Annotated in this window: 86 protein-coding genes, 1 other RNA gene and 5 pseudogenes (2 of these 92 running past the window's edge); 40 read left to right on the top strand and 52 right to left on the bottom strand. The window is 72.0% G+C overall.

Going from position 1 to position 115,343, the window contains the following annotated elements; genetic code table 11:
- The 5 genes from KKZ08_RS11520 to KKZ08_RS11500 form a co-directional block, all read right to left on the bottom strand.
- A protein-coding gene (locus tag KKZ08_RS11520) for an ABC transporter ATP-binding protein (RefSeq protein ID WP_223774370.1) crosses the window boundary here: on the bottom strand, nucleotides 1-1,563 show its 5' portion. It extends 135 nt beyond the left edge of the window; the window shows 1,563 of its 1,698 coding nt (coding positions 1-1,563); it begins with the start codon at nucleotides 1,561-1,563; its stop codon lies beyond the left edge, outside the window.
- Nucleotides 1,560-2,759, bottom strand: a complete 1,200-nt coding sequence (locus KKZ08_RS11515) for an energy-coupling factor transporter transmembrane component T (RefSeq protein ID WP_223774369.1) — start codon at nucleotides 2,757-2,759, stop codon at nucleotides 1,560-1,562. The genes KKZ08_RS11520 and KKZ08_RS11515 overlap by 4 nt, the downstream gene beginning before the upstream one ends.
- Before the next feature lie 51 nt (nucleotides 2,760-2,810).
- Nucleotides 2,811-3,431, bottom strand: a complete 621-nt coding sequence (locus KKZ08_RS11510; RefSeq protein WP_223779010.1) for an SCO2322 family protein — start codon at nucleotides 3,429-3,431, stop codon at nucleotides 2,811-2,813.
- A gap of 62 nt (nucleotides 3,432-3,493) precedes the next feature.
- Entirely contained in the window at nucleotides 3,494-4,741 is a 1,248-nt protein-coding gene (locus KKZ08_RS11505; RefSeq protein ID WP_223774368.1) for a prenyltransferase/squalene oxidase repeat-containing protein, read from the bottom strand.
- Between the two features lie 312 nt (nucleotides 4,742-5,053).
- A complete protein-coding gene (locus KKZ08_RS11500) occupies nucleotides 5,054-6,124 on the bottom strand; it encodes an MBL fold metallo-hydrolase (RefSeq protein ID WP_223774367.1) in 1,071 nt (356 codons plus the stop codon).
- Between the two features lie 218 nt (nucleotides 6,125-6,342).
- Between KKZ08_RS11500 and KKZ08_RS11495 the strand changes: the two genes are divergently transcribed.
- Nucleotides 6,343-7,809 carry an aldehyde dehydrogenase gene (locus KKZ08_RS11495; protein ID WP_223774366.1) on the top strand — a complete coding sequence of 489 codons (1,467 nt, stop codon included), beginning with the start codon at nucleotides 6,343-6,345 and terminating at the stop codon, nucleotides 7,807-7,809.
- Nucleotides 7,809-8,042, top strand: coding sequence for a ferredoxin (locus tag KKZ08_RS11490; RefSeq protein WP_223774365.1), 234 nt, complete (start codon nucleotides 7,809-7,811; stop codon nucleotides 8,040-8,042). Before KKZ08_RS11495 ends, KKZ08_RS11490 begins: the two co-directional genes overlap by 1 nt.
- 44 nt (nucleotides 8,043-8,086) lie before the next feature.
- Here the strand turns inward: KKZ08_RS11490 and KKZ08_RS11485 are convergent, their stop codons facing one another.
- On the bottom strand, nucleotides 8,087-8,707 hold the full coding sequence (locus tag KKZ08_RS11485; RefSeq protein WP_223774364.1) for a TetR family transcriptional regulator: 621 nt from the start codon (nucleotides 8,705-8,707) through the stop codon (nucleotides 8,087-8,089).
- Between the two features lie 215 nt (nucleotides 8,708-8,922).
- Here KKZ08_RS11485 and KKZ08_RS11480 point away from each other — a divergent pair, with 215 nt between their 5' ends.
- The 3 genes from KKZ08_RS11480 to KKZ08_RS11470 are packed head-to-tail and all read left to right on the top strand — an operon-like array spanning nucleotide 8,923 to nucleotide 12,115.
- A complete protein-coding gene (locus KKZ08_RS11480; protein WP_223774363.1) occupies nucleotides 8,923-10,287 on the top strand; it encodes a glycosyltransferase family 4 protein in 1,365 nt (454 codons plus the stop codon).
- Complete coding sequence (locus KKZ08_RS11475) at nucleotides 10,287-11,039, top strand: class I SAM-dependent methyltransferase (RefSeq protein ID WP_223774362.1); 753 nt, start codon at nucleotides 10,287-10,289, stop codon at nucleotides 11,037-11,039. The genes KKZ08_RS11480 and KKZ08_RS11475 overlap by 1 nt, the downstream gene beginning before the upstream one ends.
- Nucleotides 11,036-12,115: a prenyltransferase gene (locus tag KKZ08_RS11470; protein WP_223774361.1), complete on the top strand. Its 1,080-nt coding sequence runs from the start codon at nucleotides 11,036-11,038 to the stop codon at nucleotides 12,113-12,115. The genes KKZ08_RS11475 and KKZ08_RS11470 overlap by 4 nt, the downstream gene beginning before the upstream one ends.
- Nucleotides 12,116-12,139: 24 nt before the next feature.
- On the opposite strand, the pseudogene KKZ08_RS11465 reads toward KKZ08_RS11470, so the two are convergent.
- Together KKZ08_RS11465 and KKZ08_RS11460 are read right to left on the bottom strand one after the other, a co-directional pair.
- A pseudogene (locus KKZ08_RS11465) lies at nucleotides 12,140-12,307 on the bottom strand (GNAT family N-acetyltransferase); the annotation flags it as partial.
- 99 nt (nucleotides 12,308-12,406) lie between these two features.
- Nucleotides 12,407-12,700 carry a hypothetical protein gene (locus tag KKZ08_RS11460; protein WP_223774360.1) on the bottom strand — a complete coding sequence of 98 codons (294 nt, stop codon included), beginning with the start codon at nucleotides 12,698-12,700 and terminating at the stop codon, nucleotides 12,407-12,409.
- Between the two features lie 117 nt (nucleotides 12,701-12,817).
- Here KKZ08_RS11460 and KKZ08_RS11455 point away from each other — a divergent pair, with 117 nt between their 5' ends.
- Entirely contained in the window at nucleotides 12,818-13,363 is a 546-nt protein-coding gene (locus KKZ08_RS11455) for a hypothetical protein (protein ID WP_223774359.1), read from the top strand.
- Nucleotides 13,364-13,370: 7 nt separating this feature from the next.
- On the opposite strand, the gene KKZ08_RS11450 is transcribed toward KKZ08_RS11455, so the two are convergent.
- The 5 genes from KKZ08_RS11450 to KKZ08_RS11430 form a co-directional block, all read right to left on the bottom strand.
- Nucleotides 13,371-14,381, bottom strand: coding sequence for an LLM class F420-dependent oxidoreductase (locus KKZ08_RS11450; protein WP_223774358.1), 1,011 nt, complete (start codon nucleotides 14,379-14,381; stop codon nucleotides 13,371-13,373).
- A gap of 115 nt (nucleotides 14,382-14,496) precedes the next feature.
- Complete coding sequence (locus KKZ08_RS11445; protein WP_223774357.1) at nucleotides 14,497-15,363, bottom strand: hypothetical protein; 867 nt, start codon at nucleotides 15,361-15,363, stop codon at nucleotides 14,497-14,499.
- 182 nt (nucleotides 15,364-15,545) lie between these two features.
- Nucleotides 15,546-16,562: an N-acetylmuramoyl-L-alanine amidase gene (locus tag KKZ08_RS11440; protein WP_223774356.1), complete on the bottom strand. Its 1,017-nt coding sequence runs from the start codon at nucleotides 16,560-16,562 to the stop codon at nucleotides 15,546-15,548.
- Nucleotides 16,563-16,584: 22 nt separating this feature from the next.
- Nucleotides 16,585-17,178 (bottom strand): class I SAM-dependent methyltransferase, encoded by a 594-nt coding sequence (locus KKZ08_RS11435; protein WP_223779009.1) that lies wholly within the window; start codon nucleotides 17,176-17,178, stop codon nucleotides 16,585-16,587.
- Nucleotides 17,179-17,384: 206 nt separating this feature from the next.
- On the bottom strand, nucleotides 17,385-19,127 hold the full coding sequence (locus KKZ08_RS11430) for an MFS transporter (protein WP_223774355.1): 1,743 nt from the start codon (nucleotides 19,125-19,127) through the stop codon (nucleotides 17,385-17,387).
- A gap of 260 nt (nucleotides 19,128-19,387) precedes the next feature.
- Between KKZ08_RS11430 and KKZ08_RS11425 the strand changes: the two genes are divergently transcribed.
- From KKZ08_RS11425 to KKZ08_RS11400, 6 genes are all read left to right on the top strand, one after another.
- The gene (locus KKZ08_RS11425) at nucleotides 19,388-21,556 is read left to right on the top strand and encodes an acyl-CoA dehydrogenase (protein ID WP_223774354.1); all 2,169 of its coding nucleotides are present in this window, start codon (nucleotides 19,388-19,390) and stop codon (nucleotides 21,554-21,556) included.
- 25 nt (nucleotides 21,557-21,581) lie between these two features.
- A complete protein-coding gene (locus KKZ08_RS11420; RefSeq protein WP_223779008.1) occupies nucleotides 21,582-22,766 on the top strand; it encodes a lipid-transfer protein in 1,185 nt (394 codons plus the stop codon).
- A gap of 614 nt (nucleotides 22,767-23,380) precedes the next feature.
- The gene (locus tag KKZ08_RS11415) at nucleotides 23,381-24,844 is read left to right on the top strand and encodes an MFS transporter (RefSeq protein WP_223774353.1); all 1,464 of its coding nucleotides are present in this window, start codon (nucleotides 23,381-23,383) and stop codon (nucleotides 24,842-24,844) included.
- 187 nt (nucleotides 24,845-25,031) lie between these two features.
- Nucleotides 25,032-25,886 (top strand): MaoC/PaaZ C-terminal domain-containing protein, encoded by an 855-nt coding sequence (locus KKZ08_RS11410; protein WP_223774352.1) that lies wholly within the window; start codon nucleotides 25,032-25,034, stop codon nucleotides 25,884-25,886.
- A 49-nt stretch (nucleotides 25,887-25,935) separates the two neighbouring features.
- Nucleotides 25,936-27,012, top strand: a complete 1,077-nt coding sequence (locus KKZ08_RS11405; RefSeq protein WP_223774351.1) for a Zn-dependent alcohol dehydrogenase — start codon at nucleotides 25,936-25,938, stop codon at nucleotides 27,010-27,012.
- A gap of 31 nt (nucleotides 27,013-27,043) precedes the next feature.
- Nucleotides 27,044-27,997 (top strand): 3-oxoacyl-ACP reductase, encoded by a 954-nt coding sequence (locus KKZ08_RS11400; RefSeq protein WP_223779007.1) that lies wholly within the window; start codon nucleotides 27,044-27,046, stop codon nucleotides 27,995-27,997.
- A 137-nt stretch (nucleotides 27,998-28,134) separates the two neighbouring features.
- Here KKZ08_RS11400 and KKZ08_RS11395 read toward each other — a convergent pair whose 3' ends face one another.
- Nucleotides 28,135-28,380, bottom strand: a complete 246-nt coding sequence (locus KKZ08_RS11395; protein ID WP_223774350.1) for a hypothetical protein — start codon at nucleotides 28,378-28,380, stop codon at nucleotides 28,135-28,137.
- A gap of 34 nt (nucleotides 28,381-28,414) precedes the next feature.
- Nucleotides 28,415-29,473 carry a hypothetical protein gene (locus KKZ08_RS11390; protein ID WP_223774349.1) on the bottom strand — a complete coding sequence of 353 codons (1,059 nt, stop codon included), beginning with the start codon at nucleotides 29,471-29,473 and terminating at the stop codon, nucleotides 28,415-28,417.
- A 254-nt stretch (nucleotides 29,474-29,727) separates the two neighbouring features.
- Between KKZ08_RS11390 and KKZ08_RS11385 the strand changes: the two are divergent.
- The 4 genes and pseudogenes from KKZ08_RS11385 to KKZ08_RS11370 form a co-directional block, all read left to right on the top strand.
- Nucleotides 29,728-30,154 (top strand): annotated as a pseudogene (locus tag KKZ08_RS11385) (hypothetical protein); the annotation flags it as partial.
- 216 nt (nucleotides 30,155-30,370) lie between these two features.
- Nucleotides 30,371-31,222, top strand: coding sequence for a Nif3-like dinuclear metal center hexameric protein (locus KKZ08_RS11380; protein WP_223774348.1), 852 nt, complete (start codon nucleotides 30,371-30,373; stop codon nucleotides 31,220-31,222).
- Nucleotides 31,219-31,962, top strand: a complete 744-nt coding sequence (locus tag KKZ08_RS11375; RefSeq protein WP_223779006.1) for a C4-type zinc ribbon domain-containing protein — start codon at nucleotides 31,219-31,221, stop codon at nucleotides 31,960-31,962. The genes KKZ08_RS11380 and KKZ08_RS11375 overlap by 4 nt, the downstream gene beginning before the upstream one ends.
- Nucleotides 31,963-31,974: 12 nt before the next feature.
- Nucleotides 31,975-33,372, top strand: a pseudogene (locus tag KKZ08_RS11370) (bifunctional RNase H/acid phosphatase).
- Between the two features lie 13 nt (nucleotides 33,373-33,385).
- Here KKZ08_RS11370 and eda read toward each other — a convergent pair.
- Together eda and KKZ08_RS11360 are read right to left on the bottom strand one after the other, a co-directional pair.
- Nucleotides 33,386-34,066, bottom strand: a complete 681-nt coding sequence (gene eda / locus KKZ08_RS11365; protein WP_223774347.1) for a bifunctional 4-hydroxy-2-oxoglutarate aldolase/2-dehydro-3-deoxy-phosphogluconate aldolase — start codon at nucleotides 34,064-34,066, stop codon at nucleotides 33,386-33,388.
- A gap of 73 nt (nucleotides 34,067-34,139) precedes the next feature.
- A complete protein-coding gene (locus KKZ08_RS11360) occupies nucleotides 34,140-34,583 on the bottom strand; it encodes a VOC family protein (RefSeq protein ID WP_223774346.1) in 444 nt (147 codons plus the stop codon).
- Between the two features lie 114 nt (nucleotides 34,584-34,697).
- On the opposite strand from KKZ08_RS11360, the gene KKZ08_RS11355 reads away from it, so the two are divergent.
- A complete protein-coding gene (locus KKZ08_RS11355) occupies nucleotides 34,698-35,324 on the top strand; it encodes a TetR/AcrR family transcriptional regulator (RefSeq protein ID WP_223774345.1) in 627 nt (208 codons plus the stop codon).
- 156 nt (nucleotides 35,325-35,480) lie between these two features.
- Here the strand turns inward: KKZ08_RS11355 and yaaA are convergent, their stop codons facing one another.
- Nucleotides 35,481-36,281, bottom strand: coding sequence for a peroxide stress protein YaaA (gene yaaA / locus KKZ08_RS11350; RefSeq protein WP_223774344.1), 801 nt, complete (start codon nucleotides 36,279-36,281; stop codon nucleotides 35,481-35,483).
- A gap of 147 nt (nucleotides 36,282-36,428) precedes the next feature.
- Between yaaA and KKZ08_RS11345 the strand changes: the two genes are divergently transcribed.
- Entirely contained in the window at nucleotides 36,429-37,871 is a 1,443-nt protein-coding gene (locus tag KKZ08_RS11345; protein WP_223774343.1) for an RNB domain-containing ribonuclease, read from the top strand.
- On the opposite strand, the gene KKZ08_RS11340 is transcribed toward KKZ08_RS11345, so the two are convergent.
- Complete coding sequence (locus tag KKZ08_RS11340) at nucleotides 37,858-38,685, bottom strand: hypothetical protein (RefSeq protein ID WP_223774342.1); 828 nt, start codon at nucleotides 38,683-38,685, stop codon at nucleotides 37,858-37,860. The genes KKZ08_RS11345 and KKZ08_RS11340 overlap by 14 nt on opposite strands.
- A gap of 17 nt (nucleotides 38,686-38,702) precedes the next feature.
- Nucleotides 38,703-39,677, bottom strand: a complete 975-nt coding sequence (locus tag KKZ08_RS11335; RefSeq protein WP_223774341.1) for a MerR family transcriptional regulator — start codon at nucleotides 39,675-39,677, stop codon at nucleotides 38,703-38,705.
- Between the two features lie 176 nt (nucleotides 39,678-39,853).
- On the opposite strand from KKZ08_RS11335, the gene KKZ08_RS11330 reads away from it, so the two are divergent.
- The 3 genes from KKZ08_RS11330 (at nucleotide 39,854) to KKZ08_RS11320 (ending at nucleotide 41,817) form a co-directional block, all read left to right on the top strand.
- The gene (locus KKZ08_RS11330) at nucleotides 39,854-40,276 is read left to right on the top strand and encodes a DUF4260 family protein (protein WP_223774340.1); all 423 of its coding nucleotides are present in this window, start codon (nucleotides 39,854-39,856) and stop codon (nucleotides 40,274-40,276) included.
- Complete coding sequence (locus KKZ08_RS11325; protein WP_223774339.1) at nucleotides 40,269-40,826, top strand: TetR/AcrR family transcriptional regulator; 558 nt, start codon at nucleotides 40,269-40,271, stop codon at nucleotides 40,824-40,826. Before KKZ08_RS11330 ends, KKZ08_RS11325 begins: the two co-directional genes overlap by 8 nt.
- Before the next feature lie 61 nt (nucleotides 40,827-40,887).
- Nucleotides 40,888-41,817, top strand: a complete 930-nt coding sequence (locus tag KKZ08_RS11320; protein WP_223774338.1) for an AraC family transcriptional regulator — start codon at nucleotides 40,888-40,890, stop codon at nucleotides 41,815-41,817.
- A gap of 568 nt (nucleotides 41,818-42,385) precedes the next feature.
- On the opposite strand, the gene KKZ08_RS38620 is transcribed toward KKZ08_RS11320, so the two are convergent.
- Complete coding sequence (locus KKZ08_RS38620; protein WP_263303338.1) at nucleotides 42,386-42,682, bottom strand: hypothetical protein; 297 nt, start codon at nucleotides 42,680-42,682, stop codon at nucleotides 42,386-42,388.
- A 47-nt stretch (nucleotides 42,683-42,729) separates the two neighbouring features.
- On the opposite strand from KKZ08_RS38620, the gene rnpB reads away from it, so the two are divergent.
- Nucleotides 42,730-43,135, top strand: an RNA gene (gene rnpB / locus KKZ08_RS11310) — RNase P RNA component class A.
- A 158-nt stretch (nucleotides 43,136-43,293) separates the two neighbouring features.
- Here rnpB and KKZ08_RS11305 read toward each other — a convergent pair.
- The 10 genes from KKZ08_RS11305 to KKZ08_RS11260 form a co-directional block, all read right to left on the bottom strand.
- Nucleotides 43,294-44,733 carry a DUF6177 family protein gene (locus KKZ08_RS11305; protein WP_223774337.1) on the bottom strand — a complete coding sequence of 480 codons (1,440 nt, stop codon included), beginning with the start codon at nucleotides 44,731-44,733 and terminating at the stop codon, nucleotides 43,294-43,296.
- On the bottom strand, nucleotides 44,730-48,743 hold the full coding sequence (eccCa, locus tag KKZ08_RS11300) for a type VII secretion protein EccCa (protein WP_223774336.1): 4,014 nt from the start codon (nucleotides 48,741-48,743) through the stop codon (nucleotides 44,730-44,732). Before eccCa ends, KKZ08_RS11305 begins: the two co-directional genes overlap by 4 nt.
- Nucleotides 48,740-49,861: a type VII secretion protein gene (locus KKZ08_RS11295; protein ID WP_223774335.1), complete on the bottom strand. Its 1,122-nt coding sequence runs from the start codon at nucleotides 49,859-49,861 to the stop codon at nucleotides 48,740-48,742. Before KKZ08_RS11295 ends, eccCa begins: the two co-directional genes overlap by 4 nt.
- A 9-nt stretch (nucleotides 49,862-49,870) precedes the next feature.
- The gene (eccD, locus tag KKZ08_RS11290; protein ID WP_223779005.1) at nucleotides 49,871-51,235 is read right to left on the bottom strand and encodes a type VII secretion integral membrane protein EccD; all 1,365 of its coding nucleotides are present in this window, start codon (nucleotides 51,233-51,235) and stop codon (nucleotides 49,871-49,873) included.
- A 31-nt stretch (nucleotides 51,236-51,266) separates the two neighbouring features.
- Nucleotides 51,267-51,557, bottom strand: a complete 291-nt coding sequence (locus tag KKZ08_RS11285; protein WP_223774334.1) for a hypothetical protein — start codon at nucleotides 51,555-51,557, stop codon at nucleotides 51,267-51,269.
- 164 nt (nucleotides 51,558-51,721) lie between these two features.
- The gene (locus KKZ08_RS11280) at nucleotides 51,722-52,741 is read right to left on the bottom strand and encodes a hypothetical protein (protein ID WP_223774333.1); all 1,020 of its coding nucleotides are present in this window, start codon (nucleotides 52,739-52,741) and stop codon (nucleotides 51,722-51,724) included.
- Nucleotides 52,738-55,077: a hypothetical protein gene (locus tag KKZ08_RS11275; protein ID WP_223774332.1), complete on the bottom strand. Its 2,340-nt coding sequence runs from the start codon at nucleotides 55,075-55,077 to the stop codon at nucleotides 52,738-52,740. The genes KKZ08_RS11280 and KKZ08_RS11275 overlap by 4 nt, the downstream gene beginning before the upstream one ends.
- On the bottom strand, nucleotides 55,068-55,466 hold the full coding sequence (locus tag KKZ08_RS11270; protein WP_223774331.1) for a DUF6507 family protein: 399 nt from the start codon (nucleotides 55,464-55,466) through the stop codon (nucleotides 55,068-55,070). The genes KKZ08_RS11275 and KKZ08_RS11270 overlap by 10 nt, the downstream gene beginning before the upstream one ends.
- 62 nt (nucleotides 55,467-55,528) lie before the next feature.
- Complete coding sequence (locus tag KKZ08_RS11265; RefSeq protein ID WP_223774330.1) at nucleotides 55,529-55,837, bottom strand: pore-forming ESAT-6 family protein; 309 nt, start codon at nucleotides 55,835-55,837, stop codon at nucleotides 55,529-55,531.
- Nucleotides 55,838-55,893: 56 nt separating this feature from the next.
- Nucleotides 55,894-56,223: a hypothetical protein gene (locus KKZ08_RS11260; RefSeq protein ID WP_223774329.1), complete on the bottom strand. Its 330-nt coding sequence runs from the start codon at nucleotides 56,221-56,223 to the stop codon at nucleotides 55,894-55,896.
- A gap of 242 nt (nucleotides 56,224-56,465) precedes the next feature.
- Between KKZ08_RS11260 and KKZ08_RS11255 the strand changes: the two genes are divergently transcribed.
- The gene (locus KKZ08_RS11255) at nucleotides 56,466-56,939 is read left to right on the top strand and encodes a GNAT family N-acetyltransferase (RefSeq protein ID WP_223779004.1); all 474 of its coding nucleotides are present in this window, start codon (nucleotides 56,466-56,468) and stop codon (nucleotides 56,937-56,939) included.
- A 74-nt stretch (nucleotides 56,940-57,013) separates the two neighbouring features.
- Here the strand turns inward: KKZ08_RS11255 and KKZ08_RS11250 are convergent, their stop codons facing one another.
- Together KKZ08_RS11250 and KKZ08_RS11245 are read right to left on the bottom strand one after the other, a co-directional pair.
- Complete coding sequence (locus tag KKZ08_RS11250; RefSeq protein WP_223774328.1) at nucleotides 57,014-58,807, bottom strand: stealth family protein; 1,794 nt, start codon at nucleotides 58,805-58,807, stop codon at nucleotides 57,014-57,016.
- Nucleotides 58,808-58,895: 88 nt separating this feature from the next.
- Nucleotides 58,896-59,756 carry an alpha/beta hydrolase gene (locus tag KKZ08_RS11245; protein WP_223774327.1) on the bottom strand — a complete coding sequence of 287 codons (861 nt, stop codon included), beginning with the start codon at nucleotides 59,754-59,756 and terminating at the stop codon, nucleotides 58,896-58,898.
- A 431-nt stretch (nucleotides 59,757-60,187) separates the two neighbouring features.
- Here KKZ08_RS11245 and KKZ08_RS11240 point away from each other — a divergent pair, with 431 nt between their 5' ends.
- The 4 genes from KKZ08_RS11240 to KKZ08_RS11225 all read left to right on the top strand — a co-directional run bounded on the left by KKZ08_RS11240 (nucleotide 60,188) and on the right by KKZ08_RS11225 (nucleotide 72,913).
- On the top strand, nucleotides 60,188-61,762 hold the full coding sequence (locus tag KKZ08_RS11240; RefSeq protein WP_346657871.1) for a VCBS repeat-containing protein: 1,575 nt from the start codon (nucleotides 60,188-60,190) through the stop codon (nucleotides 61,760-61,762).
- 92 nt (nucleotides 61,763-61,854) lie between these two features.
- A complete protein-coding gene (locus KKZ08_RS11235; RefSeq protein WP_223774326.1) occupies nucleotides 61,855-65,442 on the top strand; it encodes a LamG-like jellyroll fold domain-containing protein in 3,588 nt (1,195 codons plus the stop codon).
- Nucleotides 65,443-65,600: 158 nt separating this feature from the next.
- Entirely contained in the window at nucleotides 65,601-72,428 is a 6,828-nt protein-coding gene (locus KKZ08_RS11230) for a polymorphic toxin-type HINT domain-containing protein (protein WP_223774325.1), read from the top strand.
- Between the two features lie 2 nt (nucleotides 72,429-72,430).
- On the top strand, nucleotides 72,431-72,913 hold the full coding sequence (locus KKZ08_RS11225) for an SMI1/KNR4 family protein (protein ID WP_223774324.1): 483 nt from the start codon (nucleotides 72,431-72,433) through the stop codon (nucleotides 72,911-72,913).
- Nucleotides 72,914-73,541: 628 nt separating this feature from the next.
- Here the strand turns inward: KKZ08_RS11225 and KKZ08_RS11220 are convergent.
- Nucleotides 73,542-73,790, bottom strand: a complete 249-nt coding sequence (locus tag KKZ08_RS11220) for a helix-turn-helix transcriptional regulator (protein WP_223774323.1) — start codon at nucleotides 73,788-73,790, stop codon at nucleotides 73,542-73,544.
- A gap of 289 nt (nucleotides 73,791-74,079) precedes the next feature.
- Between KKZ08_RS11220 and KKZ08_RS11215 the strand changes: the two genes are divergently transcribed.
- From KKZ08_RS11215 to KKZ08_RS11195, 5 genes are all read left to right on the top strand, one after another.
- Nucleotides 74,080-75,375 carry an MFS transporter gene (locus tag KKZ08_RS11215; RefSeq protein ID WP_223774322.1) on the top strand — a complete coding sequence of 432 codons (1,296 nt, stop codon included), beginning with the start codon at nucleotides 74,080-74,082 and terminating at the stop codon, nucleotides 75,373-75,375.
- A complete protein-coding gene (locus KKZ08_RS11210) occupies nucleotides 75,372-78,641 on the top strand; it encodes a type I polyketide synthase (RefSeq protein ID WP_223774321.1) in 3,270 nt (1,089 codons plus the stop codon). The genes KKZ08_RS11215 and KKZ08_RS11210 overlap by 4 nt, the downstream gene beginning before the upstream one ends.
- Nucleotides 78,638-86,335, top strand: coding sequence for a non-ribosomal peptide synthetase (locus KKZ08_RS11205; protein ID WP_223774320.1), 7,698 nt, complete (start codon nucleotides 78,638-78,640; stop codon nucleotides 86,333-86,335). The genes KKZ08_RS11210 and KKZ08_RS11205 overlap by 4 nt, the downstream gene beginning before the upstream one ends.
- 168 nt (nucleotides 86,336-86,503) lie before the next feature.
- A complete protein-coding gene (locus KKZ08_RS11200) occupies nucleotides 86,504-86,977 on the top strand; it encodes a hypothetical protein (RefSeq protein WP_223774319.1) in 474 nt (157 codons plus the stop codon).
- Nucleotides 86,978-87,095: 118 nt separating this feature from the next.
- Nucleotides 87,096-88,043, top strand: coding sequence for an aminoglycoside 3'-phosphotransferase/choline kinase family protein (locus tag KKZ08_RS11195; RefSeq protein WP_223774318.1), 948 nt, complete (start codon nucleotides 87,096-87,098; stop codon nucleotides 88,041-88,043).
- Nucleotides 88,044-88,052: 9 nt separating this feature from the next.
- Here KKZ08_RS11195 and KKZ08_RS11190 read toward each other — a convergent pair whose 3' ends face one another.
- From KKZ08_RS11190 to KKZ08_RS11175, 4 genes are all read right to left on the bottom strand, one after another.
- Nucleotides 88,053-88,595 carry an MOSC domain-containing protein gene (locus KKZ08_RS11190; RefSeq protein ID WP_223774317.1) on the bottom strand — a complete coding sequence of 181 codons (543 nt, stop codon included), beginning with the start codon at nucleotides 88,593-88,595 and terminating at the stop codon, nucleotides 88,053-88,055.
- Between the two features lie 77 nt (nucleotides 88,596-88,672).
- Nucleotides 88,673-89,440 carry a class I SAM-dependent methyltransferase gene (locus tag KKZ08_RS11185; RefSeq protein ID WP_223774316.1) on the bottom strand — a complete coding sequence of 256 codons (768 nt, stop codon included), beginning with the start codon at nucleotides 89,438-89,440 and terminating at the stop codon, nucleotides 88,673-88,675.
- A gap of 19 nt (nucleotides 89,441-89,459) precedes the next feature.
- Complete coding sequence (locus KKZ08_RS11180; protein ID WP_223774315.1) at nucleotides 89,460-89,831, bottom strand: MazG-like family protein; 372 nt, start codon at nucleotides 89,829-89,831, stop codon at nucleotides 89,460-89,462.
- Between the two features lie 23 nt (nucleotides 89,832-89,854).
- Nucleotides 89,855-90,397 carry a DoxX family membrane protein gene (locus KKZ08_RS11175; protein WP_223774314.1) on the bottom strand — a complete coding sequence of 181 codons (543 nt, stop codon included), beginning with the start codon at nucleotides 90,395-90,397 and terminating at the stop codon, nucleotides 89,855-89,857.
- A gap of 147 nt (nucleotides 90,398-90,544) precedes the next feature.
- Here KKZ08_RS11175 and KKZ08_RS11170 point away from each other — a divergent pair, with 147 nt between their 5' ends.
- Nucleotides 90,545-90,871: a nuclear transport factor 2 family protein gene (locus tag KKZ08_RS11170; RefSeq protein WP_223774313.1), complete on the top strand. Its 327-nt coding sequence runs from the start codon at nucleotides 90,545-90,547 to the stop codon at nucleotides 90,869-90,871.
- Here KKZ08_RS11170 and KKZ08_RS11165 read toward each other — a convergent pair.
- The 3 genes from KKZ08_RS11165 to KKZ08_RS11155 all read right to left on the bottom strand — a co-directional run bounded on the left by KKZ08_RS11165 (nucleotide 90,862) and on the right by KKZ08_RS11155 (nucleotide 93,270).
- Complete coding sequence (locus KKZ08_RS11165; RefSeq protein WP_223774312.1) at nucleotides 90,862-91,782, bottom strand: PhzF family phenazine biosynthesis isomerase; 921 nt, start codon at nucleotides 91,780-91,782, stop codon at nucleotides 90,862-90,864. The two genes, KKZ08_RS11170 and KKZ08_RS11165, sit on opposite strands and share 10 nt — an antisense overlap.
- Nucleotides 91,783-91,875: 93 nt before the next feature.
- On the bottom strand, nucleotides 91,876-92,346 hold the full coding sequence (locus KKZ08_RS11160; protein ID WP_223774311.1) for a lamin tail domain-containing protein: 471 nt from the start codon (nucleotides 92,344-92,346) through the stop codon (nucleotides 91,876-91,878).
- 150 nt (nucleotides 92,347-92,496) lie between these two features.
- Nucleotides 92,497-93,270, bottom strand: coding sequence for an SDR family oxidoreductase (locus KKZ08_RS11155; RefSeq protein WP_223779002.1), 774 nt, complete (start codon nucleotides 93,268-93,270; stop codon nucleotides 92,497-92,499).
- A gap of 418 nt (nucleotides 93,271-93,688) precedes the next feature.
- Between KKZ08_RS11155 and KKZ08_RS11150 the strand changes: the two genes are divergently transcribed.
- The gene (locus KKZ08_RS11150) at nucleotides 93,689-95,323 is read left to right on the top strand and encodes an alkaline phosphatase D family protein (protein WP_223774310.1); all 1,635 of its coding nucleotides are present in this window, start codon (nucleotides 93,689-93,691) and stop codon (nucleotides 95,321-95,323) included.
- On the opposite strand, the gene KKZ08_RS11145 is transcribed toward KKZ08_RS11150, so the two are convergent.
- Both KKZ08_RS11145 and KKZ08_RS11140 read right to left on the bottom strand, forming a co-directional pair.
- Nucleotides 95,206-97,443, bottom strand: a complete 2,238-nt coding sequence (locus KKZ08_RS11145) for a glycosyltransferase family 4 protein (RefSeq protein WP_223774309.1) — start codon at nucleotides 97,441-97,443, stop codon at nucleotides 95,206-95,208. The genes KKZ08_RS11150 and KKZ08_RS11145 overlap by 118 nt on opposite strands.
- Before the next feature lie 133 nt (nucleotides 97,444-97,576).
- Complete coding sequence (locus KKZ08_RS11140) at nucleotides 97,577-98,920, bottom strand: ricin-type beta-trefoil lectin domain protein (RefSeq protein WP_223774308.1); 1,344 nt, start codon at nucleotides 98,918-98,920, stop codon at nucleotides 97,577-97,579.
- A gap of 220 nt (nucleotides 98,921-99,140) precedes the next feature.
- On the opposite strand from KKZ08_RS11140, the gene KKZ08_RS11135 reads away from it, so the two are divergent.
- The 3 genes from KKZ08_RS11135 to KKZ08_RS11125 all read left to right on the top strand — a co-directional run bounded on the left by KKZ08_RS11135 (nucleotide 99,141) and on the right by KKZ08_RS11125 (nucleotide 102,824).
- Entirely contained in the window at nucleotides 99,141-100,427 is a 1,287-nt protein-coding gene (locus tag KKZ08_RS11135) for a Bcr/CflA family multidrug efflux MFS transporter (RefSeq protein ID WP_223774307.1), read from the top strand.
- Nucleotides 100,382-101,554, top strand: coding sequence for a serine hydrolase domain-containing protein (locus KKZ08_RS11130; RefSeq protein ID WP_223774306.1), 1,173 nt, complete (start codon nucleotides 100,382-100,384; stop codon nucleotides 101,552-101,554). The genes KKZ08_RS11135 and KKZ08_RS11130 overlap by 46 nt, the downstream gene beginning before the upstream one ends.
- 277 nt (nucleotides 101,555-101,831) lie before the next feature.
- Complete coding sequence (locus tag KKZ08_RS11125) at nucleotides 101,832-102,824, top strand: small ribosomal subunit Rsm22 family protein (protein ID WP_223779001.1); 993 nt, start codon at nucleotides 101,832-101,834, stop codon at nucleotides 102,822-102,824.
- Nucleotide 102,825: 1 nt separating this feature from the next.
- On the opposite strand, the gene KKZ08_RS11120 is transcribed toward KKZ08_RS11125, so the two are convergent.
- Nucleotides 102,826-103,326 (bottom strand): hypothetical protein, encoded by a 501-nt coding sequence (locus KKZ08_RS11120; protein WP_223774305.1) that lies wholly within the window; start codon nucleotides 103,324-103,326, stop codon nucleotides 102,826-102,828.
- A gap of 202 nt (nucleotides 103,327-103,528) precedes the next feature.
- Here KKZ08_RS11120 and KKZ08_RS11115 point away from each other — a divergent pair, with 202 nt between their 5' ends.
- Nucleotides 103,529-105,538, top strand: a complete 2,010-nt coding sequence (locus KKZ08_RS11115) for a glycoside hydrolase (protein WP_223774304.1) — start codon at nucleotides 103,529-103,531, stop codon at nucleotides 105,536-105,538.
- Here KKZ08_RS11115 and ddaH read toward each other — a convergent pair.
- Nucleotides 105,535-106,368 carry a dimethylargininase gene (gene ddaH, locus KKZ08_RS11110; RefSeq protein ID WP_346657870.1) on the bottom strand — a complete coding sequence of 278 codons (834 nt, stop codon included), beginning with the start codon at nucleotides 106,366-106,368 and terminating at the stop codon, nucleotides 105,535-105,537. The two genes, KKZ08_RS11115 and ddaH, sit on opposite strands and share 4 nt — an antisense overlap.
- A 227-nt stretch (nucleotides 106,369-106,595) precedes the next feature.
- Between ddaH and KKZ08_RS11105 the strand changes: the two genes are divergently transcribed.
- Nucleotides 106,596-107,228, top strand: coding sequence for a TetR/AcrR family transcriptional regulator (locus KKZ08_RS11105; protein WP_223774303.1), 633 nt, complete (start codon nucleotides 106,596-106,598; stop codon nucleotides 107,226-107,228).
- An 11-nt stretch (nucleotides 107,229-107,239) separates the two neighbouring features.
- Here the strand turns inward: KKZ08_RS11105 and KKZ08_RS11100 are convergent, their stop codons facing one another.
- A complete protein-coding gene (locus tag KKZ08_RS11100; RefSeq protein WP_223774302.1) occupies nucleotides 107,240-108,172 on the bottom strand; it encodes a glycerophosphodiester phosphodiesterase in 933 nt (310 codons plus the stop codon).
- A 167-nt stretch (nucleotides 108,173-108,339) separates the two neighbouring features.
- Here KKZ08_RS11100 and KKZ08_RS11095 point away from each other — a divergent pair, with 167 nt between their 5' ends.
- On the top strand, nucleotides 108,340-109,065 hold the full coding sequence (locus KKZ08_RS11095; protein ID WP_223774301.1) for a bifunctional DNA primase/polymerase: 726 nt from the start codon (nucleotides 108,340-108,342) through the stop codon (nucleotides 109,063-109,065).
- Nucleotides 109,066-109,095: 30 nt separating this feature from the next.
- Here the strand turns inward: KKZ08_RS11095 and KKZ08_RS11090 are convergent.
- The 6 genes and pseudogenes from KKZ08_RS11090 to KKZ08_RS11065 all read right to left on the bottom strand — a co-directional run.
- Nucleotides 109,096-109,981, bottom strand: a pseudogene (locus KKZ08_RS11090) (hypothetical protein).
- A gap of 37 nt (nucleotides 109,982-110,018) precedes the next feature.
- Nucleotides 110,019-110,873, bottom strand: coding sequence for an iron uptake transporter permease EfeU (efeU, locus tag KKZ08_RS11085; protein WP_223774300.1), 855 nt, complete (start codon nucleotides 110,871-110,873; stop codon nucleotides 110,019-110,021).
- Nucleotides 110,874-110,877: 4 nt separating this feature from the next.
- Nucleotides 110,878-112,116, bottom strand: a pseudogene (gene efeB / locus KKZ08_RS11080) (iron uptake transporter deferrochelatase/peroxidase subunit).
- A gap of 37 nt (nucleotides 112,117-112,153) precedes the next feature.
- Complete coding sequence (gene efeO, locus KKZ08_RS11075; RefSeq protein WP_223774299.1) at nucleotides 112,154-113,329, bottom strand: iron uptake system protein EfeO; 1,176 nt, start codon at nucleotides 113,327-113,329, stop codon at nucleotides 112,154-112,156.
- Nucleotides 113,330-113,518: 189 nt separating this feature from the next.
- Nucleotides 113,519-114,316: a heme ABC transporter ATP-binding protein gene (locus KKZ08_RS11070; protein WP_223778999.1), complete on the bottom strand. Its 798-nt coding sequence runs from the start codon at nucleotides 114,314-114,316 to the stop codon at nucleotides 113,519-113,521.
- A 44-nt stretch (nucleotides 114,317-114,360) separates the two neighbouring features.
- A protein-coding gene (locus KKZ08_RS11065; RefSeq protein ID WP_223774298.1) for an iron ABC transporter permease crosses the window boundary here: on the bottom strand, nucleotides 114,361-115,343 show its 3' portion. It continues 97 nt past the right edge of the window; 983 of the gene's 1,080 nt are visible here — the last part of the coding sequence; its start codon lies off the right edge, out of view; its stop codon occupies nucleotides 114,361-114,363.

Genomic DNA, 115,343 nt, shown 5'->3' with positions numbered 1-115,343 from the left:
CGCGACGACCTCGCCGTCCGCGAGGACCACCACGCGGTGGGCGATCTCGGCGGCCAGTTCCACGTCGTGCGTGGCCAGCACGATCGCGTGGCCCTCGGCCGCGAGGCCCCGCAGGATCGTGACCAGGCGGGCCTTGGCCGCGTAGTCCAGGCCGCGGGTCGGCTCGTCGAGGAGGAGAAGCGGAGGGCGCGCGGTCAGCACGATCGCCAGGGCGAGCGCGAGCCGCTGGCCCTCGGAGAGGTCCCGGGGGTGCGTGTCGTCCGCGATGTCCGGCAGCAGCTCGCTCACAAGGGCGCGGCACGCCCCCGCCGCCGCGCCCGCGTCCCGGTCGGCGGCGGCGCACTCGGCGGCCACGGTGTCCGCGTACAGCAGGTCACGCGGCTCCTGGGGGACCAGGCCGACGTGCCGCACCAGCTGCCGCGGTGCTGTGCGGTGCGGGACGGCGCCGCCGACCCGGACGGTGCCCGAGGTGGGTTCCAGAAGGCCGACCAGGGTGGACAGGAGCGTGGACTTCCCGGCGCCGTTGCGGCCCATGAGGGCGACCGTCTCGCCGGGCGTCACGGTGAGGTCGACGCGGCGCAGCGCCTCGACGCGGCCGCGCCGCACGGCGAGGCGTTCGACGCGGGCGGCCGCCGCGGCCGCTGATCTGTCGGGGGTACGTTCCCTGCGCGGCCGGAGCCACCGGGCGGACGGCGACTCCACGGGAGGCACGGCCGTCTCCTCCTGGCGCGGCGCGAGGTCCGCGAGCCGCTCCCGCAACGCACCCGCCCTGCGCCGCGCGTCCCGCACGGTCAGCGGCAGCGGCGACCAGCCCGCGAGGCGCCCGAGCGCGACCACCGGCGGATACACGGGGGAGCGCGCCATCAGCTCCGCCGGGTCACCGAGGACCGGCGGCTCGCCCGGCGCCGCGAGCAGCAGCACCTGATCCGCGTACTGCACGACCCTCTCAAGCCGGTGCTCGGCCATCAGCACCGTCGTGCCCAGGTCGTGGACGAGCCGCTGGAGCACCGCGAGGACCTCCTCGGCGGCGGCCGGGTCGAGCGCGGAGGTCGGCTCGTCCAGGACGAGGACCTGAGGGTGCGGGGTGAGGACCGAGCCGATCGCGACGCGCTGGCGCTGGCCCCCGGAGAGCGTGGCGATGGGCCTGTCGCGCAGATCGGCGAGGCCGAGCAGGTCCAGGGTCTCCTCGACCCGGCGGCGCATCACGTCGGGGGCGAGACCGAGGGACTCCATGCCGTACGCCAGCTCGTCCTCGACGGTGTCCGTCACGAAGTGCGCGAGGGGGTCCTGGCCCACCGTGCCGACGACGTCGGCCAGTTCGCGCGGCTTGTGGGTACGGGTGTCGCGGCCCGCCACGGTCACCCGCCCGCGCAGGGTGCCGCCCGTGAAGTGCGGGACCAGGCCGCTGACCGTGCCGAGCAGCGTCGACTTGCCGGCCCCGGACGGGCCGACGAGCAGCACGAGCTCGCCCTCGGGAACGGTGAGATCCACCCCTTGGAGGGTGGGGACGGTGGGGCCCGCTGCTCCCTCGTACGTCACGGAGACGTCCTCGAAGCGGATCATGAGGTCTCCTCGGGGGATGTGGGGGAGGGGCTTGTCGTGTCGGCGGGCTTCTCCGCGCGTGCCGCGTCCTCCGGCGGCACCGGCGCCACGAAGGCCGGCAGCAGTCCGAGGAGCACCGCCAGCGCGGGCCACAGCGGCAACTGCGGTGCGACCAGCGGTACGACGCCGGGGTGCAGGGCCGCCGGGTCGGACGACGCGGCCGAGATCACCAGGCCCGCGACGGCGACCCCCGAACCGGCGACCAGCCAGGCCTGCACGCCCCACCGGTCGGGCCGGTAGCGGGTGCGCACGGCCCGGCGGCCACCGAGCCGCAGCCCCGCGAGCGCCGCGAGGAGTCCCGCCACGAGCGCGGGCAGGCCGTAGGAGCCGCCCTGCGCGGTCAGCAGCCCGTACGTCCCGACGCAGACGCCCATCAGGCCGCCGAGCGTCAGCACGGCGATGGCCCTGCGCACCCCCGCGGGCACGGCGGCGGTGCGCCCGAAGCCGCGCGCGTCCATCGCGGCGGCCAGCGCCACCGACCGCTCAAGGGCGCCCTCCAGGACCGGAAGCCCGACCTGGAGCAGCCCGCGCACACCGCTGTCGGAGCGCCCGCGCAGCCGCCGCGCGGACCGCAGCCGCCGCACGTCCGCGATGAGGTTCGGCGCGAAGGTCATCGCCACGACGACGGCGACCCCCACCTCGTACAGCGCGCCCGGCAGCGACTTGAGCAGCCGGGAGGGGCTGGCGAGGGCGTTCGCCGCGCCGACACAGATCAGCAGGCCGGCCAGTCTGATCCCGTCGTAGAGCGCGAAGACCACGCCCTCCGCCGTGACCCGGCCGCCGATCCGCACGCCCTTGGCCCAGTCGGGCAGCGGGACCTCGGGCAGCGTCACCATGACGTGCGTACCCGGGATCGGCGAGCCGAGCACCACCGCGAAGACCAGCCGGATCCCGATGACGAGCAGCGCCAGCTTCACGAACGCGCCGTACGACTTCGCCCACGGTGCCGAGGTGCGGCGCGCCGCCACGACGTACCCCGCGACACCGATCAGCAGCGCGATCAGCAGCGGGTTCGTCGTCCGGGACGCGGCCGTGCCGAGCCCGAGCGCCCACACCCACCAGGCGCCGGGGTGCAGGGCGTTGCTCCGGTGCGCCTCGGGGGCGATGCGGCGCCGGAGGAGGCCGGGCGCGCGGGCATGGTCCGTCAGGTCCCTCATGGTGCTGTCCGTGTCATCCATGTCATCCGTGTGCCGGCGGCCGGTGCCGCGTCAGCCGCGACGGCGCCGGGCCTGCCAGAACGCGGCGCCGCCGAGCACCGCCACCGCGGCGATCCCGGCGATCAGCCCCACGGAGGGCCCGCCGCCGTTCCGGTCCTGGCTCTCCGTCTCCTCGGAGCCGGCCCGCGCCGTACCGTCGCCGGAGACCTGCTCGCCGCAGCCCGACTTCGGGTAGCCGTCGATGGCGCAGAGCAGCGCCTTGCTGTCGTAGCGCAGCGGCTCGGCCACCGAGGCGAGCGCTTCCGCGCTGGTGGCGTCCTCGGCGACGCGCGCGCAGGCCGGCCGGGGCGCGGGCGGCGACTCCCCGCGCGGGGCGTCCTCGCGCGTACCGAAGTCGAGGACGAGGGCGATCCGCTTGCGGCCCTCCCGGGCGGGCGTCTTCGCGCAGATGTCGGCGAAGTCCGCGGGGCCGCGCGGCTTCGCGGCGTCCTGGGAGTCCGCCGAGACCGAGAAGCGGAACCCCTGCACGGCACCGTCATCGGGCCGGGCGGTGCCGGGCCCCTGACTGGCGTACGTCCATGTGTCGCCGTCCCGGTCCCAGAACGACCAGTAGCGGTAGCCGGCGGCCTGGGAGGGCGCGGCGGCGAGGACGCACAGCAGCGCGGCGAGCAGCGCCCCGACCGCCGTGCGTGCACGCCATCCGCGGCTCCGCGTCCGGCCCGCCCGGCCCCGCGTCACGGCTGCTGCTTCTTGCGGTTGGCGCTGTACAGGAAGCCGATGCCGATGCCGGCGACCAGGCCGACGCCGATGATCCACCAGATGCTGACGCCTTCGTCCTTCTTCTCGTCGGAGTCCGCGTCCGAAGCGGAGTCGGACGTGGCGGTCTTCTCCGGCGGCGGGCCCTGGGCGCTCAGCTGCTTGACGAGGTCGGCGCCGCCGAAGTCGCGGGGGTCCATGCCCGCCGCGTGGGCGGCGAAGACGAGCTGGGCGTAGGCGGCGGGGCCGGACTGCTTCGCCCAGGCCGCGGAGTTCTCCGCGAGCCACTCGGCGGACTTCTCGGCCTGCTCGCTCTGCCCGGCGGCGGCGAGGGCGACCACGGCGTCCGCGGTGTTGCCCTGGTCCGGCTGGTCCTTGGCGCCCGGCATGGCGGACATCAGGTGGTCGTCGTTCTCGCCGAGGACGTCCAGGAGGTAGGCCGTGCCGTTGCTCGCGGCCTGCGCGGCGGTGTCCGGCTTCGCGCACTTGGGGGCGTCGCCCGCGTCCGCGGCCTTCTTGCCCGGCGGCACGACGAGGCCCTTGCCGAGGCTGCCGAGCACACCGGCCGCGGTGGCGTCCGCGTTCGGGCTCAGCTTCTTGGACTTGGCGTCGGCGAGGCCGAAGGCGCCGTCGCCCTTGCCGCAGTCCATGGCGAGCTTCGGCAGCGCGTCGTAGGCGGACCTGCCCTTCTGGGACTTCACGTTCGCGGGGTTCTCACCGGCCGCGGCGAGGGCGCCGACGACGATGCCGGTGGAGTTGGCGTCGGAGGGCAGGCCCGGGTTGTAGCCCCAGCCGCCGTCCTGGTTCTGCACGGACTTCAGCCAGCCGACGCTCTTCTTGACCGTCGCGGCCAGGTTCTTGTCCTTGCCGCCGAGGGCGGCGAGGGCCTGCACGGCGGCGGCGGTGGAGTTGCTGTCGACCGCCGTCTTGGAGTCGCACGGCTCACTCGCGTCGGCGCGGTAGGCGGCGAAGCCACCGCTCGCGCACTGCTGCCCGGTCAGCCACGTCACGGTCTTCCGGGCGGGCTCGACACCCGCGGTGTCCAGGGCGAGCAGGGCGTAGGACTGCCGGAAGACGCCGTCGAACTTCGGGTCGGACTTGCCGTACAGGCCCGAGGGGAGCGCGGTCGAGGGCGACGGGGCGTCGTCCGCGAAGGCGGCCGGTGCGGCGGCGGAGCCGAACACGGCGACGGCGGCCAGGACCGCTGCGCTGCGGCGAACGTTCATGATGCGGCGGGTTGCCTCTCCCTGCGGGGAGCGGGGCGGCACGGACCGTGCGGGCACGGTTCTTCCGGGCGGCTCCGGCTCCGTATACCTCGACGGTGCCGCTCATCGGGGGTCCCGATGGAGCGAGCCGGTCACGTTCCGCACAGGGCATTCCGGCTCACCGCTGAAGGCGGTACACGGATCGGGGCCTCCCCTGCTCGAGCGAAGCCGAGAGCTCGGGGAAGGGTCAGCGCCGGATTCCCACCGGCTTCCCCCCGCGCGGACGTGAGGACGACCCGCCCACTCTACCGGCCGGTCGGCGGCCGCCCCCGGTCACACCGCCACGTACGTCACCGGGTCGCTGCCCGCCACCGCCTCCGCCCGCCCGAGCTTCACCAGGCGCCGCACATGGGCCTCGGCCTCCGAGACCGCGATGCTGCGCGAGCCGTGGGGGATCTCGGCCCAGGGACGGTTCCACGCCATGCGCTCGGCGAGCCGCCAGGGGGTGAGGGGCTCGGCGAGGAGGGTGAGCAGGCCGGTCAGGCGCTCCTCGTGGTGGGCGATCAGCTCGCGGACGCGGGCGGGGGCGCCGGTGAACGCGTGCTGGTGGGCCGGGAGGACCTCCGCCGGGTCCAGGGCGCCGACCCGTTCCAGTGAGGCGAGGTAGTCCCCGAGGGGATCGGTGACCGTGTCGTCGTCCGGGTCCTCGTACAGGCCGATGTGCGGGGTGATGCCGGGCAGGAGGTGGTCGCCGGAGAAGAGCCGGCCAAAGCCCCGCAGCCCCGCCGGGTGCTCCTCCTCCAGGTGCAGGCAGACGTGGCCGGGGGTGTGGCCCGGCGTCCAGATCGCGCGCAGGCGGCGGCCCGGCAGGTCGAGCAGCTCGCCCGGGGTGATCCCGCGGTCGGGCAGGGCCGGGTCGAGGCCGGGCAGTCGGCGCGGGCGCCCCTCGTCGCGGGCGAGGAGCAGCGGCGCGACGTGCTCGGCGGGGGCGCCCGCCGCGGTGAGCTTCGCGGCCATGTAGCGGTACCAGCGCTCGGGCGGCTGGGCGCGGGTGCGGCGCACGACGGACGCGTCCGCCTCGTGCATCGCGATCCACGCCCCGGACACCTCGCGGACCTTCGCGGACAGGCCGTGGTGGTCGGGGTGGTGGTGGGTGACGACCACACCGCGTACGTCCTCGACGGCGGCGCCGCACGTGCCGAGCCCGGCGGTCAGCGCGGACCAGGAGGCGGGGTCGTCCCAGCCGGTGTCGATGAGGACGGGACCGGCGTCGGTGGCCAGGAGATGGACGAGGGTGAAGCCGAGGGGATTGTCGGGGATCGGGACCTTGACGCTCCAGACGCCCCCGCCGTGCTCGATCACCGGCGGTTCGGACACCTGCGGTTCGGTCGCCTGCGGGGCCATGGGCGCCTCGTCTCTCGTCGACGGATGCCCACTATAACTAGAACTGGTTTCAATGGTCGCCCCAGTCGACTGAATCTCAAGTAGGCGGAACTCCGGGGCGGTCGGCCGTTCCGGGCGTGGACTCCTCGAACTAGAACTGGTATCAGTTCTGAAGCAGCGTCAGGAAGAAGCACGTCAGGAAGTGTCGGGAAGCAGCGCCCCGCAGGAGGCAGTCAGCCATGACGGAGCTCGTGGAACACGGACAGCTGTTCATCGGCGGGGAGTTGGTGGACCCGCTCGGCAAGGACGTCATCGACGTCGTCTCCCCGCACACCGGCCAAGTCTTCGCCCGCGTGCCGCACGCCGCCCCCGCCGACGTGGACCGCGCCGTCGCCACCGCGCGCAAGGCGTTCGACCGGGGCCCCTGGCCGCGCATGACCCTGGACGAGCGGATCGAGGTCGTCACCAGGATCAAGGACGGCTTCGCGGCGCGCCACGAGGAGATCGCCCGCGTCATCAGCTCCGAGAACGGCACCCCCTACACCTCCAGCGTGATGGTGCAGGCCCTAGCCGCCATGATGGTGTGGGACGCGGCGCTCACCGTGGCCCGCGACTTCCGCTACGAGGAGAGCCGCGACGGAGTCCTCGGGAAACTGCTCGTGCGGCGCGAGCCGGTCGGCGTCGTCGCGGCCGTCGTGCCCTGGAACGTCCCGCAGTTCACCGCCGCCGCCAAGCTCGCCCCCGCGCTGCTCGCCGGCTGCCCGGTGGTCCTGAAGACCTCGCCGGAGGCGCCGCTCGACGCGTACGTCCTCGCGGAGATCGCCGCGGCGGCGGGCCTGCCGGAGGGCGTGCTCTCGATCATCTGCGCCGACCGCGAGGTCAGCGAGTACCTCGTCGGGCACCCCGGCGTCGACAAGGTCTCCTTCACCGGGTCCGTCGCCGCGGGCAAGCGCGTCATGGAGGTCGCCGCCCGCAACCTCACCCGCGTCACCCTGGAGCTCGGCGGCAAGTCGGCCGCCGTGATCCTCCCCGACGCCGACGCGGCGGCCGCCGTCGCCGGCATCGTGCCGTTCGCCTGGATGATCAACGGCCAGGCGTGCGTGGCCCAGACCCGCATCCTCGTGCCGCGCACCCGCTACGACGAGTTCGCCGAGGCCTTCGCCGCCGCGGCGTCCGCGCTCAAGGTCGGCGACCCGATGGACCCCGCCACGGAACTCGGCCCGCTCGTCGCGAAGCGGCAGCAGCAGCGCTCCCTCGACTACATCCGGATCGGCCAGGAGGAGGGCGCCAAGATCCTCGCGGGCGGCGGCCGGCCGCCCGGACTCGACCAGGGCTGGTACGTCGAGCCGACCCTCTTCGGCGGCGTCGACAACTCCATGCGCATCGCCCGCGAGGAGATCTTCGGCCCCGTCATCTGCCTGCTTCCGTACGGCGACGCGGACGAGGCCGTCGAGATCGCCAACGACTCCGACTACGGCCTGAGCGGCAGCGTGTGGACCGCCGACGTCGAGCGCGGCATCGACATCGCCCGGCGGGTGCGCACGGGAACGTACTCGGTGAACACCTTCAGCCTCGACATGCTCGGCCCCTTCGGCGGCTACAAGAACTCCGGTCTGGGGCGCGAGTTCGGGCCCGAGGGGTACGGCGAGTACTTCGAGCACAAGACGATCCATCTGCCCGCCGGCTATGAGGGGAGTGGCGCCTGATGGGCGACCGCTGGCGCGTCGAGGTCGACCGGTCGGTCTGCATCGGCTCGGGCATGTGCGTGATCACCGCGCCCGGCGCCTTCACCCTGGACGCCGCCCGGCAGTCCCACCCCTCGGCCCCCGAGGGCGACGCCGACGAGCAGGTCCTCGAAGCCGCCGAGGGCTGCCCGGTCGAGGCGATCACCCTCACGCTGGCCGACAGCGGGGAGGTCGTGTTCCCGCCCGAGGACTGAGGCCCGGGCGCGCCCCGGGCCCGGGGTCAGGCCCGGGCCCGGGGTCAGGCCCGGGGTGTGGCGGTGAGGTCGATGAGGCGGCAGACGGTCTCGATGTCGATCTTCACCTGGGCGATCGACGCCCGCCCCGAAAGCCAGGTGATCAGCGCGGAGTGCCAGGTGTGCTCGATGACCCGCACGGCGGAGAGCTGCTGCGCGGTCGGCGGCTCCGGCAGGCCCATCGCGTCCAGGATGATCGCCGTCGTCAGCCGCGAGACCGTGTCGACCTCGGGGCTCACCGAGCGGTCGGCGAAGGTCAGGGCCCGCACCATCGCGTCCGCAAGGTGCGGCTCGCGCTGGAGGGCGCGGAAGGCCCGCATCAGCGTCTCGGCGACCCGCTCGGCGGGCGTCTCGCCGGCCGGGGGACGCTTGCGGATCGTGGTGTGCATGTGCTGGAGCTGGTCCTGCATGGTCGCCACCAGCAGATGCACCTTGGAGGGGAAGTAGCGGTAGAGGGTGCCGAGGGCGACGCCCGCCGCCTCGGCGACCTCGCGCATCTGCACGGCGTCGAAGCCGCCGCGGCTGGCCAGTTGCGCGCTGGCGTGCAGGATGCGGCGCCGGCGCGCCTCCTGGCGCTCCGTGAGGGGCGGCGTCGCGGGGCTCCCCGCCTTGGCTTCCGCTGTCATGTCGATGCCCCTTTGGAAAACGCCTCCCGAGATCGCACAGCATGGCAGGGAGCATGTCGTGGCGCGAATCACCTGATCCGGGCCTTACACCTGGCCTACCTGCCGGTAGATTCAAAGCTCGTTCGGCGATCACTCGGCGATCAAGTCTGAAACTTGTTCTAGATTACCGTCCCGGCGTAACCTCGCGGACAACTGCACGGAGAAGGGGGCCGAGAGTGACCGCTGAGGCCATGGAGGCGGGCCCCCGGAAGGGCTCCGACGCCGACGGCGACCGACCGTTGCGCATCGCTCTCCTCACGTACAAAGGGAACCCGTTCTGCGGGGGCCAGGGCGTCTACGTACGCCATCTCTCGCGCGAGCTGGCCCGGCTCGGCCACAGCGTCGAAGTGATCGGCTCGCAGCCCTACCCCGTCCTCGACGAGGGCGAGGGCCTGGCGGGCCTCAAGCTCACCGAACTGCCGAGTCTGGACCTCTACCGCTCGCCGGACCCCTTCCGCACCCCGGGGCGCGACGAGTACCGCGACTGGATCGACGCCCTCGAAGTGGCGACCATGTGGACCGGCGGCTTTCCGGAGCCCGTCACGTTCAGTCTGCGCGCCCGGCGCCATCTGCGGGCCCGGCGCGGCGACTTCGACGTCGTGCACGACAACCAGACCCTCGGCTACGGCCTGCTGGGCGACCTCGGCGCACCCCTGGTCACCACGATCCACCACCCCATCACCGTCGACCGGCAGCTGGAGCTGGACGCCGCGCCCGACTTCAAGCGCCGCCTGTCCGTCCGCCGCTGGTACGCCTTCACCCGCATGCAGAAGCGCGTCGCGCGCCGCCTCCCGTCGGTCCTCACCGTCTCCGGCAGCTCCCGCCAGGAGATCATCGACCACCTCGGGGTGCGCGAGGACCGCGTCGACGTCGTCCACATCGGCGCCGACACCGGCCTCTTCTCGCCGGACCCGGCCGTGCCCGAGGTGCCGGGCCGCATCGTGACGACCTCCAGCGCCGACGTGCCGCTCAAGGGCCTTGTCCACCTCGTCGAGGCGCTCGCCAAGGTCCGCGCCGAGCACCCGGGCGCCCACCTCGTCGTCGTCGGCAAGCGCGCCGAGGACGGACCCGTCGCGCAGGCCATCGAGCGCTACGGCCTCGCGGGCTCCGTGGAGTTCGTCAAGGGCATCACCGACGCCGAACTGGTCGACCTCGTCCGCTCCGCCCAGGTCGCCTGCGTCCCTTCGCTGTACGAGGGGTTCTCCCTCCCCGCGGCCGAGGCCATGGCGACCGGTACGCCGCTCGTCGCGACCACCGGCGGCGCGATCCCGGAGGTCGCGGGCCCCGACGGCGAGACCTGCCTCGCGGTGCCGCCGGGCGACGCGGGCGCGCTGGCCACCGCCCTGAACCGGCTCCTCGGCGACCGCGAGCTGCGCACCCGCCTCGGCCACGCGGGCCGCGAACGCGTCCTGCGGAAGTTCACCTGGGCGCAGGCCGCCAAGGGCACGGCCGACCGCTACCGCGAGGCCATCCGCCGCTCCGCCGCCACGAACCCCGGCCGCACCGCGGCCACCCCGACGCACTCCGGGAGCCATCGCTGATGCTGACCGTCGACTTCACCCGCTTCCCGCTCGCCGCGGGCGACCGCGTCCTCGACCTGGGGTGCGGCGCGGGCCGGCACGCCTTCGAGTGCTACCGGCGCGGCGCGCGGGTGGTGGCCCTCGACCAGAACGCCGAGGAGATCCGCGAGGTCGCCAAGTGGTTCGCCGCGATGAAGGAGGCGGGCGAGGCCCCGGCGGGGGCGACGGCCACCGCGATGGAGGGTGACGCGCTCAACCTCCCCTTCCCCGACGCGTCGTTCGACGTCGTGATCATCTCCGAGGTCATGGAGCACATCCCCGACGACAAGGGCGTCCTCGCCGAGATGGTGCGGGTCCTCAAGCCCGGCGGCCGCATCGCCGTCACCGTCCCGCGCTACGGCCCCGAGAAGGTCTGCTGGGCGCTCAGCGACGCCTACCACGAGGTCGAGGGCGGCCACATCCGCATCTACAAGGCCGACGAACTCCTCGCCAAGATGCGGGAGTCGGGCCTCAAGCCGTACGGCACGCACCACGCGCACGCGCTGCACGCCCCGTACTGGTGGCTGAAGTGCGCGTTCGGCGTCGACAACGACAAGGCGCTGCCCGTGCGGGCGTACCACAAGCTGCTGGTCTGGGACATCATGAAGAAGCCCCTCGCCACGCGCGTGGCCGAGCAGCTGCTCAACCCCGTCGTCGGCAAGAGCTTCGTGGCCTACGCGACCAAGCCGCACCTGCCGCGTGCGGCGGCCGACGCCGCGGTGGCCGCCAAGTGACGAGCCCCGAGCGGACCGAACACCTCGTCCTGCCCGGCGTCCTGACGGCTGATCAGGCGACGGCCACGGTACGCGGCATCCTCGCCGTCCAGCGGGAGGACGGCGCCATCCCGTGGTTCCGCGGACACCACCTCGACCCGTGGGACCACACCGAGGCCGCCATGGCCCTGGACGCCGCCGGGGAGCACGCCGCCGCCGGGCGCGCCTACGACTGGCTGGCCCGGCACCAGAACCCGGACGGCTCCTGGTACGCGGCGTACGCCGACGGGGACCCGCACGACGTCACCGACCGGAGCCGCGAGACCAACTTCTGCGCGTACATCGCCGTCGGCGTCTGGCACCACTACCTCGCCACCGGCGACGAGGCGTTCCTGGACCGCATGTGGCCCGCCGTGTTCGCCGCCGTCGAGTTCGTCCTCGCGCTCCAGCAGCCCGGCGGGCAGATCGGCTGGAAGCGGGAGGCCGACGGCACGCCGGTCACCGACGCGCTGCTCACCGGCTGCTCCTCGATCCACCAGGCACTGCGCTGCGCCCTCGCCGTCGCCGAGCAGCGTGGGGAGCCGCAGCCCGACTGGGAACTGGCGGCCGGCGCCCTCGCGCACGCGATCACCAGCCACCCCGAGCGGTTCCTCGACAAGAACCGCTACTCGATGGACTGGTACTACCCGGTCCTCGGCGGCGCGCTGAGCGGCGAGGAGGCCAAGGCGCGCATCGAGGAGGGCTGGGACCGCTTCGTGGTGCCGGACCTCGGCGTGCGCTGCGTCGTCCCGAACCCCTGGGTCACCGGCGGCGAGAGCGCCGAACTGGCCCTCGCCCTGTGGATGGTGGGGGAGTCGGACCGCGCCCTGGAGATCCTCCAGTCCATCCAGCACCTGCGGGACCCGCGGAGCGGCCTGTACTGGACGGGCTACGTCTTCGACGACAAGGCGGTCTGGCCCGAGGAACTGACCACCTGGACGGCGGGCTCCCTGCTCCTCGCGGTGGCGGCGCTCGGCGGCGACGAGGCGACCTGCGCGGTCTTCTCCGGCGAGCGGCTCCCGCGGGGCCTCGCCCCGGAGTGCTGCGAGGCGCGCTGAGGCCCGGCCCGGCAGCGGGCCCTCCCCCACGGCCTCGTCGCCGTCGCGGGTGAGCCGCGGCCACGCGACGCCGGGATGGACGTACGCCTCCGCGAGGGACTTCCCCACGGGCGCCACCAAGTGGTCCTGGTCGGGACGGACCTTCGAGACCGCGATCGCGGTCTCGAAGGTGTCGGCGGTGATCTCTTGCAGTGGTACGGCGAAGTCGGCCTCTCCGCACTCCGGGCAGGCGGGCGGAGCGGGCCTCGTCCGGCATCGGGGCGGCCGGTCCCGACCGCCCCGACACCGCGCTCAGTACCTGCGCAGCCGGCCTGCGACCGCGTGGCCGACGAAGAGGTACACGACCGCCGCGAGGCCGTAGCCCGCGACGACCCTGGCCCATGCCTCGTCGAAGGTGAACAGGTCATGGGACCACCCCGCGAGCCAGCGGGCCACGTCGTGGACGAACTGGACGAGGTCGTTGGCGCGATTGGCGTCCAGGAGGTACATCAGGATCCACAGCCCGAGGATCAGGGCCATGACATCCGCGATGACCACGATGATCTGCGCTGCGCTGTTTCCGCGTGTGCGTCGACCTGGGGACATGGGGACCGGGTACCGGGCTCGCGCCCGATGAAACCCGGACGGCCGCGCCCCGGTGGCGGCCCCCGGCGGTCGGGGCGAGGCTGCGGGGAGGACCGCTCACCTCTGGAGGCCGCTGCCGTGCCCAGCCCCGTATCCGTCCGCCGCGCCGGAGTCTCCCTCACCTTGTGCTGCACGCTGCTCGTCGGAGCGACGGCCTGCGGCAGCGACGACAAGGACACCGCGACGGCGCCGTCCGGCACCAGCACCGCCGAGAAGCAGAAGTTCGCCAAGACCCGCTTCGTCGCCAACGCGGGCCTCGCCGCGGGCGCCACGTACCAGTGGATCGTGAAGCCCTACCGCGCGGGCAAGTTCAAGAAGGGCGCGAACGGCCGGACGACGGCCCTGGTCAAGGCGGGCCTCGCGGGCGCGTTCACGTACAACAGGCTGAAGGCGGCCACGAAGAACGCACAGGGCGACCCGACCCTCTCCAAGGCGGTGGCGCCCCTGACGGCCGGCATCGACGCCCTGAAGGACCTGCCCGGCAAGCTCCGCAAGGGCGAATCGACGGATTCGATCGTGAACTCCTTCGACGGCGCCATCAACTCCGTGAAGGACGCGGGCAAGAGCGCGGGCGCGGAGGTCAAGGACAAGGTGCCCTCGACCGGCCAGCTGAGGAACGGCTAGGCGGCGCCTAGGAGTTGAGCTCGGCGAGGACACGCAGGGTGTGCGGGTCCGGCGCGAGGACCAGCAGGTCGGTGACCGGGCCCGCGCGCCACAGGGCCAGCCGTTCCGCGATGCGCTCGCGCGGGCCCACCAGGGAGATCTCGTCGGCGAAGGCGTCCGGCACCGCGAGCACGGCCTCCTCCCTGCGCCCCGCGAGGAACAGCTCCTGGACCTGCCGCGCCTCTTCCTCGTACCCCATGCGCGCCATCAGGTCGGCGTGGAAGTTGCGGGCGGCGTGCCCCATGCCGCCGATGTAGAAGCCCAGCATGGCCTTGACGGGCAGCAGCCCCTCGGCGACGTCGTCGCAGACCTTCGCCCGCGCCATGGGGGCGATCATGAAGCCCTCCCGCAGGTCGCCGAGCGAAGGCCGGTACACGTCCGTGCGCGTCGGCGACCAGTACAGCGGCAGCCAGCCGTCCGCGAGCCGCGTCGTCTGCGCGATGTTCCTCGGCCCCTCGGCGCCGAGCAGGACCGGCAGCCCTGCCCGCAGCGGATGCGTGATCGGCTTGAGCGCCTTGCCGAGGCCGGTGCCGTCCGCACCCCGGTAGGGGTGGGCGTGGAAGCGGCCGGCGACCTCCACCGGGCCCTCGCGGCGCAGCACCTGGCGGACGACCTCGACGTACTCCCGGGTCGCGGTCAGCGGCGACTTCGGGAAGGGCCGCCCGTACCAGCCCTCCACCACCTGCGGGCCGGAGAGCCCGAGCCCCAGCAGCACGCGGCCCCCGGACAAGTGGTCCAGTGTGAGCGCGTGCATCGCGGTGGTCGTGGGTGCGCGTGCCGCCATCTGCGCCACCGCCGTGCCGAGCCTGATGCGCGAGGTCCGCGCCGCGATCCAGGTGAGCGTGGTGAAGGCATCGGAGCCCCAGGCCTCCGCCGTCCAGACCGAGTCGTACCCGAGCCGTTCGGCTTCCCGGGCCAGGGCGACGTGATCGGGGTCAGGTCCGCGCCCCCAGTAGCCGAGTGCCAGCCCGAGCCGCATAGGCGCGCCCTCCCGTTCCTGGTTCCTGACGTTACGTCAGCTACGCACTGGCGGGAGACTGTACGACAACGGCCCCCCACCCGGAAGGGCGAGGGGCCGCGCAGTGCCTGTGGGGTCAGCCGCGCTGGATCCCCGTGGTGTCCTGCAACACGCCGCGGCGGCCGTCCTGCGTCTGGGCCACCAGGGTCGCGCCGCGCTGCTCGACGGCCAAGTACCAGGTGCCGGGCGCCAGTTCGGCGATCGGCGTGGGCGAACCGTCCTCCGCGTACAGCGGACGCGGCACCGGCACGGCGAACCAGAACGGCGAGAAGTCACCGGACGCCTGCGCCTGCGCGGGCGGCGGGGTCTGCCCGCCCTGCGGCTGCGGCTGACCACCGAAGGACTGCCCCTGCGGCTGGCCGGGCTGGCCGCCGTAGGGAGCACCCGGCTGCGGCTGACCGGCACCGGCGCCGGGGTAGCCGTAACCACCCTGCGGCTGACCGCCGTAGGGGCCCGGGGCGGCCGGACGCGGGGCACCCATGAGGGGGGCCTTCAGGGCCGGGACGATCTGCGTGGCGACCGCGGCGGCGGCCAGCACGAGCGCGCCGATCAGGCCGAGGATGAGGCCGACACCGGCGTCGGGGGACTCGCCGCCCCCACCCAGGCTGTTATCGAAGAAGAAGCCGTACGACTGGTCGGTGTCGAAGATCGCGCCGAGCGAGCTGAAGGCGGAGGCGATGGTGAACGCCACCCCGAGCTGGCCGAGGTCGAGACCCGCGACCTTGCGCTGCTGCGGCATCGCGCGGCCCACGACGATGAGCGCGGCACCGATGATGCCGAGCAGGTACACGCTGATCAGCAGGTTGCCGTTTTCCCAGGCGTTGGGCAGCTTGTCACTGTCGCCGCCATCAGGGTCCAACGTATTGAGGAACGAGGCGATGAAGAGCAACACCGCTGCTCCGATCACCACGCCGTCGCCTCGAGTGAGGGAGCGGAAATTCACTTCAGGTCCTTCGTCAGTCGTCTCGTCAGTGGAGGCGTCGCTGTCGCCGTAGTCGCGTTCGTGCCGCGGTGCGCGAAGCGCGGGGGTGGCCCCTCATCGTAGGGAGGACAATATCGTCCGTACACAGCGGGTGTCTGCTCGGGATAAAGACGTGCACGACTTGGTACGCGGACGTTCACGCGCTATCCCCGCAGGAACCCGTCGATTCCCTCGGAAATGCCCCGCGCCGCCTTCTGCCGCCACTCCGCGCTCTTCAAGAGCGCCGCGTCCTTCGCGTCCCGCATGTTGCCGCACTCGATGAACACCTTGGGAACGGTGGACAGGTTGAGGCCGCCGAGGTCGCTGCGGACGTCCAGGCCGGTGCCGCCGCCCACGTAGTTGGAGGGGGCGCTGCCCGTCGCGCTCAGGAACTTTCCGGCGATGCGCTCGCCCAACTCCCGGGAGGGGGCGACGATCGGGGAGGTGTCGGCCGCGCCGCCCCTCACCTTCGCGGGCAGGATCACGTGGTAGCCGCGGTTTCCCGCGCCCGAGCCGTCGGCGTGGATGGAGACCACCGCGTCGGCGCGGGCCTCATTTCCGATCCGGGCGCGCTCGTCGACGCACGGGCCCCAGGGGCGGTCGCCGTCCTGGGTGAACTTGACCGTGGCGCCCTGCCTCTCAAGGAGTGTGCGCAGGCGGCGGGCGACGTCCAGGGTGAAGGTGGCCTCGGTGTAACCGTCGTTGGTCGACGTGCCCGTGGTGTCGCATTCCTTGCGGTTCGTACCGATGTCGACCTGGCGGTTGATCTCGGCGGTGTGACGGAAGTTGCCCGTGTTGTGGCCGGGGTCGACGACGACCACCTTGCCCTTGAGGGGCCCGTCCACGGCGGGGCGGCGCGTGGGCGGCTTCGTACTCGAATCGTTGCCGTCGCCCTTGCCGTCCTCGCCCTTGTCCTTGCCCTTGTCCTTTTCCTGCCCCTTGTCCGACTTCGAGGGGGACGGTGGGCCGGCCTCGGAGGGCGCGGACCGATCGGCGGACGGACTGGACGACGCCGGCAGCGATCTCGCCGGTTCGTTCCCGTCGGGCCCGCTCGTCGCCTGGTAGACCAGCCAGCCGGCCAGGCAGGTGGGCACCAGCGCGGCCACCGTCACGGCCAGCGGGCGGCCCATGCGGCGGCGGGGCGGCTGGGAGGGATCGAATTCCGGACCTACGTACGACACGAGGGCGAGCCTATCGGCGAGGTCAGATCCCCGCTCCCGTTCGCCGCAGCACGCGCAGCGAGTCCACCGCCGAGACCTCGGTGAACGCCCCGGACGCCAGCGCCCTGAGATAGACGCGGTACGGCGCCTGCCCGGTCATGATGTCGACCGGATCGGGGAACACGTCGTGGATGACGAGCAGCCCGCCCTCGGCGACGTGCGGCGCCCAGCCCTCGTAATCGGCGGTGGCGTGCTCGTCCGTGTGCCCGCCGTCGATGAAGACCAGGCCGAGCGCCCCGCCCCACGCCTTCGCCACCTGCGGCGAACGGCCGACGACCGCGATCACGTGCTCCTCCAGGCCCGCCCGGTGCAGCGTGCGGCGGAAGGTGGGGAGCGTGTCCATCAGGCCGATCTCGGGGTCCACCGTCTCGGGGTCGTGGTACTCCCAGCCGGGCTGCTGCTCCTCGCTGCCGCGGTGGTGGTCCACGGTGATCGCGCTCACCCCGGCCGCGCGGGCCGCGTCGGCGAGCAGGATCGTGGAGCGGCCGCAGTACGTGCCGACCTCCAGCAGGGGCAGGCCGAGCGCGGCGGCCTCCGTCGCGGCCGCGTACAGCGCGAGCCCCTCACCGCGCGGCATGAAGCCCTTGGCGGCCTCGAACGCGGCGAGGACCTCCGGCGTGGGTTCGGCGGCCACGGCCACGGTTTCCTCCAGGTCATACGTACGAATGGGTGGTGCCGCGCGTTGCGGGCGGCACCGGCGCCCATGATGCACGGCACCCCCGCCACCGGCGTGACGGGGGTGCGTGCGGCGTGCGGGGCCGCGTATACGCATGTGTACGTACGTCAGGCCGGGACGTCGCTCTCCTCGGAAGAATCCGTCAGCGCCAGGTCGACCCGCACCGGCCGGTCGTCCCCGTGGTACGCCGCCGCCGAGGCGCGCGGCGCGTGCCCCGTGGCGGTGGCCGCGAGGACGTAGGAGCCGTCGGCGGGGACGGTCAGGGCGTAGCGGCCATCGGAGTCGGTGAGGGCGGCGCCCGCCTGCTTGCCGCGGGGGTCGATCAGCGTCACCTTCGCCCGGGGCAGCGGGGCGCCGTCCACGCCGTGCACCCGGCCGTGGAAGCCCGCGAGGACCTCGGCCGCGCGCTCCAGGTTGGCGTCCTCCTCGCTGCTCGCCCGCAGCCGCGTCGTGGCGGGGCGGCGGGCGGCGGGCAGCAGCAGGGCGAAGAACAGGCCGATGACGACCGCGCCCGTGGCGATCAGGAAGGAGAGGCGGAAGCCGTGCATGGTGGGCACGGCGACGCCGCCGACGTGGTCCGCGGTGTTGGCGAGGACCATGCCGATCACGGCGGACGACACCGAGGTGCCGATGGAGCGCATCAGGGTGTTGAGGCCGTTGGCGGCGCCCGTCTCGGAGGGGTCGACCGAGCCGATGATGAGCGCGGGAAGCGAGGAGTAGGCGAGGCCGATGCCCGCGCCGAGCACCACCGAGATCACGATGGTCTGCCAGGCGGCGCTCATCAGGCCGAGGCCCGCGCCATAGCCGACGGCGATGATCAGCATGCCGAGGATGAGGGTGGTCTTCGGGCCGTACTTCGCGGAGAGGCGGGCGTAGACGGGCGCCGTGAACATCATCGTCAGGCCGAGCGGCATCACGCACAGGCCCGCGACGACCATCGACTGGCCGAGGCCGTAGCCGGTGGCGGACGGCAGCTGGAGCAGCTGCGGCAGGACGAGCGAGACGGCGTAGAAGGCGACGCCGACCATGATCGAGGCGAGGTTGGTGAAGAGCACCGAGCGGCGGGCCGTGGTGCGCAGGTCCACCAGCGGCGCCTTGACGCGCAGCTCCATCACGCCCCACAGGACGAGGACGACGGCCGCGGCAGCGAAGAGGACGAGCGTGGTGCCCGAGCTCCAGCCCCAGTCGCTGCCCTTGGTGATCGGCAGCAGGAAGAGGACGAGCCCGGCGGAGAGGCCGAGCGCGCCGAGCACGTCGAAGGTGCCCTTGGCGCGCATGGGGCTCTCCGGCACGAAGACGAGGGTGAGCGCCATCGCCAGGACGCCGAGACCGGCGGCGCCGAAGAACAGCGCGTGCCAGTCGGCGTGCTGCGCGACGAGCGCGGCCAGCGGCAGCGCGATGCCGCCGCCGACGCCGATGGAGGAGCTCATCAGGGCCATCGCGGAGCCGAGCTTCTCGCGGGGCAGCTGGTCGCGCATCAGGCCGATGCCGAGCGGGATGGCGCCCATGGCGAAGCCCTGGAGGGCGCGGCCCACGATCATCACGACAAGATCGTCGGTGAAACCGCAGACCAGCGAGCCGACGACCATCACGGCGAGGCTGGCGAGCAGCATCTTCCGCTTGCCGAAGAGATCCCCGAGGCGGCCCATGATCGGCGTGGCGACGGCGCCCGCGAGGAGGGTCGCGGTCAGGACCCAGGTGGCGTTCGAGGGGGCGGTGCTCAGCAGGGCCGGCAGGTCCTTGATGACCGGCACGAGCAGGGTCTGCATCACCGCGACGACGATGCCGGAGAAGGCGAGTACGGGGACGACTCCGCGTATGCCGCGTGGGTGGGTCGTCGTCATCGACATTGCGTGGGGCCTCCAGGGCGGAAGGTCGGACACTCCAGGGGGTACGTGTAAAGCGAACCTGTTTCCCCGGGCGACTATTCCGACGGATGTCGTACGAGGGGAAGCCTTGACCTTCGAGAGGGGGCCTTGACCTTTCGTTGACCGACTCGTCACCGGCTTCGGCGGTCGCCACTCCATCTGACTGCCCGTCAGTCTTCCGTCGCATTGGAACGTGTTCTACTCTGTCGCGGTCCCGGCAGCTGCTACCGGCGAGGATGCCCATGGGGATCGCAATCACGCGGGAACAAGGGGAGTTGGCGGCGGCCGTACGCGGGTGGATCGCGCGCGCCGTCCCGCCGGACTCGGTACGCGAGCTGCTCGACGACCCCCCTGCCGGCGGCCGCCCCGCCCACTGGGACGGCCTCGCCCGGCAGGGGCTGCTCGGCGCGCACCTGCCCGAGGGGTGCGGAGGCGGCGGCGGTGACCTGCTCGACCTGGCCGTCGTCCTCGAGGAAGCGGCGCGGGCCGCGCTCCCGGGACCGCTCCTGTCCAGCTCCCTCGCCTCGCTGGTACTGCGCCGCGCGGGCGCCCACGCGATGGCCGCCGAGCTGGCGGCCGGCACCCGCGTCGGTGCCGTCGCGCTCGACGCGGGCACGCTCACCGCGGTGTCCGTCGGCGACGGGTACGTCCTGGAGGGGACGGCGCCGCCCGTCCTCTCCGGCGCCGAGGCCGACCTGCTGATCCTGGCCGCCGTCCACGCGTCGGGCCCGGTGTGGCTGGCCGTCGACGCGGCCGCGCTGGCCACGCGTACGCACGACAGCGCCGACCCGACGCGGCCCACGGCCGAGGTGACCGCACACGCCACGCACGTCCCGGCGGACCGGGTCCTCGCGGTGGACCGCGCGCTCGTGCGGGACCTGGCCGCCGTCGTACTGGCCGCGGACGCCTGCGGCACCGCGGCTTGGGCGCTGGACACCGCCGCCGCACACGCCAAGGTGCGCGAGCAGTTCGGGCGGCCCATCGGGCGGTTCCAGGGCGTCAAGCACCTCTGCGCCGACATGCTGGTCCGCGTCGAGCAGGCCCGCGCCCTGGCCTGGGACGCGGCCCGCGCCGCCGACGAGCCCGGCCTGCCGGACGCCGCGCGGAGCCTGGTCGCCTCGCTCGCCGCGGGCACGGCCCTGGACGCCGCGTACTCCTGCGCCAAGGACTGCGTGCAGATCCTCGGCGGCGTCGGCTTCACCTGGGAGCACGACGCCCACCTGTATCTGCGCAGAGCCGTCGTGGCGCGGCAGCTGCTCGGCGCGGGCGACGCGCACCGGCTGCGCGCCGTGCGGCTCGCCGAGGGCGGCGCGCGCAGGGAGCTGCGCCTGGAACTGCCCGAGCGGGCGGAGGCCTACCGGGCCCGGGCCCGCGAGGTGATCACCCGGGCCCGCGGCCTCGGCCCCGCCGCCGCACGCAAGGCGCTCGCCCCCACCGGCTACGCCGCGCCGCACCTCCCCGAGCCCTACGGCCTCGGCGCCGGGCCGGTCCAGCAGCTCGTCATCCAGGAGGAGCTGCGGGCCGCCGAGGTCACCCTCAGCGATCTCGGCATCGCGACCTGGGTGGTGCCCTCCCTCATCGCGTACGGCACGAAGGAGCAGCAGGAGCGCTTCCTCGCGCCCACCCTGCGCGGGGAACTCCTCTGGTGCCAGCTCTTCAGCGAACCGGGCGCGGGCTCCGACCTGGCCTCCCTGCGGACGAGGGCCGAACGCGTCGAGGCGGGCTGGCGCGTCAACGGCCAGAAGGTGTGGACGAGCGCGGCCCAGTGGGCGGACCACGGCATCCTGCTCGCCCGCACGAACACGGACGCGCCGAAGCACAAGGGGCTGACGTACTTCCTCGTCGACATGAAGAACGCCGAGGGGCTCGACATCCGCCCCCTCAAGGAGATCACCGGGGAGTCCCTCTTCAACGAGGTGTACTTCGACGACGTACTCCTCCCCGAGGACGCGGTCGTCGGAGAGGTCGACGACGGCTGGCGCGTGGCCCGTCACACCCTCGGCAACGAACGCGTCCACATGGCCGACCAGCTGACCTTCGACACCGGCCTCGAAGCGCTCATCGCCCGTGCCGCCGGTCTCGACGGCGCGCTGCGGGCCCGCGTCGGAGCGCTCGTCGCCGAGGCGCACGCGCTGGCCTGCATCGGGCTGCGGACGACGATCCGGCAGGTCGCCGGGGCCGAGCCGGGCGCGGGCGCCTCCGTGCGCAAGCTCATCCAGACGCCGCACCAGCAGAAGGTCGCCGAACTCGCCCTTGAGCTGCTCGGCCCGGCGGGCGCGGTGCGCGAGGGCGCGGGCGAGCGGGCGCTGCACGGCTTTCTCATGTCGCGCTGCCTGACCATCGCGGGCGGCACCACCCAGGTCCAGCTGAATGTCGTCGCCGAGCGGATCCTCGGCCTGCCCCGTGACTGAACCGTCCGACAGCGAAGGGACCACCATGAAGGCGTACGTCGTCGGCGTCGGGATGACGAAGTTCGAGAAGCCCGAGACGCGCGAGTGGCAGTACTGGGACATGGCGAAGGAGGCGGGCACCAAGGCCTTGGAGGACGCCGGCGTCGCGTACGACGCCGTCGAGCAGGTCCCCGTCGGGTACTGCTTCCAGCCCTCGACGGCCGGGCAGCGCGCCGTCTACGAACTGGGCCTGACCGGTGTCCCCGTCTACAACGTCAACAACAACTGCGCGACCGGGGCGACGGCGCTGATGATGGCCCGGCAGTTCGTCGAGGGCGGACTCAACGACTGCGTGCTCGCGCTCGGCTTCGAGAAGATGGCGCGCGGCTCGCTGGGGGGCGGGGACGGGAGCGACTTCAAGACATCCCCCGTGGCCCGGCACTACGAGATCATGGCCGCCCGGCACGGCTTCGAGATGACCCCGCCCACCGCGCAGATCTTCGGCGACGCGGCGCGCGAGCACATGGAGGCATACGGCACGACCGAGGCGCAGCTCGCCGCGGTCGGCGCGAAGAACCACCGGCACTCGGTGAACAATCCGTACGCCCAGTTCCAGGACGCGTACACCGTCGACGAGGTCCTCGCCGCCAAGACCGTCCACCGGCCGCTCACCAGGCTCCAGTGCTCGCCGACCTCGGACGGCGCGGCGGCCGCGGTCGTCGTCTCCGAGCGGTTCGTGGAACGGCACGGCCTGGCGGGGCGGGCCGTGGAGATCGCGGCCCAGGCCATGACCACGGACACCGCCGAGTCCTTCGCCTCCGGCTCGTGCGTCGACGTCGTCGGACAGCCGATGTCGCGGGAGGCGGCGCGGCAGGTGTACGAGGGGTCCGGACTCGGCATCGAGGACGTGGACGTCATCGAGCTGCACGACTGTTTCTCCATCAACGAACTCCTGACGTACGAGGCGCTCGGCATGTGCGCGCCCGGCGAGTCCGGGAAGCTCGTCGAGAGCGGCGCGACGACATACGGCGGGCGCTGGGTGGTGAACCCCTCCGGCGGCCTCATCTCCAAGGGGCACCCGCTCGGCGCGACCGGCATCGCGCAGATCGCCGAACTGACCTGGCAGCTGCGGGGCGAGGCGGGGGCGCGGCAGGTCGAGGGCGCCGGGGTGGGGCTCGCGCACAACATCGGTCTTGGCGGGGCGGTGGTGGTGACGGTGCTGCGGCGGTAGGGGGCGGAGTTCTGGGCCCGGGTGCTGCTGCGGGCAGGGACCTCGGGGTTCCGGACGGCGGTGTGGCGGCGGGGCGGGCGGTGGTACTGCGGTGCCTGCGGTGCCCCGATGGTCGGGGCTGGTCGGCTGTGGTGGTGGAGGTGCCGGGTCGAGGCCAGGGCCGCTGCGACGGTGGACGCGGCCCCGGAGACCCTCGGCGCGCCGTCGCGCGGGCGGGGGTGGCCTCGGCTGCCGGGCAGTGCCGCGGCGCGTGGGGGTGGGGGTGTCGGCGGCCGGGTGTCGCTGCGTCGGCGGAAGCGGGGGGGCTCGGGATGCCGGGTGCCGCCGTGTGGGTGTGGGGGTGTCGGCGGCCGGGTGTCGCTGCGTCGGCGGAAGCGGGGGGCCGGGGATGCCGGGTGCCGCCGTGTGGGTGTGGGGGTGTCGGCGGCCGGATGCCGCCGCGTCGGTAGAGGCTCGGGGGCCGGATGTCAGGCGTCGTCGGCCTGGGTACGTGCCCCGATCCCAGGTGCCGCGGCCGGGGGGGCGTGCGGCCCGGAGGCCTAGGCCCTTCGGCCCAGGCGGGTCCAGCCAATTTTCGATGCGTGCGGCTCGTGTGGCTTGAGAGGATGGTCGTCATGGTCCAGACGCCCTCCACCACTTACACCCCCGACGCCGCAACCGCCCCGCCGAAGAAGTCCGCCCCGGTGTGGGCGGTCCTGCTCGCCGCCTGCGCCGGCCAGTTCCTGGTCGTCCTCGACGTGTCGGTGGTGAACACCGCGCTGCCCTCGATGCGGGCCGACCTCGGCATGAGCGCCATCGGACTCCAGTGGGTCGTCAACGCCTACTCCATCGCCTTCGCGGGCTTCATGCTGCTCGGCGGCCGGGCCGGCGACCTCTTCGGGCGCAAGCGGATGTTCCTTCTCGGCCTCGGCCTCTTCACCGCCGCCTCCCTCGGCGGCGGCCTCGCGCAGGCCGAGTGGCAGCTCCTGGCGGCGCGGGCCGTCCAGGGACTCGGCGCCGCGATCCTCGCGCCGTCGACGCTGACGATCCTCACCTCGGCCGTGCCCGAGGGCCCGGCGCGCATACGGGCGATCGGCGTCTGGTCGGCGGTCGGCGCGGGCGGCGGCGCGGCCGGCGGCCTGGTCGGCGGCGCCCTCACCGACCTGCTCTCCTGGCGCTGGGTGCTCCTGATCAACGTCCCCATCGGCGCCCTGGTCATCGTCGCGGGGCTGGCCTGGCTCACCGAGAGCAGGGCGGGCCAGGCGCGCCGCCTCGACGTGCCGGGCGCGGTGCTCGTCACGGCCGGGCTCGCCACCCTCGCGTACGGGATCGTGCAGACCGAGGAGAAGGGCTGGACGGCGGCGGCGACCCTGGTGCCGCTGGCGGCCGGGCTCGCGCTGCTCGCGGCCTTCCTCGTGGTGGAGGCGCGCACGAAGGTGCCGCTGATGCCGCTGAAGCTGTTCAGGGTGCGGTCGGTGTCGGCCGCGAACGCCGCGATGTTCATGTGCGGCGGCGGGATGTTCGCCATGTGGATGTTCATGACGCTGTACGCCCAGAACGTCCTCGACTACTCCCCGCTCAAGGCGGGCCTCGCCCTCATCCCGTCGTCCCTCACCATCGTCCTCGGCTCGATGCTGGCGCCGCGCGTGATGCCGGTGCTCGGCGCGAAGAACGTCTCCGTGCTCGGCATCGTGGTGGCCGCCGCGGGCTTCGGCTGGCAGTCGACGATGACGGTCGACGGGGCGTACATGACCTCGATCATGCTGCCCGGCATCGTGATGATGTTCGGCGCGGGCCTCGCCACGACCCCGCTCGCCTCCCTCGCCACGTCGGGCGCGCAGCCGGGCGACGCGGGGCTCGTCTCGGGCCTGATCAACACCTCCCGCACGATGGGCGGCGCGCTCGGCCTCGCGGTGCTCTCCACGGTGGCGGCGGCGCAGATGGACGGCTCGACGTCGCGGCAGGCGCTGACGGACGGCTACGCGATGGCGTTCCGCACGAGCGGGTTCATCCTGCTGGCGGGCGTGGTGATGCTGCTCCTGTGGATGCCGGCGCAGCGGACGGCCGCCTCCCGGGGGGCCGGCTCTCAGGACAGCTGATCTGACGCTGCGTCAGGCGGCGCGCGTCCGGAGCCTTCACAACTCCCCGGGGCTCGGCTATACATGGGACGCCGGACTGGAACGCGTTCTAGAACGGCCCTGTTGCGACCTCGGTGCGGTCGACGGTGCGGACGGCCGCACCGAGGTCTTCCGCTGTCGGCCGAAGAGCCCAAGGAGCTGCCGCCCCATGCCCATTGACGCCGCGAAGGCCGTGGCCGCCGAACCCCGGTCCGCCGAGATCACCTGGGACCACAAGGACGTCCAGCTCTACCACCTGGGCCTCGGCGCGGGACGGCCCGCCACCGACCCCGCCGAACTGCGGTACACGCTGGAATCCAGGCTGCACGTCCTGCCCAGCTTCGCCACCGTCGCGGGCGCCGGGATGGGGATGATGGGCGGCCTCTCCGCCCCCGGCATCGAGGTGGACCTCGCGGCGGTGCTGCACGGCGGCCAGACCATCACGCTGCACCGCCCCATTCCCGTGGGCGGCAGGGCGATGACCACCTCGAAGGTCGCCGCGGTGTACGACAAGGGCAAGGCGGCGATCCTCGTCCTGCGCTCCGAGGCCGCCGACGACGAGGGCCCGCTGTGGACGAGCGACGCCCAGATCTTCGTACGCGGTGAAGGGGGCTTCGGCGGCGACCGGGGACCCTCCACCCGGCTGCCCGCCCCCGAGGGCGACCCCGACCTGGAGATCGAGCGCCCCGTCCGCGAGGACCAGGCACTGCTCTACCGCCTCTCCGGTGACTGGAACCCCCTGCACGCCGACCCCGAGTTCGCGAAGCTCGCCGGCTTCGACAAGCCGATCCTGCACGGGCTGTGCACGTACGGGATGACGCTCAAGGCCGTCGTCGACACGCAGCTGGACGGCGACGTGTCCCGGGTGCGCAGCTACGGCACCCGCTTCGTCGGCGTCGTCTTCCCCGGCGAGACCCTGCGCATCCGCATGTGGCGCACCGAGGGCCGCGTCCAGGCCACGGTCACCGCGGTCGAACGGGACGACGCGCCGGTCCTCGCCGACACCGTCGTCGAGCACGTCTGAGCCGCTTCGGGGCGGGCCCGGAGCTTCGTACGCCGAGAGGAGCCGCACCATGCGCGCAGCCGTACTGCACGAGATAGGCCAGGACAAGCTCGAAGTCCTCGACGACGTGGAGGCGTTGGGCTTCGGTCCGGGCAAGGTGAGGATCCGAATCCGGGCCACCGGCCTGTGCCACTCGGACGTCTCCGCGATGAACGGCGTGCTGCCGCAGCCCGCGCCCTTCATCCCCGGCCACGAGGGCGCCGGCGAGATCCTCGACGTCGGTGACGGCGTCAGCGGTCTCGCGCCGGGCGACCGGGTCCTCCTGAGCTGGCTCCCCGCCTGCGGCACCTGCCCCGCCTGCAAGCGGGGCCAGACCCAGCTCTGTCTCGCCGGTTTCATGAACGCGGGCACCCCCAACTTCAAGCGCCCCGGCGGGGACGTCTTCGGCTTCGCGGGCACGGGCACCTTCACCGAGGAGGTCGTCGTCGACGCCGGGTGCGCCGTGCCGATCCCCGACGACGTGCCCTTCGACATCGCGGCGCTCATCGGCTGCGGGGTGACCACGGGGCTCGGCGCGGCCATCAACACCGCCGACGTGCGGGCCGGTTCGTCGGTGGCCGTCATCGGCTGCGGTGGCGTCGGCATCTCCGCGATCCAGGGGGCCAGGCTCAAGGGCGCGGCGCAGATCGTCGCGGTCGACCCGGTCGCCTCGCGCAGGGAGGCGGCGCTCGGCTTCGGCGCCACGGAGGCGGTCCCGCCCGACGGGCTGGCCGACGCCAAGCAGCGGATCACCGCGGGCGAGGGCTTCGACTACGTCTTCGAGGTCGTCGGCAAGTCCGCCACGGCCCGCACGGCGTACGAGACGACGCGGCGCGGCGGCACGCTGTGCGTCGTCGGCGCGGGCGCCATGGACGACCACCTCCAGCTCAACATGTTCGAGCTGTTCTTCGACGAGAAGCGGATCCTGCCCTCCATGTACGGCGGGGGCGACGTCCTCCAGTCGTACGAACGCGCCATCGCGCTCTGGCGGGCGGGCCGCATCGATCTGGAGAACCTCATCACGCACCGGGTGCGGCTCACCGAGATCAACGAGGCCCTCGACCAGATGCGTACCGGGACCGCCCTGCGTACGTGCATCGAGATCTGAGAGGACATGGGGGACATTGATGTCACTGTCACTGTCACTGCCACTGCCGCTTGAGGGTCTGGCCGCGGTCGTCACCGGCGCGGGCCGCGGGCTCGGCCGCGCCGAGGCCCTGGAACTGGCCCGGCTCGGCGCGAGCGTCGTCGTCAACGACTTCGGGCAGCCGGGGCGCGACGGCTCCGGTGAGGCGTCGGCGGCGCCCGCCGAGGAGGTCGCCGCCGAGATCCGGGCCAAGGGCGGGCAGGCCGTGGCCCACACCGGCGACGTGGCGGACCACGACCAGGCCCGCACGCTGATCGGGCTGGCGGTCGACACGTACGGAAAGCTCGACATCCTGGTCAACAACGCGGGCATCCTGCGGGACCGGATGATCTTCTCGATGAGCGAGGGCGAGTGGGACTCGGTCATCCGCGTCCACCTCAAGGGCCACTTCAACACGACCCACTTCGCGTCCGTCCACTGGCGCGAGCGCTCCAAGGCCGCGGGCGGCCCGGTGTACGGGCGGATCGTGAACACCTCGTCGGAGGCGTTCCTCGCCGGATCCGCGGGCCAGCCCAACTACGCGGCGGCGAAGGGCGGCATCGTCGGACTGACGACGTCGACGGCGCTGGCGCTCGCCAAGTACGGCGTGACGGCCAACGCGATCTGCCCCCGCGCGCGGACGCGGATGACCGAGGACGTCTTCCAGGGGTTCCAGGAGCCGACGGACGGCCGGCTGGACCCGCTCGCGCCCGAACACGTGTCGCCGCTGGTCGGCTATCTCGCCTCGCCCGCCGCCGGCCGCGTCAACGGCCAACTGCTCGTGGTCCACGGGGGGATGGTCGCGATCGTCGAACGCCCCAAGGTGGCGGCGAAGTTCGACGCGGCGAAGGAGGCGTTCACCTTCGAGGAGCTGGACGAGCTGATCTCGCCGTACTACGCGACGCGCCCCCCGGCCGAGACGTTCGCGGCGGCCGAGGTGCTCGGCCTGAAGCGGGAGAAGGCCTGAAGCGGGAGAAGTTCTGAAAGCGGGGTAGGCGGTTCTTGGTGGAAACGCAGGGAAGCCCCGCCCGGGGGCCGCTTGTGGCGGCCTTTGGGCGGGGCTCTCCGCGACGCGGTGCGTGTGGTGGTGCGTGCTTCGGTGCGTCAGGAGTCCGACGGCTGCCTGCGGTGGCGGCCCCTCGGCGCGGTGGCCTCGTCGTGCTCGGCCACCGGCCCGCGGTGCCTACCGGCGCCGGACCGTGCGGTCGAGGTCGCGGCGGCCGTCGCCTGCCGCGGATCGGTCTCCCACTGTGTCTCGCGCTGTGTCGTCCACGGCGTCTCCCGCTGTGTCGTCCACTGCGCTTCCGTCTGTGTCTCCGTTATGGCCTCGGTCGACATCTCTCTACTCACCCCGTAAGAAGATCCTTCGTGCAGCCGGCCGAGTCTAACCGGCCGCCACCCGCCCGCCGAGGGGCGCCTGTTGCAGGGGCACGGGCCGGGGCGCGGGGGGCGGTACCGGCTTGAGCGACGGCGCGTCCGGCAGCTGCTGCGGGGGCGCCGTCACCCGCGCGACACCGCAGGGCACGTCCCGCGTCACGTACGGAAGTCGCAGCACGCCGTCCCGCGTCCAGTGCCCCGAACCGGCCAACCAGCCCACCGGCGCCGCCAGTTGCCGCATGCGCCGCTCGGCGGGCCGCCAGACGCCGAGCCAGGTGCCCGCCGCGCCGTCGATCCGCAGCGCCACCGCGCAGCCCTCCGGGAGGAGCGTCTGCCCCGGCTGGATCGCGAACGGCGTGACCGCGCAGTCCGCGAGGCGCAGCGACTCGGGGAAGCGGACGGGGAGGGTGCCGCCGAGCACGCCCCAGCCGAGCCGGTCGTGGCCCGGCGCGTTCGAACGGATGAGGAGCAGGCCGCTGTCCGCGTCGGCGAGCAGCAGCCGGTCGTCGCTCCCCTCGGCGATCTGGAGCAGCGGAGACACCTCGCCGCCCCGCTCCAGGTCGACGGCCACCGTCTTGACGCACCCGGCCGACTCCCGGTCCAGGGCGAGCAGCCGCCCCGTACGGTCCAGCCAGACGCCGCCCGAGCAGCGCCCGGGCACCTCGGCGACGTGCTCGGGGCCGAAGGAGCCGCCCGCCACCAGCCATACGTCCGTCGAGCGGGCGCCGACCGCGAGGGCGTAGGCGCGGGTGCCGTCCGGGGCGGGCGGCAGCAGGCTCAACCCGCCCTCGCACTCCACGCCGCCGAGGGGGATCTCGCCGGTCTCCGGGCCCGTGGGGTAGAGCAGCGCGAAGGCGTGGCGTCCGTCCACCAGGCGGTGGATGAGGACGCGCCCGTCGCTCAGCGGCAGCACTTCGGTGCCGGGCTCCTCGGGCTGGTGGCCGGCGAGCGGCACCGCGTAGGGCTCGGGGGAGTCCAGCGTCCAGCGCTCGGGGAACCAGGAGTCGCCCCGCCGTGCGAGCCGTGCCGCGTAGGAACCGTCCACCGTGATCGTTGCCGCTGTCATGGTCGGTGTCACCTCCGCCTTCGACGCTAGGTTCGTACGCGCTGACGTGGGGTGCACGGCTGTCCGCTTCACACAGAAGGGTGGAGATGTCCGGGTTGGCCTGAGGGGGCGGGGGCGGTTGTGCTGCGCGGGGCGGCACTGCTTGAAGTCAGGCGAACCTGAGCTCGGCCGGTCCGGGCAGCGCACCTTCGGAGTCCCGATGTCCGAGTTCCCCCGGACCGCACGAGCCGTACGATCCCGGTCCCCGCGGCGCGGCCGCCGAGCGGATGGCGAAGATGGGCACGACGGCGAAGCCGGGCGAGTTCCCGCGCACGATCGAGCACGCCCGCGGCGAGACCGAGCTGAAGAAGCGACCCCGGCGCGTCGTCGTACTCGACGTGGGCGAGCTGGGCAACGTGGTCTCGCTGGGCGTCAAGCCCGTCGGGTACGCCCCCACCGAGGGCGACGACGGCGTCCCCGGCTACCTCAAGAAGGAGGCCGGCAGCCCCAAGGACGTCGGCATGATCAACTCCCTCAACCTGGAAGCCATCGCCGCGCTCAAGCCGGACTTGATCCTCGGCAGCGAGCTCGCCGCGTACGGGAAGCGGTCCTCGACGACACGGGTCTCCGCGGCCCGAGAACCAGCGGATCAACGACCTCGCCACCGAGATCAGCCCCGAGAAGATCGACCGGGCCGACGCACGGCGAACGAGGTCCTGGGCGACCTCAAGACCCACCTCGCCCCGTGAGGGAACCCCGTAGCAGGCGGGCCCCGTAAGGGGCGCGGGGCTGCGCGAGCAACCACAGAAGACCCGCAGACGCATCCGCACAGCCCTGAGGAGGGGGCGCTCCGTAGCCGCCCGGCCACTCCAGGTAAGGCCAGGTATGCCGAGCGCAGCGGGAAGGTAGCCTTTCCCCGTGCCCCGTCTGTCTGAAGTCATCGCCGCCCTCGACGCCCTGTGGCCCGCCGATCTGGCCGAGAGCTGGGATGCGGTCGGCACGGTCTGCGGAGACCCCGACGCGGAGGTCTCCCGGGTCCTCTTCGCCGTCGACCCCGTCCAGGAGATCGCCGACGAGGCGGTGCGGCTCGGAGCCCAGCTCCTGGTCACCCACCACCCGCTCTACCTGCGCGGTACGACGACGGTCGCGGCCTCCACCTTCAAGGGCCGCGTCGTCCACGACCTCATCAAGAACGACGTCGCGCTGCACGTCGCGCACACCAACGCCGACCGCGCCGACCCGGGCGTCTCCGACGCGCTCGCGGGCGCCCTCGACCTGCGGGTCGTACGCCCCCTCGTGCCGGACCCCACCGACCGCCACGGCCGTCGCGGGCTCGGCAGGATCTGCGAGCTCGAACACCCGCTGACCCTCGCCGAGCTCGCCGAGCGCGCGGCGAAGCGGCTGCCCGCCACCGCGCAGGGCATCCGCGCCGCGGGCGACCCGGACGCGCTGATCCGCACCGTCGCGGTGAGCGGCGGCTCCGGCGACAGCCTCTTCGACGACGTGCGCGCCGCCGGTGTGGACGCCTTCCTCACCGCCGACCTGCGCCACCACCCGGCCTCCGAGGCCCGCGAACGCACACCGCTGGCGCTGCTCGACGCCGCCCACTGGGCCACCGAGTGGCCCTGGTGCGAGCTGGCCGCAGCCCAGCTCGATCAGATCTCCGACCGCAACGGATGGGGCCTTCGCGTCCACGTCTCGCACACGGTCACCGACCCCTGGACCGCCCACGCGGCCTCAACCCCGAACTCAACAGGAGCCCCCAACTGAACGCCGCGCCCGCCGACCAGATCCGACTGCTCGACGTCCAGGCCCTGGACACCCGACTTCAGCAGCTCGCGCACAAGAAGAGGTCCCTTCCCGAGCACGCCGAGATCGAGTCGCTGACCAAGGACCTCACGCAGCTGCGCGACCTCCTCGTCGCCTCGACGACCGAGGAGGGCGACTGCGCCCGCGAGCAGACCAAGGCGGAGCAGGACGTCGACCAGGTCCGTCAGCGCGCGGCCCGCGACCAGCAGCGCCTGGACTCCGGCGCGGTCTCGTCCCCCAAGGACCTGGAGAACCTCCAGCGCGAGATCGCCTCGCTCGCCAAGCGCCAGGGTGACCTGGAGGACGTCGTCCTGGAGGTCATGGAGCGCCGGGAGTCCGCGCAGGAGCGGGTCGCCGAGCTGACCGAGCGGGTCTCCTCGATCCAGGCGAAGATCGACGACGCGACGGGCCGCAGGGACGCCGCGTCCGAGGAGCTCGACCGCGAGATGGCCACGGCCACCAAGGAGCGCGAGGTCGTCTCGGCCTCCATCCCGGCCGACCTCCTCAAGCTGTACGACAAGCTCCGCGCGCAGCAGGGCGGCGTCGGCGCGGCCAAGCTCTACCAGCGGCGCTGCGAGGGCTGCCGCCTGGAGCTCAACATCACCGAGGTCAACGAAGTGAAGGCGGCCTCCCCCGACACCGTCCTGCGGTGCGAGAACTGCCGTCGCATCCTGGTCCGTACGTCCGAGTCCGGCCTGTAAGGACCCTGCTCCATGCGCGAGTTCATCGTCGAGGCCGATGGCGGCTCCCGGGGCAACCCGGGGCCCGCGGGCTACGGCTCGGTGGTCATCGACGCGGCCACGGGGGAGACCCTGATGGAGGCCGCGGAGTACATCGGCGTCGCGACGAACAACGTCGCGGAGTACAAGGGCCTGGTGGCCGGCCTGAAGGCCGCCCACCAGCTCGACCCGAGGGCCTCCGTCCACGTCCGCATGGACTCCAAACTCGTCGTGGAGCAGATGTCGGGCCGCTGGAAGATCAAGCACCCCGACATGAAGCCGCTCGCGGCCGAGGCGGCGCGGGTCTTCCCGTCGTCCCAGGTGACGTACGAGTGGATCCCGCGCGAGAAGAACAAGCACGCGGACCGGCTCGCCAACGAGGCGATGGACGCGGGCAGGCGGGGCGTGGCGTGGTCGCCGTCGGCGTCGACCGCGGAGCTGGACGCGAGGGCCGCGCGCGCGGCGGCCGCCGCCGCACCGGAGCCGTCCGGCCCGCCGGGTGACGCGGTGGCGGGGCGGCGAGGGCGCGGGCGGCACTGGCGGGGCGAGGCCTTCGGCTGACGTGACGGCGACCCCGTGGATGATGCGACCGCCGTCGCCGGTGAGGCCGTGGCGACCGGTGAGGCTGTGGCGACCGGCGGCGCTGTCGTGACCGGTGAGGCCGTCGCGACCGGCGGGGCTGTGGCGACCGGTGAGAGCGCCGACCGGCGGGCGGCGAGCGGCGCGGCGCGGACGACCCCGCCCGTCGGCTGGGCGGCCCCCGCCGACCTCGGAGCGCCCGCCACCTTCGTACTGCTGCGGCACGGCGAGACCCCGCTGACGCCCGAGAAGAGGTTCTCCGGGAGCGGCGGCACCGATCCGTCCCTGTCCGCCGTGGGGCGTGAGCAGGCCGAGCGCGCGGCGGCCGCCTTCGCGGCGCGCGGCACGATCCAGGCGATCGTCTCCTCGCCGCTCAAGCGCTGCCAGGAGACCGCGCACACCGTCGCCGCCCGCCTAGGGCTCGACGTCCACATCGAGAACGGCCTGCGCGAAACGGACTTCGGGGCCTGGGAAGGGCTCACCTTCGGCGAGGTGCGCGAGCGCCACCCCGAGGAGCTGAACGCCTGGCTGGCCTCACCGAAGGTGGCGCCGCCGGGCGGTGAGTCGTTCGCGGCGGTCTCCCGCCGGGTGGCCTCCGCCCGCGACCGCCTCACCTCGGCGTACGCGGGCCGCACGGTCCTGCTCGTCACCCACGTGACGCCCATCAAGACCCTGGTGCGCCTCGCGCTCGGCGCCCCGCCGGAGTCCCTGTTCCGCATGGAACTGGCGGCGGCCTCGGTATCAGCGGTGGCGTACTACGCCGACGGCAACGCCTCACTGCGCCTCCTGAACGACACGTCGCACCTGCGGTAGGGCGCCCGGAGCGTCACCGCAGGGTGGAGGCCTCCCGCGCCAAGGACTCCACGCGCGCCCAGTCCTTCGCCGCGACGGCGTCGGAGGGCAGCATCCAACTGCCGCCCACACAGCCGACGTTCTTCAGTGCGAGATACGTCGGCGCGGTGCCGGGCGTGATGCCGCCGGTCGGGCAGAAGCGGGCCTGGGGCAGTGGGCCGCCGAGGGACTTGAGGTAGGCGGTTCCGCCGGCGGCCTCCGCGGGGAAGAACTTCATCTCACTGACGCCGCGTTCCAGCAGCGCCACGACCTCCGAGGTCGTCGAGACGCCGGGCAGGAACGGCACCCCGGACCCCTCCATCGCCGCCAGCAGTGACTCCGTCCAGCCGGGGCTGACGAGGAAGCGGGCGCCGGCCGCCACGGAGTCGGCGACGTTCCGCGCGGATATCACGGTGCCGGCGCCGACGACCGCGTCCGGCACCTCGGCGGCGATGGCCCGGATCGCGTCGAGCGCGACCGGCGTCCGCAGCGTCACCTCGATCGCGGGCAGGCCTCCGGCCACCAGGGCCCGCGCCATCGGCACGGCGTCGGCGAGGTCCTCCACGACGACCACGGGGACGACGGGGGCGAGGTCGAGAACGGAGGGGGCGGGGGAGGGCGCGTAGGGCACGGAGGGTGCGGCGTACGGCGGCGCGGAGGGCGAGTCAGGAACCATGGGGGCATAGTGCCCGTCACCGCGCAGCACACGCAAAGGGCGTTGCGCATGCTGCAACCGAATGGCGGTCCGATCAGCCGCCCTGCGGGGCGTGCCCGGGTGTGTACTGCTCCGCGTACTCCTCGCCCGCCGCCACCACGGTGATGACGTCGATCAGTACGCCGTCCGGCGCGGCGACGATGAAGTGGCGCTGCCCGAAGTCCTCCGTACGCAGGGAGAGCACCTCCGGCAGGCCCGCCTGCCCGACCAGCCTGCGGTGCTCGGCGTCGACGTCGTCGACCTCGAAGTTGAGCAGGAGGCCGCCCCGCACCGGCGTGCGGTGCCCTTCCGGGAGGGTGGGGTGGGTGTGGTCGAGCAGGGCGAGTTCGTACTGCGGGGCGTCCGGGCGGTGGAGGCTCACGTACCAGTCGGCCTCGAAGGTCGCCTCGAAGCCGAAGTGGCGGACGTAGAAGTCGCGTGCGGCGGCCACGTCGCGGGTGGCGATCACCGGATAGAAGCTGCCGAGCTTGGTCTTCACGGCGGGTGGCTCCTCTGCTCGTCGTACGGGGCGCCCGTTTTGGCGTACCTCGGGTATGTGAAACGGGACGCTAACATACCCGGGGTATGTGAAACGGTGAGAGGAGCGGGCGGGATGGCGGTCACCAGGGCCGAGCAACGGGCGGCGACACGGCGGGCCCTGCTGGCCGAGGGGCGGCGGAGATTCGCCGCCGACGGATACCACGCCGTGGTCCTCGCCGACGTGGCGCGGGCGGCCGGGGTCACCAAGGGGGCCGCCTACCACCACTTCGAGAGCAAGGCGGGGCTGTTCCGCGCGGTCGTCGCCGAGGTGCAGGAAGAGCTGGGGGAGCGGGTCGCGGCCGCCGCCGAGCGCCACGAGGACCCCTGGGAGCAGCTGCTGGCGGGCTGCCGGGCCTTCCTTGCCGCCGGGCGTGATCCGGTGGTGCGGCGCATCGTCCTGGTCGACGCGCCGGCCGTGCTCGGGTGGGACGAGTGGCGGGCCATGGACGAGGACGGTTCCGCCCGGCACCTGGCCCAGGCGCTGGACACGCTGGTGGTGTCCGGGGTCATCGCCGAGCAGCCGGTGGAGCCGTTGGCACGCCTGCTCTCGGGAGCGATGAACGAGGCGGCGCTGTGGCTGGCCCGCGGGGGCGACGCCTCGCCGCAGGCACCGGCCCTGACGGAGCGGGCGCTGGAGCGGTTGCTGGGTGGGCTGCGTGCGGGGGGAGGAGGCGGCTCCGTGGCGGTCGACGGGGGGTGACCGGGGGACTGGGGGTGTGTACGAGTGCTGTGCGCCGCTGCCGTGCGCCGGGTGGCGGGCCGGGCCGGGTCGAAGCCACGCTGCCGTGCGCCGCGTGGCGGGCCGGGTCGAACCGGCCCGCGGTCACGGTGCGCGTGCCGTTCTCGGGCGCTCCGCTCAGTGCACGTCCCGTACCACCACGTCCAGTGCCCACGGCCTGCCCGCCTTCGCGGGGGGCTCCGCCTCCACCGCATGCCCCAGGTCCCGCAGCGCCTCCACCAGCTCGGCGGGGCCCTCGGGCCGGGCGCCCGTGGTCAGCAGGGACCGGACGATGCGGCCCTTCGTCGCCTTGTTGAAGTGCGAGACCACGGACCGCTTCTCGACCCCGTCCACCAGCTGCGCGTGCAGCACCCGCACGGTCGCCGTCCGCCCCGCCACCTCGCCCTTGGGCTTCCAGGCCGCCGCGTACGCCGACGACCGCAGGTCGAGGACCAGCCCGTCACCCGCCGCCTCGGGCATCACGGAGGCCATCGGCGTACGCCAGAACGCGCCGAGCGCCCCGAGGCCCGGCAGCTTCACGCCCATCGAGCAGCGGTAGGAGGGGATCTTGTCGCTCACGCCGACGGCGCCCCACAGCCCGGAGAAGACGAGCAGGCAGCGGGCGGCGCGGCGCTTGGCGGCGGCGTCGAGCGAGGCCAGGTCCAGGGCGTCGTACAGCACGCCCGTGTAGATCTCGCCCGCGGGACGGGCGCCCGCCGTACGCAGCTCGGCGTTCTTGGCGACCTCACCCCGCAGCCCTTCGCTGAGCCCGAGCACGAGCCGCGCCTTCTCCTCGTCGGCGGCGCACAGCTCGACCAGCTCGTCGAGCACGGTCCGCCGAGCCTCGGCGAGCCCCGGCAACGACAGCGTCTCGGGCTTGAGCGGAGCACCCCGCCCGGACGAGGCCTTGCCTTCGGACGGCGGCAGCAGGACGAGCACGAGCGGACTCCTTAGGCGGTACGAGGGAGGGGGTGCGGCCCCTGCGAAAGGGTACGGGGTGTGAGGTCCTTGCCGGGGGCGTGGGGGATGGGGAGGCGCTCCCCCGTTCGGCATGCCGGGAGCAGCGGTCCGCCCTACGCTCGGGACATGCCGCGCCGCCAGCTCCGTGTGACCGGCGCAGCGGAGGCTCCGTTGCGGGCCGCGCTGCGTGCACTGCGTACGACACTCGACGTGCCCGACGCCTTCCCCGCCGATGTCCTCGCGGAGGCGGAACGCGCCGCCGCGACGCCCCGGCTGCCGGACCACGACGTGACGGACATCCCCTTCTTCACCATCGACCCGCCCACCTCCGTCGACCTCGACCAGGCCATGCACCTGTCACGGCGCGAGGGCGGCGGCTACCGCGTGCGGTACGCGATCGCCGACGTCGCGGCGTACGTCACGCCCGGTGGCGCGATCGACGCCGAGGCCCACCGCCGCGTCACCACGCTCTACTTCCCCGACGAGAAGGTCCCGCTGCACCCCACGGCCCTGAGCGAGGGCGCCGCCAGCCTGCTCCGCGGCCAGGTCTGCCCGGCGGTCCTGTGGACGATCGACCTCGACGGGGACGGCCGCGCCGAGCACACCGACGTACGCCGTGCCCTCGTACGCAGCCGGGCGAAACTGGACTACGAAGGGGTGCAGCGCGCCATCGACGACGGCACGGCGGAGGAGCCGGTCGGCCTGCTGCGGGACATCGGGACACTGCGCGAGAGCCTGGAGGTCGACCGCGGCGGCATCTCCCTCAACGTGCCCGAGCAGGAGATCGTCGAGCGCGACGGCACGTACGAACTCGCCTACCGCGCCCCCCTGCCCGCCGACGGCTGGAACGCCCAGATCTCCCTGCTCACCGGCATGGCCGCCGCCCAGCTCATGATCGACTCCGGTACGGGCATCCTGCGGACCCTGCCGACCGCCCCCGACGGCGCGGTCGGCCGCCTGCGCCGCACCGCCAAGGCGCTGCACGTCGACTGGCCGCACCACGTCCCGTACGCGGAGCTCGTACGCACCCTCGACCCCCGGCAGCCGCACCACGCCGCCTTCCTCCAGGAGTGCACGACGCTGCTGCGCGGCGCGGGCTACACGGCGTTCAGCGGCGGCGAGATCCCCGAGCACACCCTGCACGCCGCGGTCGCCGCCCCCTACGCCCACTGCACCGCGCCCCTGCGCCGCCTCGTCGACCGCTACGCCTCCGAGCTCTGCCTCGCGGCCTGCGCGGGCGCGGGCGTCCCGCAGTGGGTACTGGCCGCCCTGGACGAGTTGCCCAAGGAGATGGCGGAGGGCACCCGGCGCGGCAACATGGTGGAACGGGAGTGCGTGGACATCGTCGAGGCCGCGCTGCTCAAGGACCGGGTCGGCGAGCTCTTCGACGCGGTGGTGGTGGACGTGAAGGACCACGAACCGACCGCCGGCATCGTGCAGTTGACCGACCCGGCGATCGTGGCCCGCGTCGAGGGCGGCCCCGCGGAACTGCCGCTGGGCGAGCGCCTGCGCGTACGCCTCACGCGGGCGGACCCGGCGACGGCGAAGGTGCGGTTCACGCCCGCGTGACGGTTCGGCCGGCGTCCGCGTGAGCGCGGGGCAGGCGATCCCTGAGCGCGGCCAACAGCTCCGCCGGCTCGTCGGCATGCAGCCGCACCGTCGTCACCGCGCGCCGCTTCCCGAGAAGCCCGGCATCGATGACGGGCTCGGACAGCTCCAGGGTGAGCGAGGTCCGCGCGGCGACCGTGATGTTCAGGACTCCGTCGACGGCCTCGTGCGCGTAGCGCGGCTCGTCCCGTACGGAGGCGATCCGCTCCAAGGGAATCCGCAGGTCACGGTGGGCGCCGTGGCGTATCCGCAGTTCACCGGGCGACAGCACGTGCGGACGGGTCACGGAGGCCGCGTGCATCCCGAGGACCAGGACGAGGGTGTAGACGTCGACGGCCAGCACCGCGTAGTGGGCGACCGGCCAGGGGCGCAGCAGCATCGCCATCCCCCAGGTCTCGGCGGCGCAGACGAAGGCGAGGCCGAGCAGCGGCGCCGTCTGGCCCCGGGCATGGCCGAAGGCCTGATCGATTCCGGGCCGTACCCCGTAGCGGTGCCGCGCGGGCCACAGGGCGAGGCTCGTCAGGACACGCACCTCATGTCCGACGAGCCGCCGCACCGGCTCGGGCACGACGTCCTTGACGGCGCCGGCCCCGCCCCGCCGGTACAGGAGCAGGAGCCCCGCGGTCTCCACGGCCAGCGACAGGGCGACCCCGGCCTCGACAGCGAACACCAACGGGCGCGGCAGTGTCGCGCCCGCCAATAAGCAACACAGCAAGGCGAGTTCGGCGGGCAGGATCGCGTACGCGACGTACCGCAGCGCCCGGTGAAGAGTCATCCCGGTCCCGTGCCTCTTCACTCGGTGCCTCCCCGCTCGGCGGCCGACAGCAGACCCACCGCGCGGCGGACTGCCTCCGCCTGGGTGGGGGCGAGGTCGGCGAAAACCGCGCCGAGAAAGGCCTTCGCCTCGGGTGAGCCGCCCACGATGGGCTCTGTCTTCGGGTCGGGCTTTGGCTTCGCGTCGGGCTTCGGCTCGGCGCCGGGCTCTGGCCTCGCCCCGGCCTCTGGCTCCGCGCCGGCCTCTGGCTCCGCGCCGGCCCCTGGCTCCGGCTCAGCGCCCGGTCCGGCGAGCGGCGCTGCCGGGAGTGCGTCACCGAAAGCGTGCGCGAGTGCGTGGGCCGCCTCGTCCACCGCCCGTTCCGTGGCCGGGTCCGCGAGGTCGACGTGGTCGGCCAGGGCATCAAGCATGGTGTACACCTCATGCGCCCGGTCGGCGGCGCCCGGCGTGCCGAGCGCCGGGCGCAACGCGGCGAGGAAGCGGTCACGGTCCTCGGGCGGCGCGGCCGCGGAGTCGTGAAACGCGGCGTCGAGGAAGACCAGCACCTCCCGGTCCTTCGTGGCGATCGCCGATTCCGGCCGAGTGCCCGCTGCCGTGGAGCGCTCCATCTCGCGGAAGACGGCGGCGACTTCGGCGGACACGGGCCCCTCGGCCGGCAGCCGGCCCTCCGCCGCGTCGGCCGACAGGCTCCGCAGCCGTTCCCTGCGCTTCTTGATCACGGCCTCCTGCCGGGCGAGGTCCGCGTCCAGCTCGGCGAGAACCTCCGCGAGGTCCCGGCCCGCGTCGTCGGCGAGGACGTCACGGACCTCGGTCAGGCCGAGGCCGAGTTCGGTCAGGCGTCGGACCCGGGCCAGGGCCGCGGCGTGGCGCAGCCCGTACTCGCGGTAGCCGTTGGGCAGCCGCCCGGGCTCGGGAAGCAGGCCCAGATGGTGATAGTGCCTGATGGCGCGCGTGGTGACGCCGACGATGCCGGCGAGCTCTCCGATCCGCATGGGCTCAGTAGAAACGTTGACGCCGCGGCAAGGTCAAGGAGTCAGGGAGTCAAGGAGGTCAAGGGCGGCCCGACGGACGTTCCGCGCCCTCCCGGCCCCTTGACGGCTAACGCTGTTAGCCATAACTTGGCGAGACCAGAAGCTAACGCCGTTAGCCATTCCATGGGGGAGCCCGCATGGCCACCATCACGTCCAGTACCACCGCGAAGCCCACCGGCCTCGCCGTCGTCCGCCGCCTCGTCTGGTTCGCCAACGCCGTGGTCTGGTCCGTCCTCGCCGTCCTCGAAGCCGTCGACCATGGCTGGGTCGCGGGCCTGCTCGCCGTCTTCTTCTTCGTCGCGCCCGACCTGACCTTCCTCGTCGGAGTCCGCGACGCGCCCCATATGTCGCGAGGCCAACTCCCGCCCCGCGCCGCCCCGTTCTACAACGCCGCCCACCGCGCCCTGGTCCCCGCCGCGCTCATCGTCGCCGTCCACACCGTCGGGCAGGCGGTCTGGGCACCCGTCCTCGCGGCCCTGTGCGGCTGGCTCGCCCACATCTCGTACGATCGCGCCTTCGGCTATGGACTGCGTACGAAGGAAGGGTTCCAGCGTGGCTGACCAGCACGGGACGCACGGCCGCCCGGCGTGGGGGCGACACCTCACCCCCCGGGCCAGGGAGATCGTCGCCGCGGCCCGGGAGTTGCTGGAGGAGTCCGGGGCCGAGAAGCTCACGATGCGTCTCCTCGCCGACCGGCTCGGCATCAAGGCGCCCTCCCTCTACAAGCACTTCCCCGACAAGTCCGCGGTGGAGGTGCAACTGATCGCGCAGATGCTGGACGAGTCCGCCGCGGTCTGCGAAGCCGCCGAGGCCGAGGCGCCCGGCTCCCTCGACGCCCTCACCGACGCCTACCGCGCCTACGCCCTGCGCCACCCGCACCTCTACCGCCTGGCCACCGAGCGCCCCCTCCCGCGCCACGCCCTCCCCGAGGGCCTGGAGGAGCGGGCCGCGGCCCCCCTGATGCGGGCCTGCGCCGGGGACGTCGACCTGGCCCGTGCCCTATGGGCGTTCGGGCACGGCATGGTCATCCTGGAGATCCACGGACGGTTCCCGGACGGCGTCGACCTCGACGCGGCATGGCGGAAGGGCACGCGGGCGTTGCACTCCTGAGAGAGCGTGAGGGCACGAGGGCACAGGCCGCGCGGCGCGGCACCGGGGGAGCGGGCAGCACATGGGCATAGGCGGCACGGACGACATGGGCAACCAGGCGGCACGGGCGGCGGGGCGTCCCCGCGAGCACGCACACTGGGCCAGGGCGCCCCTCGGCCCGGGCGGCGACTCCCTCGACCTGCTGACCGCCCGCTTCGACCGGCACCGCTACGCCCCGCACTACCACGAGGAGTTCACCGTCGGCGTCTGCGTCGGCGGGACCGAGATCATCGACTACCGGGGCGGGCGGCTGCACGTCGGGCCCGGCTCCATCGTCGTCCTCGCCCCCGGAGAGGTGCACACCGGCGGCCCCGGCGCCACCGACGGCTACGCCTACCGCGCCATGTACCCCGCGCCGTCCCTCCTCACCGAGGCCACCGCCACCCCGCCGCACTTCCCCGACCCGCTGGTCGACGACCCCCAACTGGCGGCGGCCCTGCGCGCCGCCCACACCGAGCTGAGCGCCCACGCCGACCCGCTGGAGGCCGAGTCCCGCCTCCCGTGGCTGCTCACGGCGCTCGCCCGCAGACACGGCGGCGCCCGCCCCCTCACCGACCACGCCTCCCTTGGGCGCGGCCCCGGCGCCGACCACATCACCCGCACCGTCCGGGACCGGCTCGCCGACGAACTCCTCGCCCCGCCCTCCCTCGCCGAACTCGCCGCCCCGCTCGGCCTCTCCCGCTACCAGCTCCTGCGCGCCTTCCGTACGTCGACGGGCATGCCGCCCTACGCCTGGCTCGCCCAGCACCGGGTCAAGCGGGCCCGCGCCCACCTGGAGGCGGGCCTGCGCCCCGCCGAGGCGGCCTCCCTCGTGGGCTTCGCAGACCAGGCGCACCTCACCCGCTGGTTCCGCAGGGTCCTCGGAGTGACCCCGGCGGCGTACCGCGACAGCGTCAGGCCGCAACAGCGTTCAAGACAGAGGGCGCCGGCGCGCCCGAGACTGCCCGCATGACGGCACGCGCCTGGTTCCTCTTCTCCCTGATGGGTGTCCTGTGGGGCATCCCGTACTTCATGATCAAAGTGGCGGTGGACAGCGACCTGTCCCCGTCGATGGTGGTCTTCACGCGCTGCGCGCTGGGCGCGGCACTCCTGCTTCCGTTCGCCGTACGACAGGGCGGACTGCCCCGCGTACTGAAAACCCACTGGCGCCCCATGCTGGCCTTCGCCTGCGTCGAGATCATCGGCCCGTGGTGGACCCTGACCGACGCCGAGCGCCGCATCTCCAGCTCCACGGCCGGGCTGCTCATCGCCGCCGTCCCGATCATCGGCGCGCTCCTGGCCCGCTTCTTCGGCGACACGGAACGCCTGGGCGCCCGCCGCCTCACGGGCCTGGGCCTCGGCCTGGCGGGCGTCGCGGTCCTCACGGTGCCGCACCTCACGGGCGGCGACGCGTGGTCCCTGACAGAGGTCATGCTCACCGCGCTCGGCTACGCCGTGGCCCCCCTGATCGTGGCCCGCCACCTCCGCGACGTACCCACCCTCCAGCTGATCGCGCCGTGCCTGGTCCTGGCCGCCCTGGTCTACGCCCCCGCCGCGGCGGCGACGTGGCCCGGCACGGTGCCCGACACCCCCACGCTCCTGTCCCTCGCGGGCCTCGGCGTGATCTGCACGGCACTGGCCTTCGTCGTCTTCCTCGAACTGATCCGGGAGGCGGGCCCGACCCGGGCGGTCGTCTTCACGTACGTCAATCCGGCCGTCGCGGTGGCGGCGGGCGTCACGTTCCTCTCCGAGCCCCTGACGGCGGACGTCGTGGCGGCCTTCGCGCTGATCCTCGCGGGTTCGTTCCTGGCGACGGCGGCGACGGCGACGGCGGGCACGGCACCGGGGCGGATCTCCCGCCGGGTAACATGGTCGGCACGGCAGACGAGCCGGGCGGACGGCCGCGTGAAGACCCCTTCGGGGGCCCTTCCCGAGGAACGTCCGGGCTCCACAGGGCAAGGTGGTGGCTAACGGCCACCCGGGGTGACCCGCGGGACAGTGCCACAGAAAACAGACCGCCGGGGACCTCGGTCCTCGGTAAGGGTGAAACGGTGGTGTAAGAGACCACCAGTGCCCAGGGTGACCTGGGCAGCTAGGTAAACCCCACCTGGAGCAAGGTCAAAAGGAGCGCGGTAAGAGGCGCTCTGCGCGGACGTTCGAGGGCTGCCCGCCCGAGTCCGCGGGTAGACCGCACGAGGCCGGCAGCAATGCCGGCCCTAGATGGATGGCCGTCGCCGCGACGTCCGCGAGGACCCGCGGCACAGAACCCGGCGTACAGCCCGACTCGTCTGCCCGTCAGGGCCTCTGGCCGGCTAAGGGTGGCCGGGACGGGTCCCGCGGCAGCACTCGGCCGCCACGTGCCTCCGCACCGCCACCGGCCGCCGCCACTGCCTCCCCGCCGCCACCGGCCGCTTCCACCCCCGACCGGATCAGCTCCCCGCACCGTCCCTCACGCTCCCTCCTGTGTCCGCTTCAGGTGCCGGCTGAGCTGCTGGAGTGTCGCCCAGGAGCCTGGGTCGGTGCCGTCTCCCAGGGGGTAGTGGAGTGCGGGCCGGGCTGCGGGGCCGAGTCGGGTGGGGCGGGCGCCGGCCTGTGGGTGCTGGGCGTGGCTGCGGCCGATCTCGTTCACTGCGTCCGCGCCCAGGGTGAAGGCGAGGGGGATCGGCGGGGCCTCGAACCCGGGCGGGACGGTGAGATCCCGGCCGGCGGTGCGGAGTGTGGTGAGCATGGAGGCCAGGCCGTGCTCGGTGGCGAGGGTCTCGGCCAGCGGGGCGACGGCGTCCAGGGGCGGGGCTTCGTCGGCGCCGTAACCGAGGGTGAGGACGATGTGCTCCTCGATGCCCGACGAGGTGTGGGTGACGCGGGTGGTGGCGATGGCCGGGCGCTCGGGGGTGCCGATGGTGGTCAGCCACGTGGGGGCGGACCGCTGGGCACGGGAGCGGGCCAGCTCGGTCATCTGGCGTCGGGACCAGGGCAGGCAGATGGGTTCGGCGGTGGACCATCCGGCCGGTGAAGTACCGGTGAGGGCCTGCCAGGCGGCTTCCAGGGCGCCGCCGAGCAGGAGGTGTTCGTCTGCGGGGTGGGTCGTGTGAAGGGAGAGGCCCAGCTGGCGCGCGCCCGGAGCGTCGGGTGCGGTCCTGGGTTTGAAGGCTTCGGCCACCCGGGTCTTTCCGTCCGCGGACCTCACCGGCGTGAAGTGGCCGTCCTGCCAGTGGAGTTCGGCACCGGAGAGGCCGTCGTAGTACCCGCAGCCGGGGTCCTGCACGACCCAGCGGTTGGGGTGCCCGTGCAAGGCGGTGCGGGTGGGCAGGGTGAGCCTGGTGTGTGGTGGCGTGACGATCTGCAGGGCCAGGCCGCCGGCGGCAGCCGTGCGCAGGGCGTCGGCCAGCCAGCTGGTCATCGCCACGACGGGGCGGTCCTGGATGACGACCGCGGCCTTGTCGGTGAGGACGTCGACGGCGGGAGGTGCCGAGTCCGGCGCCGCGGGGGCGGCGGTGGCGGTCTCGGGGGTGAGCGGGACGACATCTGTGTGGGCGGCTTCCGGCGGCCAGACCGTGCCGTCGAGCACGGCGGCAAGGCGTCCGGCGAACGAACCGGCGAGCCGCTCGCCCTCCTCGACGGCGGTGGAGGCGCGGGCTTCGGTCCACCAGAACGGGACGCGGGGGGCGGCCACTTCGGCTCCGAGCAGGCGCTGCGCCTCGCCGGGGACCTGAATGAGGAGGGGCGCTTCGACGGAAACGAGAGGGCGGCCGTCCGGGGTGCAGAGCTGGACGACGGCTCCCTCGTGCACGCTGGTGACGCCCAGGGAGGGGCCGCCCGCGAAGAGCCCGGCGAGCAGGACGTCGATGTCGGGCATCGTGGGCGTGAGGGCGATGACGTCCTTGGTCACGGTCGCTGGGTCTCCGTGTCGGTGGTGTCGGTCTCTGGGGCGAGGGCGGTCTGGATGATCTGGTGGCGTCGGCCGCGGCGGACCAGGGTGCCGCGGCCGGGGGGTTGGGTGGAGGCGTAGAGGCCGGGGAAGAGCTGGCCTTCGGTGCGGTCGCCGGTCATGAGCAGGGCGGTGGCGCCGGTCTCGCGCAGGGTGGTGAGGAAGGGCTCGTACAGGGCGCGGGAGGCTCCGGCGACGCGGCGGGTGATGACGAAGTGCAGGCCGATGTCCTGGGCGGAGGAGACGTAGGGCAGGAAGGGCGCCAGGGGCTGCTGGCCCGCGGTGGTGAGGATGTCGTAGTCGTCTACGAGGATGACGATGCGGGGGCCGGTGAAGCCGGGCCCGTCGGCGATCGTGTCGGGGTCGGCGGTCTCCGGGAGGCGCTTTTCGAGTTCGCCCGCGATGCCGGTGGCGAGGGCGGCGGCGAGCTTGGCGTTGTGGGCGTAGCCGCCGCGGTAGGGCTCGGGGACGGTGCCGCGCAGACCCCGGCGCGGGTCGAAGACGCCGAAGACCAGGTCCTTGTCGCCGTGGCGGTCGATGAGCTGCCGGGTGATCAGCTTCAGCAGGTTCGTCTTGCCGCATTCGTTGTCGCCGAGGACCAGCAGGTGCTGGTCGCTGCCGAACAGGTCGAGGTGGGCCGGGGCGAGGGCGTCCTGGTCGACGCCGAGCGGGATGCGGGAGGGCTCGGCGGTGGGTGAGGGCAGTTTCGCGGCGGGCAGCGCGGTGGGCAACACCCTTACCGGCGCGGCGAGTTCGCCGTGCCAGCTCGCCCGCAGCGTGCGGGCCGCGCGCTCCAGGGCGGGGCCGAGGTCGCCGGTGGCGGGTCGGCCGTCGATGCGGGGCAGGGCGGTCTGGGCGAAGAGCTTGGCGTCGGTCAGGACCCGGCCCGGAGTGTCCGCGGTCAGCGTCTCGGACAGCTTGCGGTCGACACTCGAGTCCGAAGGGTCGTTGAGACGCAGCTCGACACGCGAGCCGAACATGGACTGGGTGGCGATGCGTACGTCGTTCCAGCGCAGCATGCCGGCCACGATGTGGATGCCGTAGCCGCTGCCACGTTTGAGGAGGTCGGCGACGGTGTCGTCGAGCTCGGAGAACTCGTCGCGCAGCGCGCCGAATCCGTCGATGAGCAGGACGATGTCGGTCGAACCGAGTTCGGTCAGTCTGCCCCGTGCCCGCAGGTGGCGCAGCTGGTCGACGGAGTCGATCCCGTACTCGCGGAACAGCTCTTCGCGCAGGGCGAGTTGGGCGCGGACCTCGGCCACGGTGCGCGCGGCGCGTTCGTGGTCGGCGCGGCCCGCGATGCCGCCGACGTGCGGAAGACCGGCCAGGGCGGAGAGCCCGCCGCCGACCAGGTCCAGGCCGTACACGGCGACGTCGGCCGGGGTGTGGGTGAGGGACAGGGCGAGCGCGAGGGTGCGCAGCAGGGTCGTCTTGCCGGACTGCGGGCCGCCGATGACGGCGGTATGACCGCCCGCGACGGTCAGGTCCAGGAACCAGGGTTCCTGCCACTGTTTGGCCGGGTCGTCGAGTACGCCCAGGGGTACGCGCATCGCGTCATCGCCCCGCCGGGCGAGGTGAAGGCCGCGTTCGGAGGCTTGGACGGGGCCGGCGGCCCGGTCGAGGGTGAGGGCGTCGGGCAGCGGGGGCAGCCAGATGCGGCGTACGGGGGGAGCGGCGGTGCAGAGCTGGTCGACCATGGCCGAAAGGACCGTCGGGCCGGTCTCCCGCTCCCGCATGGGCGGTTCTGATGGCGCGTCGGCCTGGGGGGCCTGCCCGGTGTTGTAGGTGGGATAGAGCCAGGCGAGGGGTTCGTCATCGGACTGGCCGGTCAGGGCCGGGCCGCGGTGTGCGCCGGAGACGTAGCCCGCTTTGAAGCGTTCGTACGTCGATGTGTCGACCTTGAGATAGCCGAAGCCCGGCAGTGGCGGCAGCTGGAAGGCGTCGACCGTGTCCAGGACGGTGCGGGACTCATCGGCGGAGAAGGTGCGCAGGCCGAGCCGGTAGGAGAGGTAGGTCTCCAGGCCCTTGAGCTTGCCGGATTCGATGCGTTGGCTGGAGAGCAGCAGGTGGACGCCGATGGAGCGGCCGATGCGGCCGATGGACAGGAACAGGTCGATGAAGTCGGGCTTGGCGGTGAGGAGCTCCCCGAACTCGTCGATGACGACGAAGAGATGGGGCAACGCCTCCAGCTCGAGCTCGGGCTGCTTGGCGCGCAGGGCGGCGTAGTGGCCGATGTCGGCGACGTTGCCCGCGTCCTTGAGGACCTGCTGGCGGCGCTTGACCTCGCCGGCCAGGCTGGTGTGGACCCGTTCGACGAGCCCGGCCTGGTTCTCCAGGTTGGTGATGACCCCGGCGACGTGCGGGAGTTCGGTGAAGGGGGCGAAGGTGGCGCCGCCCTTGTAGTCGACCAGGACGAGCGCCAAGTCCTCGGGGGAGTGCGTGGCGACCAGGGCCAGGACGAGGGTGCGCAGGAGTTCGCTCTTGCCGGAGCCGGTCGCGCCGACACAGAGTCCGTGCGGGCCCATGCCCAGCTCGGAGGACTCCTTGAGGTCCAACAGGACCGGCTCGTGGCGGTCGTCGAGGCCGACGGGTACGCGCAGGAAGTCGCGTTCGCCGCGTGGCGCCCACAGCCGCTTCAGGTCGAGGGCGGCCGGGTCGTCGATGCCGAGGAGGGTGGGGAAGTCGACCGGGCCGGAGATCGGGGTGCCCTCGGCGGCGGACTCGGCCGACAGGCGCAGCGGGGCGAGCATGCGGGCCAGGCCTTCGGCGCCCGGAATGCTGACCGCGTCGAGGGTTCCGTGTCCGGGCGTCGCGTCGGGGGTGCGCAGGTCCTCGACGGTGACCTTCTCGCCGTCGACGGTGATGCGCACCGACACCTGGTCGGGTTCGTGCACCTGCTGTTCGAGCAGGTGGAGCACGGTCACGCCCATGCCGGTGAGGTCGACGGCCGTGTCCGGGCGGGGCAGTTCGGCGGCCGTGCTGCCGTGGCAGTCGCTGACCACCAGGAGCCGGTCGTTCATCCGCAGCGCGTTGCGGTCGGAGAGGCCGCGGCGCACTTCGGCGGCGTAGGAGGACCGGCGTCGCAGGTCCGGGGCGCACTGGCGGGCGAGCTGATCGAGGCTGGGCGCGATGCGCCGGGCGGCGACCGGCCCGTCGTCCCGCAGTGTGTCGAGGACGTGCGGCAGCCACTTGGTCCACTCCCACTCGTCCAGGCGTTCGCCGGGCACGCCGAGCGCGATCGAGACATCGTCCGGTGCGTGGGTCACGGCGGCCTGGATCAGTAGAGCCCGGGCCACCCGGAGTACGTCCTCGCGTTCGCCGATGACGCTGACGTTGCCCGCGCGGTCCAGGGGCGCCAGGAGGGGGAAGTCGGTGGCGGTGGTGAACCGGTGCTGCAGGGCCCGCGCTTCGTTCAGCATGAAGGGGTCGGGCGGGGTCAGCACGCCGCTGCCCGAGTTCTGCCCGATCTCCAGGCGCTGCACGGGTACGTCGCCGGTGCCGAGCCGCACGCGCAGGAAGTCCGCGTCGAGACGGCGTCGCTCCCACAGCCGGGCCGGGTCGCGCACCAGGTCGTACAGGGCTGTCGGAGGCGGATTGAGGACCCGTGCCCGGCGTCGCAACTCCCGCTCGACGGCGCCCAGTTCCTCACGCTGCTCCTCGACGTACTCGAGATAGCGCTCGCGCTGGGTACGCCGGGTGCGCTGGGCCTTGCCGCGCTGGGAGAGGAAGAGGGCGACCGCGCCGAGCAGGGCGAAGACGAGGACGATGGCGCCGACGGCGGCGAACTGGCTGTTGCGGATGACGGTCATCATCACGACCGAGCCCATGACGCCGGCCATGGGCAGGAGCGCGGTGGCGGCGTTGCCCATCTTGCCCTCGGGCAGGTTCGGGGGCGGTTCGATGGTGCGCTCGGGCGTGGTGTCCAGTGGCCGGGTGGAGCGGGCCGGGCGGTGGATCAGGCGGTGGGTCATCGCACCCGCACCGCCCGCCCCATCGCCTCGGCCGCCAACCGCACGGCGGCGTCCCGGGAGTTCTGGCCGAGCATGCCGGTGTGGATGGGGCCTCCTTGGGCCAGGTGACGGTCGTAGGGCAGGGCGACGACGGCCGCCCCGGTCTCCCGCAGATGCGCGGTGGCGGCCTTCAGATCAAGTGTCGTGTCGGGGGAGTTGGCGGACAGCGCGACCACGGTGGTGGCCAGGGCCGAGTGCGGCAGCTGGGCCAGCCAGTCCAGGACGATGCGGGTGCCGCCGACGCCCTCGGCGGTCATCGGGGCGACGACCACGCGGGCGTGGGCGGTGTCCATGGCGGTGCGGGCCACCTCGCCGGGCAGGGTCTCGCAGTCGACCACGGTGACGGCGAAGTAGCGGCGCAGGGCGAGGGTGACGGTGCGGTAGGTGGGTACGTCGAGCGGGGCGCCGACGCGTCCCCGGCTCGCGGGCAGCAGCCAGCCGCCGTCGGTCACGGGGACCAGGTAGCCGGTGACGTCGGTGAGTTGCATGGCGGGGCTGAGGATGGGGGCGAGGTCCGCGCAGGCCCAGCGCACCGACTCGGCGCCGAGGCGGACCGGCAGGGTACCGAGCGCGGCGTCCGCCTCCAGGGCGAGGACGGGGTCGTGCCGGTAGTGGTTGAAGGTCCGGGCCAGGAGCGCGGAGACGGTGGACTTGCCGACCCCGCCCCGGATCGACGTGACGGCGATGACACGGCCGGTGGTGACCGGCTGCTGCACCTCGCGGGCGAGCCGGGTCTGCTCGGTGACCTCCTGGCCGGCCGACGCGGTGAGCTTGCGCAGCGAGCGTCCGGTGCGGCGGACCGCGGATTCGCCGTGCTGCGGGCTGCCCAGGGCGCGGGCCAGGCGGGGGTCGACGGTGGGGACGGACTCGGGGGCGGGCATGGGGATGCGAGGGTCGCGGGCGTTGCCGTGTATGGGGCGGGCGTCGCTGCGTACGGGGCGGGCCGGAGCCGTCGGCCGGGGAGCGGGCCGTCGGTCACCGTCCGTTCCGCGGAGCACATCGGTCGGCTCGCCCGCCGGGCCGATGCCCGCTCCGAGATCCCTCAGTACGTTCCGCTGCCAGTCGTCTTCCTGAGCCATGCCGACCCCCTACGCGAAGGTGTCGAGCAGACGCCCGTACACACCGAACACGCCGATGGCCAGCGGCAGCAGCGCGAGCACGCCCACGGACTCCACGAGGTCCCCGGCCCGCCGAAGCCGCACCCGCACGTGCTCGGGCGGCTGCACCGCGAGCACCACGAGCGGCATCAGGGCGAGTACGACAAGGACGGCCAGCGGGCCCGCGGCAGGGGAGCGCCCCAGCCACACCACGACCAGCGCCACGACGACGACCGCGGCGGCAGCGAACAGCGCGACCACCTCGGCGACCAGCGGAAAGGCACGGGCCCGCAGCGCGAGCACCACCGCCGTGACCACGGCGAGGAGCACGGTCCACACGGTCGGCTCCTTGAGCACCAGCACGCCGGCGGCCGCCGCCGAGACGGCCAGCACGACGGTGGCGACAGCCAGTCCACGATGGGTGGCGGTCAGCGCGGCAGTCACGCGATAACGGCTCACCGACGTCCCGCCCGAACGGCGGTCGTCCAGCCCCGAAAGACCGGAGGCCATCAGGGCGAGCCGCGGCAGCACACCAAGAACAACCACGGATACGACGGCGAGCAGGGCCCCCAGCCGGGCCTGCTCGGTCACGGTCCGCGCCCCGTCCTGCGACGCGACGGACGCCTCCCACAGAACCAGGCAGCCGAGGGTGGCCCCGGCCCCGATCAACCCGCCCCGCCCCAACGGCGAGAACCACCCCAGGAAGAGCAGCACCAGCAGCACGGCCATGGCCACCCCGGCCAACCGCACGGCAGCGGACCAGGCATGGGCATCGGCCGACGTCCATGCCCCGAGCGCGCCCAGGGCACCGGCGGTGACGATCAATGTGGCGGCGAGCCCCTGCCGCTTCATGCGCCCCCACACGATCCCGGCGAAGCCGGCCAGAACGGCAGCACCCACCAGGGCGTTGCCCACGTCCCCCAACGCGAACTCATCGCGCGCCAGCACCCCTGCGGCAAGAGCCCAGAGAACGGTGGCAAGCCCGGCCACCACCCGCCGAGTCGCGGGCCCCCACCGCCAGGCCCGCCCCTCCAGATCGTCGGCGGCCTCATCGGTGACGTCGTGCACGACGGGCGCGGAGGGCGCGTCCTCGGCCCGCACCAGCCGCAGCACGGCGCCGTCCGGTATCCCGGCGGACTCCAGGGAGCTGTCGTGCGCGAGGGCCGAGCCGTCCGCGGTGACGAGATGCCGCAGCATGGGCCGGCCGGCGGCCTGATCACCGAGCAGCCGCAGCACTTCGGGAAGCAGGAGCCCGACGGGCTCCCGGGAGGGAAGGACAAGGTCCACCCGCCGCTGCTCTCCGACCAGGGTGACCCGGCTCAAGGCCGTACGACTCGTACCGCTCGTGCGGCTCAACGGCCCCGCAGATATCACGCGTTCGAACCTATCATCGAGAGGAAGGTGTTACGGAGGGAGAAGGGGAGGGGGCGGACGTCGGGGAAGTCGGCACTGATGTGCTGTAGGGGCTCTTCCCGATAAGCCGATGCGAAATGAACGACCACCCCACGCACCCGGCACACAACACGGCCGCGATCACGACCCCGGCGAACACCTTCCCCAGCCGCTCATCGACGGTCCGCCGCTGCCGCTGGCCACCGAACAACAGGGCATCCCGCAGGCGCCGGCGCCGCACCGACACCGACTCCAAGAGCTGGCTGTCGTAATCCTGGGCTGACATTGCGCGACCTTACCCATCTACATCTGTGTGGAATTGGACGATGGTGTCATGCGGCAGGTCCGAATGTGGGATCCTCCCAAAGGGCAAGGTAGGTATGGCATTTTATCCCGCGCTTGTTAGTGGCGGCCAATAGCCCCTGCAGTGCCTAGAGCTGACAGGTAAAACTAGTACTTGCCCGACAGTTCCTCCAGATAGTCCAACGAAGGGGCTTCCTTTGGGGCATCCTCGTCTATCGATCCGATCTCTGGACGCGGAGACACCCGAGTGAGCCATTCCAGCGCCTTGAGCGGAGTGAGACCCTGGCTGTGGGCGTCCCGAAGCAACAACAGCCACTGGGCGCCGGCCTTAAATGCCGCATCGCCAGCGGCAGTTCGCGGCTCGTAGCCTGCCGCATCATTGTTGACGGAAGCCCACACGTAGCCCAGTGTTTGTGTTTCGCGTCGGATTGCAAAGTAACGCACAGGGCTCTCCGTTGTCTCCGGATATTCGTCTTCGGTCGGAGGAAGTCCAGAACGAAGTCGGCGAGAACGGGCTGCAATCTCGAACGTTCCCCAAGAATCGCTGTAGGCGGGTCCCTCGATCCGCAGGTCCTCAAAACCTACTTCCGTCGGGGTGGCGTGACGGTTTGGATCGCCAGGTTCTGGAGCGCTGCCGAGCAAGGCTGAAACTTCCACGAGAGCAGCTGTGAGCCGTGGGGCATTCTCTGCATGGACCGCAGCCTGCTCTCGCTCACGCGTGTCCATTGTGAGCCATGCATCGGAGTAGGTTTCCAGAGTCACTACGGTCAGACTGCTCTTCCAGACGTCTACCTGGATGGCGAACAGCTGCTCTGCACGATGCTTCACCCCAGACTCCCGCCAGATGCCGGGGCATCGAATCCGGAGACTCACAAGAAGATCGCCCTCGAGCGACGACCCCGCCTGCTCCACAGCTTCCGAAAAAGCGGTGCCCGGCCTCAGCGGATCGGCTTCCAGGGGCAGGCCCGACATGTCGAGATGAACGTTTCGCATGTCATGCACGGAACGAACCGAGAGGCTGGCCTTACCTGCAGGTACGGCCAGCTCGTGCTTGGCCAGGATGCCCCAGATCGAGACGGCTGTCTCTGCGGCTCCGGCAGCGGTGGCGCCATCACCGCTCGAAGCGATTTCCCAAGTCCAGTCGCCAATAGGGTCAGTGGTGATCACAGCATGTCCTTGGGGTCAGTCTTGCTACCTGGCGGGATGACGAGTGTTCCATCCTCCAGGCGGACAACGAAAGTGATGCCCTCACCCTTCGGCCCGCGCCCGCCGCGGTGGATGTCCATCAGCTCATCGTAGGACCCGTTGGAAATCCACTCGGCGCGAGTCCCCCTGCCGCCATCGACCAGCATGATGTGATGATCGGCTTCTGACTTGGCCAGCTGAAGCAAATACTTGCCTCTACTGATCTCACTTACCGGATCCACGGGATCGTTGAGGTGTTTCATCTGGTAGGAGTAAACCTCGCCGGACTCACCTATGATGCGGATGTCCGCATCGGCACCGACTGGGACCTTATGCTCGAAGGCAATGGCGTCAGCAGGCACCCCGCTCCTTACGAGCTCGTCGGCAAAGAGGATCTGGTCGGCACCGGGCTGGTACATAGCCTCTTTTCGTGCTCCCAAGGAAGATACGACTTGGCCGAACTCGTCACTTTGGTTGAAGCGGCCGGACGCAATGACGTCAGCGACCCGTTGTCCGTTGGGTTCTGAGGCAAGTCTGGCGAGCACCCTCTCGAGGACGTCAGGCTTTGGACGCTTCTTGCCCGGTATACCTTTCACCGCGTCGCGGACGCGTTGTTCCGTGTCACCACCGCGGACGATGGGCTGAGCCTCATTTTCAGGTGACGTTTCATCAGGTGCCTGAGCGGGGCCCTCGTCAGCCCCGGCGCTACCACCTGAACCGGGAGCAGCGTCTGTGCCATTACCCGAACCACTGCCGTGAGATCCATCTGCAGATCCGGGATCCGTGCCGGGGCGATGAGCAGAGCCTGGGTCGCCCGCTGTGTGGCCAGCGTTGGGCGCATCGGAGTGGCCGCCTTGCCCATTCCCGACTGGATCCGTGGTGCCTTCACCTCGTCCCCGCGCATCGTGGCCGGCCTGCGGAGGAAGGTTCTCGCCACCATGTGCGGCAGCTCCGGGTGTCCGTGATCCGGAGCTGACCAGTACGGGCTCGCGCTGGGGCGGCGCTTGCTCGGAGACCGCTCGTTCGGCGGCGGATTTCTCGTGCGGCGCCGTGCCCCTGACGGGGTTGCCCTCCGCGTCGAGGCGGATGAACTCGCCGTCCTCTACGCGGACCCTGGTGCCCTCGAATTCGAGGGTGCTGTGTACCCGCTCGATGTTGGCGGTGGCGCCCGCCCCGGCCCGGATCCGGGACGTGACCTCCGCGACGGTCGGCAGCTTGCTGACCACCTTGCCGCCCACCGTGAGCCCGGCCGAGAGCGGGTCGGCGTACGTGCCGATCTTGGCGCCGATCCCGGCGGCCTTCGCGCCGAGGCCCGCCTTGCCGGCGACGGAGCCGCCCCTGGCGAGTGCGCCCAGCGGTCCGGCGCCGAGCGTGAGGACGTTGAAGGTGGTGGTCCCGGCGGCCTGGACCGGGTGCTCCTCCCACTGGTCCCAGGCCACCATGGCCTTGCCGAACTCCCGGGCGGCGGCCTTCTGCCGCTTCATGGTCTCGGTGTCCTCGTCCGCGAACATGGTCTGGTCCATGACCCAGTCCAGGGGAGTCACCAGGTAGTAACCGGTGCCCATGGCGGCATCCCCGAGGTGGCCCCAGGCCTCCTTGGCCGAGCCACCGATCCCCACCAGGGCCCCCAGGCCCTTGAGAGTGGCCCCGGCGCCGTCGACGGCGAAACCGTCGTACAGGAAATTCTTCAGGTGACCTTTGAAGTCCCCGGGTGCGGTCGTCTCGCTCACCGGGCTGCCCCAGGGCAACTCCTCCGCCTGCTTGAGCACATCGGCGTCGTAGCCGTACATCACGGTCTGCTCGGTCGCCCTGTGGCTTCCGTCGTCCTCGATGTACTTGGGGCCGCCCACGATCGCCGAGATCTTGCCGGCCGCCCGGCGCTCGGCGGCCTCGAAGGCACTCTTGGCCGCGATCACGTCCGCCCACAACTCGTTGTTGCGCTCGACCTTGTCTCCGTCGTCCGTCCAGTCGTCGTCACCCTCGACGCTTTCGACGAACTTGAAGGCGTCCTCGCGCAACGACGTCAGCTTCTCGGCGAGCGGACGGGCCTCGGCGGCGAAGGTGTCCAGCGCGTCGGCCACCGTCTCCAGATGCGCGGCGAAGGTGTCCGCCTCGTCCATCACCGGCTGTGTGGTGGCGAACAGGTCGTCGGCCTCGGGCGCGGTGTAGTACGCCCCCAGCATCTGGAAGCGGGAATGGACATCGGCCCCGCCGTTGCGGATACCGATGGCGTCGCTGCGCAGCCCGGAGACGTCCTTCGCCAACTGCTCCCAGTCACCGATGAACCGGGGTATGCCCGCAGGCTTGATCATGTCCACGGGCCGGCACCCCTCTGCCGAGCCGTCGGCAGGAACACCGTCACGTCGGGTGCCTGTGCCGCCTGTTCCTGTGCGTTCGCGGCCTGCTCCAGGTCCCCGGCCACATAGTGGTTGGTCGCCTCGATCGCGCCGTTCACCGACTTGGCGGCCCGCTTCCCGAGGAAGCGCACATCACTCTCCGTCCCCACCATGAACCGTGTCAGCGCGTCGCCGATCGGACCGACGGGCGCGGCTCCGCAGTAGGACGTGCCGAGCGTGCCGGCCGATGCCGCCGCGCTCTCCACGTCGGTCACGTAAGCCTTGACGTCCTTGGCCATGTCGTCCATCGCCAGCCGCACCAGCGAGGTCACCGAGTCCACACCGGACGGTGAGATGTCCCACCCAGGCATGCCAAATCCCCCTACAAGTCCCCGTAAAGCCGCCTCTGTTGCCCTGCCGTTCCGCGGGCCGGTCAGCCGATGTTGTCGACCGCGGCCCGCGCCCTGGCGAGCGTCGTCTGGGCGGTGCCGTCGTTCTTCTCCAAGGTGTCGCGCACCAGGCGGATGATGTCGCGCACCTCGTTCGCCGCCTTGTTCCAGCGGACTTCCTTGCCGTGGTACTCGTCCGAGACGCCATCGGCCTGATAGTCGGCCATCGCGGCCTTCACGGCGCGGTCGCGGTCGCCGAGGACGCGTTCGAGCTGCCCGATGATGATCTGGAGTCCGCCCTGTACGTCGGACGAGGCGCCGGTGTCGTAGGAACGACGATTCTGATTTGCCATGACGAAACAGCCCCTTGTGGCTGAGAAGCGTGCGTGAACGGTCGGTCGGATGCGGCTCAGCCGGAGAAGCGTGCAGCCTCGAAGTTGGCGGCACCCATGTTCTGGTGCGCGTTGTCGGCCTGCTCGTCGTCACCTGTACCGAATGCCTCGTCCATGCCCGCCTGGCCGCCCAGGATCGAGGACAGCGCCCCGTTCAGATCCGCGGTGATGTCGTCCGCGCGCAGCTTGAACGAGTCGAAGGTCGCCTTGCCGGCGCCGTTGAACTTGCCTTCCAGGGGCTCGGCCGCCTGGACCAGCAGATGGATCAGCGTGCCGAGATCGTCGCTGGACCCCACCGTGCTCTTCCCCAGCACCGCGAGGGTCGTATCCCCCATGTCGAACTTCATGAACCCACCCCGTAACCCCTCAACTGGTTGGGCGCCCGGCCTGTTCGGTCGTCGCAGCGCGCACACGCCCCACTCACGCCGCGTAGTGTATCGAACATACTCTCGCCTCAGGAGTTGCAGGCGCAACGCGTTAACAGCGAGTGGCGTGATCTGCTCGGTCGCAGGCACTGGAACGAAGGCCGGCGGACGAGTCGGGCTGTACGCCGGGTTCTGTGCCGCGCACCCTGGCCGAGGCGCCTGCCATGATCGTCATCATGGGGATACGCATCGAACCGGCCGGGCTGGCCGACTTTCACCAGGTCCTGACTGATCATTCCCGTTACTGGGGTGAACGCGACCTCCGGTCGCTGCACCTCCTGGCGCTGGTGCAGGAGTTCGGCTCGACCTGCCTGGTCGCCCGAGCCCCGGACGGTGTCCGGGGATACATCTTCGGGTTCGTCACTCCCGACGGCACCGGGTACGTGCATCTGATCGCTACGCGCGACGATGCCCGCGGCACCGGGCTCGGGCGGCGTCTGTATGGGGCGTTCACTGAGGCCGCAGAACGCCATGGCGCACGGCGGTTGAAGGCGATCACGTCGATCGGGAACACCGGCTCGATCGCCTTCCATCGCGGCCTCGGCTTCGACATGAAGATCGTCGACGACTACGACGGCCTCGGACGGGCCATGGCCGTCTTCCACCGAGATCTGCCGCTCGACCTCTCGTGGCCGTGATCAATCACCCGTCACTCTGACGTGGGGCGGGGCGAGGGCGACGGCCCGGGGCAAGAGTACCGACGGCTTACCGCCTACCCCTCCGCCCGCTCCCACCGCCCGGCGAAGGGAAAGCACGTGTCGAGGAACCCGCGCACCTCGGCCGTGACCCGTTCCTGGTCCGCCGCCGGGGTGTTGACGTCGTTGAGGCAGAGGAAGTCGTACTTGTGGCCGGGGGTGAACTCCGCGAGTGCCTCCCGTACGTCCGTCTTTCCGATGTCGATGTAGCGCTGCCTGTACTTGCCGGGTACGGCGCGGCCGGTGAGATACGCGTGGTGGTGGTGCAGCGCGGTGGTCATCGCGATGTCCTCGACGGAGCGGAAACGGCTGCGGCTCGTGCGCGTCACCGCCTCCGCGCACGACTCCTCCAGCTCGGTCATCACTGAACGGAGCTGCGGCTGCGGGGCGTGCTTGAATTTGCTGACCGTCAGGCGGCGGTGGGCGTCGAGGACGAGGCCGCGCACGTTCTTGCCGGCGGAGTTGGGTGCCGGCTCGTCGGGGTGCGGGGTGCCCAGGCCGAGTTGGAAGGAGGAGAAGGGGAGCTTGGCGATGCCGTTGCCGTGGAAGAAGTGCCCGGCGGTGACCGGGCCGACGAAGAAGAAGTCGTCGTTGAGGTAGAGGTAGTGCTCCGACAGGCCCGCTATGTGGTGGAGCTGGGTCTCGATGGCGTGGGAGTTGAAGACGGGGAGCGCCGACGGGTCGGTGAAGATCTCCTTGTGGTCCACGACCTGGAGGCCAGGGACGTCCGTGTTCAGCCAGGTGGGGGTCTGCCCGTCGGTCACGAGGTAGATGTTCCGTACGAACGGCGCGTACATCTCGACCGACCGCAAGGAGTACTTCAGCTCATCACGGCTCGTGTAGCGGGAGGCGCCGGTCTCGCGGGCGTGGATGCGGGCCGTCTGCGCGTCATCGCGGTAGGACTCGCGGCGGGCCAGCAGCTCGGGGTCCGCGCCGTCCACCCAGGTGTAGACGAGGTCGACGGGGAAGTCGACGGTGTCGACGCGGGGGTGGGAGAAGGCCTCGTACGTGGGGTGGTCGCGCCCCTCGACGGTGTGGCGGGCCGGGACCCGGGCCTGGATCGGGAGCGTGTCGGTCACGGCGTTCGGGCGGGGGGCGACAAGGGCCTCGGCGAGCACGGCGGGCGGGGCCTGGGTGCGCAGGGCCTCGATGTGCGCGGTCGCCCGCTCGTCGTCGAGGAGCCGGCCGCCGTCCTGCCAGAACTCGACGTCGCAGCCGTACGACAGGTCGGCGAGTATCCGGCCGGACGGGTCGAGCAGGATCTCGCCGAAGCGGATGACGTCCTGGCGCTTCAGCGCGGTGGGGAGCGAGCCGTCCGCGTACAGCACCGCGCCGGAGGGGATGGGGGCCGTGCCGGGTTTCACGGCGTACAGCGCGCTCTCCCCGTACATCGCCCGCAGCTCGTCGAGCAGCCTCTTGCGGTCGGCGAGGCGGATGCCGACGACATGGCGGGTGTTCGAGCGGCCCGCGACCAGGAAGTAGTCGACATCCGCTCGTTCCAGGGCGTCGGCCACCAAGCCGAGGTTGCGGGCGGCGGCACCGGCGGACGTGAAGTGGTCGACGGTGCGGCCGTAATACGTGTGGCCCTCGAAGCGGACTTCGCGGATCTCGGGGTCCGATGCGAGAAGAGCGAGCCGCCGGGCCGCGATCCTCTCCTGCCGTCCTCGCTCCGCCGCCGCGGCCCGGGCGGCCTCGCCCTCCCGGGCCTGTTCCTCGCTCTGCCTGGCCTGTTCCTCGCTCTGCCGCGCCCGTTCCGCGCGGACACGGGCGGGGAGCAGGCGGGCGGTGAGCTTCTTGGTGCGTAACGGCATGGTGATTCCTCATGGAGGGCCGACCCGGGCCGGGGGCGCGGGCCCCGGCAACGTCTGTCGGTCATCGGGTGCTGCGTATGTCGGCGGATCAGGCGCGCGCCTTGATCCACGTGAGAATCTTCTCCGGCATGCCCGCGGTGTCCAGGAGCCCGCCGCCATGCGCGGCGCTGCCCGTGACCGTCTCGACGGTGACACCGTCAGCCGGCATGTCGTGGCCGACTTCCTCGGCCGCCTCGAGGTCGAGGGAGTGCTGGACGGGTACGAAGTCCCCCTCGGAGTGGACGAGGTACATGGGAGCGTCGTCCGCACCGGAGGCGCGGTTCTTGACGACCATGTCCTTCCAGGTGTCCCAGCAGCTCGCGTGCAGCGAGGCATCCGTGTCGGCCGGGTCGGGGAAGCACCGGGCGAGGACGGTGGCGTTGTCGCGGACCTTGCGCTCCTTGGCCGTGCTGTCGTCGCGGTTGCCGTCGTTCCAGGCACGGTAGGGCGAGGCGACGGGGGAGAGCGCGACAACTCCTTTGATTCGGTCGCCTCCTGAGCCATAGGTGGCGAGCGACGTCGCTATCTGACCGCCGACGGAGGAGCCGAGAACCACGATGCGCTCCGGATCGAGGTCGAACTTCGCCGCATTCGCCTTGATCCGCGTGATGGCCGAAAGGGCATCGTTGCGCTGCGCGGGCCAAGGCGCATCGAAATTCAGCCGATAGTCGACCGAGAAAACAGCCATGCCCTTGTCGGCGAAGTAGCGGGACCAGGTGGCCCAGCCGGAATCCTCGTACCAGTACCCGCCGTGGAGGATGACGATTCCGGGACGCTTGGAGTTCGAGGCATTCCAGAAAGCGTCCAGTTTCTGCCTGTCGTGCGAGCCGTACGAGTAGGTCGTCTCACTGCGCTCAGCGGCTGCGCTGTCCCGTGTTTCCAAGCTCAGGAAGCCGACGATCAAGGCCATACACGTCACGAGACACATCAGGAGGCGCTTCACGGAATCTTCTCTCTCGTTCGCGCCTCACCACTGGAGATGCGTGGAATGTGCCGAATCTGACGCCTCGAAGACGACGCTTCTGAGGCGGTGTGTCGACATCTCGAACCACCAGTGTGTTCGAGGTGAAGAAACTATGAAGTCATGGCTGACGTGTCGTCAAGCATGCAGAGACTTTTTGTCCGACTTTGCCGGAAACCTAATGAAAAGGAATCAAGCTACTCCCTTGGGGTGCTTGGAATCATTTCTCTGCCATAAAACGGGCATGGCCTTGACATGGGGAGTGTCGGGTCAATTACCTTTGCGCCCGCCCGGCTGGTGCGTGGTAGGGGAATGAAAGTTTCAACCAGCATGCACCGGGTCGGATTAAAAACGGCATATGGAGGGGTGGGGGATGACTCATGCGTAAACGCATGAGCGGGGTCGGGCTGATGGCGATTGCGGTCACAGTCTTCGCTGTGACCGGGGGAGTGGGCACACGAGGGCAGCAAGCCGCAGCGGCTGCCGCATGCGCCGGAGGAACCGCGACAGATTTCAACGGGGACGGTGTCACGGACACGGTTGTCGCCGATCCGAACGCGACCGTGACGGAGGTGGCGCGGGCCGGCCTGGTGCGCGTGGTGCTCGGTGCGGGCAAGGGCGTCTTCGAGATCTCGCAGGCGACCAGCGGGATGAACGCCGTGCCCGAGCGGGGTGACCAGTTCGGGGCCGCACGCGCGGCCTTCGACGCCGACGGCGACGGCTGCACGGATCTCGTGGTCGGCGCGCCCTACGAGGACGTCACGAAGGACGGCGCCGATCTGCACGACGCCGGGGCCGTCTACGTCATCCACGGCACCCCCGCCGGCTTCGGCGCCGGTTCTTCGATCGAGAGTTACACCCAGGCCCAGTTCGACCCGAGCACCGTGACGGAGGAGTACGACCGCTTCGGGTTCGCCCTGCAGTCGGGCACCACCTCGGACAGCGCTCCCTACCTCGCCATCGGGGCGCCCGGGGAGAACATCACCAGTGGTGGCAAGGAATTCGCGGACGCGGGCTGCATTCATTACATGCAGGGTGCGGCCAAGTCCACCGTCAACGAGGACGACCCGGGCGTTCCCGGGGTCGTCGAGGCCCATGACCGTTTCGGCTACTCGCTGACGGGCACGAACCGGTACTTCGCGGTGGGTTCGCCGGGCGAGACCATCGGCGCCGACACTCCGTTCGCCGGGGCCGTGACCGTGTTCAAGCACACCCTCACCGGCGGCGCTCCCACGGCACTGGCCGGTCTCGACCAGGGTGTGACGCAGGAGGGCCTGGACGGTGTGGCCGAGCCGAACGACCAGTTCGGCACGTCGATCGACATGACGAACTTCCGGCCCGCCGACCAGACGTACAACTCGGACGCGCTCCTGGCGATCGGCACTCCGGGGGAGACCGTGGGCTCGGTGACCAACTCGGGTGCCGTGACCGTGGTCCGCATCAAGCCGTCCGGCGCCTACACGCAGGTGACGGCGGTCGACGCCTCGTCGGACGGGGTCGAAGGCTTCCCCACCGAAGGCGACTTCTTCGGTCAGCGCGTGGCCCTCACCAACACGGATACCTCGGTGGTGAGCAGCGACGCCACCATCCGCCTCGCGGTGGGGGTCCCGGGTCGCGATGTCAAGGACGCCAAGGACGCCGGTGCCGTGCATATCTTGCGGCCGTTGGACACGTCGATCGGCGCGAACGACAAGGTCATCACGCGGGCCCCGAGCGGAAGCGTTCTGCCCGGCACGGCCACGTCCCGCGACTACACCGGCATCAGCCTGACCGCGGGCAACGACAACCTCTACGTGGGCGTGCCCTACAGCAAGAATTCGGACACCTCCAAGGGGGTCCTGTATGTCATCCCGTGGACGGACGTGACCGGTTCCACCACCACGGGCACGACGACCCTCAAGCCGGGCGCGGGCGGTATCCCCGACGCGGGGATGTCCTTCGGAGTGGTCGGGTGAACGGCGACATGCCCAGAAAGGGACGGACCCTCGTGAACCGTCGTGCTACCGGCACCCACCACAGGTTCCGGGCCGTCGCAGTCACCGTCACATTGACCGCACTCCTCTCGTCCGGCCTGGGCGTGGTGCCCACGGGCCTCACGGGCGGCTCCCGACCGGCGGCCGCCGCGGAGAAGGAGGCGCCGAAGGTCACGAGCGCGTCCGAGGCCCAGGCCAAGGCAGCCGAGTCGGGCGAGAAGGTGGAGGTACCGGCGCTCCGGGACGAACGCAGCACCACCGTCGCCAACCCGGACGGCACCTTCACCACCACCCAGTACGTCCAGCCGATCCGTACCCGCAAGGCCGGTAAGTGGGCGGACATCGACACCACACTCGTCGAGCAGGCAGGCGGTACCTACGCGCCGAAGGCCGCACTGACGGCCATGACGTTCTCCGGCGGCGGTGACACCACCTTCGCCGAGATCGGCAAGGACGGCCGCTCGCTTTCCCTCGACTGGCCGCACAAGTTGTCCCGGCCGAAGATCGCAGGTTCCACCGCCACGTACGCCGATGTGCTGGAGGGCGTCGACCTCAAGGTCACCGCCGGGGCCGAGGGTTTCTCCCACGTCCTGGTCGTCAAGAACGCGAAGGCCGCGGCCCGGCCCGAGCTGGCCAGGCTGGAACTGCCCCTGGACACCGACTCCGTCACGCTGAGGGAGACGGATGACGGCGGTCTGGAGGCCCAAGCCGACGGCAGCGGCGGCACGGTCTTCGAGGCACCGCAGCCGATGATGTGGGACTCCAGCCATACCGTCGGTGGTCCCGGGGAGGGGGGCTCCTCCCCGGCCGCCTCGCCGACAGACGGATCCGGACCTGACAGCGCGGTCACCCCGCCGGAGGGCGCACAGGTGTCCGACGTAGCGGTGGACGCGGATGCGGACTCGGTGACACTGGAGCCCGACGCCGACCTGCTCAAGGGCGCCGACACCGTCTATCCGGTCTACATCGATCCGGTCTACAAGACGGCCAACCGGACCGGCTGGACCATGGTGTCCTCGCACTATCCCTCCTCGGAGTTCTGGAAGTTCGACGACGACGAGGGTGTCGGGCGCTGCCCGGCCGACGTCTCCTACCGCTGCACCAGTGGCAGCGACGTCAAGCGGCAGTTCTTCGCGCTGCCGACGGGCACGTTCGAGGACAAGGACATCGTCTCCGCGCAGTTCGCGGTGACGATGGTGCACACCTACAGCGAGTCCGCGAAGGGCGTTCAACTCGGCCGGGTCAACTCGGGTGGCGCGAGCGCGATCAGCTCCAGGACGAACTGGAGCAACCAGCCTTCGCTGAAGGACGCGATCACCAGCAAATCGCCCACGAACCCCGCTGGTTCGTGCACGTCCACGAATCAGAACGTCCGCTTCGACGTGAGCGGCACCGTGCAGAGGGCCGCGAGCAGCGGCTGGGACACGACGACCTTCCGCCTCAAGGCGGAGGAAGAGGGAAGCTACGCGTACTGGAAGCGCTTCTGCGGCAACGCGCAGCTGGAGGTCACCTACAACCGCCCGCCGCTTCAACCGGCCATGGACGAACTGAAGATGTCTCCGGGCGGCGCGTGCGAGTACGGAAACGCCGAGGAGCACTATGTCTCCGACGCGCCCAAGCTGAAGGCGTTCCTGAAGGACTACGACCACGGCGACATCGGCAGCAACTCCGAGAGCCTGAAGGCCGAGTTCCACGTCTTCTGGACGGTCGGGGGCAAGACGTACGACCATTACTCCACCACGGCGGCGCAGAGCACGGTCGACGCGTCGAAGAGCGGTCAAACGGGTGGAGCATCCTTCTCGTACACCGTCGGGACGAACCTGAGCTCCGACGACAACGACGCGAGCTACACCATCCCGCAGAACGTGACCGTCGGCTGGGCGGTGCGCGCGTCCGACGGCACGTCGTGGGGGCCGTGGAGCCTGGCGGGCAACGGCACGCGCTGTGAGTTCATCTACGACGAGACGGCCCCCAAGGCCCCTGAGGTCACTTCGATCAAGTACCCGGACGACGACGCCTGGCACGCGGGCGTCGGAGACTACGGCCTGTTCATCATCGACTCACCGTCGAGGGGCGTCACGCAGTACAAATACCGCTTCACCGGCGGTAGTTGGGTGACCGCGGACGCCAAGGCCGCAGGTGCGCCCGTCACCGTGCGCTGGATGCCACCGGACGAGGGGCCCATGTCCCTGGAAACCAAGGCGATCGACGGCGCGGGCAACGCCCAGAAGACACCGACCGCACATGTCTTCCTCGTCAGCGACGGGCGTGCCCCCGCCGCGGGCTGGACGCTCGGCGATGCCAAGGGGGCCACGGCTGCTGCCGGCATGAGCGGGGCTCCCGCGGCGTCCGCGGGCTCCGGCGTCACCTTCGGCGCCGAGGGGCCGCTGGGGCCGACGGACACCGCTGTCTCCCTCGACGGTTCGGAGAAGGCCTATCTCGACGCGGGGAAGCCCGCGGTCGACACGAGCGGGACGTTCTCGGTGAGCGCCTGGGTGAACCTGCCCGAGCGGCCGACGGACGACGTGAGCGTGGTCAGCCAGGACGGGACAGCGGCACCCGGATTCGACCTCGGGTACGACGTGGACACCCGGTCGTGGACGTTCCGTACGCCGATGAACGACATGGAGAACATGGGGTCCTGGAAGGTGTCCGGAGCTACCGCGGTGCCGGGCAGCTGGACCCACCTCATAGGCGTCTACGACGATGAACTGGGCACCCTGAGCCTGTTCGTCAACGGTGACCTGATCGAGGAGGACGTCCAGAAGCGCCGTACGAAATGGAACGCGACCGGCGGCGTGCAGATCGGGCGGAAGCTCGCCCTGGACGGCTACACCTCCCATTTCAAGGGCAGTGTCGCCGACGTCAAGGTCTACGACCGGGTGGTGCCGGAGGCCGAGGGCGAAGCGCTGGGCGGGATCTCCGCGAGGCAGCTCTCCTACTGGCAGGTCGACGGAGACACCAATGGCGTGTCCCCCGAAGAGGCGGGGGGAGCGGGACTGACCTTGGGCGGTGGCGCCGGAATCTACGTGCCGGACGAGTCCTGCGACACCGAGGCTGACCCGGAATGCGTACCGCCCGCCGAACCGCTGTGGGGAGACGGCCACTTGGTGCTGAACGGCACCGGAGCCCATGCGAAGCGCGCGGCGGGTCTCCTCGCCAAGGAGGACAGCTTCACCCTGACGGCGCGTGCCCGCCTGGCGGCCGCCGACCCGACGAAGGACCAGACGGTCATGTCATTGGCCGGCGCACGGGGGAGCGCGCTGACAGTGAAGTACGCGGCCTCCGCCAAGCGATGGCAGCTCGCCGTGACGAGCAAGGACGAGACCGGAGCGAGGGTGTCGACCGTCGACGCCAAGGGCGTGATGCCGAGCAGTGCGGGCGACGGAGACCATCTGACGCTCGTCTATTCGGCGGTCTTCGGCGACGCGCTGCTGTACGTCGACGGCACCCTCGCCGCACAGGTGCCCTGGGACAACGCGTGGGACTTCACCACGGCGTCCCTTCAGATCGGCAGGATCCTGACGGGTACCACGCCATCCGGGTTCTTCGACGGTGCCGTCGACGAGCTGCGGGTCTTCCGCGGTGCTCTGGACGCGAGCGCCGTGCCCACGGTCGCGCTGCTTCCGGCCGGTTCGAGCATCGAAGAGACCGTTATGTGACGGCATGACACAGCAGGGCGCTCCGCAGCACGGGTCGTGAGGACCCGACGGTGGAGCGCCCCGCCCGTCATGTCCTGTCGTCCCCCTTCTCACCTCTCTCACCTTCTGTAACCCGTTCTCTGTTGTCACGACTCGCCAACTCTCCCTTCGGAGCTGCTATGCGCTCGCCTTTCCGGTCACGGTGGCGAATACCGGCCGCCAGGAGCACGGCGCTGGGGCTCGGTGTCGCCCTTGCCGTCGGCTTGCTGCCGCAATACGCCCCTGATGCCACCGCCAGGGACGGCGGGCTGACCCGTCCCGCCACCCAGACGAACCTCGACGATCCCGTCGGCGGCAAGGACGTCAGGGCCAAGACGTACGGCAGGACGAACCCGGCGGCACGTGCCGCCGTGAAGTCCGCCGACACGCCCCGGTGGCCCAAGGCGGCCGCGGACGATGTCGACCTGCCGAAGGGCGAGAAGCTCACGCGGGCCAAGGGGCTGCCGCTCAGGGTGGCCACGTCCGGCAAGGCCGGCCCGGCCTCGGTGCGCGTGGCGGTCCTGGGCCGCAAGAAGTCGAAGGCCGTCGGCGCCGGGGCCCCGCTGTTGACGGTGGCCCGGACGGACGGGTCCGAGAAGTCCGCACCGGTCCGGGTCAGTCTGGACTACGCGGACTACGCCGGTGCCTACGGTGGAAGCTACGGATCCCGGCTGCGCCTGGTCCAGTACCCGTCCTGTGTACTGACGTCCCCCCAGAAAAGGTTCTGCGCCACGCCCAAGCCGGTCAAGAGCGGCAATGACACGGCGAAGCAGACCCTGACCGCGACCCTCCCCGCAGCGGCTGACAGCGGCTCGGCGGTCACCGTGTTCGCCGCGGAGGCCGGCGCCTCCGGTGACCAGGGCGACTTCGGCGCCACGCCGTTGCAGGCGTCTTCGCAGTGGAGTGTCTCGAACTCCTCCGGTGCCTTCAACTGGTCGTACCCGATCTCGGCCCCACCGGTCCCGGGCACCCTGTCGCCGGGGGTCTCCCTCGGCTACAGCTCACAGTCCGTCGACGGCCAGACCGCAGCCACCAACAACCAGGGCTCGTGGATCGGCCAGGGCTTCTCGTACGAGCCGGGCTACATCGAACGCCGCTACAAGCCGTGTGCCGACGACGGACACGACGACACCTACGGCGACCAGTGCTGGGGCGGGGACAACGCCACGATCTCGCTGGCGGGCGGCGCCTCAGGAGAGCTGATCAAGGATGACAAGACCGGCGAGTGGCGGGTCAGTTCCGACGACTTCAGCAAGGTCGAAAAGCTCACCGGGACCACGAACGGTGACAACGGCGGCGAACACTGGAAAGTCACCGATGACGACGGCACCCAGTACTTCTTCGGTCTGAACCGACTGCCGGGATACGCCTCCGGCGACGAGTCGACCAATTCCACGTGGACCGTACCTGTCTACGGTGACGACTCCGGAGAACCGTGTTACGACGCGACGTTCGCGAACGCCCACTGCGCGCAGGCCTGGCGGTGGAACCTCGACCACGTCATCGACCCGCACGGCAACGCCATGACGTACTACTACGCGAAGGAGACCAACTACTACACGCAGGGCCTGAAGACCGGGGAGAACGGCAAGGCCTACACCCGTGGCGGGTACCTCAAGCGCGTCGACTACGGCCAGCGTGCCGACAAGGTCTACGACACCGAGCCCGCCGCCCGCGTCGTCTTCACCACCGGCGAGCGGTGCATCGGTGACCTGACGGACTGCTCCTCCGGCGCCCTGACCGACGCCACGGCGGCCGACTGGCCGGACGTGCCGTGGGACAGCAACTGCAAGGCCGACACCAAGTGCACCGGCCAGAACTCACCGACGTTCTGGACCCGCAAGCAGCTGAAGAAGATCACGACTCAGATCCGCACGGGCACCGGTACCTTCGCGGACGTCGATTCCTGGACGCTGAACCACGACTTCACCGACAACGGTGACGGATCCAAGTCGCTGTGGCTGAAATCGATCGACCACACCGGGCGGGTGGGCACCGACGAGGTCGTCCCGTCGGTGAAGCTGTACGGCAAGCAGCTGGCCAACCGCGTCGACGTGCCCAATGACAACATCCAGCCCTTCATCCGTTTCCGCATGTCGGCGGTGGAGAGCGAATCCGGTGGCGTGCTGTCGGTCAACTATGCCGACACACAGTGCACGTCTGCGGACCGTCCCGTACCCGGCAAGTCCACCGTCCGCTGCTACCCCGTCAAGTGGAACCCGCCGGGCATCAAGGACCCCGTCACCGACTGGTTCCACAAGTACGCCGTCTCCTCTGTCGTCGAGAAGGACCTGGTGGGCAACGGCCCCGACCAGATCACCTCCTACACCTACCTCGGTGACGCGGGCTGGCGGAAGGCGAAGGCCGACGGTTTCACCAAGTCCGAGTACCTGACCTGGAGCGACTGGCGAGGCTACGGAAAGGTGCGGGTCACGACCTCCGACGGCACCGAGAACGCCTCCAACACCAGATCCGAACACGTCTTCTTCCGAGGCCTGGACGGCGACAGCGATCCCGACGGCGGCACCAGATCGTCCTCGGTGAAGGACTCCACCGGAACCAGCTACACCGATTCCGACTGGAAGTCCGGCTTCGAGCTGGAGACGACGACATACAACGGCGACAAGGTCGTCTCGAAGTCGATCAACACTCCTTGGACCAAGGTCACCGCCACCCGCACCAAGGACTGGGGCACCCGCGAGGCCCGGTTCGTCCGGCCCGAGCGCACGGACACCTACGAGGCGCTCGCGTCCGGCGGCTGGCGTCAGTCCGCCTCCGTCACCAGCTATGACGACGCCACAGGCCGCGTCACCACATCCAACGACCTGGGCGAACTCGGCGTCTCGGACAACCAGTGCAGCCGCACCGAGTACGCCGACAACGTGTCGAAGCACATGTACGCCTACGTCTCCCGGGTGGAGACGGTGAGCGTCGACTGCGCCACCACGCCGGACCGCTCCAAGCACGTGCTCGCCGACGACCAGACGCTGTACGACGACGCCACCACCGTCGGCGCGGCGCCCAGCCTGGGCAACGCGACCACCGTCAAGCGGCTCGCCTCGCACAACGGCGTGACCGGCACCTACCAGACGGTCTCCACGACCAAGTACGACCAGTTCGGGCGTCCGGTGAAGGTCACCGACGCGGCCGGAACGCCGAAGACCATCGACTACACGGACACGAACGGCCTCGCGAGCGCCAAGACCGAGACCAACGTGCTGGGCTGGACCACCAAGACGGAGTACGCCCCGCAGTGGGGCACCCCGGTCGCCCAGATCGACGTGCACGGCAAGCGCACCGACCTGGCATATGACGGCCTGGGCCGACTGACCTCGGTGTGGCTCCCCGACCGCCCGGAGGCGGACGCCTTCTCCCCGTCGATCAAGTACTCCTACGGCATCCGCACCACCGGCCCGAGTTACATCCGCACCCAGCGGCTCGAGAACGGCGGCACCACCTACGGCAGCGAGTACTCGCTGTTCGACGGCCTGCTGCGTCCCCGCCAGGTGCAGACCGAGGGCCAGGACGGCGGACGCCTCGTCGCGGACACCTATTACGACGGCTCCGGGCGTACGGTCAAGACGAACGAGACGTACTGGACGACCGGCGCACCCAGCTCCACGCTCTTCGAACCGCGCAACGATGACATCGACGCGCAGACGGTGACGGAGTTCGACGGCAACAGCCGTCCCACGGCGACGATCTTCAAGGTGGCCGGCGCGGAGAAGAACCGCACCACGTACACGTACGGCGGAGACCGGGTCCATGTCGATCCACCGACCGGCCAGACCGCGACCACGACCATCACGGATGCCGATGACCGTACGGTCGAGTTGCGCCAGTACAAGGGGGACAAGCCGCTGCCCTTGGGCACCTCGGCGGACTACCTCTCCACCACCTACGGCTATACGCCCGACGGGAAGCTGTCCAAGGTCGAGGACAACGACGGCAACACCTGGACGTACGGATACGACCAGCGCCGCCGCAAGGTCGAGGCCGTCGACCCGGACACCGGACGGTCGAGGTTCGGCTACGACGAGCTCGACCGTCGGACGACCGTCACCGACGCCCGCGAGAACACCACGACGACCGTCTACGACCAGCTGGGCCGTACGAAGTCGACCTGGCAGGGCGCGGCGGAGACGGGCACCAAACTGTCCGTCTCCACGTACGACACGATTGCCAAGGGCGCGCTGTACGGCACGTACACCTACAAGAGCGGCGCGGTCCACTCGTCGGTGACCTATCCGGTCCTCGACGAGAAGAACGACTACAAGCCCACTTCCGCCAAGTACTACCTGTCCAAGACGGCGGAGCCGGAACTGGGCGGCACCTACGAGTTCCAGACCCAGTACAACGACGACGGCACCGTCAAGGGCCAGAACTTCCCCGCCGCGGGCGGCCTCGCGGCCGAAGCCGTTTCTTACCAGTACGACGCGCTACAGCGTCCCAAGGCGCTCAACACCTCGCTCGGCGGCGGTACGTATGTCCCGCAGGCGAAGTACTCGCCGACGAACCAGCTGGAACAGCTGCAGCTGTCGACAGGCGGGGCGTCGGACAAGAAGACGTGGCTGAACTACAGCTACGAGCAGGGCACCAACAGGGTCAACAACGCCCGTGTCGTGGTCGAGGACGCCGCGTCGATGGCCTACGACGCCGACTACACGTACGACGCGGGCGGCAACGTCCTGTCCATCGTCGACAACCCGACGGGCGGGACGCGCGACACCCAGTGCTTCCGTCACGACAGCCTGCGCCGGACGACCGACGACTGGACGTCGTCCCAGGCGCCGGACGGCGCGGTCGGCACCGGCAAGCCGGACGCGGCCTGCGCCTCGGGGCCGTCCGCGGACACGGTGGGCGGAGTCGCCCCCTTCTGGCACAGCTACGAGTACGACGCCACGGGCAACCGCACCGCGCAGACGGACCACGGCGTCGGCGGCGCGGCGACGGCGACGAGGAAGTACAAGTACGGGGAGAACGGCGAGGGCCCCCACCAGCTGACGTCGGTCACGACGGACACGGCGGCGACCGGCACGAAGCCCGCGGTCACCTCCCTGGACACCTACACGTACGACGCCGCCGGCAATACCGAGACCCGCGTCCTGAACGGAGACACCCAGAGCCTGACCTGGGACAAGCAGAACGAGCTGACCAAGGTCACCAACGCCGACGGCAGCACGTCTTCCTATGTCCACGACGCCGCGGGCAGCCGCGTGCTGCGCAAGTCGCCGACCGAGACGACCTTTTACCTGCCCGGCATGGAGCTGCGTCTCGACACGTCGACCAAGGCGGTCGAGGCGACCCGCTATTACGCGTTCGGCGGCCAGACCGTGGCGGTGCGGGACTCAGGTGGCGTCACCTTCCTGGCCGGGGACCACCACGGCACGGCGCAGCTCGCCGTCGACGCGACGACGGGCGCGACGCAGCGCCGCCGCCTCGACCCGTTCGGCGCGGGCCGCGACGCCGATTCGGCCGATCCCTCCAAGTGGGTGGACGACAAGGGATTCGTCGGCGGCACGAATGACGACACCTCGGGCCTGGTCACCCTGGGCGCACGTGAATACGACGCCTCGACCGGCCGCTTCATCTCGGCCGACCCCATCATCGACTTCACCGACCCGCAGCAGATCAACGGCTACGCCTACAGCTACAACAACCCGGTCAGCTTCTCCGACCCCGACGGTCTGAAGCCCGACGACTGCATCTACGTCGGCATCCAGTGCAGCATGAAGAGCAACGGTGGCTGGAAGGTCAAGCCCACCAAGACGTATTACCAGTACTACGGCGTCAAGGCCCCCGACGAGTCACCGGCCGTCTACAAGGCCCGGCAGCAGCGGGCCAAAGCCGACGTGGCGAAACAGCGTGCGGTCGCCATCGCCAAGGAACTCGGCAAGATCCTGGCGGACGAACTCGGTATCACCGACGCGCTGGACTGCTTCACCACAGGGGCACTCGGCGCGTGCGGCGCCACGGCGGCCAACATCGTCACGTCGCTCATCGGCGGCGGCCCCATCGGGAAGCTGGTCGCCAAGTACTGGAACAGGATCGACAAGGCGTACGCGCTGGGCAAACGGATCGTCAGCCTGAGCAAGCAGCTGTGGGGGGCGTTCAAGGGCTGGCGGAAGAGCAACAAGGCGGCGGAGGCGGCCGAGTCCTGCCTGATCAACAGCTTCACACCCAAGACCAAAGTGCTGATGGCCAACGGAAAGACGAAGGCCATCGAAGACGTCGACATCGGTGACAAGGTCCTGGCCACCGACCCCGAGACCGGCAAGACCAAGGTCGAGACGGTCACCGCGGAGATCAAGGGCAAGGGCCTCAAGCACCTCGTCCGGGTCACGATCGACGTGGACGGCAAGAAGGGTCCGAAGACCGCCTCGGTCACGGCCACCGACGGGCACCCGTTCTGGGTCCCGGAGCTGGGGGAGTGGATCGACGCGACGGACCTGAAGGCCGGGCAGACGCTGCGGACCGGCGCGGGCACGCGGGTCCAGGTCACGGCGGTGAAGCGGTGGACGAGCCAGGCCGCCACGGTTCACAACCTGACCGTTGGTGAGTTGCATACGTACTATGTGGTGGCGGGGGGCACTCCGGCCCTCGTTCACAATTGCGGCGGTGCAGTTACTGGGCACCCGGCGGCCTGTGAATGTGCCGATGGCGGAATACCGAAGGTGCGTAATGGGAAGCTGGCGGGAGATATTCACCCCAAGACGAATGTTCCGTTCGATGAAAACGGCTTCCCTGACTTCTCTGCATGGCGCCATCCAGATGTGCCTGATGTTCGGATCGAGCTCTCCGGTAGTCGCGGAACAGATTTCGCGAGATCTAACCGGGCGGCAGGACTCAGCGGGACGCCAGATGGCTATACCTGGCACCATCATCAAGAACCTGGTCTCATGCAGCTGATCGAGACAGAGGCCCACAAACGGACGGCCCACACGGGTGGATTCTCCGGAGGGAGGTAGCGATGAATGAACTATTTGAAGATGGGGACTTCTATACGGGTCCACCGCTGAGCGTTGACATGATTAGTCGGGCTGAGCAGGCTCTGGGTCTGCGACTTCCGTCAAACTATGTCGCAGCGCTATCGGAAAAGAACGGCGGAGTATTGAAGCGACGCCGTTTTCCTACGAAGTTCGCTACGTCCTGGGCTGTCGACCATTTCGAGATTCGCGCACTTCTCGGAATTGGTGGGAAGTGGGGGATTGATTCCTCCTCTGGCCTGGGGAGTGCTGACCTGATTGCCGAATGGGGTTATCCGGAAATCGGCGTAGTCATCTGCGATATGCCTTCGGGTGGGCATGATGCAGTAATGCTCGACTATTCCGAGTCCGGACCAGCTGGGGAGCCTTCTGTCGCCTACATCGACGAAGACCGTGTTCCTCGTAAAGTAGCGGGATCATTCGAGGAATTCTTGTCTCGACTGGTTCCCTGCAGTCCACCGATTTAGGGTCACGCCCTTTCCGGTGTTCTCAGGACAGAGCAAGGTCCCCTCCGCGCAGTGGTGCGGAGGGGACCTTTGTTTCGTTTGACGGCAACGCTGACGGCAACGTCAGCGGACGACGGCTGCGGCGGGTGGGTCGTCAGGGTCATCATCCCCGGCGCCGAGGGCATCCCGCAGGGTGTCGACGGCTTGGCGCTGGAGGCGGAGCCGGACGTGGGCGTAGACGCCTGCGGTGACGCCGATGTGGGCGTGGCCGAGGAGTTCCTTGACAGGCGGTGCAACTCGGCATGGGCCGGAACTGTTGGGGCGTGCCCGCGCCGCCGCCGCGCCTGGCACGAAAGCCCTGCCGTTGAAGCCCTGACGGACGCGCTCTGGGGCGCGGGCTCACGTGGACTGCGCACGGGTCAGGGAGGGGCGGCCGAGGATGCCTAACTCTCCGAATGCCGGCGCACACCCGGTACGCGCAGCGCTTTCCGGGGCCGCTACCGCTTCCGCGAGTTACCACGTGACCACCGCCGCCGAAGGAGCGTGACGGTGGTTGCTGACGGGAGAAGGCAAGTAGCTTGCACGTGAGCGCTGAGGGGGATTCTGTGTGTCGTCCGAGAGTACGGCTCGGTGATCGCAGGACATCGGCTCAGGGCGCCGATCGAGGTCCGGTCGGCGTCGCCGCGTCCTCCGTCATGCTCAGCCGGATCAGATGCGCCACCGTCGGCGCCGTCCGCTTGCTGCGGATGCGGCGCAGGTACGTGCTCACCGTGTGCACGCTGATGCCCAGCCGCCGGGCCACCTGCTTGTGGGAGAGGCCTGCCGCGATGTGCGCCAGTACCTGACGCTCTCGCTGGGACAGCGCCGGAGCGCTCTGCGGGCGGCTGGTTGCTGGCATGTTCCCTCCGGGAGGGACTGGCTACTGGCGACTTCTACGAGGCTGTGACCGTGACTCGGCTTGATCTAACCATGGCCGTGCGGAAACAGAAAGGAATCGCCGGGCCTCGCGGTGTCGCCCTCGCTCAAGGCGCGCAGTACCGGGCGCCGTTGGTCCTGTCAAGTCGCCAACTTGGGTGACTTTAGGCGCGCTTCGGGGCAGGTGAGTGTGAAGCCGCAGCGCACGGCCGGCGCGGCAGCGGCACGGGGCCGGTACACGGGGCCGGTACAGAGGCGGACCAGGGGGAACGTTGAGGCACTTTCGCCTGCTCGTCGTGGGTAACGCGGTATCGGCGTACGGCAGTTACCTGAACATGGTCGCCCTCAACGTCTTCGTCTACGAGGTGACCGACAGCGCCCTGGCCGCCGGGCTGTTCATGGCCGTACGTCTCATGACCAGCGTCGTATCCGGCTTTGTGAGCGGACGGCTGGTCTCGGCGTACGACCGCAAAAGGTTGATGGTCGGCGCCGATCTGACTCAGTGCCTCGCCATGGTAGCGCTGCTGGTCGCCCCCGAGGCCGGACGGCCGGGGCTGCTGTACGTCCTCGCCGTCGTCACCGGGTTCTGCTCGACCCTCTCGGGCGTCGCCCTGCGCAGCAGCATCCCGGAGATCGTCGGCGGTGAGCTGCGGGTGCGCGCCAACTCGCTGCTCGCCACCGGGCGTTCGCTCGCGATGATCGCCGGGTTCGCCTCCGCGGGCGTCATCGTCGCGGAGCTCGGATACGTCGCCGCCATCTCCCTCGACGCCGCCTCCTTCGCCGTCTCGGCCAGTGTCCTTCTCGCCCTGCCGATCCGCACCAAGGCGGCCGCGTCGCAGGCAGCCGAGTCGCAGGAGGCGGAGCCGCAGGGGGCGGACAAGGGTGGAGGGAGGCGGGCGCGGCGCCGGCAGGCCGGTTCGCTGCTGTTGCTGCGCGCCGCCCCCGTGCTCGCCGTCATGATCGCCGTCCGAGCCGCCGACGGCCTCGGGTCGTCGTCCCACAACGTCGCCCTGCCCGTCTACTCCAGCGCCCTCGATCCCTCGCATCCCGCCACGTTCGTCAGCCAGTTCTGGGCCACGTGGGCCATCGGCAACATCGTCATGCAGCAGGTGTGCGGACGCTGGGCCGGGCGCGGCGGGCGGCAGGGGCCGGGGGAGCGGGCCTTCGCGATCGGGGCCTGTGTGATGTCGGCCGCGTTCATCGTGGTCTTCGCCGGGCTGCCCACGGGGGTGGCCGTCGTGGCGGCCCTGGTGGCGGGCATGGCCGACGGGCTCACCGAGATCGCCTACGTCAGCCGGCTCCAGGCGGCCCCCGACGAGCAGCGCGGCCGGCTCTTCGGCCTCTCCGCCTCGGTCGAGAACACCGGCTTCGGGCTCGGGATGCTCGTGAGCGGCGCGCTCCTCGACCACTTCCGGCCGCTCCAAGTCGTCGGGCTGCTGCATGGGCTGGCGATCGCCCTGTGCCTCGGGATGTTCGTCGTCCTGGTGCGGTACGGCCGCCGGGACCGCCCCGCGCCCGAGACGGCGCCGGAACGCGACGTGCCGCCCGTCGAGAGCGAGGCCCGATGACCACCGCCGCCGCCCCCGATGCCGTAGCCGTCGTAGGGATGTCCTTCCGGCTGCCCGGCGCGGACACCCCCGAGGAGTACTGGCGCACGATCCGCGACGGCGCTGACCGCATCCGCCGCTTCACCGAGGCCGAACTGGCCGCCGCGGGCATCCCCGAGGAGCAGTACCGGGCCGACGACTTCGTGGGGGCCAGCGGCGTACTGGAGGACATCGCGGGCTTCGACGCGGGTTTCTTCGGGATGAGCGCGCACGAGGCCCGCATCACCGACCCCCAGCAGCGGCTCTTCCTGGAGTGCGTGCACCACGCCCTGGAGGACGCCGGGTACGCGGGAGGGCAAGGAGCCGACAGCCACCACGTGGGCGTCTACGCCAGCACCGGCTACCACCTCTACTCCCTCCAGACCTACCTCCAGAACAACGTCCTGCCGGACGGCGTCGCCGACTGGGTGGCCGGGCTCCAGATCACCATCGGCAACTACACCGACTTCGCCGCCAACCGCGCCGCGTACCGCCTCGGCCTGACCGGCCCCGCCATCAACGTCCAGACGGCGTGCTCCAGTTCGCTGACGGCGGTGTACCTCGCCGCGCAGTCCGTGGCCCACGGCGAGTGCGACATCGCGGTGGCCGGGGCCACCGCCGTGCACGTGCCGCAGGTCCTCGGCTACCAGTACGTCAAGGGGTCCATCCTCTCCAAGAGCGGTCACCTGCGGCCCTTCGACGCCGACGCCGACGGCACCGTCGGCGGCACGGGCGTCGCGGCCCTCGTGCTCAAGCGCCTCGACCGGGCCCTCGCGGACGGTGACCACGTCCACGGCGTCATCCGGGGCTGGGGAGTCAACAACGACGGCGCCGACAAGCGGGCGTTCTCCGCGCCCAGCGCCGACGGCCAGCGGGGCGCCATCCGGCGCGCCCTGGAGAAGGCGGGCGTCGGCGCGGACACCATCGGTTACCTGGAGACCCACGGGACCGGCACCTTCAAGGGCGACCCGATCGAGTTCGAGGGCGCCACCGCCGCGTTCCGCGCCGACACCGACCGCACCGGCTACTGCGCACTCGGCTCGGTCAAGGCCAACATCGGGCACCTCGACGTGTGTTCGGGCCTGGCGAGCCTCATCAAGGCCCTGCTCGTGCTGCGGCACGGCGTCATCCCGCCGATGGCGGGCTTCCGCCGCCCGAACCCGGCCCTCGACCTCGCGGCCAGTCCGTTCTACATCCCCGAGTCGCCTCGCCCCTGGCCTCGCGGCGACGCGCCCCGCCGGGCCTGCGTCAGCTCCTTCGGCGTCGGCGGCACCAACGTCCACGTCGTCCTGGAAGAGGCCCCCGAGGCCGCGCCCCGCCCCGCCGCCGCCGACACACCGCCGCCCCCGGACATCCTCGTCGTCTCCGGCCACACCGAGGGGGCGCTCACCGACAACGCGCGGGCCCTGCGCGACCACCTGCGCGCGCACCCCGACACGCACCCCGCGGACGTCGTGACGACGCTGGCGCTCGGCCGCGCCCACCGCAGGCACCGCCTCGCGGTACGCGGCGACACGGTGGCCGCGTTCACCGAGGCCCTCGACGCCTGGCTCGCGGACCCACAACCGGCGGCGACCGGGACGGACGGGGCCGACATCGGGTTCCTCTTCACCGGACAGGGCAGCCTCCACCGGGGCGCGGCACGCCACCTCCACGACCGTTTCCCCGTCGTACGCGAGGTCCTGGACACCTGCGAGCGGCAGTACGCCGCGCTCACCGGCGGCGACAGCCTGCTGACCCCGCTGCTGGACCAGGAGGACCCCGGCGCCGAGCCTTCGTGGCCCACCGAACTGGCGCAGCCCGCGCTCTTCGCCCTCCAGTGCGCGCTGATCCGCCTGTGGCGCGAGGCCGGGATCACGCCGCGCGTGGTGGCCGGGCACAGCGTGGGGGAGTACGCGGCGCTGTACGCGGCCGGGGCGCTCGGCATCGAGGACGGGCTGCGCCTGACGGCCGGGCGCGGCGCGCTCATGCGCCGCCACTGCGCGCCCGGCGCGATGCTCGCGGTCCCGGTCGCGGCGCACGAGGCCGCGGAACTGGCCGCCGAGGTGCCCGGCGTCGAGCTCGCCGTCGTCAACGGCCCGCGCAGCCAGGTCCTCGCGGGCCCGGCCGCGGCCGTGGAGCGCCTGAAGACCCTGCTGGCCGCGCGCGGGGTCCCGGCGCGGGAGCTGCCGGTGCGGCACGCGTTCCACACGGCCCTGATGGACCCGGCCCTCGACGGGCTGCGGGAGCTGTGCGCGGAGGTGGAGTCCAGGCCGGTCGAGGTGCCGTTCGTGAGCGGCCTCGACGGGCGCACCCGGCCGCCGGGCTGGCTCCCGGACACCGACTATTTCGTACGACAGACGCGTCAGCCGGTGAGATTCGCCGACGCCCTGCGCGAGCTCGGCACGTCGCACCCGGGCACCGGCACGCTCCTGGAGATCGGCCCGCACACCACACTCAGCGGGCTCGCACGGCGGCAGCTGCCGGACCGGGCGGCGTATCCGACGCTGCGGCGCGGCGCCGGACTCGCACCGCTCCGGGACGCGGCGGCCGGCCTGTACCGGGCCGGGGCGCCGGTCGACTGGCGGACCTTCATGGGCGGGGCGGGCCGCAGGATCCCCCTGCCCGGCTACCGCTTCCAGCACAAGGACTACTGGACAGGGCCGGAGAACCACCTTCCCCGGCCCGCACAACCGGCAAGGGATGGGGCCGAAGTGGCACAGGACGAGGCAGCGGTCGAGCGCGTGCTCCAGCACATCATCAAGGTCACGGCGCAACACCTCAGCTATGACACGAGCGAGATAGCAGAGGACGCTTCCTTCTTCGACCTCGGCGCGGACTCGCTGCAAATGATAGGCGTGCTGCGGGAGTTGGAGGAGGAGCACGGGGTCAAGGTGTCGATGCGGGAGCTGTTCGAGGAGGCGGGGTCGGCGAAGGGGCTGGCTCTGATCATCGTGCGGAAGACGGGGGGAGCGGGGGTGACGCCCGTGTCGCCTGAGCCGCCCGCGCCCACGCCCGCGTCCGTGCCTTCACTGACGGTTCCTGAGCCGTCCGCCCCCGCGCCTTCGCTGTCCGCACCGGAGCCGCCCGCCCCCGCACCCGCCGCTTCGGCCGCCCAGGCCGAGTACGCCACCCGGCAGGAGGTCGAGGACCTCGTACGCCAGGTGCACCAGCTCTCGCAGATGCAGCTCCAGCTGATGGGCCAGCTCTCCCAGCTGCTGGCCGCCCAGACCGCCCAGACCGCCCAGACCGTTCGGACGGACCGATGAGCGCCCCCCACCACTCCGTCTCCGCGGCGGTCGACCGGGACCTCGCCGCGATGGCCGAGCTGTCGCAGCGTATCGCCGAGCAGATGGGCGTACCGGCGCAGGCGCCCGCCGCCGAGGACGCGCCCGCCGCCCAGGACGCGCCCCCCGGCGAGCAGGCCCGGCCCGCCCAGCACGGCCCGCGCCTGGAGGTGGCCCGCGCCTCCGGCATGGTCCGCGGGGGTTCGCCCGAGTCCCAGCGGGCCCACCTCGACGACCTGGTGCGCCGCTACACCGCCAAGACGCCCACGTCGAAGCGGATCGCCCAGCGCTACCGCCGGGTGCTCGCCGACAGCCGGGCCGCGGTCGGCTTCCGCAGCAGCACGAAGGAGATGCTGTACCCCATCGCGGGGCGGCGGGCCAAGGGCTCATGGCTGGAGGACGTCGACGGCAACCGCTACGTCGACATCACCATGGGCTTCGGCGTGCTGCTCTTCGGCCACGAGCCCGCCTTCGTCTCCGAGGCCGTGCGCGAGCACCTGTCGCGCGGCGTCCAGCTCGGCCCCCGCAACGTCGAGACGGGCGAGGCCGCCGAACTCCTCGCCGAGCTGACCGGCATGGAGCGGGTCGCCTTCGCCAACTCCGGCACCGAGGCCAACTCCGCCGCGATCCGCCTCGCCCGCGCCGCCACCGGCCGCACCCGGATCATCACCTTCGAGGGCGCCTACCACGGCCACAACGACAACGTCCTCGGCCGCTCCCCGCGTACCGGCGGCGAAGGCCTCACCACCGTCCCCATGTCCGCGGGCGTCCCGCAGAACGCCGTCGCCGACCTGCTGGTCCTGCCCTACGGCAGCGAGGAGAGCCTCGCCGTCATCGAGCGGCAGGCGGACGGCATCGCGGCCGTCGTCGTCGAGCCGGTGCAGAGCCGCCACCCGGCCCTCCAGCCCGCGGCCTTCGTACGGCGGCTGCGCGAGCTGACCGCGCGGCACGGCATCGTCCTGCTCTTCGACGAGATGCTGACCGGCTTCCGCCCCGCGCCGCGCGGCGCCCAGGAGCTGTACGGCGTCACCCCCGACCTCGCCACCTACGGCAAACTGCTCGGCGGCGGCTTCCCCATCGGGGCCATCGCGGGCCGCGCCGACATCATGGACGGCATCGACGGCGGGTACTGGAGCTACGGGGACGACAGCTACCCGCAGGCCGACACCACCTTCTTCGGCGGTACGTACATCCAGCACCCCGTGTCGATGGTCGCCGCGCGCGCCGTGCTGGCCCACCTCAAGGAGCACAGCCCCCGGCTCCAGGAGCGGCTGAACGCCCGTACCGACGAACTGGCCGGCACGCTCAACTCCTTCTTCGAGGCGGAGGAGTTCGCCCTGAGCATGAGCCACTTCGGCTCGATGTTCCGGTTCGAGCACCGCGCCGACATGGAGTTGCTCTACCACCACCTCATGCTGCGCGGCGTCCATGTGTGGGAGTGGCGCAACTTCTTCCTCTCCACGGAACACTCCGACGGCGACGTCGAGTTCATCGCGGACGCGGTGAAGGGGTCCTTGCGGGAGCTGCGGGACGCGGGCTTCTTCCGTACGAAGGCGAAGACGCGGCCGATGGCTTCCGTGGCTCCGGTGGCTTCGGTTGCCGCGGTGGCGAAGCCGCAGGCCATGGCGTGGAACGGCGCCGCGGCCGCTGCCGCCGCCCCCGCCCGGCCCGTGGCGCCCCGCCCCGCCCCGCCCCTCGACTTCGGCGTCTACTTCTTCGGCGACTACCCGCAGGACGAGAAGAGCCCCCGGCACGGCAAGTACGACCACCTCCTGGAGACCGCCCGCTTCGCCGACCGCAACGGCTTCCACTCCCTGTGGATCCCCGAACGGCACTTCCACTCCTTCGGCGGCCTCTTCCCCAACCCGGTCGTACTCGCCGCCGCGCTCGCCCGCGAGACCGACCGCGTCCGCATCAACGCGGGCTCCGTCGTGCTGCCGCTGCACGACCCGATCCGCGTCGCCGAGGAGTGGTCGATGGTCGACAACCTCTCCGGGGGCCGCGTCGGCATCGGCTGCGCCAGTGGCTGGCACGCCAACGACTTCGTGTTCTTCCCCGAGCGGTTCGGCTCCCACAAGGAGACGATGTACGAACAGGTCGCCCAGGTGCGGCGGTTGTGGCGCGGCGAGTCCGTGCGCCGCACGACCGGCGCCGGGGAGAGCGACCTGCGGCTGTTCCCGCGGCCCGTCCAGGACGCCCCGCCGATGTACACGGCCGTCGTCGGCAACCCGGCATCGTACGAGCTGGCCGCACGCCACGACCTCGGCATCGTCACCAACCTCATGACGCAGGGCATCGAGCAGCTCCGCGAGAACATCGCCCGCTACCGCCGTACGCGCGCCGAGCACGGCCTGGACCCGGAGGCGGGGCGCGTGGCCGTGCTCCTGCACACCTACCTGGCAGAGGACCACGCGGCGGCGCGCGCGGAGGCCCGCGAGCCGTTGTCGCGGTACATGCGGGCGTCCCTGTCGCTGTTCGGCGGCGTCGCCAACAGCCTGGGTCATCAGGTCGACCTGTCGGCGATGTCGGAGGACGACCTGGACGTGCTCTTCCGCCGCGCCTACGACCGCTACTGCGACCAACGGGCCCTGATCGGCAGCCCCGAGAGCGTACGGCCCGTGGTCGAGGAGGTGCGTGCCGCGGGCGCCGACGAGGTAGTAGCCCTGGTCGACTTCGGCGTGGCCCCCACCGCGATGAGATCCGGCCTGACCCACCTCAACGCTCTGCGCAGCGCCTGCGCGGTGCCGGCCGCGTTTTCTCAGGGGGCAGTGTCCGCACCCGGCCCGACGGCCGCCGCGTCTGCTCCGACGGTCGTGTCAGCGCCCGGCCCGGCGCCCGCCGCGTCTGCTCCGACGGTCGTGTCCGGGCTCGCGACGGCCTCCGCCGCGTCTGCTCCGGCGGTCGCCCCGGCGGCTGTGACGGTGTCGGCCGGGTCTGTTCCGGCGGCCGTGTCTGCGTCTGCTCCGACGGCCGCCGGGTCTGTTCCGACGGCTGAGTCTGCCTTCGCTCCGACGGCCGCCGCCTCTGCTCCGACGGTCGTGTCCGCGCCCGCGACGGCGCCCACCGCACCTGCCCCGACGACCGTGTCTGCCTCCGCTCCGGTGCCCGCCGCGCCTGCTCCCACGGCCGCCGCGCTCACTCCGACAGCCGCCCCCGCCCCCGCTCCCGGGACGGCTCCGGCGCCCGCCCCCGGGACTCCACTCTCCCCCGGTCAGCAGCGGATCTGGTTCCTGGAGCGGATGCTCCCCGGCCGTACCGCGTACAACGAGACCAAGGCCATCGAGCTCGAAGGGCCGCTCGACGTCGGTGCCCTGCGCGCCGCCCTGCACGCGCTGGTCGAGCGGCACGAGCAGCTGCGTACCGTCTTCCGGGAAGTGGGCGGAGAAGCGCGGCAGTTCGCCCGGAAGCCGGGGGAGGTGGACTTCGCCGTCGTCGACGGGACGGCCGCCGGCGGTGACGCGGTCGCCGACACCCTCAAGGCCGAGAGCGAACGCCGCTTCGATCTGGCGGAGGGGCCGCTGTTCGTCACGCGCCTGGTCCGGCTGGGTGCCGAGCGGCACGTCCTCATCCTGTCGCTGCACCACATCGTGATGGACGCGGCGTCGGCGGCCGTGCTCGCCCGTGACCTCTCCGCCCTGTACCGCGCGCGGCTCGCGGGCGCCCCGGACGCGGGGCTGCCCGCCCTCACCCGCACCTACGCCGACCACGCCCGCCGCCAGCTCGACTCGCTCGGCGGCGCGAAGGCGGCGGAGGACCTCGCGTACTGGAAGAAGGCGCTCGACGGCGACCTGCCGGTCCTCGCCCTGCCCACCGACCGGCCGAGGCCCGCCGTGATGACGTCGAACGGCCGCGCGCTGTTCCGGACGCTGTCACCCGAACTGTCCGAGAGCGTGAGGGGCTTCGGGCGCAAGAGGCGCTGCACCCTCTTCATGACGCTGCTCGCCGGTTACGCGGCGGCGCTGGGCCGCGTCACCGGTCAGACCGACCTCGTCGTCGGCACCCCCATGTCGGACCGCACCCCGCCGTACGAGGACGTCGTCGGGTTCTTCGTGAACACCCTGGCGCTGCGCCTGGACCTCAGCGGCGACCCGGACTTCGGCACGCTCCTGGACCGGGTGCGCGCGGTCGCCCTGGACGCGTACGACCACGCGGACGTGCCCTTCGAGGCCGTCGTCCGGGAGCTGACCCCCGCCCGGGCGCTCGACCGGACGCCGGTCTTCCAGACGCTCGCCGAGTTCGAGCCGGGCGACCCCTTCCGCTTCGACCTGCCTGGGGTGCGCGCGACACCGCTCGACTCCGGCCCCGACAAGGCGCTGACCGACCTCAGCGTGTACTTCACCGACCAGCCGGACGGCATCCGCTGCCACCTGGAGTACAACACCGACCTCTTCGACGAGGCGACGGTCGACGCGCTCTTCGGGACGTTCCGTGACGTCCTCGCGGAAGCGGTGGGCGACGCGTGGTGGCGCGGCCGCGTCCGGCAGCGCACCCGCAGCACCGTCCACGCCCTGACCTCCCGCTGGGCGGAGGCGGCCCCCGACCGCACCGCCGTGATCAGCGGCAGCGGGACGCTGACCTACCGCGAGCTGGACCAGCGCGCCGAACGGCTCGCGGCCGTCCTGCGCGGCCGGGACGGCGGCGGCGCGCCGGTCGCCCTGTGGCTGCCGCGCGGCGCCGACCTGATCGTCGCCATGCTCGCGGCGCTCAAGTCGGGCCACGGCTATGTGCCGCTGGACCCCGGCCAGGGCAGGGCACGGGCCGAGACGATCCTCGCGGAGAGCGGCACCCGGATCCTCGTGGTCAACGGCGAGGGCGAGGAGCCCGCGGACGCCCGGCCGACGCTCCCGCCCGGCACGGCCGTGGTGGACGCGGCGGCAAGGACCGCGCCGGGTCCGTCGACGTACAGCGCCCCGGCCCCCCGCTCCGCGCCCGGCCCCGAGTCCCTCTGCTTCGCCATCTACACCTCCGGCAGCACCGGCACCCCCAAGGGCGTGGCCGTACCGCACCGGGCCGTGGTGGACCTGTGCCAGTGGCACCACGAACGCTTCGGGTTCACCGCGGACGACCGCAGCGCCGCCGTGTGCAGCCAGGGCTTCGACGCCGCCGCGCTGGAGATCTGGCCCGCGCTGACCGCCGGCGCCACGGTCGTCGTCGCCGACGAGACGGTCCGCAAGGACCCGGCCGCCCTGGCCCGCTGGTACGCGGACCGGAAGATCACCCTCTCCATCCTGCCGACCGCCCTCGGCGAGGCGGTCCTCGCACTGCCGGACGACCTCCAGCCACCGCTGCGGCACCTGCTGCTGGGCGGCGACGTGCTGCGCACCCGGCCACGCCCCGGCGCCCCGTACGAGACGGTGAACGTGTACGGGCCCACCGAGACGACGGTGCTGTGCACGACCCACACGGTGGAGCCCGCCGGTACCGGAGACGCGCCCATCGCACCCATCGCGCCCATCGCACCCATCCCAATAGGTCGCCCCATCGACAACGTCACGCTGCGGATCCTCGACGCGCGGGGCCGCGAGGTGCCCGCGGGGGAGGCCGGGGAGCTGTACGTCGGCGGACCCGGCGTGGCCACCGGCTACCTGGGCCGGCCCGACCTGACGGCGGAGCGCTTCGTCCGCGATCCGCTGGGCGGCACGGAGCCGATGTACCGCACCGGGGACCTGGTGCGCCGGGACGAGTCGGGGGTCCTGGAGTTCCTGGGCCGCAGCGACGACCAGGTGAAGATACGGGGCTACCGCGTGGAGCCCGAGGAGGTCACACGCGCCCTCAACGGCTGCGCGGGCGTCGCCGAGGCGGTCGTCCTGCCCCGCCGTGACCAGCGGGGCGAGGCCCGGCTCGGCGCCTACGTCGTACCCGTGACGCCGACGGCACGCCACCAGGAGCTCGCCGACCGCCTGACGGAGGAACTGGCCGCGCGGCTGCCCGACCACCTGGTGCCGCGCGCCTGGGCCGTCCTGCCCGCGCTCCCGCTGTCCGGCAACGGAAAGCTGGACCGGACCGCGCTGCCCGCCCCCGCGCTCATCACCTCGCCCACCGGCCCGGGCGGGCCCTGCGAGGCACCGGCCGCCGCCACCCCCGTGAGCCCCGCACACCCCGCGCCTCCCGCACCGAGGGACGTCGAGGCGCGCCTGCGGGAGCTGTGGGCCGCGGAGTTCGAGCTGGACGCGGGTGCGGTCGGCCCCGACGCCTCGTTCTTCGAGCTGGGCGGCCACTCCCTCACCGCCATCCGCCTGGCCAACAGCGTGCGGGAGGAGTTCGGCGTCGAGTACCCCGTCGCCCGCTTCTACGAGGAGCCCACGCTGCGCGCGATGGCGGCGTACCTCGCGGACGGGACGGACGGCGACCCGGGTGACGTACTCGGCAGCGCCCCCGTCACCGCCCAGCAGAGCGCCTTCATCACCCGGCATCTGACCCACCCCCGCCCGCAGATCTACAACGTGGCCATGCGCCTCACCTTCACGGGAACGCTGGACGTCCCGGCCCTGCGCACCGCGCTGACCGGGCTGGTCGCCCGCCACGAGGCGCTGCGCACGCGACTCGTGGAGGACGCGGTCACGGGGGAGTGGCGGCAGGAGGCGCTGCGCCCCCGGCCGGTCGAACTGCCCGAGGAGGACCTGGTCGCGCGCCTCGGTTCGGAGGCGGAAGCGGCGGCGGAGGGCGAGCGCCTGGCGGCGGAGACGGCCGCGGAGCCCTTCGACATCCGCGCCGAACTCGCCCCCGTACTGCGCCTGTTGCGCACCGGCCATGACCGCTGGGCACTGCTCTTCGTCCTGCACCACGCCGCCTGCGACGGCTGGTCGGTCAGCGTCCTGCTGCGCGAACTGGCCGCGCTGTACCGCGCGGCGGTCACCGGGACGCCGCACGGCCTGGCCGTGAGCGTGCCGCAGCCGGGCGAGTACGCGCGCTGGCAGCGGGAGCACGGCCGCACCCAGGACCGGGGCCGCCTGGTCGACTACTGGGCGCGGGAGCTTGAGGGCGCGCCGTTCGGCCTGGCGCTGCCGCTGGACCGGCCCCGTCCGGAGAAGCTGAGCGGCGCCGGGGACGTGGTGCTGTTCACGGTGGAGCCGGCCGTACGGGCCGGTGTGGAGGCGATGGCGCGGCGGCACCGCACGACGCCCTTCGTGGTGACGGCGGCGGCCCTCGGGCGGCTGGTCGCGGAGGTGACGGGCGAGCCGGACGTCCTGCTCGCCATCTCCTACGCCAACCGCGAGCGGCGGGAGTTCGAGGCGCTCGCGGCCTGCACGGTGTCGTCCTTCACGCTGCGGATCCGCGGCGACGAGGCCACCTCGTTCGGGGCGCTGGTGGACCAGGTGGCGCGCGGCGCGGTCGGGGCCATCGACCATGCCGCGCCGATCCGGACGGTGGCGGCGGAGCTGACGGAGGCGCTCGGCACCGAGGTCCCGGACCGGCTGCCGCTCGGCTTCCAGTACCAGAGCTCGCTGGAGACGGACATCGAGTTGCCGGGTGTGACCACGGCGGTGGAGGACCTGGCGGTGCCCGGCGCGCGCTCGGAGTTCAACTTCGGCCTGATCCCCACGGGGGACGTCCTCTCCGGCTACCTGGAGTACTCGACCGACCTGTGGGACCGCGCGACGGTGGAGGCGTGGACGGGTGCGTACGTCGCTCTCCTGGCCGAGGGTGTCGCCGCCGCGGCGGAGGGGGAGAGCTGAGCGGCCGGATTTGGTCGAGACATGTCAACAATCATGGGGGTCTGCCTTGTCTCCTCCAGTGGCCTGTGCCTCAATGGGCGCGATCCCGTCGCCTGACGCTCCGTCAAAACGCGTACGGGCTGCCGGGATCGCTCCCCCCACCTTCCAGGCCAACGAAGGCAGGCCCCCATGCGACACGACATGCTCAGCAGAGGCATCGGCTCGGTCCTGGGCGCAGGCGTACTCGCCGTCGGCGCGCTCGCCATGGCACCCGCGGCCGGTGCCGTGGAGCCCCGGACCGCCACCCTCTCGTTCGACTGTGGATCGTTCGGCTCCGGGACGGCGACCCTCACCGCCGCCCAGAACGGCACCAGCGCCACCATCGAGGTGTCCACCTCGGCGATCACGGCCCCCATCGACGTGGCAGCGGGCTCCGTCGACTCGACTCTCACCCTCACCAAGAACGGCTCGGGGACGACCGCGTTCACCGGCAACTCCAACCCGGCCATACCCGCCGGCAGCCCCGTCTCCACGGGCCCCCTCACCGGGACCGTCGCCGCGGGCGACAGCCTCGCGGGGAAATCCCTGAAGATCGTCGTCTTCGGCATCACCGTGACCTGCGAGGCCACATCGGCGCAGTCGCCGGGACCGTTCGTCTTCTGACGCGCGACACGGGGCGGTGCCCGCCTCCGGGCAAGGGGCGCCGCCCGCACGCGAGTTCACCGGCGCCGCGTCGAAGAATCGTTCGCGGCCGCCCTCCGCCCGACAGTACGGTGCTGTCATGCTGCCCGAGGTGACCACGGACGAGGAATGGGACCGCGTCGTCCCCAACGACGCGATCATGCGCCCCGGGGCGGAGGACCTGTGCGCGCGGCTCGGCCTGGGCGGAGCGCCCCTGACCCGCTACCCGGAAGGGTCACAGGCCGTCTACGCGATCGGTGACCGGCACGTGCTCAAGCTGTTCCCCGCGCTCGACGCCCGGGACTGCGTCACCGAGGCCCGCGTGCTCGGCCACGTCCAGGGCAGGCTGCCCGTCCCCACCCCCGAGCTCCACGACGTCGGCACGTACGTCAACGGCTGGCGCTACGTCCTGATGTCCCGCCTGCCCGGCGAAGGCCTCGCCACCGCCTGGCCCCGCATCCCGCGGGCGGACCGGGAGCGGATCATCACCGACGCCGCGCAGGCCCTCGCCGCGCTGCACGCCCTCGACCACGAACCGCTCGCCGACGTCCTCGGCCCCGGCGACTGGGCCACCTTCCTCGCCGGGCAGCGCGCCGGCGCGGTGGAGCAGCAGCGCAAGCGGGGACTGCCCGAGAGCTGGCTGGAGCAGATCCCCGCCTTCCTGGACTCGGTGACACTGCCCGCCACCGGCACCGGCGAAGTGCACGGACCCGCCCTGCTGCACACCGAGTTCATGCGCCAGCACCTGGTCGTCGACCCCGACGACGGATGGCGCCTCACCGGCCTTCTCGACTTCGAGCCCGCCATGATCGGCGACCGGGCGTACGACTTCGTGGGCGTCGGACTCTTCGTCACCCGCGCCGAGCCGGGGCTGCTCCCGCGCTTCATGAAGGCGTACGGCACGACGTACGATCCGCGCCGACTCCTCGCGTACACGCTGCTCCACGTGTACAGCCATCTGCCCTGGTACCTGCGCGAACTGCCCGCTCCGCCCGAGCCCACGCTCGACGCGCTCGCCGAGACCTGGTTCGGGCAGGACCTCTCGTAGGAAGCCGCGTCAGACGGTTTTCAGCGGCCGGTGCGGGCCCTCGGGCAGCTCGACCTCGATCGCGTCACCGGGGCGGACCTCGCCGCCCTGGTGGACCACGCTCATGACGCCCGCCCGGTGGACGACGGCGCCGCTCTCGTCGCGCCCGACGACCTTCTTCATGAGCCCGGCCCGGAAGTCGTCGATCTGCCGGCAGGGGTTGCGCAGCCCCGTGATCTCCACGACCGCGCTCCCGCCGATACGCAGCAGCGCGCCCGTGGGCAGGCCGAGCAGGTCGAGGCCGCGCGTGGTGATGTTCTCGCCCAGCTCACCCGGCGCCACGGCGAAACCGTCCGCCGCCAGCTCGTCGAAGAGCTCCTCCTGGATGAGGTGGACCTGGCGCAGGTTCGGCTGGTCCGGGTCCTGCCGGACGCGGAAGCGGTGCTTGACCTTCTCCCCGGCGTGCACGTCCCCCTCGACGCCGAACCCGGCGAGCAGCGTGACGCATCCCCGGTTCGGCTTGCTGAAGGAGTACGTGGCGTTGCTGCTGACCGCCGTGACCCGCGCACCCATCGTGCGGCCCCCTTTTTTCTCGTGCGTGTTCGTACGCGGCATTCCGTGACGTCGTTACCGCGCGACCCTAACCCGTCTCAGGCGACCGGGACCAAAGTGAGATACGCGAGCCCGAGCACACCGCGATAGCCGCGCAGCCAGCTGGAACGCTGTGCGTCGACGCGCGCCCGTGTCTCCGCCGCCGCAGGATGTCCGGAGTGCGAGGCGAGCCACTCCTCGGTGTCGCAGCGGTAGCCGGACTCGAACTCCTCCCACTCCCCGGCGCTCGCCGTCTCCACCCACAGCGGCCGGAACCCGGCCTCGACCGCCGCGTCCACCAGGTCGCCGAGCGAGAGGTACTCGTCGGTGCGGGCGTCCGGCCACATCGCGGCCAGCTCGTCCTGAGTGGGCGTCCGCTCCCAGAAGCCCTCACCCAGTACGACCCGGCCGCCGGGCGTGACCAGGCCGCGCAGCGCACGGAGCGCCTCGGCCGTCGAGCGGGGCGGCGGGGCGGAGCTGAGGGCCTGGCTCGCGCCGAGGCAGAGCACGACGTCGGCCGGGCCGCGCGCGGTGTCCGTGGCCGACTCCTCGGCGAAGACGACCCTGCCGCCCAGGCCGCGCTCCTCGGCGGCGGCGCGGCCGCGTGCCAGATCCTCCGCCTTGATGTCCACACCGACGCCGGTGGCCCCCGGGACGGCCCCGACGACGCGGAGCAGCAGCTCGCCCCAGCCGCAGCCCAGGTCGAGGACCGTACGGGGCTCCGTCGCCGCGAGCCGGTCCACGAGCCGCCGCGCGCGGTCCTCGGAGAGCGGGCCGTGGAAGGCGAGCCGGGTGAGCCGCGGCGGGTGATCGATGTCAGTGGTCATGGGCGGCGACGCTAGCGCCTCAACTACCGCCCCGCACGTGGTTTTCCGAGCGCTCGCTCACCCGCCGCAGGTGCGCGGTGAGGACGGCCCGGGTGTCGGGGGTCAGGGTGCGCAGCGCCACCATGGCCGTCACGACGACATCGCACAGCTCGGCCCGGACGTCGTCCCAGGTGTGGGTGGTGCCCTTGCGCGGATTCTGGCCGGTGGCGCCGATGACCGCCTGCGCGACCTCGCCGACCTCCTCCGAGAGCTTCAGCATGCGCAGCAGCAGGGCCTCCTGGGGCGCGCGGTCGTTGTGGGCGTCGAGCCAGCCGTGCAGCCGGTCGATGGTGTCCCACAGGTCCGGGGAGTCCGTCGGGTCCGGCAGGTGCTCGCGGGAGTGGTCGTCCATGCCCCGCAGCCTGCCACGGCGGGCTACGCCTCGGGCGGGACACCCTCGCTCTGCTCGCGGACCTCCTTCTTCCTGGCGGCCAGCGTCGCCAGCACCCCGACGGCCGTCCCGGCGAGCGCCGCCGGCACCATCCAGGCGCGGTTGAGGCAGTGGCCGAGCGCGTGGTCGACGGAGTAGCGGCCGGGGCCCGTGACGGCGAGGGCCGCGCAGACCATGCCGAGGAACGCCGGGTACTCGTAGCCGCCGCCCTGGCTGAAGAAGCCCTGCGGCGCGTGCACGGCGGCGGCGCCCGCCATCGCGCCTGCCGCCGCGGAGCCCGCCGCCGGGGTCGCGAGGCCGAGGGCGAGCAGCGTGCCGCCGCCCGCCTCGGCGAGCCCCGCGGTCAGGGCGTTGCGCTTGCCGGGTGCGTAGCCGATGGACTCCATGAAGGCGCCCGTGCCCTCCAGGCCGCCGCCGCCGAACCAGCCGAACAGCTTCTGGGCACCGTGGGCGGCGAGCACTCCTCCGGTCCCCGCGCGCAGCAACAGCAGGCCGAGGTCGCGTCGGTCCAGGCACGAACAGGTCATCGGGGCTCCCGGGGTCGTCGGTGGCGGAAACAGTCCTTCTCCACCGTCCGACGGACCGGCGCCGGGCACCCGGTCCGCGCGGCCGTACGGGTGAGAGCCGCTGCCCGCCCGGTGGCGCCGGGTGCGGCCCGGTGTGACGGTGAGCCCATGAGCATTCAGGTAAACCGGCTCGGCGACCCCGTGGTCCGTGCCTTCGTCGCCGCGGTGAACTCCCACGACAAGGAAGCCTTCGAGGCGCTGCTCGCGCCCGGCGCGACCATGTCCGACGACGGCGCCGAGCGGGAGATCGACGACTGGACCGACCGGGAGGTCTTCTCCTCCCACGGCCACATGGACGTCGAGTCGGAGTCGGACGCCGGCCGCACGCTGCTCGTCACCTACCGCAACGACGCATGGGGCGAGATGCGCACGAAGTGGCGCTTCGACATCGACGACGCGGGCAGGATCGCCCGCTTCGAGACGGGTCAGGCCTGAGCGGGCGGGATCTGCACCGCCGCCCCGCTCACCCGCACCCGCCGGTCGCCCTCCCGCAGCGTCACCGTCAGCACGCCGGGCCGGCCCATGTCCTCGCCCTGGTGCAGGGTGAGGACCGAATCGGGCGGGACGAGGGCGAGTTCACGGGCGTACGCCCCGAAGGCCGCGGCGGCCGCGCCCGTCGCCGGGTCCTCCACGACCCCGCCCACCGGGAACGGATCGCGGGCGTGGAAGACGTACCGCGACGCGCGCCACACCAGTTGGACGGTCGTCAGGTCGAGGCGTCGCATCAGCGCCTCCAGCCGGGCGAAGTCGTAGTCGAGGCGGGCGAGCCGTGCGCGCGTCGCGGCCGCGATGACCAGATGGCGGGCGCCCGCGAAGGCGATCCGGGGCGGCAGGTCGGCGGCCGGCTCGTCGGCGGCCCAGCCGAGCGCGGCGAGCGCCTCGGCCACGTCGTCCGGCGCGGCCTCCTCGACGTGCGGGGTGACGCTGGTGAGCGTGGCCCGCACGGTGCCCGCCGCGCGTGAGACCGCCACCGGCACCGTGCCCGCCCGGGTCGCGAAGACGTACGCGGCCTCCTCGCCGTCACCGGTCACGGCGCCGTCCCGCTCGGCGAGCGCCACCGCGGCCGCGACGGTGGCGTGCCCGCAGAAGGGGACCTCGGCCTTGGGGCTGAAGTACCGCGCGGTGTAGTGCTGCCCAGAGGTGTCGCCGTCGCCGCCGTCGCGGGCGGCGGTGAGGAACGCCGTCTCGCTGTACCCGACGTCGGCCGCGATCGTGAGCATCGCCGCGTCGTCGAGCCCGGCCGCGTCGAGGACGACCCCCGCCGGATTGCCTCCGGAGGGGTCGGTCGTGAACGCGGCGTAGCGCAGCACGGCGGGGGAGGGGGCGGCGGGAATCTTCGTCGTCATGTCGCGGGGCAACCGCTCCGCGGCCCGGGTCATTCCCGCGGGCCCCCCGGCCCGCCGCGGACCGGCCGCCCCGCTCTTCCCCCTCGGCGGTGGTCAGTGGCAGTTCTTGGTCCCGCGGTCGCTCCGCGTCCAGGAGCAGGAGTCCTGGAGCGAGCCGCTCGGCTTGACCAGGCGGGCCTTGTCGGAGGTGTTGTTCCAGACGTAGCTGCCGCGGCCCCAGTAGCGCACGCCGGAGGCGTTGGTGCCCTTGCCGGTGCGGACCTTGACGGTCTTGCCGGCGCCGATCTTGTAGCTGCCGAAGGTGTAGGTGTAGCCGGTGTCGTCCTTCAGCTTGTAGCCCTTGAGCTGGATCGCGGAGCGGCTGCTGTTGTGGATGTTCACCCACTCCGCGTTCAGCGAGGAGTTGGAGCGGGTGTCGCGGCCCGGGCTGTCGTACTGGATGTAGCCGAGGTGCAGCCCGCCCTGGTGGCGCGCGGTCGCCGCGGAGGCGGGCGAGGCGGCGAGCAGGGACACCGAGAGGGCGGTGGCGGCGAGGACTGCGGGGGCCATGGTGCGTATGCGCAAGGGAGTGCTCCAAGTGTGAAGTTCTCGTGGAGAGGAGCTGAGCATACGGTGCCCGTCGGTCGCCCTTGAGGCGGTACGTCTGATTCCACTTGTGGAGATCTCCCGTACCCGGCCGCGCGCCGCCCTCGCCGGTGCGGAATCGCCGGGGCGTCAACCCCGCCCGACGTACGGCATGTTGGTCGCGAGGACCGTCGCGAACTGGACGTTCGCCTCCAGCGGCAGCTCCGCCATGTGCCGCACGGTGCGCGCCACGTCCGCCACGTCCATCACCGGCTCGCTCGCCAGTTCGCCGTTGGCCTGGAGGATCCCGGACCGCATGCGCGCGGTCATGTCGGTCGCGGCGTTGCCGATGTCGATCTGCCCGACGGCGATGCGGTACGGGCGCCCGTCCAGGGAGAGGGACTTCGTCAGGCCGGTCAGCGCGTGCTTCGTCGCCGTGTACGCCACCGAGTGCGGGCGCGGGGCGTGAGCCGAGATCGACCCGTTGTTGATGATCCGTCCGCCCCGCGGCTCCTGCTCCTTCATCTGCCGGAAGGCCGCCTGCGCGCACAGGAACGCGCCGTTGAGGTTGGTGTCGACGACGTGGCGCCAGGCGTCGTAGGGCAGCTCCTCGACCGGGACGCCGCCGGGACCGAACGTACCGGCGTTGTTGAAGAGCAGGTCCAGGCGCCCGAAGCGCTCGCGTACGGCGGCGAAGAGCGCCGCCACGTCGTCCGGCCGCGCCACGTCGGTCCGTACGCACAAGGTGGCGCCGCCTCGCGCGGAGGCGAGGGAGGCCGTCTCCTCCAGGGCTTCCACGCGGCGGCCCGCGAGCGCCACCGACCAGCCGGAGGCGAGCAGTTCGAGGGCCACGGCACGGCCGATCCCGGAGCCGGCGCCGGTCACCACGGCGATCCGCGGATCCTCCGGCGCGGCGGGCTCCACGAGCTCCTCCACGGCGGTCTCCACGACGCTCTCCGCCTCGGCGACCACGGCGGCCGTCGCGACGCCCTCCACGGTGGCCCCCACGGCGCTGTCGGCGGCGGGCTCCACGGTGCTGTCTGTGGTGGTCTGCGCGGCGCTGTCCGCCGTGTGCCCCGCGGTGCTGTCCGCCCCGGCGACCACGGCGGCCGTCGCGACGCCCTTCACGGTGGTCTCCGCGGCATGGTCACCAGCCGTCCCCGCGGCGGGTTCCGGCGCGTCCGGCAGGTCAGTTCGCTCAGCGTTCATGGGCCCGCAGCGTACGGGAGGGCCGTCCACGCGGACATCATCCGCCCGCCATACGGCTGTTGTGTACGTGACAGGCGAAGGACGTCCCCCGCCACTTACATGCCCCTGACAGCAATCGTCAGGGGAGGGCCACATGACACTCGCAGCCCAGCAGCACTCACCCGAACTCCGGGCCGCCGCCCGCCACGTGGGGCGCCGCCGCTTCCTCACCGTCACGGGCGCCGCCGCCGCGCTCGCCTTCACCACCGACCTGCCCACCGAGGGCGTCGCGGCCGCCGCCGAGCTGGACGGCCGCCGCATCAAGGACGACCCCTTCACCCTCGGCGTCGCCTCCGGAGACCCGCTGCCCTCCTCCGTCCTGCTCTGGACGCGGCTCGCCCCCGCCCCCTACCAGCCGGGCGGCGGCCTGCCCAAGGAGCGCGTCACCGTCCACTGGGAACTCGCCCACGACGCCCGCTTCCGGCGCGTCGCCAGACGCGGCACGACCACCGCGCACCCCGAGTTCAACCACACCGTGCACGTGGAGGTCGACCACCTGGAGGCGGGCCGCACCTACTACTTCCGCTTCAAGGCCGGCAGCTGGGTGAGCGAGACCGGCCGCACCCGCACCGCCCCCGCCCCGGGCAGCCGCCCCGCCGCCCTCACCCTCGCCGCCGTCTCCTGCCAGGCCTACCACGACGGCTACTTCACCGCGTACAAGCACCTGGCGCAGGACGACGTCGACGTCGTCTTCCACCTCGGCGACTACCTCTACGAGTACGCGGTCAACGCCACCGGCGGCGCCCGCAACTACACCGACCGCACGCTGCCCGCCCACTACAACAAGGAGACGCAGACCCTGGAGGACTACCGCCTGCGGTACGCCCTCTACAAATCCGACCCCGACCTGCGTGCCGCCCACGCCGCGCACCCCTTCGTCGTCACCTGGGACGACCACGAGACCGAGAACAACTACGCCGACGACATCGACGAGAACGGCAACCCCCCGGCCGAGTTCCTGCTGCGCCGCGCCGCCGCCTACCGCGCGTACTGGGAGAACCTGCCGCTGCGCCGCCCGCAGCTGCCGAAGGGCCCCGACGCGCAGCTCTACCGGCGCCTGATCTGGGGCCGCCTCGCCCAGTTCGACATCCTCGACACCAGGCAGTACCGCTCCGACCAGGCCTACGGCGACAAGGCCCACGCCCCGGGCCCCGAGACGGACGACCCGAAGCGCACCATCACCGGCGCCACCCAGGAGCGCTGGCTCATCGACGGCTGGCGCCGCTCGCGCGCCCTGTGGAACGTCGTCCCGCAGCAGGTCACCTTCTCCCAGCGCAAGCTCGACCTGACCGCGCAGGCGAAGCTCTCCATGGACGCCTGGGACGGCTACCGCGCCTCCCGCAAGCGGGTCCTCGCGGGCGCGAAGTCGGCGGGCCTGGAGAACCTCATGGTCCTCACCGGCGACGTGCACGTCGGCTACGCCTTCGACATCAAGGCCGACTTCGACGACCCCGCCTCCAGGACCCTCGGCACGGAGATCGTCGCCACGTCCATCGCCAGCGGCAAGGACGGCGCCGACAAGCCGGCCAACTGGGAGACCTACACCAAGGCCAACCCGCACCTGAAGTTCTACAACGGACGGCGCGGCTACGTCACGGTCGGCCTCGGCCGTCAGTCCGCGCGCGCGGACTTCAAGACGGTCTCGTCGGTCACCACCCCGGGAGCGCCCATCAGGACGGCGGCGTCCTTCGTGACGGAGGCGGGCGACCCAGGGCTGCGGCCCGCGTAGGCACCGGTATCCGCCGGCCCCGTCCTGACCACCAGGGACAGGTCGTTGGCGGCGGTGAAGCGCGGGCGCACCGAGGCGGCGGCGCCGTCCCGGGGGCCGGGCACCTCGGCGGCCGGATACACGTCGGTGCGCCTGCGGTCGACGACGTCACCGATGACGCGCGCCACGCGGACCGGCTCGGCCCCGGGGGACAGCCGCAGCGCCAGGTCCAAGGTCGCCGCTTCGCCGCCGCAGGCCTCCAGCGCACGGGAGTACGCCAGACGGAAGCGGAAGCGGTCCGCGCCGAGCGTCGCCACCTCGGTCTCGAAGGCGGCGGACGGGTCGTGGCGCGGGACGGCGAGGAGACGGGGACGCCGCCCCGGCACGAACCGCGCGCTGTGCAGCGTGCCTTCGACCGTGCACGACGCCGCGTCGGTGGTCAGGGCGCTCGCCTCCGCGTGCGCGGGGCGGTGCCAGGTCCGTACGGAGAGGTTGTCCTTGACGGTCGCGTACGGAATCCACCAGCTGAACGGCGCTCCCGGCGGCGGCTCCAGGCTGAGCAGGCTCTGCTGTTCGACCGCCGATGAGGCGACACGGCGCCGCGCCCCGTCGTCCGAGCGGACGACATGGAGATCCCAGCGGCCTTCCGCGAGCGGCAGGGCCCGGCGCTCCAGCACGGCCGTCCACGGCGCCTCGTCGCTCTCGGGCCGCCGCAGCGGCATCTCGACCAGATGGCAGCCCCGGCCGTCCGACCCCCGCAACGTCGCCGTCAGCGTGAACGCGCCGCCGGGCAGCCCGGCCCGGTCCAGCCGTACGACGAGATCGCCCGCCGCGTCGACCGCGCAGGTGGACGTCGGACGCAGTGGGCCGGGGCCCGCCGAGCGCCACCGCCGGGCCCGGTGGACGGTCCGGCGCAGGGCCTGCCGGGCGGCGGCGCGGGCACGCCCGGCACCGGCCACCACACGGCGGTCGAGCGGGACCGGGGCGGGCGGGGCGGTGGCGCGCAGACCTTCGAACAGTTCCTCGTAGCGCCGGGCGATGTTCTCCGGCGCGTACCGCTCGGCGCTGCGCCGGGCGGCGCTGCCCATGGCCCGCCGCAGCCCGTCGTCCTCGATGAGCCTCAGCAGGCCCCCGGCCACGGCGTCGCGGTCGCCCGAGCGGACGAGCAGACCGTCCTCGCCGTCCCGGATGATCTCGGCGGGCCCGTGCGGGCAGTCGGTGGCCACCACGGGGGTGCCGCACCCCATGGCCTCCACGATGGTCATGCCGAACGACTCCTCGCGTGAGGTGACGGCGGCGATCGCCCCCTTGGCCCACTCCGTGGCGAGGGACGGGTTGGCGCCCATCAGGAAGACGTGGTCGCTCAGGCCGAGTTCGTCGATGCGGGCGCGCAGCGCGCCGTGCTTGGGGCCGCGGCCGTAGATCCGCAGCTTCCACCGCGGGTGCGCGGCGGCCACCGCGGCGAAGGCCTCCACGAGGAGGTGGTACCGCTTCACCGGGATGAGGCGCCCGCCCGCGATGACGAGCGGTGCCTCGCCGCCCGGCGCGGTGGTGAGCAGGGGCGGCGGCGAGGCGTTGGGGACGGCCACGATCGGGGTGCCCGTGGCCGCGAGGCGCCTGCGGTGCGTGACGGCGTCCGCCTCCGTGATGGTGGTGTGCGCGTCCAGCGCGGCGATGGCGGTGTCCTGGGCGGCGCGGATCCCGGGCTCGTGCGTGCCGTAGACCCGGTGCTCCTGACCGACCCGCAGGTAGTGGCGGCGGCCGAACGCGGCCAGGTAGATCACCAGGCCGGGCCTGGTGGCCACCACCACGTCGGCGTCGGTACGGCCGAGGAACCGCGCCACCCGCCGGTCGGTGAGGCCGTCGAAGCCGGCCCCGCGCGCCTCGAACGGGGGGACCAGCGCGCTCGGGGTGCCGAGCAGCGCGCTGCCGAGGTCGTTGCGGGGCGCGTTCGGGCGTCTGTCGATCAGCGGCCGCAGCCGGACCTCTCCGCTGAGCGGCAGACAGGGCCTGTCGTGCGTGCGCCAGACGCTGACGATCTCGACGTCATGGCGCTCGGCGAGGGCACCGGCACAGTTGAAGGTGGCGCGGACGGTGCCACCGATCCCGTAGGCGTTCTGCAGCAGAAAGGAGATTTTCATCGAGCCTTGCCCAGGTCGGCAATCGGGTGAGGCCGGACACGTTTCCACGCCCCGGGCCCTCTTCCGGTGAGCACACGCCTCGGAACACGAGGGGCACTCCGTACGGTGAACGGGCCGTCGCCGCGTTGACCCGTCACCGGAACCGGGTGAACCAGCGCTGCCCCGGATCTTCCGCGGCGCACGCGGCCAGCCGCAGACCCGGGCGCGGCCGCAGCAGGTCGTCCTGGGTCAGACACCCCTCGCCGGTGCGCAACTGCCCGCGCGGCGTGATCGTCCACCGGGCCGGGGCGCGGGCGCAGGAGGCGAGCACGACGCCCCGGCCCGCGACGTGTACGCAGCGAGGGCCGACGTCACCGCTCCACGTTCTCTCCGCCCGCAGAACGCCGTCCGTGAGACGCCAGCGCTGGCGGACCGTGCCGTTGCACGGGGCGGAGCGGACCGTGCCCCGGTCCCGCGTCAGACAGAGATCGGACGTGGTGAAGCCGGTGGCCGTGGAGCCGATCCAGGAGACGACGGTGCCGGGACGGGGATCGGGCACCGGGCGCGCGTAGCTCCGCTCCAGCCAGCGCTCGTACTGGGGCGCCACCTTCCTGGTGGGCGCGCAGTAATGCCCCGGGCAGCTGTTCCCCCGCCGCTCGTCATGGATGTAGTAGTGCGCGAACACGGCGGCCTTGCGGGCGGCTCGGGCGGCGTCGAGATTGGGCGGGCGCACGGCGGTCCCGTACCCCTCGTATCCCCTCAGGCGCGGCGGCCGCCCCTGCGGACGCGCTCTGAGGGCCGCCAGGCGGAGATACCGGCCGGTGACCGCGTGGTCGTTGTGGTCGGCCCACCTCTCGCCGGACGACCTCAGCGCGGTGTTGGCGAAGTCCAGCGTGCGGACGGTGCCCGGCCGGAAGAGCTCGATGAGAGCGGCCAGCGTGGCGATCAGCGCCGCTTCCGTGTACCGGGCGGAGCCGTCCACGGCGCGGAGCGAGCGGACCCTGGACTGGAAGAGGGCCAGCAGGCTCCGGCGCCGCGACGCCTCTTCGCGCCAGCCGCCGTCGGGCAGCCGCAGGAACAGCAGCCGGATGTCGGGCCGCAGCGGGCCGTTGTCCAGGCGCACACCGTGCACGGTCCGCCCGCCGGCCCGCACCGGGGAAACCTGCCAGGGGGTCGGCTCCCCGGGGCGCATCGGCCGCCCGGCGAGAGCGCTGTACGCCTGCTGCACGCCCCTCTCCCGGCGGCCGACATACCCGCCCGCCCACTCCAGATGGGCGTCCCCCGCCGTCACGTACACGACGCGCAGGCAGCTGCCCCGGTCGAAGTCCTCGGCGACCGCCGGATTGATGAACAGCAGGTCGTCGTCCTGGTGCGCCACCCCGACCAGCGTCGTGTCACGGCACTGGGCGCCACCGGCCGACGGGGCCGGCGCGGGCAGGGTGAAGGCCAGGGCGGCGAGGCCGATGAGCACAGTCGACGCCAGCCTGTGTATGCGCATGGCGTGTCACCCCCGCTTCTTCTGCTTCTCCGGCTTCTTCCGCGAAGCCGGGGGCCGATGGAATGGCCCGGTGCTGAAGCCAAACGAGTGTGACTTCAGGTCGTCACACAAACTCCCGGGGCGACGCCCGCGAAGCCGCCCCCGGGGCGCGAACCGGTCCCGACCACGCACCCGGAGCTGCGACCATGGACGGCGGATCCAATCGACCGGGAGGGGCGCGATGCCTGAGCGCGGGCAGACCACGGAACACCAGATACCGAAGGCGGCGGAGCCCAAGGGCACCGCCGCCCTCCGCCGCACCGGGGCCCTGGTCACCCTCGTACTCGGCGGCCTCACCGCCGTCCCCCCGCTCTCCATGGACATGTACCTCCCGGCCCTGCCGGAGGTCACCGACGCCCTGCACGCCCCGGCCGCCACCGTCCAGCTGACCCTGACCGCCTGCCTGATGGGCATGGCACTCGGACAGCTCGTCGTCGGCCCGATGAGCGACAAGTGGGGGCGCCGCCGCCCGCTCCTCATCGGTCTGCTCGTCTACATCCTCGCCACCGCCATCTGCGCCTTCGCGCCCACCGCGGAGCTCCTCATCGGCTTCCGCCTCCTCCAGGGCCTCGCAGGGGCGGCCGGTATCGTCATCGCCCGCGCGATCGTCCGCGACCTGTACGACGGCGTGGAGATGGCCCGCTTCTTCTCCACCCTGATGCTGATCTCCGGCGTCGCCCCCGTCGTCGCGCCCCTCATCGGCGGCCAGGTCCTGCGCTTCACCGACTGGCGCGGCATCTTCGTCGTCCTCACGGGCGTCGGCATCGCGCTGACCCTCCTGGTGTGGCGGCGCCTGCCCGAGACCCTCGCCCCCGAGAAGCGGCACAGCGGCGGCACGGTGGAGGCGCTGCGCACGATGAGGTCGCTGCTGACCGACCGCGTCTTCACCGGCTACATGATCGCGGGCGGCTTCGCGTTCGCCGCGCTCTTCGCGTACATCTCCGCCTCGCCCTTCGTGATCCAGGAGATCTACGGCGCCTCCCCGCAGACCTTCAGCCTCCTCTTCGGCGTCAACTCCGTCGGACTGATCGCCGTCGGCCAGATCAACGGCAAGGTCCTCGTCGGCCGCGTGAGCCTCAACAAGGCGCTCGCGTTCGGCCTGACGACCATCACCGTCGCCGCGACCGCGCTGCTGCTCATGACGGCCGGCGTCTTCGGCGAAGTCGGCCTGCTCCCCGTCGCCGCCGGGCTGTTCGTCCTGATGTCGGCGATGGGCCTGGCCATGCCCAACACCCAGTCCCTGGCCCTCACCCGCACGCCCCACGCGGCCGGTTCCGCTTCCGCGCTCCTCGGCACCACCTCCTTCCTCATCGGCGCGATCGCCTCGCCGCTCGTGGGCATCGCGGGCGAGGACACGGCCGTCCCGATGGCCGTCGTCCAGCTGGTCTGCGCGCTGGCGGCCATCGCGTGCTTCGTGGGACTGTGCCGCCCCTGGCAGCACGGGCCCACGGAGGAGGCGGACCACTGAGCGCACCACGGCTCCTGCGCACCGGCACCCCGGACCGCGCGGGCCTCGACCCGGACGAGATCGGCCGCCTCGTCGCCGAGGTGCGCGAGCTGCCGCGCGGGGAGCGGCCCTGGTGCGCGGGCGCCGTGGTGATCGTGGGCCGCGGCCCCGTGATCGCGGCCGAGGCCGCCGCGGGCCGGGCGGTGCGCTACGCCTCGTACGACCCGACGACCGACGCGGGCGTCGAGCTGCCGCACGAGTGGCAGGTGCCGATGCGCACCGACACGCCCTTCGACCTGGCCTCGCTCACCAAGCTCTTCACCACCGTCGCCGCCGTGCAGCAGCTGGAGCGCGGCACGCTCGGCATCGACGCGCTGGTCGGGGCGTACGTCCCCGAGTTCCGGGCCGCCGCCGAGCACGGCATCACGGTGCGACAACTGCTCACGCACACCTCGGGTCTGCGCCCCGAACTCCCTCTGTACGACTGTCCGGACGACGCCTCGCGCCTCGCGGCCCTGTGTGCCGAGGCGCCGGTCACCGAGCCCGGCGAGTACGTCTACTCCGACCTGAACATGCTGCTGCTCCAGCACGTCCTGGAGCGCCTCACCCACCGCCCCCTGGACGCCCTCGTACGCGAGGGCATCACCCGGCCGCTCGGCATGACGGCGACCGGCTTCGGGCCCCGCCCGGACGCCGCCGCGACCGAGGACCAGCGCAAGCCGTGGGCGAAGGCCGACCGGGGGATGCTGCGGGGTGTCGTCCACGACGAGAACGCGTGGGCGCTCGGTGGCGTGGCCGGGCACGCGGGCCTCTTCTCCACGGCCCGCGACCTGGCGGTGTTCTGCCGCACCCTGCTGTGCGGCGGCTCCTACGGCAGGGCCCGCATCCTCGGCCCCGACTTCGTGGAGCTGCTGTTCACCGGCTCCGGCCTGGGCTTCGCCATCGACCAGCCGTGGTTCATGGGGGAACTGGCGGGCCGCGGCGCGGCCGGCCACACGGGCTTCACGGGAACGTCCCTGGTCATCGACGCGGCGACCGACACGTTCCTGATCCTCCTGGCCAACACGGTGCACCCGCGGCGCAGGCCCCCGGACAGCGGCCCCCGCGCGGCCGCGGCCACGAGGCTTGCGCGCGCGGCGGCCCCGTAAGGGCCCCGTCAGGGGCGCGGGGAACGGCGCGCTCAGCCGAGGAAAAGCCGCAGACGCGTGTGCGGGGTTGCTTAGCAGACGCGTCTGCGGCGCTTCGGGGGTTGCTCGCGCAGTTCCCCGCGCCCCTGACGGGGCCCGAGCACCGCTCCCCTAGGGGCGCGGGGAACTGCGCGAACGGCCATACTCGGCCCGCAGACGCCAGAAGGCAGCGGCGGCAGACGCGATGGCGCCGAAAGGACGGGACCCGCCGCCCCCGTAGACTCGCTGGGTGAACGACCTGAACGACTCCCCGGCCGAAACCCTGAGCGGCGCCCTCGCGAGGGCGCTGGACGGGGTGCCGCCCACGCAGGCCGCGCAGGCCGTCGAGCGGCTGATCGGCAGCTATCGGGGACGCACCCCGACCGACGCGCCGATCCTGCGGGACCGCGCGGACGTCGCCGCGTACGCCGCCTACCGCATGCCCGCCACCTTCGAGGCCGTGCGGTCCGCCCTCGCCGCCCTCGCGGACGCGGCGCCCGAGGGATGGGCGCCGGGCAGCCAGGTGGACGTCGGCGGCGGGACCGGCGCGGCGATCTGGGCCGCCGCGGCCACCTGGGACGGCGTACGCCCCGTCACGGTCCTCGACTGGGCCGAGCCTGCGCTCGCCCTCGGCCGTGAACTCGCCGAAGCCGCACCGCAGTTGAGTTCCGTACAGTGGCGGCGGGAACGCATCGGGGCGTCCCTCGCCATCGACGACACCGACCTCGTCACCGTGTCGTATGTCCTGAAGGAGTTGACGGAGGCCGACCGGCGCTCCGTCGTCGACGCGGCGGCCGCCGCGGCCACGCAGGCCGTCGTCATCGTCGAGCCGGGCACCCCCGACGGCTACGCGCGCATCATCGAGGCGCGTGACCGGCTGATCGCGGCGGGATACCGCGTCGCCGCACCCTGCCCGCACAGCGCGGCGTGCCCCATCGAGCCCGGCACGGACTGGTGCCACTTCTCGGCGCGCGTCAGCAGGTCGTCCCTGCACCGCCAGGTCAAGGGCGGCTCACTGGCGTACGAGGACGAGAAGTTCAGCTACGTCGCGGCGACCCGCTTCGACCCGGTCCCGCCGGTGGACCGCGTCATCCGCCGGCCGCAGATCCGCAAGGGGCAGGTGCTCCTCGACCTGTGCGGGGCCGAGGAGCGGCTGCGCAGGGAGACCGTGACCAAGCGCCACGGCCCCCTCTACCGCGCGGCACGCGACACGGACTGGGGCGACGCGTGGCCGCCCCGGTCCGAAGGGTGACTCAGGCGCCCCAGGTGCCCTGGTCGACGGCGCAGTTCCAGCCGTTGCCGCGCACGGCGAACTTCACCTTGTAGGTGTTCTTGTTCAGCAGGCGCGTCCGCACCTTGACGCCGAGCTTGGCCTTGCCCGCGAGGCTCTTGTCGTACACCGAGACGGTCTTGGACGTCTTGTGCGTGACCTTGCCGCCCTTGGGCGTCGCCCGGCCGAAGCGGATGTTCTTCACGTTGGTCACGGTGAAGGTGACCTTCTTGAAGCTCTTGCTGCTCTTGTTCTTCAGTCCGAAGTACAGGCCCCCGTTGGTCACCCACCCGTTCCTGTCGATCTGGAAGCGGGACGTGTAGACGATGTCGATCGGGCAGCCCGAGCTGCGCGGAGCGGCGCTCGGCGCGGCCGAGGCGGCCCGTGCGGCCGGCCCCTCCGACGCGGACGCGGCGCCCGCGACGCCGAGCTGACCTGCGGTGAGTGCTCCTGCGGTGGCCAGGACCGCGACGGACGTGCGCATGCGATTCACTGCGCTGATACCTCTTCTTCCCCCGGGGCCCGGGTGGGCCCGCTCTTCGGTTCTCGTGGAGCGACGCGAGAAACCCGTTCGTGGTTCCCGCGCGCCCGCATTGGTACCACGAGGACCCGCGGCACGTGGAGTTGACCCGCTCCTCACCACGTTTCTCACAACCCTCTTAGAAGCGGTGACTATCCACATCCCCATGACTGCCACGACTGGTTCTCCCGGTTCCCCCGGCCACGCCCGCAGGCGGCCGGGCGGCCGCTTCCTCGCCTCCGCCACCGCCCTTGCCCTCGCCGCGGCCGGAGCCACCACCTACGCCTTCACCGCCGACGCCGGGCCCCCGCACGGCCACCGGGTCGAACTCACCGTCGACGGCGGCACGGCGTACGTCGACACCGCCTCCCTCGCCGTACGCGCCCGCACCCGCGACGGCCGCGACGTCACCCTCTCCGAAGCCGCCGGCACCGACCTCGGCAGGCCGGGCCCGGTCACCCGTACCGGCAAGGAGCGGGCCCGCTGGAGCTACCCCGAGCGCGGCATCGACGTCACCGCCCGCACCGACCACGGCCGCCTCTCGCTGCGGCTGAGGGCGCACCGCGACACCACCGTCAGCTGGCCCGTCACCGGCATCGACGCCACCGCCTCCGCCCTCCAACTCCCGCGCGGGGAAGGCCTGGACATCCCCGTGGAGGACGCCTTCTGGACCACCGGCGAGGGTGCGCTCGCGGGCGGCTCCGTGGACGTCGGCGCCGATCTGACCCTGCCGCTGTGGGGCTACTCCCTCGGCGGGCGCACCGGCGTCAGCTACCTCATCCCCACCGCCATCGGCACGACCCTCGGTTTCACCGCCCCCGGCGGCCGGCTGCGCGCCACGGCCGAGCACACCTTCGACGGCGGCGACGGCACCCGCGACTACTCCGTCACCTTGGCCCTGACCGACGGCAACCCGGTCGCGCCCGCCGCCGACTACCGCTCCTACCTCGCCGAGCGCGGCCGGCTGGGCAGCCTCAAGCGGAAGATCGCCGCGAACCCCGCCACCGGCCGCCTCCTCGGCGCCTTCCACGCCTACACCTGGGGCAAGGCCCGCAAGACCACCGGGATCGAGCAGCTCAAAAGGCTCGGCGTCGACCGGATGTGGCTCGGCTACGACGGGAAGCCGTACCCGGACAAGGCGGCGGTGAGCGCCGCGAAGCAGGCCGGGTACCTCATCGGGCCCTACGACTCCTTCGCCAACGGCCAGGACCCGAAGACCGCCGACGCCCCGAACGCCGTCTGGCCCGGCACCGTCTACCCGGACTTCTGCGTACGGGACGCCAAGGGCGGGCCGGTGACCGGCTTCGGCGGACGTGGCTGCTACCTCAGCTCACAGGCCTTCGAACAGGCGGAGAAGAAGCACCACTACCTCGCCGACCGCACCCGCTCCATGGTCGCCAACGGCGCCGACAGCTACTTCCTGGACGTCGACGCCACCGGTGAACTCTTCCGCGACCACGGCAAGGGCCACCGCATGACCAAGGCCGGGGACCGCGCGAACCGCCTCGCGCGGATGCGGCGCATCGCGGACACCGGCCTCGTCCTCGGCTCGGAGACCGCGCAGCCCTGGGCGAACGAGGCCCTGGCCTTCGACCACGGCGGGGCGACGCCGGTCGCCGACGGCATGTGGAAGCTCCAGAAGGACCGCGAGAAGTGGGGCGGTTACTACCCGGAGAGCGCGCCGGGCGTCTTCTTCAAGCCGGTCGACCTCCCCGCCGGACTCGCCAAGGCGATGTACGACCCGCGCTACCGCGTCCCGCTGTACGAGACCGCGCTGCACGGCTCGCTCGTCAACACCGAGCGCTGGGAGCTCTCTTACGAGAAACTGCCCGCGCAGAAGACCACCCGCGCCCTGCTCGCGATGCTCTACAACACGCCCCTCAACTACGCCCTGGACGGCCCCTCGCTGAAGAAGCACGGCGCCGAACTGGCCACCCTTCAGCAGTACTTCTCGCCCCTGCACAAGGCGGCCGGCACCGAACAGCTCACCTCCTTCCGGCAGTTGACCAAGGACCGCGCCGTCCAGCGGACGGTCTTCGGCCGCGGCACGCTGACGGTCACGGCCAACTTCGGCACCACGGCGTACGACGGACTGCCGGGCGGCTGCGTCGACGCCCGCCTCAAGGGCGACGACGAGCCGCGCCGGCTCTGCCCGGCCGAACTCCGGGAGGGTTAGGCACGCAGCTCCTGCGTGCAGCACTTGACGCTGCCGCCGCCCTTGAGCAGCTCGCCCAGGTCCATCCCGATGGGTTCGTAGCCGCGCTCGCGCAGCGGCCCGAAGAGTCCCACCGCGGCCTGCGGGAGCAGCACGTGGAGCCCGTCGGAGACGGCGTTGAGCCCGAGGGCCTCGGCGTCGGCCTCCTCGGCGATCACCGCGTCGGGGAACAGGCGCCGCAGGACCGCCTGGCTGCCGGGCGAGAAGGCGGGCGGGTAGTACATGACCTCGTCCGCCGCGTCGTCCAGGACCGCGAGCGCGGTGTCCAGGTGGTAGTAGCGCGGGTCGATCAGGTCGAGCCCGATCACCGGGCGGCCGAAGAATTCCTGAGCCTCGCCGTGCGAGAGCGGACTGGCCCGGAAGCCGCGGCCGGCCAGGACGTAGGAGGAGGTGACGGCGAAGTCGCCCTCGCCCTCGTTGATGTGGACGGGTTCGTGGATCTCGGCGAAGCCGTGCGCGCGGAACCACTCCAGGTGGGCCGCCGCCTCCTCTTCGCGCTCGCGGTAGGCGAAGCGCGCGCCGAGCACCCGCCCCTCGACGACGGTCGCGCCGTTCGCGGCGAAGACCATGTCCGGCAGCCCGGGGCGGGGGGTGAGCTCCTCGACGGTGTGGCCGAGCGAGCGGTAGCGGTCACGCAGGTCTTCCCACTGGGCGACGGCGAGCGGGACGTCGACGGGCTTCGCGGGGTCCATCCAGGGGTTGATGGAGTACGTGACCTTGAAGTGTGCCGGTGAGCACATCAGATAGCGCCGGGGTGTGGCGCGCCGAGGAGAGCGAGGAAAACGGGACAAAGAAGGCTCCTCACGTACCGCTGGGTCAGGTGCTGCCCGGTGCGGGTCAGCTGCTGTCCATGGTGAGGCAGCAGCCGCGTCCTGTGGGGCGGTTGTTGCCATGATGCGTCTGCCATGGTGCGTCCCGCGATGCTTGCGCGCTGTGCACCGCACGGGTGGTCGCCGTGCGAGACGGCGCGTATCGCGTAGACGGTACGTCTCGGTTCGGCGCTGCTACATTCGACGCCATGGCCCAGAAGACCACCCCTGACTCCACCCGCCGCAGCGAACGCTCGCGCCGCGCCATCTACGACGCCGCCCTCGCCCTCGTCGGCGAGGTCGGCTACGCCAAGCTGACGATCGAGGCCATCGCGGCCCGCGCCGGTGTCGGCAAGCAGACGATCTACCGCTGGTGGTCGTCCAAGGGCGCCGTGCTCCTCGACGCCTTCCTCGACCTCGCCGAGCAGGCCGCCGAGGCGGCGAGCGCGGGCCACGACACGGTCCAGACCGAGATCCCCGACTCGGGGGACCTGGAGGCCGACCTCAAGTTCGTGATGCGGGCCACCGTCGACGAGTTCAACGACCCCAAGTACGACGCCCCCTACCGCGCGCTCGCCGCCGAGGGGCTGCTCAACCCCGAGCTGGGCCGGGAATTCGTGGAGAAACTCCTCGAACCGCAGCTCCAACTCTTCGTCGACCGTGTGCGCCGGGCCCAGGACGCCGGGCAGGTGAGGCCCGACGTCGACCCCCGCATCGCCCTGGAGCTGTGGGCGAGCCCGCTCGCCCAGCGCTGGCTGATGCGCTCGGGCGCCCTGACCCACGACTACGTCGACAAGCTCGTCGAGTACGCGATCCACGGCATCGCTCCGCGCCCCGCCTGACCACGCGCGCCTCAGCGCCTGGACCGCTTGGCCGGCGTACGCGCGAGCCGCTTGGCCGGCGTACGCGCGAGCCGCTTGGCGGGCGTACGGGTGAGCCACGGGGCGGGCGTACGCGTGAGCCGTTTGACCGGGGTGCGGGCGAGGAGCCCGGGAGCGTCCGTGATGACGCCGTTGCAGCCCAGCCGCAGCACCCGGTCACGCTGGCGCGCCGTGGTCACCGTGTGCGCCCACACGCGCGGGATGCCCGAATTCACCGCGCGCAGCAGATCGCGGTCGCGCGCCTTGTGGTCCACGTCCAGGACGTCCACGTACGGCCGCCAGCGCTCGGGCCGGTCGGTGCGCATCTGCGCCTTGGAGCGCCACAGCTGGGTCAGCAGGCCCAGGCGGTGGGCCCGGCGCGCGACGGCGGGGCTGTTGGAGTTCACGAAGACCGAGCGGGTCAGGCCGCGGGCGCGGATCAGCCCGGCCAGCTCCCGCACGCTCTCCGGGTCCTTGGCCTCCAGCATCAGCATGATCCGCCCGCCGAACCGGTCCAGGACCTCCTCGACCGTCGGGGCCCGCTCCGGACGCCACCGGCCGGGCAGCGCGGCGGCGGGCCGCAGCAGGACGCCGTGCCAGCCGGCCCGGTCCATCAGCCGCACCGGGCCCGCCGCGTACGTGGTGCGGTCCAGGGTCTCGTCGTGCATGACCACCAGCGTGCCGTCGCGCAGCATCCGCGTATCGAAGTCGATGACCTGCGCCGTGCCGCGTTCGTACGCGGCCAGCAGCCCCGCCATGCTGTTCTCCGGCACCTCCAGGGCGCCGCCGCGGTGCGCGGTGTAGACGACGCGGGGCAGCGCGTCCACGGTCAGGGGGGAGCGGCCCCACTCGATCGGTGCGAGGAAGCCGCTCGGTGCCGCGACGGCCAGCGCCGTGAGGCCTGTCAGCGCAGTCCTAATGACCATGGCGACACCGTAGGTGGGCAAATCAGTACTTGCCACACAATGGCGTCCAATGTGGCCCGCCGTCGGCATCGCCCCGAGCACCCCGGATGTGGGCTCCGGCCCCCGGAGGCGCAGGATGGTGGGACCATGGGTCATGCTTTCGGCACAACGGCGAGGTGAGGGGCTAGATGGGCGCGGAGTTCGGCAGCCGGTCCGGCGGGCAGGGCAAGATTTCCCAGTGGCTCCGGCGTCGCCCCAAGGACACGGCCGGGGATGACAGGGCCCGCGAGGACCTGCTGCTCGCCGCCGCCGCGGCCGGGCTGCCGCTCGCCCCGGCCGCGTACCCCTCGGGCTACCGATGTTCCTGCGACCGCATCGGCTGCCCCACGCCCGCCCGCCACCCCGTCTCCTTCGCCTGGCAGACGCAGTCCACGACCGACCGCGGACAGATCGAGCGCTGGGCCCGCCACCAGCCGCAGGCCAACTTCATCACCGCGACCGGCATGGTCCACGACGTCCTGGACGTGCCGCTGAACGCCGGGCGCGAGGCGCTGCGGCGCCTCCTCGCGGCCGGTATCGACGTCGGCCCCGTCGCCGAGTCGGGCGATGACCGGATGCTCTTCTACACCGCCACCCGAGGCACCCCCGAGGACGAGGACGAGTGGTGGCCCTGCGAGCTGGACTGCCACCCCGAGACGATGGACGAGCACCCGGGCCTGCGCTGGCACTGCCGCGGCTCGTACGTCCTGGTGCCGCCCGCCAAGCTCCCCGGTGACCTGGACGTGCGCTGGGTGCGCGGCCCCGAGCATCCGCTGCCGGACCCGCTGACGCTCCTGGAGACGCTCACCGACGAATGCGCGCGGGTCGCGGGAGAGCCCCAGCAGGACATCGCCGCCTGGCCGCTGCGGGGCTGACGGACGGCGCCGTCCCGGGGCTGTCCGGGGCTACTCGCCCTTCGCCCCCGTGAGCCCCTGGATGCGGCCGAGGAACGCCACCTTGTCGCCGCCGGACCGCGCCGGGTCCACGACCACCTGGTTGGCGGCGCGGGTCAGCAGCAGGGACTGCCGCACCTCGCCCTTGAGCAGCGCCTTGGCGTCCGCGTCGACCCTCGGGCTCAGGCCCTTGAAAGCGGTCTGCTTCTCGTAGTGGCGCGTGGAGAAGAACACCAGCGCGCCACCGTCCTCGGTGCGCAGCCCCAGCGGCGCGAACGGACCGGCGTTCTGCGGCTCGTCGATGTACTGCACCGCCAGACCGGCCCGCTTGGTGTTCTTGTCGCGGATCGCCTTCCAGCCGCTCGTCCACCGGCTCCGCCCAGCCGTCCTCGTCCTTCCTCAGCTCGGGCATCTTCTTCGGCGACACCAGGTTCAGGTACGTGGCCCGCCACAGCTCGTCCGGGCCCGCCTTGGTGAAGACCCACAGCCAGCGCAGGTCCGAGCGGCGGTTGGCCTTGGTGTCCGCCATGAACCAGCGGGGCCAGCCGGCCTTCTTCGGGATCGAGTACGTCACGTCCGTCAGTTCCAGCGGCACATGCTGCTTGTTGCCGCCCGGGTGCTGCTCGCCCCGCGACTTCAGGCCCGCCTGGTTGATGGCGCCCAGCGGACCCGTGACCCGGGCCGCGTCGAACGCCGGATCCAGCTCCTTGTCGGCCTTGTTGTACGCGGCGAGGAAGTCCTTCAGCGCCTTGGCCGCCTCGGCCTTCGTCGCCGCCGGGACGACCTCGCGCTCGCCGTGCACCGTCACGCAACCGGTCGCCGTCATCGCCAAGGAGGTCACCGCTGCCGCCGCCGCGACCGGACGGCAGTGACCGCGGAGCCTGCGCACCTTACTCATGGGGTCCCTTCACCTACGCCCTTTCCGGGCCCGAACCCTACCGGGGCCGCACAGCCGCCCCGGCCCCGGTAGGGGGCCCGGCCGCCGCCCGCGCCGGGGCGAAGAAGAACACCAGCGTCGGCACCAGATACAGCAGCCAGACCACGACCTGGAGAACCGTCGGATCCGGCTGGAAGTTGAACACGCCCTTCAGGAGCGTGCCGTACCAACTGTCCGGCGGGATCGTCGCGCTGACGTCGAACGCCTTGTCCCGCAGACCGCCGACGAACTCCGCCTCCTGGAGGTCGTGCACGCCGTACGCGAGGACACCCGCCGCCACGACGACCAGCATCGCGCCGGTCCAGGTGAAGAACCTCGCGAGGTCGATGCGGACCGCGCCCCTGTAGAACAGCCAGCCCATCGCCACCGCCGTCAGCAGCCCGAGGACCACGCCGATCAGCGGCCCGTGCGAACCGTCGCCGGAGGCCCGCACCGACGCCCACACGAACAGGGCCGTCTCCAGGCCCTCCCGGCCCACCGCGAGGAACGCCGTCGCCACCAGCGCGGCCGTGCCCATCCGGAGCGCCGCGTCCAGCTTGCCGTGCAGCTCCGCCCTCAAGTGCCGTGCGGTGCGCCGCATCCAGAAGACCATCCACGTCACCAGGCCCACGGCGATGATCGACAGCGAACCGCCGAGCGCCTCCTGCGCCTTGAACGTCAGCTCCTGCGAACCGAAGGTGAGCGCGCAGCCGAAGCCGAGCGCCAGCGCCACCGCGACGCCGATGCCGGCCCAGACCGGCACCAGCGCGTCCCGCCGCCCCGTCTTCACCAGATACGCGATGAGGATGCAGACGACCAGGCTGGCCTCGAGCCCCTCACGCAGACCTATCAGATAGTTGCCGAAGCTGAACATCCGTTCATGCCTTCCCGGTGAACAGGCCCCTGCCCCACCAGTCGTCCTCGTCGCGGACGCCCGGCGGGACCGCGAAGACCGCGGAACCCACGTGCTGGATGTATTCGTTGAGCGCGTCGGAGCGCGCCAGGTTGCGCTGGACCGGAATGAACCCGGTGCGCACGTCCCGCTGGTAGGCGAGGAAGAACAGCCCCGCGTCCAGGCGGCCGAGGCCGTCGGTGCCGTCCGTGAAGGAGTAGCCGCGCCGCAGGATCGTCGCCCCGCCGTTGGCGTCGGGGTGCGCGAGCCGGACGTGCGCGTCGGGCTTCATCGCCTTCAGGAACGGCTCGTCGTGCTCCTTGGCCTTGCCCACCGGAGCCCCCACGCGCTTGTCCCGCCCGAACACGTCCTCCTGCTCGCCGAGCGAGGTCCGGTCCCACGTCTCGATGTTCATCCGGATGCGCCGCGCCACGAGATACGAGCCGCCCGCCATCCAGTCCGGCCCGTCCTTCTCGCCGACCCACACGTGCTGCGCGAGCGCCGCGCCATCCTGCCCCGAGACGTTGCGCGTGCCGTCCTTGAAACCGAACAGGTTACGAGGGGTCTGCGCGCCCGGTGTCGTCGACGACGTCTTGCCGAAGCCGAGCTGCGACCAGCGCACCGCGACCTTCCCGAAGCCGATGCGGGCGAGGTTGCGGACGGCGTGCACGGCGACCTGCGGGTCGTCCGCGCAGGCCTGCACGCACAGGTCACCGTCGCTGCGGGCCTCGTCGAGGTTGTCGCCGGGGAACTTGGGCAGGTCGACCAGGGCTCCCGGCCGCCTGCCGGACAGGCCGAACCTCTCGAACAGGGAGGGGCCGAAGCCGATCGTCAGCGTCAGCCGGGACGGCGGGAGACCGAGCGCCTCCCCGGTGTCGTCCGGCGGCGCCTCGGCGAGCCCGCCGTGGGCGCCCGCGCCGACCGTGTGCCCCGCCGTCATCCGCGCCGCGGCCTTCGTCCACTGCTTGAGGAGCCCCACGAACTCCTCGCGGTCGTCCGTCTTCACGTCGAACGCCGCGAAGTGCAGCCGGTCCTGCACGGCGGTCGCGATCCCGGCCTGGTGCGCGCCGTGGAAGGGGACGGCGTCCCCGGCGGGCGCCCGTCGTCATCGCCACCGCGCGCCATCGCGGCCGCGCCGTACCGCCGCCGCGCCGAGCGCGAGCCCGGCACCGCCCCAGCCGAGCAGCGCACGCCGCGACGGCGGCCGCATGTCGTCGTCAGCCATCGTTCACCCCTTGCCGCTACCTGCCGCTACTTGGCCGCTACTTGGACTTCGCGACGGCCGCGGCCAGCTTCGACAGCGGCTCCGCGAGGGCGTTCACACCGTCGGACAGTTCCTTGCGGTCCGCCTTGCCGACCTTGTCGTACGAGGTGAACTCGTAGGAGTCCGCACCGCCTTCGCGGTACTTCTCCAGGAGCTTGTCCAGGGCCGCGAACTGCTTGTCGAGCTCCTTCGTGAGCTTCGGGTCGTTCTCGGCGGCCACCGGCTTCAGCAGCGCGTAGGACTTCTCGGCACCCTCGACGTTGGCCTTGAAGTCGACCAGGTCGGTGTGCGAGTAGCGCTCCTCCTCACCGGTGACCTTGCCGGTGGCGACCTCGTCCAGGAGCTCCTTGGCGCCGTTGGCCATCGAGGTCGGGGTGATGACGGCCTTGCCGACGCGGTTCTGCCAGTCCTTCAGATCCTTGTCGAGAAGGGTGGCCAGCTCCTTCTCGCGCTTGCCGATCTTCTTGTCCTGCCACAGGGCCCGCTCCAGACGGTGCCAGCCCGTCCAGTCCTTCTCCGCGTCCTGGCCGTCCTCCAGACCGTCCTCGCGGACGTCGACCTTCGGGTCGATGTCACCGAAGGACTCCGCCACCGGCTCGGTGCGCTCCCAGCCGACGCGGGAGGCGGCGTACGCCTTCTTCGCGGCCGGCAGGTCGCCCGCGCGCACCGCGTCGGTGAAGGCCTTCGCCTTCGGCAGCGTCGCGTCGGCCTGCTCCTGCGCGTACGCGCGGTAGGCGGCGACGGCCTCGTCCAGCCGGGGGTCGCGCTTCGCGGTCGTGCCGCCACCCGTGACGGTGACCTTCTGGCGGATGCCGTCGCCCTTCATCCCGGGCTTGCAGGCGATCTCGTACGCACCGGCCTTCACCTCGGCGGTGAGCTTCTGCTTCGTGCCCGGACCGATGTTCTCGCGCTCGCCGACGATGCGGTCGTCGGGGAAGAGGAGGTAGACCTCGGTGACCTTGGAGCCCTTGTTCTCGATGGCCAGCTCCACGTGACCGGCGGAGAGCTTCTTCTTGGAGACCTCGCACGTGTCGTCGGTGGCCGTCACGCGCACGCTGTTCGCGCCGCCGCCCTTGGCGTCGCTCTTCTCCGTGCAGCCCGTGACGGCGGTCAGGGCCGCGACGGTCGCGACGGCGGTGACGACGGACAGGCGGGCGGGGCGCACGGGTCGCATAGAGGGCTCCAAGCGGGGTTCACGGACGAGTGCCGGGCCCCACCACAAGCCAGCGAGGCTGACCTAACTTAACCGACCCTTACCTCGGCGATACCCGCCCGTTCCGTGATTCAGCTCTCACGTCGCGCCACGGCTCACGGGCCGATCACGGGCGGCTGATGGGGCGCCCATGACCGGGCAAAGCGCCGGTCAAGGGATGCGGCGGGGAGTGACTACGGGGGCGCCGGTGCGCGGGTGCGGGAAGACCTCGACCGGCTGCCGGTACACCTCCGAGAGCAGCGCCTCCTCGAACACGTCACCGGGGGCGCCCTCCGCCGCGAGCGCCCCGCCCCGCAGCACCGCGACCCGGTCCGCGTACGCCGCCGCGAGGCCGAGGTCGTGCAGGACCACGACGACCGCGTCACCGGCGGCGGCCCGCTCCCGGCAGATCCGCAGGACCAGCTCCTGGTGGCGCAGATCGAGCGCGGCGGTCGGCTCGTCGAGCAGCAGCAGCGGGGCGCGCTGGGCGAGGACGCGGGCGAGCGCGACGCGGGCCCGCTCGCCGCCGCTGAGCGCGGAGAACGGACGTACGGCGAAGTCACCGACCTCGGTGGCCGCCATCGCCTCGCGCACGATCCGGTCGTCGTCATCCGCCAGGCGCGTCCCGGCCCACGGCGCCCGCCCCATCCGGACGACGTCCTCGACCGCGAAGGGGAACGAGAGCGCGGCGGACTGCGGCAACACGGCCCGCCGCAGGGCGAGTTCGGCCGCCGTCCAGTCGGCCGCCGGGCGCCCGCAGACACGTACGGCCCCGGCCTCGGCCGGCAGGTCGGCGGCGAGCGCGGCCAGCAGCGTCGACTTCCCCGCGCCGTTCGGCCCGACCAGGGCCAGCACCTCGCCCGCGCGGGCGGCCACGGACACCCCCGCGAGGACCTCACGGCCGCCGAGCCGCACCCGCAGGCCCTCGGCCTCGGCGAGCACGTCACCGGCGGCGCTCGGCCCCGGCAGCGCACGCTGCCGCCCCGCGAGGAGCTTCCTGCCCAGCTGTCCGATCACGCCCAACCACCTTGCCTGCGACGGGTCCTGCGCAGCAGCCAGAAGAAGAACGGGCTGCCGAAGAGAGCGGTGAGCACACCCAGCGGCAGTTCGGCGGGCGCGGCCACCGTACGTGCGGCCAGATCGGCCGCGACCAGCACCACCGCACCGCCGAGCGCGCTGCCGGGCACGAGGAAGCGGTGCCCGGGGCCCGCCGCCATCCGCAGCAGGTGCGGTACGAGCAGCCCCACGAAGGTGATGATCCCGGCGACGGCCACGGCGGCCGCCGTCAGCAGCGCCACCACCAGGACCAGCACGAGCCGCAGCCGCTCGACGTCCACACCCAGGTGCCGGGCGGGCCGCTCGCCGAGCGCGAGCAGGTCGAGCCTGCGGGAGAAGAAGGGCGCGACGGCCAGACCGAGCAGCGCGCACGGCAGCACGGCCAGCACCTTCGGCCAGGTCGCCCCCGCGAGCGAGCCCAGCTGCCAGAACGTGATCTGGCTGAGCTGCGCGTTGTCCGCGAAGAAGACGCACAGACCGATGAGCGCGCCCGCGAACGCGTTCACGGCGATGCCGGTGAGGATCAGCGTGACGACTTCCGTCCGGCCGCCCTCGCGCGACATCACGTACACGAGGAGAACCGTCGCGAGCCCGGCGACGAACGCGCAGACGGTCACCGTCCAGTTGCCGAAGAAGTTCAGCCCCAGCGCGATGGAGGCGACCGCGCCGACCGCCGCGCCCGACGAGATGCCGATGACGCCGGGCTCGGCGAGCGGATTGCCGAACACGCCCTGCATCAGGGCTCCGGCGCAGCCGAGCGAGGCACCGACGAGCAGGGCGAGTACGACGCGGGGCAGGCGCACGTTCCACAGCACGCTCTCGCCGACCCGGTCCAGCGGGGCGCCGCCGACCCCCATGCGGTGCTGGACGGAGGAGACGACGTCGCCGAGGGGGATGTCGTACGCGCCGATCCCCGCGGAGAGCAGGCAGAGCAGGGTGA

Source organism: Streptomyces sp. 135 (assembly GCF_020026305.1).
Taxonomy (GTDB): domain Bacteria; phylum Actinomycetota; class Actinomycetes; order Streptomycetales; family Streptomycetaceae; genus Streptomyces.
This window is presented reverse-complemented; position numbering and strand designations above follow the sequence as displayed.

Bases quoted from the DNA above. Each gene is read 5' to 3' on its own strand.
- KKZ08_RS11515 (WP_223774369.1), bottom strand. From the start codon at position 2,759: ATGAGGGACCTGACGGACCATGCCCGCGCGCCCGGCCTCCTCCGGCGC.
- KKZ08_RS11505 (WP_223774368.1), bottom strand. From the start codon at position 4,741: ATGAACGTTCGCCGCAGCGCAGCGGTCCTGGCCGCCGTCGCCGTGTTC.
- KKZ08_RS11500 (WP_223774367.1), bottom strand. From the start codon at position 6,124: ATGGCCCCGCAGGCGACCGAACCGCAGGTGTCCGAACCGCCGGTGATC.
- KKZ08_RS11495 (WP_223774366.1), top strand. From the start codon at position 6,343: ATGACGGAGCTCGTGGAACACGGACAGCTGTTCATCGGCGGGGAGTTG.
- KKZ08_RS11490 (WP_223774365.1), top strand. From the start codon at position 7,809: ATGGGCGACCGCTGGCGCGTCGAGGTCGACCGGTCGGTCTGCATCGGC.
- KKZ08_RS11485 (WP_223774364.1), bottom strand. From the start codon at position 8,707: ATGACAGCGGAAGCCAAGGCGGGGAGCCCCGCGACGCCGCCCCTCACG.
- KKZ08_RS11475 (WP_223774362.1), top strand. From the start codon at position 10,287: ATGCTGACCGTCGACTTCACCCGCTTCCCGCTCGCCGCGGGCGACCGC.
- KKZ08_RS11460 (WP_223774360.1), bottom strand. From the start codon at position 12,700: ATGTCCCCAGGTCGACGCACACGCGGAAACAGCGCAGCGCAGATCATC.
- KKZ08_RS11450 (WP_223774358.1), bottom strand. From the start codon at position 14,381: ATGCGGCTCGGGCTGGCACTCGGCTACTGGGGGCGCGGACCTGACCCC.
- KKZ08_RS11435 (WP_223779009.1), bottom strand. From the start codon at position 17,178: ATGCCGCGCGGTGAGGGGCTCGCGCTGTACGCGGCCGCGACGGAGGCC.
- KKZ08_RS11430 (WP_223774355.1), bottom strand. From the start codon at position 19,127: ATGTCGATGACGACGACCCACCCACGCGGCATACGCGGAGTCGTCCCC.
- KKZ08_RS11425 (WP_223774354.1), top strand. From the start codon at position 19,388: ATGGGGATCGCAATCACGCGGGAACAAGGGGAGTTGGCGGCGGCCGTA.
- KKZ08_RS11420 (WP_223779008.1), top strand. From the start codon at position 21,582: ATGAAGGCGTACGTCGTCGGCGTCGGGATGACGAAGTTCGAGAAGCCC.
- KKZ08_RS11415 (WP_223774353.1), top strand. From the start codon at position 23,381: ATGGTCCAGACGCCCTCCACCACTTACACCCCCGACGCCGCAACCGCC.
- KKZ08_RS11410 (WP_223774352.1), top strand. From the start codon at position 25,032: ATGCCCATTGACGCCGCGAAGGCCGTGGCCGCCGAACCCCGGTCCGCC.
- KKZ08_RS11405 (WP_223774351.1), top strand. From the start codon at position 25,936: ATGCGCGCAGCCGTACTGCACGAGATAGGCCAGGACAAGCTCGAAGTC.
- KKZ08_RS11390 (WP_223774349.1), bottom strand. From the start codon at position 29,473: ATGACAGCGGCAACGATCACGGTGGACGGTTCCTACGCGGCACGGCTC.
- eda (WP_223774347.1), bottom strand. From the start codon at position 34,066: ATGGTTCCTGACTCGCCCTCCGCGCCGCCGTACGCCGCACCCTCCGTG.
- KKZ08_RS11355 (WP_223774345.1), top strand. From the start codon at position 34,698: ATGGCGGTCACCAGGGCCGAGCAACGGGCGGCGACACGGCGGGCCCTG.
- KKZ08_RS11345 (WP_223774343.1), top strand. From the start codon at position 36,429: ATGCCGCGCCGCCAGCTCCGTGTGACCGGCGCAGCGGAGGCTCCGTTG.
- KKZ08_RS11340 (WP_223774342.1), bottom strand. From the start codon at position 38,685: ATGACTCTTCACCGGGCGCTGCGGTACGTCGCGTACGCGATCCTGCCC.
- KKZ08_RS11335 (WP_223774341.1), bottom strand. From the start codon at position 39,677: ATGCGGATCGGAGAGCTCGCCGGCATCGTCGGCGTCACCACGCGCGCC.
- KKZ08_RS11330 (WP_223774340.1), top strand. From the start codon at position 39,854: ATGGCCACCATCACGTCCAGTACCACCGCGAAGCCCACCGGCCTCGCC.
- KKZ08_RS11320 (WP_223774338.1), top strand. From the start codon at position 40,888: ATGGGCATAGGCGGCACGGACGACATGGGCAACCAGGCGGCACGGGCG.
- eccCa (WP_223774336.1), bottom strand. From the start codon at position 48,743: ATGACCCACCGCCTGATCCACCGCCCGGCCCGCTCCACCCGGCCACTG.
- KKZ08_RS11295 (WP_223774335.1), bottom strand. From the start codon at position 49,861: ATGGCTCAGGAAGACGACTGGCAGCGGAACGTACTGAGGGATCTCGGA.
- KKZ08_RS11285 (WP_223774334.1), bottom strand. From the start codon at position 51,557: ATGTCAGCCCAGGATTACGACAGCCAGCTCTTGGAGTCGGTGTCGGTG.
- KKZ08_RS11270 (WP_223774331.1), bottom strand. From the start codon at position 55,466: ATGCCTGGGTGGGACATCTCACCGTCCGGTGTGGACTCGGTGACCTCG.
- KKZ08_RS11265 (WP_223774330.1), bottom strand. From the start codon at position 55,837: ATGGCAAATCAGAATCGTCGTTCCTACGACACCGGCGCCTCGTCCGAC.
- KKZ08_RS11260 (WP_223774329.1), bottom strand. From the start codon at position 56,223: ATGAAGTTCGACATGGGGGATACGACCCTCGCGGTGCTGGGGAAGAGC.
- KKZ08_RS11255 (WP_223779004.1), top strand. From the start codon at position 56,466: ATGATCGTCATCATGGGGATACGCATCGAACCGGCCGGGCTGGCCGAC.
- KKZ08_RS11250 (WP_223774328.1), bottom strand. From the start codon at position 58,807: ATGCCGTTACGCACCAAGAAGCTCACCGCCCGCCTGCTCCCCGCCCGT.
- KKZ08_RS11245 (WP_223774327.1), bottom strand. From the start codon at position 59,756: ATGGCCTTGATCGTCGGCTTCCTGAGCTTGGAAACACGGGACAGCGCA.
- KKZ08_RS11240 (WP_346657871.1), top strand. From the start codon at position 60,188: ATGCGTAAACGCATGAGCGGGGTCGGGCTGATGGCGATTGCGGTCACA.
- KKZ08_RS11230 (WP_223774325.1), top strand. From the start codon at position 65,601: ATGCGCTCGCCTTTCCGGTCACGGTGGCGAATACCGGCCGCCAGGAGC.
- KKZ08_RS11225 (WP_223774324.1), top strand. From the start codon at position 72,431: ATGAATGAACTATTTGAAGATGGGGACTTCTATACGGGTCCACCGCTG.
- KKZ08_RS11220 (WP_223774323.1), bottom strand. From the start codon at position 73,790: ATGCCAGCAACCAGCCGCCCGCAGAGCGCTCCGGCGCTGTCCCAGCGA.
- KKZ08_RS11210 (WP_223774321.1), top strand. From the start codon at position 75,372: ATGACCACCGCCGCCGCCCCCGATGCCGTAGCCGTCGTAGGGATGTCC.
- KKZ08_RS11205 (WP_223774320.1), top strand. From the start codon at position 78,638: ATGAGCGCCCCCCACCACTCCGTCTCCGCGGCGGTCGACCGGGACCTC.
- KKZ08_RS11200 (WP_223774319.1), top strand. From the start codon at position 86,504: ATGCGACACGACATGCTCAGCAGAGGCATCGGCTCGGTCCTGGGCGCA.
- KKZ08_RS11195 (WP_223774318.1), top strand. From the start codon at position 87,096: ATGCTGCCCGAGGTGACCACGGACGAGGAATGGGACCGCGTCGTCCCC.
- KKZ08_RS11190 (WP_223774317.1), bottom strand. From the start codon at position 88,595: ATGGGTGCGCGGGTCACGGCGGTCAGCAGCAACGCCACGTACTCCTTC.
- KKZ08_RS11185 (WP_223774316.1), bottom strand. From the start codon at position 89,440: ATGACCACTGACATCGATCACCCGCCGCGGCTCACCCGGCTCGCCTTC.
- KKZ08_RS11180 (WP_223774315.1), bottom strand. From the start codon at position 89,831: ATGGACGACCACTCCCGCGAGCACCTGCCGGACCCGACGGACTCCCCG.
- KKZ08_RS11175 (WP_223774314.1), bottom strand. From the start codon at position 90,397: ATGACCTGTTCGTGCCTGGACCGACGCGACCTCGGCCTGCTGTTGCTG.
- KKZ08_RS11170 (WP_223774313.1), top strand. From the start codon at position 90,545: ATGAGCATTCAGGTAAACCGGCTCGGCGACCCCGTGGTCCGTGCCTTC.
- KKZ08_RS11165 (WP_223774312.1), bottom strand. From the start codon at position 91,782: ATGACGACGAAGATTCCCGCCGCCCCCTCCCCCGCCGTGCTGCGCTAC.
- KKZ08_RS11150 (WP_223774310.1), top strand. From the start codon at position 93,689: ATGACACTCGCAGCCCAGCAGCACTCACCCGAACTCCGGGCCGCCGCC.
- KKZ08_RS11145 (WP_223774309.1), bottom strand. From the start codon at position 97,443: ATGAAAATCTCCTTTCTGCTGCAGAACGCCTACGGGATCGGTGGCACC.
- KKZ08_RS11140 (WP_223774308.1), bottom strand. From the start codon at position 98,920: ATGCGCATACACAGGCTGGCGTCGACTGTGCTCATCGGCCTCGCCGCC.
- KKZ08_RS11135 (WP_223774307.1), top strand. From the start codon at position 99,141: ATGCCTGAGCGCGGGCAGACCACGGAACACCAGATACCGAAGGCGGCG.
- KKZ08_RS11120 (WP_223774305.1), bottom strand. From the start codon at position 103,326: ATGCGCACGTCCGTCGCGGTCCTGGCCACCGCAGGAGCACTCACCGCA.
- KKZ08_RS11115 (WP_223774304.1), top strand. From the start codon at position 103,529: ATGACTGCCACGACTGGTTCTCCCGGTTCCCCCGGCCACGCCCGCAGG.
- KKZ08_RS11105 (WP_223774303.1), top strand. From the start codon at position 106,596: ATGGCCCAGAAGACCACCCCTGACTCCACCCGCCGCAGCGAACGCTCG.
- KKZ08_RS11100 (WP_223774302.1), bottom strand. From the start codon at position 108,172: ATGGTCATTAGGACTGCGCTGACAGGCCTCACGGCGCTGGCCGTCGCG.
- KKZ08_RS11095 (WP_223774301.1), top strand. From the start codon at position 108,340: ATGGGCGCGGAGTTCGGCAGCCGGTCCGGCGGGCAGGGCAAGATTTCC.
- efeU (WP_223774300.1), bottom strand. From the start codon at position 110,873: ATGTTCAGCTTCGGCAACTATCTGATAGGTCTGCGTGAGGGGCTCGAG.
- efeO (WP_223774299.1), bottom strand. From the start codon at position 113,329: ATGCGACCCGTGCGCCCCGCCCGCCTGTCCGTCGTCACCGCCGTCGCG.